Annotated in this window: 95 protein-coding genes, 4 tRNA genes and 2 pseudogenes (2 of these 101 only partly in view); 57 read left to right on the top strand and 44 right to left on the bottom strand. The window is 65.7% G+C overall.

The annotated features are described in order from the left end of the window. Both CAL15_RS17750 and CAL15_RS17745 read right to left on the bottom strand, forming a co-directional pair. Positions 1–693 carry the beginning of an ABC transporter substrate-binding protein gene (locus tag CAL15_RS17750; RefSeq protein ID WP_086079801.1) on the bottom strand. Its footprint begins 858 nt before the window's first position, so the window shows 693 of its 1551 coding nt (coding positions 1–693); its start codon is at positions 691–693; its stop codon lies off the left edge, out of view. A gap of 35 nt (positions 694–728) precedes the next feature. After that, complete coding sequence (locus CAL15_RS17745) at positions 729–2000, bottom strand: amino acid deaminase (RefSeq protein WP_086079800.1); 1272 nt, start codon at positions 1998–2000, stop codon at positions 729–731. Between the two features lie 142 nt (positions 2001–2142). Here CAL15_RS17745 and CAL15_RS17740 point away from each other — a divergent pair, with 142 nt between their 5' ends. From CAL15_RS17740 to CAL15_RS17730, 3 genes are all read left to right on the top strand, one after another. Next, positions 2143–3483 (top strand): replication-associated recombination protein A, encoded by a 1341-nt coding sequence (locus CAL15_RS17740; protein WP_086079799.1) that lies wholly within the window; start codon positions 2143–2145, stop codon positions 3481–3483. A 111-nt stretch (positions 3484–3594) separates the two neighbouring features. Then, positions 3595–4938 carry a serine--tRNA ligase gene (serS, locus tag CAL15_RS17735; RefSeq protein WP_086079798.1) on the top strand — a complete coding sequence of 448 codons (1344 nt, stop codon included), beginning with the start codon at positions 3595–3597 and terminating at the stop codon, positions 4936–4938. A gap of 245 nt (positions 4939–5183) precedes the next feature. Beyond that, positions 5184–5429: a hypothetical protein gene (locus CAL15_RS17730; protein WP_086079797.1), complete on the top strand. Its 246-nt coding sequence runs from the start codon at positions 5184–5186 to the stop codon at positions 5427–5429. Positions 5430–5645: 216 nt separating this feature from the next. Here CAL15_RS17730 and CAL15_RS17725 read toward each other — a convergent pair whose 3' ends face one another. Next, the gene (locus tag CAL15_RS17725) at positions 5646–5969 is read right to left on the bottom strand and encodes a virulence factor (RefSeq protein WP_086079796.1); all 324 of its coding nucleotides are present in this window, start codon (positions 5967–5969) and stop codon (positions 5646–5648) included. 302 nt (positions 5970–6271) lie between these two features. Here CAL15_RS17725 and CAL15_RS17720 point away from each other — a divergent pair, with 302 nt between their 5' ends. From CAL15_RS17720 to CAL15_RS17705, 4 genes are all read left to right on the top strand, one after another. Beyond that, a complete protein-coding gene (locus CAL15_RS17720; RefSeq protein ID WP_086081168.1) occupies positions 6272–6481 on the top strand; it encodes a hypothetical protein in 210 nt (69 codons plus the stop codon). Between the two features lie 593 nt (positions 6482–7074). Beyond that, the gene (locus CAL15_RS17715; RefSeq protein ID WP_198299079.1) at positions 7075–8664 is read left to right on the top strand and encodes an EAL domain-containing protein; all 1590 of its coding nucleotides are present in this window, start codon (positions 7075–7077) and stop codon (positions 8662–8664) included. Between the two features lie 165 nt (positions 8665–8829). Then, positions 8830–9423: a BPSL1445 family SYLF domain-containing lipoprotein gene (locus CAL15_RS17710; RefSeq protein WP_086079794.1), complete on the top strand. Its 594-nt coding sequence runs from the start codon at positions 8830–8832 to the stop codon at positions 9421–9423. A 109-nt stretch (positions 9424–9532) separates the two neighbouring features. Further along, positions 9533–10192, top strand: coding sequence for a hypothetical protein (locus CAL15_RS17705; RefSeq protein WP_086079793.1), 660 nt, complete (start codon positions 9533–9535; stop codon positions 10190–10192). A 41-nt stretch (positions 10193–10233) separates the two neighbouring features. Here CAL15_RS17705 and CAL15_RS17700 read toward each other — a convergent pair whose 3' ends face one another. The 6 genes from CAL15_RS17700 to CAL15_RS17675 form a co-directional block, all read right to left on the bottom strand. After that, positions 10234–10617: a response regulator transcription factor gene (locus CAL15_RS17700; RefSeq protein WP_086079792.1), complete on the bottom strand. Its 384-nt coding sequence runs from the start codon at positions 10615–10617 to the stop codon at positions 10234–10236. 59 nt (positions 10618–10676) lie between these two features. After that, entirely contained in the window at positions 10677–10952 is a 276-nt protein-coding gene (locus CAL15_RS17695; RefSeq protein ID WP_086079791.1) for a XapX domain-containing protein, read from the bottom strand. A gap of 32 nt (positions 10953–10984) precedes the next feature. Beyond that, positions 10985–12589 carry an MFS transporter gene (locus tag CAL15_RS17690; RefSeq protein WP_232468014.1) on the bottom strand — a complete coding sequence of 535 codons (1605 nt, stop codon included), beginning with the start codon at positions 12587–12589 and terminating at the stop codon, positions 10985–10987. A 31-nt stretch (positions 12590–12620) separates the two neighbouring features. After that, positions 12621–14486: an amidohydrolase gene (locus CAL15_RS17685; RefSeq protein ID WP_086079789.1), complete on the bottom strand. Its 1866-nt coding sequence runs from the start codon at positions 14484–14486 to the stop codon at positions 12621–12623. An 85-nt stretch (positions 14487–14571) separates the two neighbouring features. Continuing rightward, positions 14572–15438 carry an alpha/beta fold hydrolase gene (locus CAL15_RS17680; RefSeq protein WP_086079788.1) on the bottom strand — a complete coding sequence of 289 codons (867 nt, stop codon included), beginning with the start codon at positions 15436–15438 and terminating at the stop codon, positions 14572–14574. Between the two features lie 101 nt (positions 15439–15539). Then, positions 15540–16238, bottom strand: coding sequence for a hydrolase (locus tag CAL15_RS17675; RefSeq protein WP_086079787.1), 699 nt, complete (start codon positions 16236–16238; stop codon positions 15540–15542). A gap of 370 nt (positions 16239–16608) precedes the next feature. Between CAL15_RS17675 and CAL15_RS17670 the strand changes: the two genes are divergently transcribed. Further along, entirely contained in the window at positions 16609–17214 is a 606-nt protein-coding gene (locus CAL15_RS17670) for a response regulator transcription factor (RefSeq protein WP_198299265.1), read from the top strand. Here CAL15_RS17670 and CAL15_RS17665 read toward each other — a convergent pair. Next, complete coding sequence (locus CAL15_RS17665; protein WP_086079785.1) at positions 17211–21557, bottom strand: trifunctional serine/threonine-protein kinase/ATP-binding protein/sensor histidine kinase; 4347 nt, start codon at positions 21555–21557, stop codon at positions 17211–17213. The genes CAL15_RS17670 and CAL15_RS17665 overlap by 4 nt on opposite strands. Beyond that, positions 21554–22483, bottom strand: coding sequence for a LysR family transcriptional regulator (locus CAL15_RS17660; RefSeq protein ID WP_086079784.1), 930 nt, complete (start codon positions 22481–22483; stop codon positions 21554–21556). Before CAL15_RS17660 ends, CAL15_RS17665 begins: the two co-directional genes overlap by 4 nt. Positions 22484–22630: 147 nt before the next feature. Between CAL15_RS17660 and CAL15_RS17655 the strand changes: the two genes are divergently transcribed. The 5 genes from CAL15_RS17655 (at position 22631) to CAL15_RS24790 (ending at position 27056) form a co-directional block, all read left to right on the top strand. Further along, positions 22631–23041: a RidA family protein gene (locus CAL15_RS17655; RefSeq protein ID WP_086079783.1), complete on the top strand. Its 411-nt coding sequence runs from the start codon at positions 22631–22633 to the stop codon at positions 23039–23041. A 63-nt stretch (positions 23042–23104) separates the two neighbouring features. Next, positions 23105–23476: a hypothetical protein gene (locus CAL15_RS17650; protein WP_086079782.1), complete on the top strand. Its 372-nt coding sequence runs from the start codon at positions 23105–23107 to the stop codon at positions 23474–23476. Positions 23477–23551: 75 nt separating this feature from the next. Beyond that, the gene (locus CAL15_RS17645) at positions 23552–24406 is read left to right on the top strand and encodes a DNA/RNA non-specific endonuclease (protein WP_086079781.1); all 855 of its coding nucleotides are present in this window, start codon (positions 23552–23554) and stop codon (positions 24404–24406) included. 43 nt (positions 24407–24449) lie between these two features. Further along, positions 24450–25178: a class I SAM-dependent methyltransferase gene (locus CAL15_RS17640; RefSeq protein WP_086081167.1), complete on the top strand. Its 729-nt coding sequence runs from the start codon at positions 24450–24452 to the stop codon at positions 25176–25178. Positions 25179–25424: 246 nt separating this feature from the next. Next, on the top strand, positions 25425–27056 hold the full coding sequence (locus CAL15_RS24790) for a methyl-accepting chemotaxis protein (RefSeq protein WP_086079780.1): 1632 nt from the start codon (positions 25425–25427) through the stop codon (positions 27054–27056). Positions 27057–27239: 183 nt separating this feature from the next. Here the strand turns inward: CAL15_RS24790 and CAL15_RS17630 are convergent, their stop codons facing one another. Together CAL15_RS17630 and CAL15_RS17625 are read right to left on the bottom strand one after the other, a co-directional pair. Continuing rightward, entirely contained in the window at positions 27240–28691 is a 1452-nt protein-coding gene (locus CAL15_RS17630; protein ID WP_086079779.1) for a DUF1254 domain-containing protein, read from the bottom strand. Between the two features lie 108 nt (positions 28692–28799). Next, on the bottom strand, positions 28800–29492 hold the full coding sequence (locus CAL15_RS17625; RefSeq protein ID WP_086079778.1) for a DUF3313 domain-containing protein: 693 nt from the start codon (positions 29490–29492) through the stop codon (positions 28800–28802). Between the two features lie 553 nt (positions 29493–30045). Here CAL15_RS17625 and CAL15_RS17620 point away from each other — a divergent pair. Further along, the gene (locus tag CAL15_RS17620; RefSeq protein ID WP_086079777.1) at positions 30046–31071 is read left to right on the top strand and encodes a helix-turn-helix transcriptional regulator; all 1026 of its coding nucleotides are present in this window, start codon (positions 30046–30048) and stop codon (positions 31069–31071) included. Between the two features lie 160 nt (positions 31072–31231). Next, a complete protein-coding gene (locus CAL15_RS17615) occupies positions 31232–32011 on the top strand; it encodes a hypothetical protein (RefSeq protein ID WP_086079776.1) in 780 nt (259 codons plus the stop codon). Between the two features lie 30 nt (positions 32012–32041). Here the strand turns inward: CAL15_RS17615 and CAL15_RS17610 are convergent. After that, positions 32042–32132: transfer RNA gene (locus CAL15_RS17610), tRNA-Ser, on the bottom strand. A 304-nt stretch (positions 32133–32436) separates the two neighbouring features. Between CAL15_RS17610 and CAL15_RS17605 the strand changes: the two genes are divergently transcribed. The 4 genes from CAL15_RS17605 (at position 32437) to CAL15_RS17590 (ending at position 36559) form a co-directional block, all read left to right on the top strand. Then, positions 32437–33642 (top strand): cation:proton antiporter domain-containing protein, encoded by a 1206-nt coding sequence (locus CAL15_RS17605; protein ID WP_086079775.1) that lies wholly within the window; start codon positions 32437–32439, stop codon positions 33640–33642. 78 nt (positions 33643–33720) lie between these two features. Continuing rightward, positions 33721–34503, top strand: coding sequence for a 3-hydroxybutyrate dehydrogenase (locus CAL15_RS17600; protein ID WP_086079774.1), 783 nt, complete (start codon positions 33721–33723; stop codon positions 34501–34503). Positions 34504–34528: 25 nt separating this feature from the next. After that, entirely contained in the window at positions 34529–35302 is a 774-nt protein-coding gene (yaaA, locus tag CAL15_RS17595) for a peroxide stress protein YaaA (protein WP_086079773.1), read from the top strand. 3 nt (positions 35303–35305) lie between these two features. After that, positions 35306–36559 carry an MFS transporter gene (locus CAL15_RS17590; protein WP_232468012.1) on the top strand — a complete coding sequence of 418 codons (1254 nt, stop codon included), beginning with the start codon at positions 35306–35308 and terminating at the stop codon, positions 36557–36559. Here the strand turns inward: CAL15_RS17590 and CAL15_RS17585 are convergent. Further along, a complete protein-coding gene (locus CAL15_RS17585) occupies positions 36545–38809 on the bottom strand; it encodes an FUSC family protein (protein ID WP_086079772.1) in 2265 nt (754 codons plus the stop codon). The two genes, CAL15_RS17590 and CAL15_RS17585, sit on opposite strands and share 15 nt — an antisense overlap. Before the next feature lie 511 nt (positions 38810–39320). Between CAL15_RS17585 and CAL15_RS17580 the strand changes: the two genes are divergently transcribed. From CAL15_RS17580 to pssA, 4 genes are all read left to right on the top strand, one after another. Continuing rightward, positions 39321–41036: an acetolactate synthase 3 catalytic subunit gene (locus CAL15_RS17580; protein WP_086079771.1), complete on the top strand. Its 1716-nt coding sequence runs from the start codon at positions 39321–39323 to the stop codon at positions 41034–41036. A gap of 17 nt (positions 41037–41053) precedes the next feature. Continuing rightward, positions 41054–41545, top strand: coding sequence for an acetolactate synthase small subunit (ilvN, locus tag CAL15_RS17575; protein WP_086079770.1), 492 nt, complete (start codon positions 41054–41056; stop codon positions 41543–41545). A 67-nt stretch (positions 41546–41612) separates the two neighbouring features. Then, a complete protein-coding gene (ilvC, locus tag CAL15_RS17570; RefSeq protein WP_086079769.1) occupies positions 41613–42629 on the top strand; it encodes a ketol-acid reductoisomerase in 1017 nt (338 codons plus the stop codon). A gap of 184 nt (positions 42630–42813) precedes the next feature. Beyond that, positions 42814–43590 carry a CDP-diacylglycerol--serine O-phosphatidyltransferase gene (gene pssA / locus CAL15_RS17565; protein WP_086079768.1) on the top strand — a complete coding sequence of 259 codons (777 nt, stop codon included), beginning with the start codon at positions 42814–42816 and terminating at the stop codon, positions 43588–43590. Positions 43591–43605: 15 nt separating this feature from the next. Here pssA and CAL15_RS17560 read toward each other — a convergent pair whose 3' ends face one another. After that, positions 43606–44127, bottom strand: coding sequence for a hypothetical protein (locus CAL15_RS17560; protein ID WP_086079767.1), 522 nt, complete (start codon positions 44125–44127; stop codon positions 43606–43608). A 237-nt stretch (positions 44128–44364) separates the two neighbouring features. Here CAL15_RS17560 and rpsO point away from each other — a divergent pair, with 237 nt between their 5' ends. The 4 genes from rpsO (at position 44365) to CAL15_RS17540 (ending at position 49065) form a co-directional block, all read left to right on the top strand. After that, the gene (rpsO, locus tag CAL15_RS17555) at positions 44365–44634 is read left to right on the top strand and encodes a 30S ribosomal protein S15 (protein ID WP_003814002.1); all 270 of its coding nucleotides are present in this window, start codon (positions 44365–44367) and stop codon (positions 44632–44634) included. 102 nt (positions 44635–44736) lie between these two features. After that, positions 44737–46899: a polyribonucleotide nucleotidyltransferase gene (pnp, locus tag CAL15_RS17550; RefSeq protein ID WP_086079766.1), complete on the top strand. Its 2163-nt coding sequence runs from the start codon at positions 44737–44739 to the stop codon at positions 46897–46899. A gap of 197 nt (positions 46900–47096) precedes the next feature. Next, a complete protein-coding gene (locus CAL15_RS17545) occupies positions 47097–47831 on the top strand; it encodes a hypothetical protein (protein ID WP_086079765.1) in 735 nt (244 codons plus the stop codon). Between the two features lie 16 nt (positions 47832–47847). Further along, positions 47848–49065, top strand: a complete 1218-nt coding sequence (locus tag CAL15_RS17540) for a threonine ammonia-lyase (RefSeq protein ID WP_086079764.1) — start codon at positions 47848–47850, stop codon at positions 49063–49065. A 22-nt stretch (positions 49066–49087) separates the two neighbouring features. Here CAL15_RS17540 and CAL15_RS17535 read toward each other — a convergent pair whose 3' ends face one another. From CAL15_RS17535 to CAL15_RS17525, 3 genes are all read right to left on the bottom strand, one after another. Then, positions 49088–49684 (bottom strand): PIN domain-containing protein, encoded by a 597-nt coding sequence (locus CAL15_RS17535; protein ID WP_086079763.1) that lies wholly within the window; start codon positions 49682–49684, stop codon positions 49088–49090. 170 nt (positions 49685–49854) lie between these two features. Next, complete coding sequence (locus CAL15_RS17530) at positions 49855–50829, bottom strand: helix-turn-helix transcriptional regulator (protein WP_086079762.1); 975 nt, start codon at positions 50827–50829, stop codon at positions 49855–49857. Positions 50830–50938: 109 nt separating this feature from the next. After that, positions 50939–51023 (bottom strand) — tRNA-Leu (locus CAL15_RS17525). 193 nt (positions 51024–51216) lie between these two features. On the opposite strand from CAL15_RS17525, the gene CAL15_RS17520 reads away from it, so the two are divergent. Next, entirely contained in the window at positions 51217–52521 is a 1305-nt protein-coding gene (locus CAL15_RS17520; protein ID WP_332455551.1) for a ParB/Srx family N-terminal domain-containing protein, read from the top strand. A 177-nt stretch (positions 52522–52698) separates the two neighbouring features. Beyond that, positions 52699–54021 (top strand): ParB/Srx family N-terminal domain-containing protein, encoded by a 1323-nt coding sequence (locus tag CAL15_RS17515; protein ID WP_086081165.1) that lies wholly within the window; start codon positions 52699–52701, stop codon positions 54019–54021. Positions 54022–54114: 93 nt separating this feature from the next. On the opposite strand, the gene CAL15_RS17510 is transcribed toward CAL15_RS17515, so the two are convergent. Continuing rightward, the gene (locus CAL15_RS17510; protein WP_086079760.1) at positions 54115–55014 is read right to left on the bottom strand and encodes an NAD(P)-dependent oxidoreductase; all 900 of its coding nucleotides are present in this window, start codon (positions 55012–55014) and stop codon (positions 54115–54117) included. A gap of 10 nt (positions 55015–55024) precedes the next feature. After that, positions 55025–56014: a tripartite tricarboxylate transporter substrate binding protein gene (locus CAL15_RS17505; protein WP_232468010.1), complete on the bottom strand. Its 990-nt coding sequence runs from the start codon at positions 56012–56014 to the stop codon at positions 55025–55027. 222 nt (positions 56015–56236) lie between these two features. Between CAL15_RS17505 and CAL15_RS17500 the strand changes: the two genes are divergently transcribed. The 9 genes from CAL15_RS17500 (at position 56237) to CAL15_RS17460 (ending at position 64130) form a co-directional block, all read left to right on the top strand. Next, on the top strand, positions 56237–57136 hold the full coding sequence (locus tag CAL15_RS17500; RefSeq protein WP_086081163.1) for a LysR family transcriptional regulator: 900 nt from the start codon (positions 56237–56239) through the stop codon (positions 57134–57136). Between the two features lie 121 nt (positions 57137–57257). Continuing rightward, on the top strand, positions 57258–58505 hold the full coding sequence (locus tag CAL15_RS17495; RefSeq protein WP_086079759.1) for an alpha-hydroxy acid oxidase: 1248 nt from the start codon (positions 57258–57260) through the stop codon (positions 58503–58505). Between the two features lie 22 nt (positions 58506–58527). Next, the gene (locus CAL15_RS17490; RefSeq protein WP_086079758.1) at positions 58528–59199 is read left to right on the top strand and encodes an RraA family protein; all 672 of its coding nucleotides are present in this window, start codon (positions 58528–58530) and stop codon (positions 59197–59199) included. Between the two features lie 99 nt (positions 59200–59298). Continuing rightward, positions 59299–59388: transfer RNA gene (locus CAL15_RS17485), tRNA-Ser, on the top strand. Between the two features lie 63 nt (positions 59389–59451). Then, a complete protein-coding gene (locus CAL15_RS17480) occupies positions 59452–60429 on the top strand; it encodes an NAD(P)H-quinone oxidoreductase (protein WP_086079757.1) in 978 nt (325 codons plus the stop codon). A gap of 170 nt (positions 60430–60599) precedes the next feature. Continuing rightward, the gene (gene tpiA / locus CAL15_RS17475; RefSeq protein ID WP_086079756.1) at positions 60600–61346 is read left to right on the top strand and encodes a triose-phosphate isomerase; all 747 of its coding nucleotides are present in this window, start codon (positions 60600–60602) and stop codon (positions 61344–61346) included. A 20-nt stretch (positions 61347–61366) separates the two neighbouring features. Further along, positions 61367–61861, top strand: coding sequence for a preprotein translocase subunit SecG (gene secG, locus CAL15_RS17470; protein WP_086079755.1), 495 nt, complete (start codon positions 61367–61369; stop codon positions 61859–61861). Between the two features lie 317 nt (positions 61862–62178). Beyond that, positions 62179–63927 (top strand): monovalent cation:proton antiporter-2 (CPA2) family protein, encoded by a 1749-nt coding sequence (locus tag CAL15_RS17465; protein ID WP_086079754.1) that lies wholly within the window; start codon positions 62179–62181, stop codon positions 63925–63927. Between the two features lie 118 nt (positions 63928–64045). Next, positions 64046–64130 (top strand) — tRNA-Leu (locus CAL15_RS17460). A 611-nt stretch (positions 64131–64741) separates the two neighbouring features. On the opposite strand, the gene CAL15_RS17455 is transcribed toward CAL15_RS17460, so the two are convergent. The 6 genes from CAL15_RS17455 to rpoD form a co-directional block, all read right to left on the bottom strand. Then, positions 64742–65218, bottom strand: coding sequence for a very short patch repair endonuclease (locus tag CAL15_RS17455; protein ID WP_086079753.1), 477 nt, complete (start codon positions 65216–65218; stop codon positions 64742–64744). Positions 65219–65243: 25 nt separating this feature from the next. Next, positions 65244–67040: an AIPR family protein gene (locus tag CAL15_RS17450; protein WP_086079752.1), complete on the bottom strand. Its 1797-nt coding sequence runs from the start codon at positions 67038–67040 to the stop codon at positions 65244–65246. A 2-nt stretch (positions 67041–67042) separates the two neighbouring features. Further along, positions 67043–68065 carry a PD-(D/E)XK motif protein gene (locus tag CAL15_RS17445; protein WP_086079751.1) on the bottom strand — a complete coding sequence of 341 codons (1023 nt, stop codon included), beginning with the start codon at positions 68063–68065 and terminating at the stop codon, positions 67043–67045. After that, positions 68049–70904: a Z1 domain-containing protein gene (locus CAL15_RS17440; RefSeq protein ID WP_086079750.1), complete on the bottom strand. Its 2856-nt coding sequence runs from the start codon at positions 70902–70904 to the stop codon at positions 68049–68051. Before CAL15_RS17440 ends, CAL15_RS17445 begins: the two co-directional genes overlap by 17 nt. A 4-nt stretch (positions 70905–70908) precedes the next feature. Beyond that, complete coding sequence (locus CAL15_RS17435; RefSeq protein WP_086079749.1) at positions 70909–72375, bottom strand: ATP-binding protein; 1467 nt, start codon at positions 72373–72375, stop codon at positions 70909–70911. Between the two features lie 66 nt (positions 72376–72441). Then, positions 72442–75315: an RNA polymerase sigma factor RpoD gene (gene rpoD / locus CAL15_RS17430; RefSeq protein WP_198299077.1), complete on the bottom strand. Its 2874-nt coding sequence runs from the start codon at positions 75313–75315 to the stop codon at positions 72442–72444. 287 nt (positions 75316–75602) lie between these two features. On the opposite strand from rpoD, the gene CAL15_RS17425 reads away from it, so the two are divergent. Then, positions 75603–77186 (top strand): DNA cytosine methyltransferase, encoded by a 1584-nt coding sequence (locus CAL15_RS17425; protein WP_086079747.1) that lies wholly within the window; start codon positions 75603–75605, stop codon positions 77184–77186. 461 nt (positions 77187–77647) lie between these two features. Then, positions 77648–77848, top strand: a pseudogene (locus tag CAL15_RS17420) (leucine zipper domain-containing protein); the annotation flags it as partial. A gap of 2 nt (positions 77849–77850) precedes the next feature. Here the strand turns inward: CAL15_RS17420 and CAL15_RS17415 are convergent. Then, positions 77851–78925 (bottom strand): annotated as a pseudogene (locus CAL15_RS17415) (IS3 family transposase); the annotation flags it as partial. A gap of 249 nt (positions 78926–79174) precedes the next feature. Here CAL15_RS17415 and CAL15_RS24785 point away from each other — a divergent pair. Together CAL15_RS24785 and CAL15_RS24780 are read left to right on the top strand one after the other, a co-directional pair. Then, complete coding sequence (locus tag CAL15_RS24785) at positions 79175–79360, top strand: YciE/YciF ferroxidase family protein (RefSeq protein WP_157666684.1); 186 nt, start codon at positions 79175–79177, stop codon at positions 79358–79360. A gap of 80 nt (positions 79361–79440) precedes the next feature. Continuing rightward, complete coding sequence (locus CAL15_RS24780; RefSeq protein ID WP_086079745.1) at positions 79441–79668, top strand: YciE/YciF ferroxidase family protein; 228 nt, start codon at positions 79441–79443, stop codon at positions 79666–79668. A 52-nt stretch (positions 79669–79720) separates the two neighbouring features. Here the strand turns inward: CAL15_RS24780 and CAL15_RS17400 are convergent, their stop codons facing one another. Next, positions 79721–80947 (bottom strand): pyridoxal phosphate-dependent aminotransferase, encoded by a 1227-nt coding sequence (locus tag CAL15_RS17400; RefSeq protein WP_086081162.1) that lies wholly within the window; start codon positions 80945–80947, stop codon positions 79721–79723. Positions 80948–81339: 392 nt separating this feature from the next. On the opposite strand from CAL15_RS17400, the gene CAL15_RS17395 reads away from it, so the two are divergent. Continuing rightward, positions 81340–83313, top strand: coding sequence for a BCCT family transporter (locus tag CAL15_RS17395; RefSeq protein ID WP_086079744.1), 1974 nt, complete (start codon positions 81340–81342; stop codon positions 83311–83313). 33 nt (positions 83314–83346) lie between these two features. Then, on the top strand, positions 83347–84126 hold the full coding sequence (locus CAL15_RS17390) for an SDR family oxidoreductase (RefSeq protein WP_086079743.1): 780 nt from the start codon (positions 83347–83349) through the stop codon (positions 84124–84126). A gap of 26 nt (positions 84127–84152) precedes the next feature. Here the strand turns inward: CAL15_RS17390 and CAL15_RS17385 are convergent, their stop codons facing one another. From CAL15_RS17385 to CAL15_RS17370, 4 genes are all read right to left on the bottom strand, one after another. After that, complete coding sequence (locus CAL15_RS17385; RefSeq protein ID WP_086081161.1) at positions 84153–85631, bottom strand: SulP family inorganic anion transporter; 1479 nt, start codon at positions 85629–85631, stop codon at positions 84153–84155. 298 nt (positions 85632–85929) lie between these two features. Further along, positions 85930–87450, bottom strand: a complete 1521-nt coding sequence (locus tag CAL15_RS17380; protein ID WP_086079742.1) for a PepSY domain-containing protein — start codon at positions 87448–87450, stop codon at positions 85930–85932. A gap of 17 nt (positions 87451–87467) precedes the next feature. Beyond that, on the bottom strand, positions 87468–89597 hold the full coding sequence (locus CAL15_RS17375; RefSeq protein ID WP_086079741.1) for a TonB-dependent receptor: 2130 nt from the start codon (positions 89595–89597) through the stop codon (positions 87468–87470). A gap of 222 nt (positions 89598–89819) precedes the next feature. Continuing rightward, the gene (locus CAL15_RS17370) at positions 89820–90209 is read right to left on the bottom strand and encodes a DUF2946 family protein (RefSeq protein ID WP_157666683.1); all 390 of its coding nucleotides are present in this window, start codon (positions 90207–90209) and stop codon (positions 89820–89822) included. Positions 90210–90355: 146 nt separating this feature from the next. Between CAL15_RS17370 and CAL15_RS17365 the strand changes: the two genes are divergently transcribed. Continuing rightward, positions 90356–91831: a cryptochrome/photolyase family protein gene (locus tag CAL15_RS17365; RefSeq protein WP_086079739.1), complete on the top strand. Its 1476-nt coding sequence runs from the start codon at positions 90356–90358 to the stop codon at positions 91829–91831. Here CAL15_RS17365 and CAL15_RS17360 read toward each other — a convergent pair. Genes CAL15_RS17360 through CAL15_RS17350 form a run of 4 tightly spaced genes read right to left on the bottom strand, consistent with a single transcriptional unit; the run spans position 91828 to position 98409 of the window. Beyond that, complete coding sequence (locus CAL15_RS17360) at positions 91828–93150, bottom strand: DUF445 domain-containing protein (RefSeq protein ID WP_157666682.1); 1323 nt, start codon at positions 93148–93150, stop codon at positions 91828–91830. The two genes, CAL15_RS17365 and CAL15_RS17360, sit on opposite strands and share 4 nt — an antisense overlap. 37 nt (positions 93151–93187) lie before the next feature. Then, positions 93188–95683, bottom strand: coding sequence for a response regulator (locus tag CAL15_RS17355; protein ID WP_198299076.1), 2496 nt, complete (start codon positions 95681–95683; stop codon positions 93188–93190). After that, entirely contained in the window at positions 95680–96180 is a 501-nt protein-coding gene (locus CAL15_RS24540; protein WP_232468009.1) for a response regulator, read from the bottom strand. Before CAL15_RS24540 ends, CAL15_RS17355 begins: the two co-directional genes overlap by 4 nt. Continuing rightward, positions 96181–98409 carry an ATP-binding protein gene (locus CAL15_RS17350; protein ID WP_198299075.1) on the bottom strand — a complete coding sequence of 743 codons (2229 nt, stop codon included), beginning with the start codon at positions 98407–98409 and terminating at the stop codon, positions 96181–96183. 195 nt (positions 98410–98604) lie between these two features. Between CAL15_RS17350 and CAL15_RS17345 the strand changes: the two genes are divergently transcribed. Together CAL15_RS17345 and CAL15_RS17340 are read left to right on the top strand one after the other, a co-directional pair. Further along, positions 98605–99753, top strand: coding sequence for an alpha/beta hydrolase (locus CAL15_RS17345; RefSeq protein WP_198299074.1), 1149 nt, complete (start codon positions 98605–98607; stop codon positions 99751–99753). A gap of 104 nt (positions 99754–99857) precedes the next feature. Beyond that, positions 99858–101273: an FAD-containing oxidoreductase gene (locus CAL15_RS17340; protein WP_086079735.1), complete on the top strand. Its 1416-nt coding sequence runs from the start codon at positions 99858–99860 to the stop codon at positions 101271–101273. Between the two features lie 96 nt (positions 101274–101369). Here CAL15_RS17340 and CAL15_RS17335 read toward each other — a convergent pair whose 3' ends face one another. From CAL15_RS17335 to CAL15_RS17320, 4 genes are all read right to left on the bottom strand, one after another. Then, positions 101370–102971, bottom strand: a complete 1602-nt coding sequence (locus CAL15_RS17335; protein ID WP_086079734.1) for a rhodanese-related sulfurtransferase — start codon at positions 102969–102971, stop codon at positions 101370–101372. Continuing rightward, the gene (locus tag CAL15_RS17330) at positions 102968–103591 is read right to left on the bottom strand and encodes a cysteine dioxygenase (protein WP_086079733.1); all 624 of its coding nucleotides are present in this window, start codon (positions 103589–103591) and stop codon (positions 102968–102970) included. The genes CAL15_RS17335 and CAL15_RS17330 overlap by 4 nt, the downstream gene beginning before the upstream one ends. Positions 103592–103821: 230 nt before the next feature. Further along, entirely contained in the window at positions 103822–104418 is a 597-nt protein-coding gene (locus tag CAL15_RS17325; protein ID WP_157666681.1) for a transposase, read from the bottom strand. A 271-nt stretch (positions 104419–104689) separates the two neighbouring features. Next, entirely contained in the window at positions 104690–105352 is a 663-nt protein-coding gene (locus tag CAL15_RS17320; protein ID WP_086079731.1) for a thiopurine S-methyltransferase, read from the bottom strand. On the opposite strand from CAL15_RS17320, the gene CAL15_RS17315 reads away from it, so the two are divergent. The 5 genes from CAL15_RS17315 (at position 105351) to CAL15_RS17295 (ending at position 109321) form a co-directional block, all read left to right on the top strand. Then, on the top strand, positions 105351–106085 hold the full coding sequence (locus tag CAL15_RS17315; RefSeq protein ID WP_332455550.1) for a TetR/AcrR family transcriptional regulator: 735 nt from the start codon (positions 105351–105353) through the stop codon (positions 106083–106085). The genes CAL15_RS17320 and CAL15_RS17315 overlap by 2 nt on opposite strands. 33 nt (positions 106086–106118) lie before the next feature. Next, on the top strand, positions 106119–106598 hold the full coding sequence (locus CAL15_RS17310) for a nuclear transport factor 2 family protein (RefSeq protein ID WP_086079729.1): 480 nt from the start codon (positions 106119–106121) through the stop codon (positions 106596–106598). 176 nt (positions 106599–106774) lie between these two features. Continuing rightward, positions 106775–107764 (top strand): diacylglycerol/lipid kinase family protein, encoded by a 990-nt coding sequence (locus CAL15_RS17305; RefSeq protein ID WP_086079728.1) that lies wholly within the window; start codon positions 106775–106777, stop codon positions 107762–107764. Beyond that, the gene (locus CAL15_RS17300) at positions 107761–108558 is read left to right on the top strand and encodes a metallophosphoesterase family protein (RefSeq protein ID WP_086079727.1); all 798 of its coding nucleotides are present in this window, start codon (positions 107761–107763) and stop codon (positions 108556–108558) included. Before CAL15_RS17305 ends, CAL15_RS17300 begins: the two co-directional genes overlap by 4 nt. A gap of 7 nt (positions 108559–108565) precedes the next feature. Continuing rightward, complete coding sequence (locus tag CAL15_RS17295) at positions 108566–109321, top strand: phosphatase PAP2 family protein (RefSeq protein WP_086079726.1); 756 nt, start codon at positions 108566–108568, stop codon at positions 109319–109321. Here CAL15_RS17295 and CAL15_RS17290 read toward each other — a convergent pair whose 3' ends face one another. Genes CAL15_RS17290 through CAL15_RS17280 form a run of 3 tightly spaced genes read right to left on the bottom strand, consistent with a single transcriptional unit; the run spans position 109322 to position 110801 of the window. Beyond that, positions 109322–109753, bottom strand: a complete 432-nt coding sequence (locus CAL15_RS17290; RefSeq protein WP_086081160.1) for an NAD(P)-binding domain-containing protein — start codon at positions 109751–109753, stop codon at positions 109322–109324. Next, positions 109753–110187: a PaaI family thioesterase gene (locus tag CAL15_RS17285; RefSeq protein ID WP_086079725.1), complete on the bottom strand. Its 435-nt coding sequence runs from the start codon at positions 110185–110187 to the stop codon at positions 109753–109755. Before CAL15_RS17285 ends, CAL15_RS17290 begins: the two co-directional genes overlap by 1 nt. Continuing rightward, positions 110184–110801 (bottom strand): TetR/AcrR family transcriptional regulator, encoded by a 618-nt coding sequence (locus CAL15_RS17280; protein WP_086081159.1) that lies wholly within the window; start codon positions 110799–110801, stop codon positions 110184–110186. Before CAL15_RS17280 ends, CAL15_RS17285 begins: the two co-directional genes overlap by 4 nt. Before the next feature lie 337 nt (positions 110802–111138). Here CAL15_RS17280 and CAL15_RS17275 point away from each other — a divergent pair, with 337 nt between their 5' ends. From CAL15_RS17275 to CAL15_RS17255, 5 genes are all read left to right on the top strand, one after another. Continuing rightward, a complete protein-coding gene (locus tag CAL15_RS17275) occupies positions 111139–112275 on the top strand; it encodes a porin (protein ID WP_086079724.1) in 1137 nt (378 codons plus the stop codon). Between the two features lie 189 nt (positions 112276–112464). Continuing rightward, a complete protein-coding gene (locus CAL15_RS17270) occupies positions 112465–112824 on the top strand; it encodes an NADH-quinone oxidoreductase subunit A (RefSeq protein ID WP_006217959.1) in 360 nt (119 codons plus the stop codon). 57 nt (positions 112825–112881) lie between these two features. Next, positions 112882–113358: a NuoB/complex I 20 kDa subunit family protein gene (locus tag CAL15_RS17265; protein WP_066132774.1), complete on the top strand. Its 477-nt coding sequence runs from the start codon at positions 112882–112884 to the stop codon at positions 113356–113358. Positions 113359–113443: 85 nt separating this feature from the next. Beyond that, positions 113444–114073, top strand: coding sequence for an NADH-quinone oxidoreductase subunit C (locus CAL15_RS17260; RefSeq protein ID WP_086081158.1), 630 nt, complete (start codon positions 113444–113446; stop codon positions 114071–114073). 7 nt (positions 114074–114080) lie between these two features. Beyond that, positions 114081–114850, top strand: partial view of an NADH-quinone oxidoreductase subunit D gene (locus CAL15_RS17255; RefSeq protein WP_086079723.1) — the 5' portion only. It continues 487 nt past the right edge of the window; the window shows 770 of its 1257 coding nt (coding positions 1–770); its start codon is at positions 114081–114083; the stop codon falls past the right edge of the window.

The following is a 114850-nucleotide window of genomic DNA, read 5'->3' as shown; positions in this document are numbered from 1 at the left end:
TTCATCCAGATACTGCTTGCGCGCGCCGCCGTAGCCGTCGGGCTGGCCCGCGCGGGCCTCGTAGCCGTCGTAGCGGGTCAGCTGGATGTACTGGTCGGGCACGCGCGCCTTCAACTGATACGGGCCGGTGCCCACGAATTGCGTCAGCGGGGTGGCGATCTTCTCGGCGGGCAGGATCACCGCCGCACCGTTGTTCATGGCAAGCAGGGCGGGGAGCGGCGCATACGGCTGCGACAGCGTGATGCGCACGGTATTAGCATCGACGGCCTCGATGCCCGCGATCAGCGGCGCGGCCTGCTTCCCGCGCGACGCCGTGGTCGTCCAGCGCTTCAGCGAGGCCACCACGTCGGCCGAGTCCATGGCCGAGCCGTCGTGGAAGGTGATGCCCTGGCGCAGCGCGATGGTGTAGATCTTGCCGTCCGCGCTCACGTCGGGCAGCTTGTCGGCCAACAGCGGCGTCACGTTCCAGCGCGCGTCGAACGTGTACAGCGTCTCGAAGATGTGCTGCGTCAGGATGCCCACCAGGTCGGCCGTGCTGGCCATCGGGTCCAGGGTGGGCGGCTCGCCGATGGTGGCCACCGAGATGGTCCCGCCTCGGACAGGTTCGGCACAGAGGGCCGACAACGGGGCCGCGCCCAGCGCGCCGGCCAACAGCAGCGCGGGCAGGCCGCCGCGCAAGATACGGAAGTTCATGGATCGTGCTCCAGTTTGGGTGCGAACTGCCGGGGTCAGAAATAGGTATGCGCGACGCCGACCACGTCGAACCGGTCGTCCAGCAGCAGCAGCTGGCGCCATTTGTCGAAGGTCAGGCAGGGGTGCGAGATGTCGAAGGCCAGCATGTCGCCCACCTGGATGTCGTCGTCGGGAGCGATCTCCATGAAGGCGTGCTGGTCCATCATCGAGGTCAGCCTCCAGTGCGGCGGGGCCGGCAGCGGCGCGGCGCGGCCGGGGCGGTGGTGCGCGCCGGGCACGGGCAGGCCCGCGTCGAAGGCGGCGTCGCGCTTGCCCAGCGCCACGATGGCCAGGCCGGGCTGAGGCAGCGACTGCACATAGGCCCACACCTGCAGGGCCGGCAGCAGGCCGGGCTGCAGGTCGCGCGCCACTGGATTGCTGGCCGCGATGCGTTCGGCCGCGCTGCGATAGATGCCGACGTCGTGGGTCAGATAGCAGCCCGGGCGCAGCACGATCTCCAGCGGCTGGCCGATGTCCAGTCCCGAGAACTCTTCGGCCACCACGTCGAACCACGCCGAGCCCGCGCCGGACAGCAGCGCCGGCCCGTCGCGCCGCAGCAGGCCTCCGGTGGCCAGCATGCGCAGCGTGGCCACGGCGTGCCGCAGGAAGATGCGGATCCCGGCTTCTTCCTTCAGCACGCCTTCATAGATCTCGATGCCGGCCAGCGCCAGGCTGTCCGGCCAGGCTGCAAGCTCGGCCAGCACGTCGTGCAGGCCGGCGTCGTCGCGCACGCCGGTGCGTCCGCCCTCCACCCCCAGCTCGATCAGCACCGGCAGCCGCAGGCCCTGCTCGGCAAAATAGGCGCCCAGCTGGCGCACGCCGGCCGCCGAGTCCACCAGGCAGTAGAAGCTGAAGGAGGGATCGCGCAGCAGCTGCGCCACGATGGCCATATTGGCGCGCCCCACCAGTTGGTTGGCCATCAACACCCGCCGCACACCATGGCGATAGGCGGTGCGCACCTGCGGGGCGGTGGCCAGCGTGATGCCCCAGGCGCCGTTCTCGATCTGGCGGCGGAACAGCGCGGGGCTCATCGTGGTCTTGCCGTGCGGCGCAAGATGGACCTGGTAGGCCGCCATGAACTGCTGCATCCACTGCAGGTTGTGCCGCAGGCGGGTCTCGTACAGCACCGCCACCGGCAGGCTGACGTCTTCGGCCAGCAGGTTCCAGCCCAGCGATGCCACCTGGCCTTCGGTACAGCCGGCGGGGAAGGCCCCCAGCCCTTTGCCATCGGCATCCAGCGGTAGGGAAGAGGAAAGGCGGTCGTTCATGACGGGCTAGAAATTTTTTACAGGAAAATCTGGTTTTGAAGATTATCTTGAAATAAATTTACAAACGGCAGTTGGGGCTTTCCCTAGCGGCTGTCACCGACATGGTGTAATTGGGACTGCCCTTGCCGTACCCGTTTTTGCCATGAGCCCAGACCTGTTCGCCGCCGACCCCGCACACCGGCCCTACGTGCCGCTGGCAGAACGCCTGCGGCCGCGCACGCTGGCCGATGTGGTGGGGCAATCGCACCTGCTCGGACCCGACAAGCCGCTGCGCGTGGCGTTTGATTCCGGCCGGCCGCATTCGATGATCTTCTGGGGCCCGCCCGGCGTGGGCAAGACCACGCTGGCCCGGCTGATGGCCGACGGTTTCGACGCCCACTTCATCGCCATTTCCGCGGTGCTTGGCGGCGTGAAGGACATCCGCGACGCGGTCACCTCCGCCCAGGTCGCTCAGGGGCAGGGCCGTCGCACCATCCTGTTCGTCGACGAAGTGCATCGTTTCAACAAGGCCCAGCAGGACGCTTTCCTGCCCTATGTGGAAAGCGGCCTGTTCACCTTCATCGGCGCCACCACCGAGAATCCTTCGTTCGAGGTCAACTCGGCGCTGCTGTCGCGTGCTCGCGTGTATGTGCTGCAGTCCCTCAGCGCCGAAGAACTGGGCGAGCTGGTGGACCGCGCGGTGCATGCTTTGAACGAAGGCCGCGAGCCCGATGCCATGCTGGACTTCACGCCCGACGCGCGCGAGCAGCTGGCGGCCTGGGCCGACGGCGATGCGCGCCGGCTGATCAGCGCTGTGGAGGTGGTGGCCGAATCCGCGCAGGCGGCGGGCCGCGACACGGTCGACGCCGCGTGGCTGGAGACCTCGCTGTCTCAGAACCTGCGCCGCTTCGACAAGGGCGGCGACGCGTTCTACGACCAGATCAGCGCCTTGCACAAGTCGGTGCGCGGGTCGGATCCGGACGCCGCCCTGTACTGGTTCGCGCGCATGCTGGATGGCGGCGCGGATCCCAAATACCTGTCGCGCCGACTGGTCCGCATGGCCATCGAGGACATCGGCCTGGCCGATCCGCGCGCCACCGAGCTGGCCATCAACGGCGCCGACATCTACGAGCGCCTGGGTTCGCCCGAGGGCGAACTGGCGCTGGCGCAGGCGGTGGTCTACATGGCCTGCGCGGCCAAGTCCAACGCCGTCTACAACGCCTACAACGCCGCCCGCAAGTTCGCCGCCGAACATGGCAGCGCGCCGGTGCCCATGCATCTGCGCAACGCGCCCACCAAGCTGATGAAGCAGCTGGGTCATGGACAGGCCTATCGCTACGCGCACGACGAGCCGCATGGCTATGCGGCGGGCGAGCAGTACTTTCCCGATGGGGTGCGTGCCGCGTTCTACCGGCCGACCGATCGCGGCCTGGAGGCTAAAATCCAGCAGAAGCTGGCTTTTCTGCGCGACCTGGACAAACAGGCACGCCGCGAAAAGTCCTGACGTGTCGTCCCTGCCGGCCGGTTGCCGTCATACGGCGTACCCGCCGTCCAGGCACAATGCCGGCATCGTTTTTTTCCCGCGCAAGCGGTTTCCAACCCGACCCCCACGCCCATGCTAGATCCCATATTGCTGCGCAGAGACCTGCAAACCGTCGTCGACCGCCTGAAAAGCCGTGGCGTCGACTTCGACACGGAACGGTTCAACGACCTGGAATCCCGCCGCAAGGCCGTCCAGACCGAAACCGAGTCCCTGCAGGCGCGCCGCAATGCGCTGGCCAAGCAGATCGGCCAGCTGAAGTCGCGTGGCGAGGACGCCTCGGCCGTCATGGCCGAATCGCAGGCCATCCCCGACCGCCTGCGCCAGCTCGAAGACGATCTGGCCGGCGTCCAGCAGCAGCTCAACGACCTGTTGATGTCGGTGCCCAACCTGCCGCACGAAAGCGTGCCGCACGGCGCTTCCAGCGACGACAACGTCGAGGTGCGTCGCTGGCTGCCCGGCGCGGCCGGCCCCGACGGCAACCCGCCCGGCCTGGGCTTCGAGCCGCGCGACCACGTGGCGGTGGGAGAGCCGCTGGGCCTGGATTTCGACACCGCGGCCAAGCTGTCGGGCGCACGCTTCACCTTCATGCGCGGTCCCATCGCGCGCCTGCATCGCGCGCTGGCGCAGTACATGCTCGACCTGCAGACCACCGAGCACGGCTACACCGAGTGCTACACCCCGTACATCGTGAACAGCTCCACGCTGTACGGCACCGGCCAGTTGCCCAAGTTCAAGGACGACATGTTCGCCGTGTCCAAGGGCGGCGACGATGACGCCAAGCTCGACGAGCATGGCAACGCCTATGCGCGCGAAGACCAGTACCTGATCTCCACGTCTGAAATCACGCTGACCAGCGTGGTGCGCGACAGCATCGTGGCCGCCACGGACCTGCCGATCCGCCTGACCGCGCATACGCCGTGCTTCCGCTCCGAGGCCGGCAGCGGCGGCCGCGACACGCGCGGCATGATCCGCCAGCACCAGTTCGACAAGGTCGAGATGGTGCAGATCGTCGCGCCCGACCATTCGTACGCGGCGCTGGAAGAAATGGCCCGGCACGCCGAACAGGTGCTGCAGGGCCTGGGCCTGCCGTATCGCGTCATGTTGCTGTGCACCGGCGACATGGGCTTCGGCGCCGCCAAGACCTACGACCTGGAAGTGTGGCTGCCGGCGCAGAACACGTGGCGCGAGATCTCGTCGGTGTCCAACTGCGAAACCTTCCAGGCCCGGCGCATGCAGGCGCGGTTCCGCAACGCCCAGAACAAGCCCGAGTTCGTGCATACGCTCAATGGATCGGGCCTGGCCGTGGGCCGCACGCTGGTCGCGGTGCTCGAAAACTATCAGCAGGCCGATGGCAGCGTTGTGGTGCCCGAGGTGCTGCGCCCCTATATGGGCGGCCTGGCCGTGCTTCAGCCCTGACCTGCGCCGGGCCGGCGTTCATGCGTCGGCCCGGTTTCCGCTTCTCCCCGCAAAGCCCGCCACGTGCGGGCTTTGTGCGCTTTTCAACGCCATACGGCTGTCTTTTTTGGCCCGTATGCTGGCGATGTTAATGCGAGTGCTATTGATGTGAACAATTGTGTAGGGGCAATAAAAGGGCCGGATGTTTGCGGCACAATTACGCCGGTGGCGAAATTGCCCTGTCATTTCAATAGAGGAAGCTAACGATGACTTCACGAACGATTGGCGATTTCCGGGTGCGCTGTACTGTAGTCCAGGAAGACCGCGGTTTCGGAATCCGCGTGTGCACACGCCGCATCGGCGGCACCGCACCGGAGAAGATGTGGCAGGTTCCCGGCCTGGCGTCTTACACGAATCGCGACGATGCCGAGCAAGGCAGCCAAGAGATTTTCGAGAAGATCAATGGTGTGCGTTTCAACGGAGAACCCGAGTTTGCCCATGCGTCCGCATAATGGTTGGTGGCGCGCGTCCAGCGCTCCGCGTCGCTGGATCGATGTGATCCGCGTCAATACGTCTCAAACCGACGGCAGGCAGTTGCCCGCCCCAGGCGGCCAGTCCGCGATGTCCGTACCCGTGCCGCGTCCTTTGAACCCGGCATGAAAACGCCGCCCTGAGGCGGCGTTTTTTTTGAATCGGCCCGCCCTCGGTCGGGCGGCCGCGCGAGCAGCTCATCGACGGTCCCAGCCGTGATGACGACCTCGATCCCAGCCGCGCCGATGATGATGATGGTGTCCCCGGTCTTTGTAGTAACGCGGACCGTAATAGACCGGCGCGGGATACACCACGCGGGGCGGCGCGTAATACACCGGCGGGGGCGGGGCCACATAGACGGGCGGCGGCGCCACGTATACCGGGCGGGGCGCCACATACACGGGGGCAGGGTAGCCGTATCCCGGTATGCCGATGCTGACGCCTATGTCCACGCGCGCCAGTGCCGCGGTGGACAGCAGCATTCCGGCAGCGCCCAAGCCTGCGATCAGCCACTTTTTCATGTTGCACCTACCTTGCTGCCCCAGCAGCCGAATTGAAGAAACCGCCGCATCCGTTAGAAAAAACCTGACGGGCCTGCCAGCTGCGAGCGAGGGGTTCCTTCCGCCCGGCAATGCTGGCCGCACTGCGCTTGAGACCATATTGCTCGTCCGGCGGACGCGCCGCAAGCCGCACGAGCGCGTTTGAAATCCGCTGAAACGGGTGTGCAATCAGGCATCCGGTTTTGCCAGGAATCCGTTTAGTTTCATTCATTTACGAACGTGGTGTGGGCGTCCGCCGGGGGTGTCTCGGTATACTCGCGAGCATGACGAACGCGACTCACGACCTCAAGGCCGGGTACTACTGGTACACCATGGCGAACGACCCCCCGGCGATCATTCATATCCACGCCGATGGCGGCGCCACGCTCATGGGTACGGATTTGAGAATGGACGCCGACGACGTCGCGGGCATGATCGCCCAGGGTGAGCAGTTCTTCTGGATCGAGCCGCCGCCTGCGCGGCAGCAGCCCTGACGTCGGACGTCGCCACGCCGCCGTCTTCACGGCGTGTGATTACGAAGCCTGTCCCACGCCGCATCTTCCTTTTCTTGTCTCTGTCCTGACTGCCACAGAAGGTCAGCGGCTCGTGCCCCGCCGAGAGCGGACTTGCGCGGCGCGCACGAACCGATGGCGTCTGGGCATGGCGGCTTTCCCGTCGGACGCATCGCCTCTACCCGCTCACGTCCGGCGTTTGAACCGATAATGTCGGGCAGGAAGGCCCCAAGCGGCTTTAAGCGCGCTTCGGAGAATAATGCAAGCGCGTTTTCCCTGCCTTTGCAAACATTCCCAGTGCGGTTCCCCGGTAATGGGGACATGTCATGATGGAAGCAGTCCTGATGCACATTCGTGCATCAAGGCCTTTCTCAGCCGCCGGCTCTGTCTCCGTCCGTTCACTGGCAAGGCCGTTGTAAGCAAGCGTTCACAAACTCTTCTAATAATTTCATTTTTTGTGGATGTCCTGCTAAGGTTCGCAGGAATTTATCATTCCTGTGCAAAACTCTCCAGAGCGGCGCCAGATTTCGGGATACGGCATGGGCGGTTCGCGGACCTTGCGGAGAGAGCGTTTGGTGGAAATCTGGAAGGGCCGGCATGCGGGCTGGTTCGCCGTGCAGGCCATTCTGGTGTTGCTCCTTCCCGCACTGCTGTGCGCCTACGCCTCGCTCACCGAAGCGCGGCGGGTCACCGCCAGCCAGGCCGACATCGCCGCCCGTGTGTTGCTGCATCAGGCCCAGGCCATGTCGAACTACGCGTGGCGGGTGGTGGAAGAGCTGGGGCCGCTGGCCGGCCGCCCCTGCTCGACGGCCGAGCCCACGCTTCAGTACCTCGAGTCGATTTCGCCGTACCTGCGCTCGCTGTTGTTTGTACGCGACGATGCGATCGTATGTTCCTCCGGCATCAGCAGCGGCGTCCAGCGGCTGTCCGTATTGCTGCCCACGCTGCCGGCCCTGCCGCAAGGGCGTTCCGTTGCCTCGGTATCGGGCACCGCCACAAGTGAAAGCCGTCCGGCCGCCGTGTTCGCCGAGAACTGGAACGGCACCAGCATCGTGGCGGTGGTCGACGGCCAATACCTCATTGACCTGCTCAACACCGTTGCCGACCTGCGCTCGTATTTCGTCGAGATGCATTTCGGTACCGGCGTGTCCATACGCAGCCAGGGAGACGTAGGCCCCGACGACAGCTCGATGGCGCAGGTGCGGCGGCTGCAGTCCGACGACTTCACCGTGCAGGTCGCCGTCACGGTGCCGGCCGCCGACGTGTATGCAGTCTGGCGGCGGGTGGCATTGGAGTTCCTGCCCGCCACACTGGTCCTGGTCGGCGCGCTGGGTTTCACTGCCTGGCGATTGCGGTTGCGCCAGCTGTCTCCAGTCGAGGCTTTGCGCCGCGGCATGCGGCGCGGCGAGTTCTACCTGTGCTATCAGCCGATCTACGACGTCGCGCTGGGCAAGTGCATGGGAGTCGAGGCGCTGATGCGTTGGCGCACCGCGTCCGGTGAGGAGGTGAGGCCCGACATTTTCATTGCGCAGGCGGAAGCGCATCGCATGATCGTGCCGCTGACGCTGCACCTGTTCGAACTGGTCGAGCGCGACGTGGCGCAATGGCCGCCACGGCCCGGCTTCCACGTTGGCGTGAATCTGGCGGCGGACCACCTGATCAGCCCGGACATCATCGAGCATGTGTCGCCATTACGCGCGGCCCTCGGACAGCGCCAGATGCGGCTGGTGCTCGAGATAACCGAGCGCAGCCTGGTGTCGGACTATGAACAGGCTCGCCGCAACATCGATGCGCTGCGCGCGGAAGGCGCGCTGGTGGCCATCGACGACTTCGGCGTGGGCAACTGTTCACTGTCTTATCTGCATCGCTTTCCGGTGGACTATCTGAAGATCGACCGGGGCTTCGTCAGCGCCATCGAATCGGTCGATGGCGAGGCCCCCGTCCTCGACGCCATCGTGTCCCTGGCCAGCCGGTTGAAGCTTCAGGTGGTGGCGGAAGGTGTCGAGACCGATGTCCAATTGCAATACCTGCGCGCACGCGATGTCTCGTATATCCAGGGCTATCTGTATGGTCGCCCCATGCCGTGCAGCAGTCTGGTGCCATGGCTGATGGATCACGGGCTCCAGCCCCTGCATCGTGTCGCGCCCGAGCCGCAGCCCTCGTGAAGCATCGCAGTCTGCCGCACATTCCCATGCAAAAGCAGGGGAGAGGTTTAGTTGCGTTTTCTGGCCTTATGTAAGGGCCTGCTCACGCCAGTAACAGACACGCGGAGTAGAGTGGATCGCACCCCATTAACGAAGTGGATCGCCCACTGACTAAGGAGAAGCACCATGTTTGGATCTTTCTCTCTGCGCCGTACCAGCCTGGCTGCGGCCACCGTCGCCCTGGCTGGCCTGACGTTCGCGGGCTGCACCACCAACACCCAGCAGGCCTCGGCGACCCCGGCGCAGCAGCGCTCCTCGATCAATTCCGCCGCGGACGCGACGCTGTCCAAGCTGTACCAGTCCGCGCCGCAGTCGCGTGAACTGGTTCAACGCGCCAAGGGCGTCCTGGTCTTTCCGGACGTGATCGGCGGCGGGTTCATCGTGGCCGGCGAATACGGAAAGGGCGTGCTGCGCGTCGGCGGCCAGCCGGTGTCCTACTACACGACCGCCGGCGGTTCGATCGGCTTCCAGGCGGGGGCCCAGTCGCGCGCCACCGTGCTGCTGTTCATGACGGACGAGGCGCTGAAGCAGTTCCGCGCCAGCAACGGCTGGACAGTCGGTGCCGATGCCAACGTGGCCATCGCCAAGATCGGCGCCAACGGCAGTATCGACAGCAACACCTACAAGCAGTCGATCGTCGGCTTCCAGCTGAACAATGCCGGCCTGATGGCTGGCGTGTCGATCGACGGCAGCAAGATCACCCGCGATACGTCGCTGTAATGCGCGGGGACCGGGCGGCCACACCGCCCGGTTGCAGCGGCAGTCGGGGCGGCTGGCGCTCGGCTATCATCGCGACATGTCCAGGCCCATGGCCCCGTGCCGCGCCCATATGTCCGCCTTGCCCCGTACCGTTCTTGCCTCCGCCTTCGCCGTCGGCCTGCTGGCTTCCGCAGCGCCGGCCTGGTCCGCCGATGCGAATCCCGCGCGGTTGTACATGGCCAACGGCAAGCCCGCGATCCAGCCGCCTTCGGACTGGACCCAGGTTTCGCAACGCGAAGAAAACGGCAAGCGCTATACGGAATATCGCTTCCCGCTGAAGGCCGCGGCGGGACAGTTCGCGGCGGCCCGGGTGTCGCTCGACCTGCTCGCCCGGTCGGTGCGTTTCGCCGACCTGCCGGCCGAGGAGGCCAGGGCGTTGGAACAGGCCAGCGACGAAGCCATCCAGCAGACCATGCGCGAGGTCCAGAGCATGCCCGGCATGGAGTTCGAGGCGGGCGGTGCGCAACTGATCTATACCGCGCTGGACGCCGGCAAGCGGTATCACTACATCCAGTTCATCAGCGTGAAGGGCGTCGCTCAGGAAGGCAGCGCGCTGGCGCCGGCCGTGGCGGTGGGCCTGCGCTGCCGCAGCGCCGTGGACGAGGACTCGCCGCAGCGCCTGGCCGCGGCCGAGGAACTCGAGTCGCGCTGCTACGACGTGCTGGCCGGCCTGGGTACCCTCGAGGGCGGTACGGTGTCGGGCGCCGGCGGCGGGGAAGATCCGCAATAGCAGCGGCGCCTATGTGGCCATGCCCCACGCGCCGGGCGGTCTCAGCCGCGGTCAGCTTCGCGTCCCAGCGCCCGCTCGATGCACGAAAGCAGTTCGGTGGCGGCGAATGGCTTCTGGATGATGCACGTGGCGCCCGCCTGCTCGGCACGCGATGCGAAGCCATCCTGTGCGAAGGCGGTCATGAAGATGACCGGCATGTCCATGCCGCGCCGACGCAATGCCGAACACAAGTCGAAGCCGCTGACGCCCGGCATGCGCACGTCGGTCACGATGCAATCCAAGGCCGGCGCGCCGGCGTCGTCCAGCAATGACTCGCCCTTGTCGTATAGCCGCACGTCCAGGTCTATCGACCGCAACAGGCGGCCCAGCGCCATGCGGACCGCGGGATCGTCGTCCACGATGGCGATGACGGGTATGGCAGTCACGCGGTTCGTCCTTGTCGTTGCGTACGCGGAACCGCATGCCGCCGCCCGTCGGCCGCCTCTCATGTCTTGTCCGCGGGGGGAGCCGCGGGCGCGACGGCGGGCGGGGCATCCGCGACACCGGTGATGCGCGGCACGCACTCCTTCTTGAACCAGCACACGGTCACCGGCTCTCCGGCAAGCAAGCGGCGTGCCGGCGGCACGACCTGTTCGCCGATCAGCATGCCCAGCAGGCCGACCAGCGCGACCACGGGCGGGGCGGGCGACCGCACCTGCATCAGCGCGTAGATGATGCCGACGAGGATGCCGGCGCCCAGCGATACCAGATAGAGCTTCATGGATGGCATTCCGTGAATACGGGATTACGGGATCAGCGGCTCGGCGGCAGGGGCAGCCCCAGCAGGTGCTCGACCCGCGGTGGCGCGTCGCCGCGATGAAAGCGCAGCAGTTCGCGCTGCAGGTCGGCGTCGGCGTGATGGACCCTGCGGTGCTGGCGCATGTGCTCGGCCCACGACTCGACCAGAAACCATTCCACCAGACGCTCGGGGTCCGCCGAGTCTTCCATCACGCCCCAGTTGAACGCGCCGTCGCGCCGTCTTTCTTCGGACAACCGATGGACCGTGCGCAGGAACTGCTGGCGGTCGGAGTGCGCCACGCGGTATTCGATCTGGATCATCACCGGGCCACGGTCATGCGCGATCCCGGCCGCCATCTGCGGTTCAGGCCAGGCCTGCGCTGGCGCCAGGTCTTCCTCGCCGCGCGGCAGTCGCACACGATGGGCCAGCAGCGAACTGGCCACCAGCACGGCCGCCGCCGCGAGCAATGCCGTGGCAACGTTGGTACCCTGCGCTACCGCGCCCCATGCCAGGCTGCCGCCGGCCAGCGCGCCGTTGAACACCATCTGGTAGACCGCGAGCGCGCGGCCTCGTACCCAGTCCGGCAGGATGGCCTGCGCGGCGCCGCCCAACGTCGTGAGCGCCGAGATCCAGGCCACGCCCAGCAGCAGGAACAGCGCCAGCGCCAGCCACAGCGGCGGGGCCAGGCTAAGCATGCCCATGGACAATGCCGTGGCCAGCGCCGCCGCCAGGATCAGGCCGTCGGCGTCCAGCAGCGTCTGCAACCGGGGCAGCAGCAGCGCACCCGCGATGGCGCCGGCTCCTACCGTGCCCAGCAGCAGGCCGTACAACCCCGCGCCGCCCTCCAGCAGTTGGCGCGCCACCAATGGCAGCAGTGCCCAGATGGCGCTGCCCGACGCGAAATACACCGCCGCGCGCAGCAGCACCACGTGCAGCTTGCTGTGGGCGCGCGTGTACCGCAGGCCCGCGCGCAAGGCGCCGAAGAAATGCTCGCGCAGCGGGTCGCTGGCGCGCGGAGCGCGGCGCCACCACAGCAGGGCGCCGATCACCACGACATAGCTGACGAAGTCCACGGCGTAGGTGGCCGCCGCGCCGAAGGCCGCCAGCAACAGGCCCCCGGTGGCGGGACCGATGGCGCGCGCGATGTTCACGCCCAACGCGTTCAGCGCCACGGCGCTGCGCATCTCGCGCTGAGGCACCAGCTCGGGCACGATGGACTGCCAGGTAGGCCCCATCATGGCCGCGCCTATGCCACCCAGGAACGCCATGCCGATCAACACCTCGATGGTCAGCGTGCCGCGCCATGCCATCATCATCAAGGTGCCGCTCACCAGTCCCAGGCCCACCTGGATGACGATCAGGAAGCGGCGCCGGTCCAGGATGTCGGACAGCACGCCCGCCGGGATGGCGAGCAGGAACACGGGCAGGGTGGCGGCCGCCTGGATGGCGGCCACGGCGGCTGGCGAGCTGGATAGCTCGGTGGCGAGCCAGGCGTTGGCCACGTCGCGCATGAAGCTGCCGACATTGCCCAGTATGGTCGCCACCCACAGCACGGCGAAGGTGGCGTGCCCCAGCGGGGCGAAAGGCCGCTGGGGGGCGGGGTTCGGGGAGGTGCTCATCGTCATGGGATGTCAGTGGTCCGGGCAGGCATCAGAATGCCCAGCACGAGCAGCCCAGCGCGCCCCAGAACGAGCCCGCCTCGGACGTCGGCACATGCGAGTTCCACGCCCGTGCATGCGCGTGGCCGTGCACGCCGCATTGGCTGGCGCAGCCGCACATGGGCGTCATGGCGCGGCGCGTGGCGGTGGCGCGGGCCTGGTAGCCGCCCACGTGCCGCACCGGCGACCAGTCGGGCATGGGCGGCGCCAGGTCCGGCGCCAGGTCGCTGTAGTCGCCATCGCCGTGAACCACCTTGCCGCCCAGCAGCGTCAGCACCGAGGTGATGTCCTGGATCTCGTCACCGGGCACGCTGAAGTAGTCGGCGGACAGCACTGCCAGGTCGGCGAGCTGGCCCGGCTGGATGCGGCCCTTCTTGCCGGTCTCGGACGAAAACCACGTATTGGCCTCCGTCCACAGCCGCAGCGCGGTCTCGCGGTCCAGCACGTTGGCCTGCGGATAGAGCTGCATGCCGCCCACCGTCTTGCCGGTGGTCAGCCAGTACAGCGACACCCATGGGTTGTACGAGGCCACGCGCGTGGCGTCGGTGCCTGCGCCGACCTTCACGCCGCGTTCCAGCATCCGACGGATCGGGGGTGTGGCCTCGGCCGCGAGCGAGCCGTAGCGTTCGACGAAGTACTCGCCCTGGTAGGCCATGCGGTGCTGCACGGCGATGCCGCCGCCCAGCGCGGCGATGCGGTCGATGTTGCGGTCGGAGATGGTTTCGGCATGATCGAAGAACCAGTTCAGGCCTTCGAACGGCGCGTCGCGCGCGACCTTCTCGTACACGTCCAGCGCACGCGAGATGGTCTCGTCGTAGGTGGCGTGCAGCCGCCATGGCCAGCGCTTCTCGGCCAGCAGACGCACCACCGGCTCCAGGTCGGCTTCCATCGAGGGCGGCATGTCGGGGCGCTCGACGCGGAAGTTCTCGAAGTCGGCCGCCGTGTAGACCAGCATCTCGCCCGCGCCGTTGTGGCGGTACAGGTCGTCGCCCTGGCCCGGACGCACCTTGCCGGTCCAGTTCCGGAAGTCGGCCAGTTCTTCCTTGGGCTTCTGCGTGAACAGGTTGTAGGCCAGGCGCACCGTCAGGTGGCCTTCACGGTGCAGTTCCTCGATGATCCGGTAATCGTCGGGATAGTTCTGGAATCCTCCGCCCGCGTCGATCACGCCGGTCACGCCCAGGCGGTTCACTTCGCGCATGAAATGCCGGGTGGAGTTTTTCTGGTAGTCGGGCGGCAGCTTCGGTCCCTTGGCCAGCGTCGAATAGAGAATCGTGGCGTTGGGCTTGGCCAGCAACAGCCCGGTGGGATTGCCCTGCGCGTCGCGCACGATCTCGCCGCCGGGCGGGTTGGGCGTGTCTTTGGTGTAGCCCACCGCGCGCAGCGCGGCCGCGTTCAGCATGGCCCGGTCGTAAAGGTGCAGGATGAACACCGGCGTGTCCGGAGCCGCTGCGTTCAGCTCGTGCAGCGTGGGCAGGCGCTTCTCGGCGAACTGGTGTTCGGTGAAGCCGCCCACCACGCGCACCCATTGCGGCGCGGGCGTGCGAGCGGCCTGTTCCTTCAGCATGCGCATGGCCTCGGCCAGCGAGCGCACGCCGTCCCAGCGCAGTTCCATGTTGTAGTTCAGTCCGCCGCGGATGATGTGCATGTGGCTGTCGATCAAGCCAGGGATCGCGCGGCGGCCCTGCAGATCCAGCATCTGCGTGTCGGCGCCGGCCAGCCGCATGACGTCGTCGCGTCGGCCCACCGCGCTGAAGCGGCCGTCAAGGATGGCGACCGCGTCGGCTTCGGGGCAGGCGCGGTCCAGCGTGGTGAACTTGCCGTTGAACAGGATCAGGTCGGGCGTGGGAGTGGCATTCATCGCGTGGGATCTCGATGGGAGGCGGCCGCGCCTTGGCGCGGCCGCGCGATACGAGCATGCGCCATGCACGGGCGCACGCGGAGCTTCAGCGGTTCAGGAATTCCAGCAGGTCCTGGTTGATCCTGTCGGCGTGGGTCACGCACATGCCGTGCGGAGCGCCGGCATATACCTTCAAGGTCGCATCCTTCACCAGCTCGGCCGACAGGCGGCCCGAATTGTCGATCGGCACGATCTGGTCGTCGTCGCCATGCAGGATCAGCGTGGGCACGTCGAACTTCCGCAGGTCGGCCGTGTAGTCGACTTCTGAGAACTCGTGGATGCACAGGTACTGGCCCAGGATGCCGCCGGCCATGCCCTGCGCCCAGAAGGCATCGATGATGCCCTGGTCCGGCGTCGCGCCGGGGCGGTTGAAGCCGAAGAACGGCACCGCCAGTTCCCGGTAATAGCGCGAGCGGTTGTCGGTCACGCCCTTGCGGATCCCGTCGAACACCTCCCTGGGCACGCCGCCGGGATTCGCATCGCTCTTGATCATGATGGGAGGAACCGCGCCGATCAGCACCGCGCCGGCGACGCGGCCGGTGCCGTGGCGGCCGATGTAGTGCGCGACCTCGCCGCCGCCGGTGGAGTGGCCCACCAGCGTGGCGTCCCGCAGGTCCAACGCCTCGAGCAGCGCGGCCAGGTCGTCGGCATAGGTGTCCATGTCGTTACCCTCGGCGGGCTGGTCCGAGCGGCCGTGGCCGCGGCGGTCGTGCGCGATGACGCGAAAGCCGTTCTGCGCCAGGAACAGCATCTGGGCGTCCCAGGCGTCGGCGTTCAGCGGCCAGCCATGCGAGAACACGACGGGGCGGCCGGCGCCCCAGTCCTTGTAGTAGATGCGGGCGCCGTCCTTGGCGGTGACGAAAGAGCCAAGCCGCGTAGCGCTCGAGGTCTGCGTATCAGAGTGGGTAGTCATGTCGGGCAGCCTAAGGTTGAGTGGGTAAGGCGGGTCAGTCACCGGCCGTGGCCGGGCACGCATCGGAAAAAAGGCCGCCGCGCGGGGCGGCGGCCTGGTGCTCAGCGCTCCGTCACCGGAGCGTGCACGGGCGCAAGCGCTTCGTGCTGCGAGGAAGTGCGCTGCTTCGCCTTGTGGACCATGGTGTAGGCATAGTCCACGCCCATGCCGTAGGCGCCCGAATGCTCCTTCACCAGTTCCATCACGGCGTCGTACGTGTCGCGGCGGGCCCAGTCGCGCTGCCATTCCAGCAGCACCTGCTGCCACGTCACCGGCACGACGCCGGCCTGCACCATGCGCTGCATGGCATAGTCGTGGGCTTCCTTCGAGGTGCCGCCCGAAGCGTCGGCCACCATGTAGATCTCGTAGCCGCCTTCCAGCATGGCGCAAAGCGCGAAGGTGGTATTGCACACCTCGGTCCACAGGCCGGCCACGACCACCTTCTTGCGGCCGTTGGCGGCCAGCGCGTCGCGCACCTTCTGGTCGTCCCACGAGTTCATCGAGGTCCGTTCCAGCAGCTTGTGGTCCGGAAAGACATCCAGCAGTTCGGGATAGGTGTAGCCCGAGAACGACTCGGATTCGACCGTGGTGATGATGGTGGGAATGTCGAACACGCGGGCGGCCTTGGCCAGGCCCACGGTGTTGTTCTTCAGCGTCTGGCGGTCGATCGACTGCACGCCGAAGGCCATCTGCGGCTGGTGGTCGATGATGATGAGCTGGCTGTTATGCGGGGTCAGCACTTCGAGCTTGGGATTGGACATGACGCAATTCCGGAAGGTATTGAGGGTGGCGGCGCACTGGCGCGCGCGGGCCGCGGCGTGGGGGTCGTCGACGCGAGTGGCGACGCGACAGGCGCAAGACTAGAGAGGCCCGTTCGCCCCATCCATTGTTCGTTGGTATTACCCGGGAGGCGGACGTATGCGCGGCCCTGCCGGCGGCCCGGGCAGCATGGGTAATCCCAAAGTATTAGTCCCTCTCTGGCCCATGTGCCGGCCTATATAATCCGCTGCTTCAGCCGGTGGCCGATGGCCTGCATCCTGCCTTTGCCGCCGCCAGAGCCTGCGAGCCGGAGAGAACATCGTGACGTCCGCCACCCTGGATTCCTTGGACGCGGTCTGCCATGACGATGCCATGGTGCTGATCGTGGATGACGATCCCGCGCTGCGCCAGGCGCTCGGCAGCCTGATGCGGTCCGTCGGCATGAAGGTGCGGCTGTATGCCTCCGCGGCCGATCTGCTTCAGGAACACCTGCCCGACGTGCCCAGCTGCCTGGTGCTGGACGTGCGGCTGCGCGGCCCCAGCGGCCTCGACCTGCAGGGCCGCCTTGCCCAGTCGGGCGCGCGGATTCCCATCATCTTCATGACCGGCTTCGGCGACATCGCCATGACCGTCACCGCCATGAAGGCGGGCGCCGTGGATTTCATCACCAAGCCGTTTCGAGACCAGGACCTGCTGGACGCCGTGGCCGCGGCGCTGGACAAGGATCGCGCGCGGCGCCAGGGCGAGCGCCGCCTCGACGAATTGCGCGCCTGCCATCAAAGCCTCAGCCCGCGCGAGGCCGAAGTGATGGGCCATGCGGTGCGCGGCCTGCTCAACAAGCAGATTGCCGCCGAGATCGGCATCAGCGAGGTCACCGTGAAGATCCATCGCGGCCAGGCCATGCGCAAGATGAAGGCGCGCACCTTCGCCGACCTGGTGCTGATGGCGCAGCAGCTGGGGGTGCGGGCTTCCGATTAGCCGGGCCGGGCCGGGTCGGCGGCGCTGTCCAGGACCGCGGGCAGCCGGAACCAGAACGCAGTGCCGCCGCCGGCGCGGGCACGCGGCTCCAGCGTGCCTCCGTGCGCCTCGACGATGGACCGGCATATCGCCAATCCCATGCCCATGCCGTGCGGCTTGGTGGTGTAGAACGCGTCGAATATCTTCGGCAATGCTTCGGCGTCCACGCCGGGGCCGCGGTCGTTCACGCTGATCTCGACGTGGCCGTCACGCAGCGTGGACGCGACCTCCAGTTCGCGCTGGTCCGCCTGGGTGTCGGCCATGGCGTCCAGCGCGTTGGTGATGAGATTCAGCATGACCTGCTGCAATTGCACCCGGTCGGCTTCCACGCGGGCCTCGCCGGCCTGCAGGCGAGCGTGCAGGCGCACCTCGCGCGCCTCGATGTCCCAGCGCACCATCTCCAGCACTTCGCGCAGCATGACATCGGGCCGCAGCGGCGCAAGCACGGCGGGCGCCTGCCTGGCCAGGGCCCGCAGCGCGCGGATGATCTCCGCGGCGCGCAGGGCATTCTGCTTCACGTTGCCCATGTCTTCCAGCGCCTCGCGGATGTCCGGCACGGCACGGCGCAGCCAACGCACGCTGGCGTCCACCGAGGCCACGATGGCGGTCAGCGGCTGGTTGACCTCGTGGGCGATGGAGGCCGCCAGGTTGCCCATGACCGTCAGGTGCGAGGTGCGAGCCAGTTCGGCGCGGGCATTGCGCAGGTCCAGCTCGGCGCGCGCGCGGCGCCCGTTCTCGTCCAGCAGCTGCTCGTACAGCTGCGCCGTCTGCAGCGTAATGGCCAGTTGAGGCGCCAGCACTTCAAGCGCGGCGCTGCGGGCCTCGTCGAATACGCCTGCCGCCGCGTTGTTCTCGAGATAGAAAACGCCGATGAGCTCTCCTCCGCGCAGCAGCGGCAGGCACATCACCGAGCGCAGCAGCCGCGGCGCATCGGGCAGGTCCTGCAGCGAAGGAGCCTGCAGCGTGGCGTCGGCCAGTACCAGGGTCTGGCGGGTGCGCAGCACGCTGCGCAGCACGGACAAGGGCAATGCGTGTTCCGTGGGAGCGATGGGGCCCAGGTGCACCGACACCGTGCCCGCGATCTCCCGGGCCGATGCCTCGATCATGGGGCCTTCGGGCCGCATCAACAGCAACAGGCCGTATTGCGCGCCCGCGTGCTTCACAATGTTGGTCATCAGCGCCTCGATGAGGCGGTCCATCACCATCTCGCCGGACAACGCCTGCGCCGCCTTCAGGCCGCTTTCCCAATCGGTCCTGCCGCCCGTCCTCGCATCGCCGTCCCGCGTTGCGGCGTCGGTCAGTCTGTCGGGATAGATGCGCGCCAGCATGGCGACCTTGTGCTCCGCGCCCCAGCGCCGATAGCCCGCCAGCGCGGCGCGCACGTGCTGGCCCGCCGCGGTGCGCAGGCCGTGGGCATCGCACAGCTGCGCGGCGAATTCGTGCGCCAGCGCCAGGTCGTGCGGAAAGCCGGCGGTCTGCGCGGCCTGCGCCGCGTGCTCGTAGCACTCCAGGGCTGCCAGCGGTTCGCCGCGCACACGGGCCAGCTCGGCGTCGATCAGCATCAGCTTGCTGCGGAAAGTCAGCGGGTTCAGCGCCGCCCAGCGTTCGAACGCCGCGCGGCACGACGCCATCCTGGCATCGCGCGCGGCCGGATCGCCGCTGTTGCGCGCGCGGGCCAGCGCCAAGGCCAGGAACAATTTTCCATCGGCCACGTTGATGTGTGCCGGCGCCGACCAAGCCAGGTCGTCGGCAATTGCCAGCGCGGGCAGCGCGTCGTCCCATGCGCCCAGGTACGCGTGCGCCATGCCTTCGTACAGGGCCATCCAGAAGCGCGTGGGCTGCGAGCGGCTCAGCGTCAGCCGTTCGGCCAGCGGGACCGCGTCGTCCACGCAGATGGCCGGGCCTGCCGACGCGCCGGACCCCGCGGCGGCGCCTGCCGCCGATCCGCGCAGGCGCCTGACGAAGCACTGCTGCGCATGCAGGATGTGCTCGATGTCCGCATACCGCACCAGCCGGGTCAGAGCCAGCCCGTGCTCGATCTCTTCGTCCACCAGCCGCAGCTGCTGCCCCATGGCCAGCAGATCCGAGACGATGTGGTTGCCGGCATAGCAGGCCATGCCCACGTCGCCGGACGCGCGGCCCTGCTGCACCGCCTTGCGCGCATGCTCCAGCGCGAACCACAACGGGCGGGTCCAGGGGCTGACCTGGTCCACCGCCACCAGCGTGGCGATGCGCTCGGCCTCGTATCCCCGGCGCTCGATCAGTTCCATGGCGGCCAGGCCATAGGCCAGCCCGTCCTCGTATTCGCCATACAGGCCGGCGATGAAGACGCCGAACCAGGACAGGCCGTATGCCGATTCCGGCGTGGCGCCATGGTCCAGCGTCAGCTCGACCATCTTGGCCGTGTGCAGGAAACTGAGGCCGTCGGTGACGAACAGAGAAGAGATCAGCGTGGACAGCAGGCCCATCGCGGCCTGGATGCGCCGGTCGTCCGTGGGCGGCAGCGCGGCGAGGTCGGCGATGGTGCGCGAGCCGCGCGCGCGCAGCACCGCGTCGTAGGCGCGGCGCAGTTCCTCTTGCCCGGGGCCGCGCTGCAGATGCACGTCCAGCATGGCCAGTCCCGCCAGCGCGGTGTTGATCGCGCTTTCGTAGTCCGACTGCACGGTCTGCAGCGCCGCCTTCAGGCGGTACACGGCGGCGCGGTCCGTCACGGGCAGGGAGCGGGTCAGCAGGACGTCGATCTCCTGTTCGGCGCGCGCGAGGTCGGCCTGCGCCATCAGGCATTCGCAGCGCAGCAGCGTGGCGTCGTAGGCCACGCATTCGTGGCGTTGCCACCAGTCGGGCCGCATCAGCGCATGCGCGGCATCCACGTGCCTGACGGCCTGCGCCAGCGCCGCCGCGTTCTTGGCGCGCCGGCCCGCGGCCACCAGGGCACGCGCATACGCCACCCGCTGCGGTTCGGTGGGTTCGTGGCCCGCGGACCGTTCGATCTGATTGCACACGTCAAAGGCATGCGCCGCCAGCTGGTCGCCGTACAGCTCCAGCATGGCGTCGGCGATGCGGGCGTGGCGGCCGGCGCGCTCGTCTTGCGGGATCATGGCGTAGGCGGCCTCCAGCACGCGGTCGTGCAGGAAGGCGTAGCTGTCGCCGTCGCGCACCAGCAGCCCGGCCTGCACCAGTGGGGCAAGCTCGATGGCGACCTCGGCTTCGTCGCGGGCGGCGATGCGCGCCAGCAGCCGCGTGCGGCCGCGCGTACCCAGGCAGGCCAGGTGCGCCATCAGCGCCGTGCCCGCCGGCGGCAGCAGGGCGAAGCGCTGCGCCATCAGGGCCGTCAGGCTGGGCGGATAACGTTGCGCTAGCGCGGATTCGTCCCAGGTCCATCCCCGTGCCTGTTGCCGCAGCACGCCGTCCTGCAGCAGGGCGCGCAGCAGTTGCTGCACGAAGAACGGATTGCCGCCCGTGATGCGATGCATGGCGGCTGCCAGGGAGCCGATGCGCGCGGGATCCGCGTCCAATCGCGCGGCCACCATGCGGCACAGCGCGGATTCATCCAGCGGCGCCAGGGCGGCCCGGGTGATGGGCAGCGTGTGGGCGCGATGGGCGTGGTCGAGCCAGCCCAGGCCCGGCGACACGCCGGCCGAGCCGCCGTCCCGCAGCGTGGCCAGGACCAGCACATGGCGCGGCGGACGCGTCATGAAGGCCTGCAGAAGCGCCACCGTGGAACCGTCGGCCCACTGGATGTCGTCCAGCAGCAGCACCAGCGGCGCGGCCGGGCTGGCGAAGGCGCCCAAGGTGGCCAGCACGGCGTCCAGCGCGCGTTGCTGCGCCTGCGGCGCCGGCACGTTGGGCAGCGGGGCGGTCGGGCCGATCAGTTCGACGATCTCGGGCACGATCTCCGCCACGGCGCGGCCCTGGCCGGCCAGCGCCGCCAGGCAGGCCGTGCGCTGCGCCTCGCGCTCGGCGGGCGGCGCCACCAGGGCCCGGCGCGTCAGGGTGGACAGCGCCTGCGCCAGCGGCGCATAGGGAATGTCGCGCTGCTGCAGGTCGCTCTTGCCGGCCGCGTGGCGGGCCGGACCGCCGGCATGCGCCAGGGATTCGGCCAACGCGGACTTTCCCGACCCGGAGGGTCCGCTGATCAGCACGAGCTCGGCCTCACCCCGGCCGCGCACGCGGGCCAGGGCATCGACCAGCAGGCGCAGCGAGGCTTCCCGGCCGTACAGCGCGGCCGGCCCGCCGCGCCTGGCCGGTTCCGTGCGCAAGCCGAAGGCGGCGGGCGGCATGGGCGGGCGCAAGGGGTTCATCATCGGCGGACTTCCCGTCGCTGTACCGGCGCATGCTTCGCCATCAGCGCCACGATCCAGTCGATGAACACGCGCAGCTTGGCGCTGACGTGCCGGTTGGGCGGAAAGGCCACGTACATCGGCATGGGATCGAGCCGCCAGTTCTCGAACAAGGGCACCAGCTCGCCGCGCGCCACGGCGCCGCGAGCCATGTAATCGGGCAGCCACAGCACGCCCAGGCCCGCCAGCCCGGCCTCGACATAGGCGTTGCCGTCGTCCACCGCCAGCACGTAGCGGCCATGCACGTTCAGGCTTTCATCGTCGCGGTGCATGGCATAGGGCACGGGCTTGCCGCTGCGGGCCCACAGAAACCCCACGATGCGATGGTGCGTGTCCTCGAGATCGCGCGGATGGTCCGGCGTGCCCGCGCGCTGAAGATAGGCGGGCGCCGCATACACCGCCAGCCGCAGGTCGCCCACGTGCCGCGCCACCAGCGATTGCTCGGTGACTGCGCCGCCGCGCACGACGCAATCCACGTTCTCGCCGATCAGATCCACCACGCGATCGCTGACGCCCATGTCGAACTGGATGTCGGGGTAGCGCTCATGGAAGGCCGGCAGTGCGGGGATCAGGATCATGCGCGCGAACGGACTGGGCACATCGACCCGCAGGCGCCCGCGCGGCGCGGCCGAGGCGCTGGACAGGCTGGTCTCGGCGTCGTCCATGTCGGCCAGGAGACGTACGACGCGCTCGTAATAGGCGGCGCCGTCGGCCGTGACGTTGACCTTGCGCGTGGTGCGGTTCAGCAGCTTGACGCGCAGCCGCGCCTCGAGTTGCTGCACCAACTGCGTCACGCTGGTCCTGCTCATGTGCAGCGTGTCGGCCGCCTTGGTGAAGCTGCCCGTCTCCACCACGCGCGCGAAGGCTTGCATCGCATCGAACCGGTCCATCGCCCGGGCTCCTGTCTGGGTCTGATTGTTTGGATTCTACAAATAGTCCAGCGCGGCCTGCCGTGTTTATCAGCACCTTGGCGATGCGTACAGTGGAATCACGCGCCCGGCCGACCCGGCCGGCAAATCACAAATGGAGAATCGAACATGGCCACTACTCGCGACGTCGTCTTCCCTGCCAACCGCCATGCGCTTTACGAAGCCCACCGTTATTCGCCCGCGGTGCGGTCCAACGGCCTGCTGTTCGTCTCGGGACAGGTGGGCAGCCGGGAGGATGGTTCGCCCGAGCCGGGACTGGAAGCCCAGGTGCGGCGCGCCTTCGAGAACCTCAATGCCGTGCTGGCCGCGGCGGGCTGCACCTTCGAAGACGTGCTGGACGTCACGGTGTTCATGACCGACCCCGCCACACACTTCGAAAAGGTCTGGCGCGACATCGTGCCCGAATACTGGGGCAAGGCGCCGTATCCGACCGCCACGGCCATCGGCGTGACGTGGCTCGCCGGCTTCGACTTCGAGATCAAGGTGATCGCCAAGTTGCCCGAAGGGGCCCCACAGTAAGCAGGCGTGGGAGGCCGGCGCGTTGCGCTATATTGGCCGCGATCCAATCATCTGGGAGCAGGGATGAAGCGTATTGCGGCCATGGTCGCGCTGGCGGCGCTGGCCGGCTGTGCGGGCAGCGCGAGGCAGGGCGATCTGGAATCGAACAAGCCCGTCCTGTTCCTGTCGATACGCTCGGCCGATGACGTGGCGGCATGCGTGAAGCCCAGGATGGACCACCTGGCCCGCTGGGCCGACGTGGTCGAGGATGCGGCCGCCAAGCGGCTCGACATCACCATCTACGCCGAACGCTATCCCGAGCGGCAGGACTATTTCCTCGTGCGCATCCAGCCCACCCTGGGCGGTTCGTCGACCCTGTTCTACAGCGGCGGACTCGACCACGCGCGCGTCTCCGAATCGCAGCTGGAAGACCTGCTGCGCAGCTGCACGACTTAGGCGGGTGCCCTGCATCCGGCAGGTTCGCTCGCGGCACGGGGCCGGCCGACAGCGCATGCGCGGCGCTTGTCTACAATGCACGCCGTGCCGAAAAGACGTACCTCTACAAAGCGCAAGGCAGGTCCCGCATGGCGGTTCCTGCGCGCACTGTTCCTCTCGGCGGCCACTGCGTTCGGCGCCGGGACTTACGCGATCAACTCGGGCGCGCTCGCGCGGCTGGACTGGCGCGTGCCGCCCGCCGCGGCGCCGGCCGCCGCGCCCGCCGGCGAGCTGGTGCAGACCCGCTTCACGGCGTGCCGCCAGTTCTTCCCCAACGGAAACGCGCCCGTGGTCCCCGCGTCGGGCAGGCTGCGCGAGCTGTGCTTCGACAGCTTCGCCGTGCTGCATGACGGCCGCACCAAGACCCCGGTGTTCGTCGCCGAGAGGTTGAACCGCCAGACCCTGGCGCGCGCGGCCGGGCAGGAGCGCACTGACAGTTTCTATGCCGAGGCCCGCCTGCCGCGGGCCGAGCGCGCGGAGCTGAGCGACTACCGCGGCTCGGGCTATTCGCGCGGCCACATGGTGCCGGCCGCCAACATGGCAACCGAAAGGGCCATGGCGCAGAGCTTCTCGCTGGCCAACATGGTGCCGCAGAATCCCGCGCAGAACTCCGGGCCGTGGAGCCGTATCGAGGAGGACACGCGGAAGTACGTGCGGCGCGCGGGTGGGGACGTGTATGTGTTCACGGGCCCCGTGTACAGCGACAGGCCGCGCACCATCGGCGACGGCGTGGCCGTGCCGAGCCACGTTTACAAAGTGGTCTACGATGCCGTGACCGGGCGGGCATGGGTGCACTGGCAGCCCAACGACGCCCGCGCGAAGGTCGGTCCGCCGATCGGCTACGACGAGTTCGTCAGGCGCACGGGACTGAGGCTGTTGCCGGGACGGTGACTGCAGGTCGTGCAGGCCGGCGACTGACGCGATGGAGACTTTCATGGCACAGAACATCTACGACAATCCCGACTTCTATGCAGGCTACAGCCAGCTGCCGCGACAGGTGCGCGGCCTCGATGGCGCGCCGGAGTGGCCCTCGATCAGGGCCATGCTGCCCGACCTGGTCGGCAGGCGCGTGGTCGACCTGGGATGCGGCTTCGGCTGGGCGTCGCGATGGATGCGCGGGCAGGGGGCGGCGTCGGTCCTCGGCATCGACCTGTCCGAAAACATGATACGCCGCGCCAGGGCGGATACCTCGGATCCCGGCATCGAATACCGCATCGCGGACATCGAGACGATCGAACTGCCGCAGGCCGCCTTCGACTTCGCGTACAGCGCGCTGACGTTCCATTACATCAACGACTTCGAACGGCTGGTGCGCACGCTGCACCGCGCCTTGGCGCCGGGCGCGGGCATGGTGTTCACCATCGAGCACCCGATCTTCATGGCCGCCGAGGCCGCGGACTGGATGCTGGACGACGCCGGGCGCAAGATCTGGCCGGTCAGCCGCTATTCGATCGAGGGCGAGCGCCGCACCGACTGGTTCGCAAAGGGCGTGCTGAAGTATCACCGGACCATCGGTACCACGTTGAACACGCTGATCCGCGCCGGATTCGCGATTCGGGCCGTGGAGGAATTCGCGCCCTCGGCCGAGCAGATCGAGGCCGATCCTGGCCTGAAGGACGAGGTCGAGCGGCCCATGATGCTGCTGGTCTCCGTCAGCCGGTAGAGACTGGCGGACCGGAAGGCAATCCGCCGGGCTGTTGCGTGGGCAGCCAGCACAGGGGCGCCCGTCGTTTTCCGCCGTGGGCCCACGCCGTGCGGATCGTCTTGAGATATCTTGACATTGGTCATCTAGGGTTTTCCCTTAAGTTGCCGGAGGCCGCGCCGTAGATTTGGGCAGTTGTCTTTACAGATTCATTGCTCTCGCAAGCGCTTCGGCGGCGCTCCACTCCACCGCTACACCCTGGGCATCATGTTGACCAACCTGAGCATCCGTAACCTCCTGACGCTGGCGTTGGGGATTTTCTTCGTGCTGTTCCTGGCCACGGGCATCGCGGGCTACCGCATGCTGGAGCACAACCGTGCCGCCATTCAGGAACTGCTGGACAACAACGTCGTGCGCGGCGACCAGGCTCATCGCCTGGCCAGTGAGCTCTTGCGCGGACGACTTGCCGTGATGAACGCGATCGCCCGCATGAAGGACGGCGACATCGAGGGCGCCAGGAAGGTGGCGCAGCGCGCCGTGCCCTACAACGAACGGGCCGACGGCTACATCGCGCGTCTCGAGGCGCGGCCCGACACCTCGGCCGCCGGCGCTCCGCTGTATCGCGACATGATGAATGCGTACCGGGCCTACCGCGAGCAGGCCTACGATCCCTTGATCGCGGCCGCGATGGCCGGCGACATGCAGAAGTCCCTGGACCTGACCGAGCAGAAGGTCACGCCCATGGGCACCGTCTTCACCAACGCGCTGCTCGCCTATGTCGACTACGCCAGCAAGGTAGGCGAGGAAGTCTCCGACCAGGCATCGGCCAACATCGCGCGCTCGCTGGCGGTCATGAGCATCGGCGGCCTCGTGGTGCTGGTGGTCGTCGTCGGCCTGTACGCCATGTTCAGCCGCCGCGTGTTCATGCCCCTGCGCCAGGCCGCGCAGATCTTCGAGCGCATCGCCGCGGGCGACCTGACCGGCCGCATCACTGTCGCGTCCAGCAACGAGATCGGAGTGTTGTTCGCCGCGCTGCGAGGCATGCAGGACAGCCTGATCCGCACCGTGTCGACCGTGCGCGAAGGCGTGGACCAGATCTATGCCGGCTCGGGCGAGATCGTGGCCGGCAACAACGACCTGTCGTCGCGCACCGAAGAGCAGGCCGCCTCGCTGGAGGAAACCGCCGCCTCGATGGAGCAGCTGGCCTCGACGGTGCACCAGAACACCGATCACTCGCGCCAGGCCAACCAGATGGCCCGGGAAGCCTCGGACGTCGCACGCCGCGGCGGTGATGCGGTGGCCCAGGTGGTGGAAACCATGCACGACATCTCGGAAAGCTCGCGCCGCATCGCCGAGATCGTCGGCGTCATCGACGGCATCGCCTTCCAGACCAACATTCTTGCCTTGAACGCCGCCGTGGAAGCCGCACGCGCCGGAGAGCAGGGCAAGGGCTTCGCCGTCGTGGCCTCGGAAGTCCGTGCCCTGGCCCAGCGCAGCGCCAGCGCCGCCAAGGAGATCAAGACCCTGATCGACGACTCCAACGGCAAGGTGGTGCAGGGTTCCAGCCAGGTGGAAAGCGCCGGCGCCACCATGCGAGAGATCGTCGATTCGGTGCGCCGCGTGAGCGACATCATCGCCGAGATCTCCGCGGCCTCCGAAGAACAGTCCACCGGCATCCAGCAGGTCAACCAGGCCGTCTCGCAGATGGACTCGGCCACGCAGCAGAACGCCGCGCTGGTCGAGGAAGCCGCCGCCGCGGCGGCCTCGCTGGAAGACCAGGCCGGGAAGCTGCGCGAAGCCGTGGCGATTTTCAAGCTGGCGTCGCGCCAGGTGATCGATGCGCCCGCGGGGCGGTTGGAGCAGGGTGGGGCCGGGGCGCTGCAGTTGGCGGCTGCGTAAGTGCTGGGACAGTGGCCGGGCGCCTATGTAGGCATTCGGCGCCGGTGCTGGCGGGTTGCGACGGGTCGGAGAGACGGCGCGATGGCCAGAAAGTGCAAGCCCCGCTTTTGAACTGTCCAACTTCTGGGGGTCAGTTCATTTCGCGGGGCTCGTCGCATTGCCGGAACAGAAATGCGCGCTCCGTCAACTGACCTTTCGTACCGGCGGGATGGTCCAGGATCCATCCAGGATGGAGGGCTGGCTTTCGTTGGGCCAGTACAGGCGCATCATCAGTATGAATCTTCCCTTCGGCGCAGGCAGCCAGTTCGATTCCAGCTCGGGCCCCGGCGACTCTTGCTGTATCAACAAATCGATCGAGCCGTCGGGCTTTGCCTTCAGCGGCTGGCGCGCGCTGATCGAATAGCGGTTGAGCGGGTTGTCGACGAAGAAGTAATTGGCGTCGTACATGGTCAATGACCAGAAACCCGATACCGGCGGCAAGAGCCCTTTCTCGAAGGTCAATACATACTTCTCGGATCCCATATAGTCCCGCTTGACGAGCCCGCTGCCCGATTTCAGCGACGTCGGGTAGATCGCGTCCTGCGGCCGATTCGCGCCCAGGCCGATCGCGGTGATCAATGCGCGCTGGATATAGTTGGTGCCGTAAATGCCCGTCTTGGTCGTAAAGCCCCAGCCGTCAATATCCTTGATGTCGCCGTCGCTAGCCTTGAAATGCAGCATGATGCGCCCAAAAGCCAGCTCGGGTACGCGCTTGACCAAAGACGGATGGAATCTGCTTTTATCGAAGTCCTGACCCGGCACGATGCCCAGCGGGGCCAGCTTGGCCAGCATGGGGGCGTCCGCTTCAGTAGGCGGATTCCGTTTCAGCAGTTCGGCAAACAGCGTGAAGTACTCTATTGCGTCCATCCGGTTGACCTGGTCCCGGACGGACGTCTTCATGTCTATCGAGGGGTCCACCTTGCCTGCTGGCGCCACCCAGTCCTTTTCCCATTGACTGAGTGGAGCCAGTTTCACCTGATCCTGCAGCTTATGGACCTCGGCGTAGTCTTCGGGCGTGCCGGTACAGTAGATGCGGCCCAGCAGCCAGACGATGCTCGTGGGCGATTTATATTGGGTCATCCCTGCGGGAATCGAACCTTTCCACGTTGGGCCCGTCACGACGAACGTCTGTGGGCCCGTACCTGTTGTGCGCTTTCCCGGGACATCAAATACTGTTGTCCAACCGTCCAGCATCGGGAACAGCGCGTAGCGATCCTTCATGTCCGGCAGGCTGATCACCCACGGTTCATCGCCCACGTCGAAGAATGCTGTGGTGTAAAGGGTATCGGCATTCGGCGCGGTCACGTCGCGGAAGGTGGCGTCCGGATACTGCCGCAGCTTGATCACATGTCCCATCGGGCCACGGCTGCCCTTTGCCTCGGCCACGTTCGTTATGACCCGCCGGGTGATCTCCATGGTCACCAGCGGGTAAGCATAGATATAAGCCTCGACGGCGAGCGCGAGATCCTCGATGCCTTCCGGCAAATCCGCCACCACTCCCTCTGCGGCGATCGACGGGGTGGCCGTGGTGCCTAAAGTGGCTCCTGCCAGCAGGGCGAGCCCAGCCGCATTCACGTTGCGACGCGTAAGGTTCATGTTTCCCTCCAACAATAGTCTGGTGAAGTGCGATGCTGCTGCGAGACGTCTCGGGTAAGGCGATTAGCGCGCGTGGACGTTTGTGCAGCGTGGACAGGGATGACGGTCTTAACCTCCGGCGACGTACGTCCGGACCTCGGCGGCAGCGCCCGTACTCCATTGATCAATAAGCGCTTGCAGGTTGGACAGTTGAACGCCGCCTTGGTCCTGGGTCGCCTTTGCGATCCGTTCTCCGGTACCGCCACGCACGGCGGCGTACAGCAGTTCTCCGGACATGCTGTCCGTGACCCGGGTTTCGATGGCTATCGAGGCGTCGCGCGGCATGCCGCCCTCCAGGGCCGCCTTTGCTCCGGTCAATACCAGCGCGATAGGGATGTACTGGTAAGCCTTCAGGGCCTCCTTTTCCGCCCCGATAGCCGTGATCGCAATGCGCACGTGCGCTACGCCCGGACTGGCACGGTCCACCAACCGAACCTGTCGACCGATCTTGTGCCGCAGCGACTGGTCGATGGCGTTACGAATCTGCGTCAGGTTCTCCATCGACACATTCTCGGTGGGCTGAGGTTCCGGGTAATACGCGACCTGGTCGAGCCACACAGCGTTGTAGTTGGCGGGCGTGAATGCGGAGCTCACATATACCCGTCGAGTACCGCCATCGGGTGTGGTCTCCTGTTTCAGGAGGCCATAATCCTTTTGCAGAAAGCCTGAGTCCTGCGGTGACGGCGCCGTGGAGCACGCTGAAACGAGGAGCGCCGCCGATATCCCCCAAAAGATTGCACGCAATGGGCTATTGATTTTCATCGCTTTCCTTGGCGGGAACGTTAGGCCGAAAAACTGGCGCTGCCAGCCTCTCTCCCGGTCCGGGCTGCAGTGTGACGGAGTCTACGCTGCGCCGTTGTGCGTACGGCTATCTTCCTGTTGTTGCGTCAAAGAAATTGGCGCAATATGGCAAGAAAGTCCCAGGCCCGGAAACTAGTATTTTTTCATTCCAAGGCGATCCGGCGGGTCAAGGCTGGGGCTTGCATGGGTAGTCAGAACGACGAAAAACGATGGCTTGTGCCGGGGTCTGGAACGACGTTGTCGTCCCTCCCGCACTGTCCAGCCCACACTCGATCTCCACGCAAATCCGATTGAAGCGCTACGGCTGTATTTAGTAGACGGGACATTTGCCGTCGTAGTTTCTTTATTCAACGCCGGCCTCTGCCAGACGGCTTAGAGGGCTATGCGAGACCAGCGTGCTTGGGAGCTATGTCGCGCTCCGATGGACCCATCGGGGTCTCGCGGGCTTGATGCGCCGGCAAGCTGTCTCGCGGCGCGAAGTGATGAACGAAGTCGGATTCATGGATGATTTCCCATGGCGAAAATTCCATTGACGCGCTGCCAGTTCGTTCTTCCGTTCAAGTACATACTGGACGCGATGGGCGTGCCGGTCGAGCCCCTGTTGGAGAAACATAATCTCCCCGTAGATATGGAAGGACGCTTGAGCAGTTATGTTCCCATCAGGAACGCGCTTCAGTTCGCGGACGCGGCCAAGCGCGAGCAGGGAATTCCCGATTTCGGCTACCTGGTGGCGCGAGGCGCGAATTTCTATTACTTGAGCGAGCGCCTTCGCGCGCTGATCGTCAATTCGCCGACGCTGTTTGTCGCGCTGAAGAATCTTTGCTCCTTTGCCCATCTCGAAGATACCAACCTGACCATGTTTCTGGACTTTCACCAGAAGTCCGTCAGGCTTCATAGCCGGCTCAATGGCGTCAAGGGCATGCGGCATCTCGAGCACTCCCAATGGCTGCAGAATGTTCTACCCGTCCACGTCGTGCGCGAGTTCGCCGGCTCGGACTGGATGCCAGCCACAATGGCGTTCGAAGCCGAGTACACGCCCGGGGCCGAAGTGCAGGATCACTGGTCCAGGACTCGCTTCCTCGGCGGCCAGCAATACTCGTGGATCGATATTCCGGTGGCATACCTGAGCCTGCCTCCGCTCTCCAGTTCGGCGCACGGCGCCCCGTCGGAAGCCGATTACGTCGGTATTTCAGGAAAACTGGTGGATACGCTGAACTTGATGCTGCCCTCTTATCTGGGAGGGAAAGTCCCGACATTGATGGATATTGCCGAGATGGCGAACACCAGCAGGAGGAATCTGCAGCGCATGCTGGCCGAGTCGGGCGTCAGCTACAGGGGCATCGTGAACGCCGTCCGATTCGAAAGAGCCGCGGCGCTGCTGCGGCGCCCGGAGATCAAGATCGTCGATATTGCCTTGTCCTTGGGATATACCGACGCCGCGCACTTCACTCGCGCATTCCGCAAGATGGCAGGCGCTTCGCCACTGCAGTTTCGCAAGTCGAAGCTGGGAGATTTCGGATCGATATCCGAGACTACCTGAGCGACGTCGACATCGTCGGCGCGGCACGGCTTTACTGCCCTGATCAGCCGTACTTCCATGCAAAAAACACATGTAGGGCAATTCTTCGAGTCAACAGCCCAACCGACCGCGTATATGCGCCGCGGCACATCCATGAACCGCGTTCACATTGAGAAGCGAAATGAAGAAGACGATGATGGGGCTGATCTGTGGTTGTCTATGGGCGGGCCACGCCTTGGGCGCTGGCGAGGCATCGATGGTCGAGTCGACGACTGGTCTTGCCGCGCAGGACGAATGGGAATTTTCCGTGGCTCCCTATTTCTGGGCGGCGGGTCTCTCAGGCAAGACCGCCCAATTCAATCTGCCCGTCATCGATATTGATGCCGATTTCAACGACATTTTCGATAATCTGGATTTCGGCGCCATGGTCATGGGCGAGGCGCGCAGGGGGCGCTACAGCATCTTCGGCGATCTCATGTACACGAAAATCGGCGCCGATAGTGCTACGCCGCGCGGCATTCTGGCCAGCACGGTCGACCTCGATGTCGAAACTTTCGCCGGTCTGCTTGGTGGCGGCTACGCCGTCGTCGACGATTCGGCGAAAAGATTGGACGTTGTTGCGGGACTGCGGGTGTGGTCGGTCGATACCACCGTGACCTTCAAAGGGGCGTATCTGGACGGCGCCAAGCGCAGTGACAGCGCAACGTGGGTCGACGTGTTGGCGGGGGTGCGTGGCAATTACGCCTTCACGCCGGAATTCTCGGTTATGGGGTGGTCCATGGTCGGCGCCGGCGGGGCTGATCTCGATTGGGACGTGGCGATCGGACTCGATTATCGCTTCAGCAGGTCGGTGTCAGCGACCATCGGTTACCGCGCGGTGGGAGTCGACTACAGAAGCGGCGGATTCGAATTCGACGTCGTGCAGCGTGGCCCGATGGCCGGGCTGAAGATCGTCTTTTGATCCGCTGGTGTGCCAAGTGCTTGAATTCGTTGGCGGAGAGGGTGGGATTCGAACCCACGGTACGGGGTTACCGTACGCCTGATTTCGAGTCAGGTACATTCGACCACTCTGCCACCTCTCCGGTGTCCGTTTGCTGGGCCGGGCTGGCGCCTGGCTTTGGACGTTGCCCCAAGCGCTAGGCGCAGTGGTCGTTGGGCAATCGTCCGGACCTTCGCCTCCAAAAAAGCGAAGACCGAAACTATATCAGAAAATTTCCCGCGCGGTGCAAGCGTTGTCTGCCCGCCTCGGACTGGGGCGTTCGCCGCACCGCGCCTCGCGCCGAAGCCGCGAACTGCCAGGCGCATACCGTAAACCGCAAACCCCAAACCTCCCCCGCCACGCCGATTCTTGTCAGAATTGCATCTTCACCATCCGCCCCGGCCGCCATGCAAGTCGTCACGCTGCTTCTGCTTGCCGCCGTACTCTGCGTGCCGCTGGCGCAGCGGCTCGGGCTGGGCGCCATCCCCGGTTATCTGCTGGCGGGCATGCTGATCGGACCGTCCGGCCTGTCGCTCGTCACCGACGTTCCCGCCATTCTCAGCGCTTCGGAGTGGGGCGTAGTGATGATGCTGTTCCTGATCGGCCTTGAGCTGGCTCCGGCGCGGTTGTGGGGCATGCGGCGCGAGGTGTTCGGCGTGGGCACGCTGCAGATGCTCGCCTGCGGCCTGTTGCTGGGATGGGTGTTCGGCGTGGGCCTGCGCCAGCTGGCCGGCATGACGTGGGTGGGCGCCGTGCTGTGCGGCCTGTCGCTGGCGCTGTCGTCCACTGCGGTGGCGCTGCGGCTGCTGGAAGAGCGCGGCCTGCTGCGTACGCCGTTGGGTCGCTCCGCGCTGGGTGTGCTGCTGTTCCAGGACATGGCCGCGATACCCATGCTGGTGGCGGCCGGACTGCTGGGCGCGGGCGGACAGTCCGAGCCCTCGGCCGGCGCCGCGCTGCTGGCGGTGGTCGTGGTGGCGGCGGGCTTTCGGCTGCGGCTGCTCGATTGGGCCGCGAACTCGCGACTGCACGAGATGTTCACCGCGGCGGCGCTACTGGTCGTCCTGGGCACGGCGCAGCTGTTCGACTATGCGGGGCTGTCGGCCGGGCTCGGCGGCTTTCTGGTGGGTGTGCTGCTGGCCGACTCGCGTTATCGCGACGAACTCGAACGCAACATCGAGCCCTTCAAAGGGCTGCTGCTGGGCCTGTTCTTCCTGGCCGTGGGCATGTCGGTGAATCTGCGCGAAGCCCTGGTGTACTGGCCCTATGTACTGCTGGGCGTGTTGGCGCTGCTGCTGATCAAGGGTGTAGTGCTGTACGGCATCGCGCGACTGGTGGGGCTGCCGCATTACCACCGCCTGATGTACGCGCTGGTATTGGCGCAGGGCGGCGAGTTCAGCTTCGCCATCTTTGCCGAAGCGATGGATAACCACATCGTCACCGGCGCGGAGCGCGACCTGCTGTCCATCGTGGTGGCGCTGTCCATGGGCGTAGCGCCATTGATCCTGAAGCTGGCCGAGCGCCTGCCGCCGCGCTATGGCGGCATCCGCGGCATGCCCGTGCTGCCGGCCGGCTTCGACCGCCCCGTTCATACGGACGCCAGCCGGCAGGAGTAGCATGCCGGGTGTCATTCTTCCCTTAGCCCCCGGCTTGGCGGCTACACTTGCCGCCCGGCGCCCTCTAGGAGATTGTCCATGCTGAAAGGTAAAGTTGCCGTCGTCACCGGTTCCACCAGCGGTATCGGCCTCGGTATCGCCACGGCCCTGGCGCAAAGCGGCGCAGACGTCGTGCTGAACGGCTTTGGCGATGCGGGGCAGATCGAGACCCTGCGCACCGACATGGCCAAGCAACACGGCGTGAAGGTGCTGTACGACGGCGCCGACCTGTCCAAGGGCGAGTCCGTGCGCCAGCTGGTGGCCAATACCGTGCAAAGCCTGGGCCGCATCGACATCCTGGTCAACAACGCCGGCATCCAGCACACGGCGCTGATCGAGGACTTTCCCGTGGACAAGTGGGACGCGATCATTGCCCTGAACCTGTCCGCCGTGTTCCATGGCATGGCGGCCGCGCTGCCCCAGATGAAGAAGCAGGGCTGGGGGCGCATCATCAACATCGCCTCGGCGCACGGGCTGGTGGGCTCGCCCAGCAAGTCGGCCTACGTGGCCGCCAAGCACGGCGTGGTCGGCCTGACCAAGGTGGCCGCGCTGGAAACCGCGGGCCAGGGCGTCACCGTGAATGCCATCTGCCCGGGCTGGGTGCGCACCCCGCTGGTCGAGAAGCAGATCACCGCCATCGCAGGCAACAAGAGCATCTCGCAAGAGGACGCCGCGCGCGAACTGCTGGGCGAGAAGCAGCCCTCCCTGCAATTCGTCACCCCCGAGCAGTTGGGCGGCACCGCCGTGTTCCTGGCCTCGGACGCGGCGGCGCAGATCACCGGCGCTTCGATCTCGGTCGACGGCGGCTGGACGGCGCGCTGACTGTACATAACAAAAGGAAGACCACATGCTGTTCCTGCTGTCCCCCGCCAAGAAGCTCGACTACGACTCCCCAGTTCTGGTCACGACCCACACGCAGCCGTTGTTCGTGGACCGGGCGGCCGCACTGATCAAGGTGCTCAAGACCAAGTCGGCCGACGACATCGCGCAGTTGATGGACCTGAGCCCGGCGCTGTCCGAGCTGAACGTCTCGCGCTATGCGTCCTGGAAGCGCACCTTCACTCAGGACAATTCGCGCCAGGCGGTGCTGGCCTTCAACGGCGACGTCTACGAAGGCCTGCAGGCGGGCAGCCTGTCGGAACGCCAGCTCGAGTGGGCGCAGGAACACGTGGTCATCCTCAGCGGCCTGTATGGCGCGCTGCGCCCGCTGGACCTGATGCAGCCTTACCGCCTCGAGATGGGCACGCGGCTCGAGACGTCCAAGGGCGCCAATCTGTACGACTACTGGGGCAGCACCATTGCCGAGTACCTGAACGAACGCCAGGACGGCAAGCGCGCGCCGGTCATCGTCAACCTGGCCTCAGAGGAGTATTTCAAGGCGGTGGACCGCAAGGCGCTGAAGGCGCGCGTGGTGCAATGCGTGTTCCAGGACTGGAAGAACGGCGCCTGGAAAGTCATCAGCTTCCATGCCAAGCGTGCGCGCGGCCTGATGGCGCGCTACGCCATCGAGCACAAGGTCGCCAAGCCCGAGGGCCTGCAGGGCTTCGATTCCGAAGGCTACGCCTTCGACGCCGGCGCCTCCACCGACGACAAGCTGGTGTTCCGCCGCAAGCAGGCCTGAACGGTGCGCGGCCTGTCGCTATCCGCCGGCGCGCGGGTGTTCCTGTTCTTCTCGCTGGGATACCTGACCTCCTATGTGTTCCGCGGCCTGAATATCGGCTTCGGACCGACCCTGTCGGCCGAGATGGGCCTGTCGCCCGCCGACCTGGGCACGTTGACCAGCCTGTACTTCCTGGGCTTTGCGCTGATGCAGGTGCCGGCTGGACTGATGCTGGACACCTGGGGGCCGCGGCGGGTCAACGCCGGCATGCTGCTGGTGGCCGCGCTGGGCACGGTGGTGTATGGCCTGGCCGACAACGTGGTCATGCTGATGATCGGCCGGCTGCTGATCGGCGCGGGCGTGTGCGTCTGCCTGGGCGCGACGTTTCAGGCGCTGGCGCAGCACTTTCCGCTATCCAGGTTGCCGCTGGTGAACGGGCTGGTCATGGCGGTGGGCGGCATGGGCGGCGTGCTGGTCGGCGCGCCGCTGTCATGGCTGCTGACGCATGCGTCGTGGCGCATGGTCAGCGTGGGGCTTGCGGTGACCACCGTTTGCGTGTCCATCATGCTGTTGCTGGGCGCGCCGCGCGAGGCGGCGCGCGCCCATGCGCCGCCCAGCCTGGGCACGCAGTGGCGCGGCATGCTGGCGCTGCTGCGCATGCCGCGCTATTGGCGGCTCGTGTCCCTGCCGGTAGCGACCTCGGGCGTGTTCTTCGGCGTGCAGTCGCTGTGGATACGGCCATTTCTCGGCGAGTTCAATGGCCTCGCGCCGGCGGCGGCCGCGTGGACGGTTTCGCTGGTGGGCTTCGCCATGATGGCGGGCAATGTGGGCCTGGGAGCGCTGGCGCGCCGCGCCGAAGGCGCGGGGATGGGATTGTTCGGCTTCGGCGGCGTGTGCCAGCTGGCCTTCATGGTGGTGCAGGTCCTCATTCTTGCCCAGGCGCCGCTGCCCTTGCCGCTGCTGTGGGCCGCGTATGGGTTTTTCGGGCCCGCCAACATTCTCGTATTCGCGCTGCTGGCGGGCGAGTTCCCGCGCGACGTGCTGGGCCGCGTGACGGCCACCACCAATCTGCTGATGTTCCTGGCCATCTTCGCGTGCCAGGTCGGCGTGGGCGCCATCATCGAACTGTGGCCCGAGCAGGGCGGCGCCTATCCGCCCGAAGCGCATCGCGCCGCATGGCTCGCGTTGTTGGCCGTGCAGGCCGGCGCGGCGGCCTATTACTACTGGCCCCGCCGTGGCGCGAGCGCCGAGGTCGCGAAGGGCTCAGCCCGCGGGTGAGGCCTGCGCGGCCGGGCGCGCCGCGGGTTCGGCCAGCCCGGCCAGTTCCTGGCGGATCATGGTGCCGGCGCGCAGCATCTGCTTCAGGGGATAGGCCAGCGCCGCAAGTTCGCCCTCGGTGTCGAACTGATTGGGCAGCGACGCCGGGGCGGGCCGCGTGTCGTCCAGCAAATCGGCGATGCCTTCCAGTGCGATGCGCATGGGCTCCGGGGTGGCCGGCAGGCTGGCAAGAATGGGCACGGACGCCGTGATCTGCGAGGCCAGCACGTGGTTCTGGATCAACAGGTTGTTGAACTCGGGCACGTTGACCTGGTGCGATTGCGGCTCGCTCATCATGCGATAGAACGCCTCGGCATAGTTGCTGAACGCGATGTGCACGTTCTTGCGGGCCAGCCGCCAGGCCACGTCCGCGTCGACCACCTCGGCCGAGGCATCGGAGGGCAGGGTGGCGGTATCCACCGCGGCGGTCGAGCCCGCAGCCGGCGCCGCGACCGAATGCCTGCGCATCGCTTCCACATAACGCAGTCCCGCCTGGAGGTACTCGCGGTTGGCGCGCGTGGCCGCCTGCGCCAGGGGCTTCATGTAGCGCGCCTCCCACCATGGCAGCACGTAGCTGCACACCAAGGCCAGTGCGCATCCCAAAAAGGTGTCCAGCGCGCGTTCGCCTATCACCGCCATCGACACCGTGCCCGGCGCGACGAAGTGGAACACCAGCACCACGAACAGCGTATTGAAGATGGCGCTGCCCATGTAGTTCAGCAGCACCAGGCTGTTGCCCATGATGCATGCGGCCAGCAGCGCCGCGAACAGGATGCCGGGCCGGTCGGTGACGGTGAACAGCGCCAGCGCCAGCAGGCAGCCGATCAGCGTGCCCATCAGTCGCCAGCCATTGCGCTGGCGCGTCAGCGCGAAGCCCGGCTTCATGATGATGACGATGGTCAGCAGCACCCAGTAGCTGTGCGCCGACATGTTCTGCGTTGCCAGCGCGCTGCCGATCAGCCCCATCGCCAGCGCGGCCGCGAGCGTCACGCGCACGGCATAGCGGAAGTGCGGCGAATCGAGCCGCAGGTTGCTGGTCAGCATGCCCAGGCGCAGCTCCTGGCGCGACATGAAGCGCGTCAGCGACTTGTCGATGCGCAGGTCCGCCGTGGGCTTCGCGTCGCGGGTGTGCTGCGTGTCGCTGGCCAGGCGGTCGACGATGCGCGAGGCATTGCGCAGCCGCCGCAGCACCTGCACCATCAGGGCGACCACTTCGGGCTCGCGCTGTCCCAGCTCGTGCTGGCGCAGCTGTTCGATCTCGTATTCGATGGCCCGGAGTTCGGCCTTGGCGCTGCTGCGATATTGCGTGGCGCGGGCGCGCGACACGTCCAGCGCGATGCGGTTGAGTTCCATCGACATCTTCACCATGGCGTCGCGCGCGAACAGCAGCGCATCGTGGCCGGCCAGGGCGCGGCGCAGCAGGGCGTAGTCGGTCTGCGTGGCCACCAGCGTGTCCAGCAGCTGCAGCATGTCGACGAACATGTTCCACAGCATCACGCGCGCGTCGTCGCGATAGCCGTGGCCGCGCGGCAGGCTGCGCAGCACGATGTCGCGGGCGGCCTGGTGCTTCTCGGTCATGGCGGCCTGGCTCTGGATCAGGCGGCGGTACGAGTCGTCCAGGTCCGAGGTCTCGTCGTAGAAGCTGGCGCGCGCCGCCATGTAGTCGGCCGTGGCGAACAGCGCCACGGACATGGTCTGGCGCTCTTCGCGCAGCCAGAAGACGCGGCTGAAACCCAGGCTGAACGCCACGTAGAACAGCCCGCCGCACAGCGTCGCGGCCGTATGCTGCAGCACCTCGGCGGGTTGCAGCGGCGAGTGCATGGTCAGCGTCATCAACAGCAGGCCGGCGAAGCCGATCAGCCCGCCGCGCTTGCCGAATACGCTGAACATCGAAAACACGAAGCACTGCAGGATCACCACCAGCCACAGCAGCACCGGATAGGTGGAGGCGGCGCCGGTGAGGGTGACGGCCACCGTGCCCAGCAGCGCGCCGCCCAGCATCTCGTTGGCGCGATGCCGCTGCGGCCCGCCCGGCTGGTCGATGATGGCCACGCACTGCGCGCCGAATGTGGCCACCAGGCCCATGCTGTAGTTGCCGAACAGGCCGCCCAGCACCACCACCGGCAGCAGCATGCCCACGGCCTGGCGCACGCCGCCGAAGAAGTAGTGGCTGTACAGAAAACGCCGGATGCTGGCGATGCGCAAGTCCATGGTGCGTGCCGGTGTTCCCGTTCAGATGGCCGATGAGTCGTACGGGCCCCGGCTCGGGGTTCCCGCGGCAGTCAAGTATAGAGAGCCGCCGCACGGTTTTGGGGCCGGATGAGTATTTTTTACAGACGCGCCACCCGCGGTGCGTACGATTTGCTACCGATGCCGCAAAGCGGTACAGTTGCCCGCTTGCGCCGGCCGCCTATCCGTACCGGCGCGCGGGACTTCCGGCCCGCCGGACCACCTTCCGGCCTGCCCGTCCCAGCATTACCTGCCGTTGGCCGCGCCACAAGCGTGTGTTGCCAAGGCTTCCATTTCGACCTCCAGCGCTTCCATAGCGTTTGCACTGCGATCCTGACGGACGCGTGCCGGGTCGGCAGGGTGTCCGGGTGGCGTGGCTCCGTGAGCCGCAAAGCGCCGGGTCATGCTGCCTGAGCCGGTGCCAGTCCCGTTGCCGCCGTATCAGGGCGGGCAACAGCCAGGGGATCAGGGCCGGTACTGAAAGGAATACAACATGGAAACCAATGGCGCCGATATCGTCGTGCGCTGCCTGGCCGATGAGGGCGTGGAACACGTCTTCGGCTATCCCGGCGGCGCGGTGCTCTACATCTACGACGCAATTTTCAAGCAGGACAAGTTCCAGCACATCCTGGTGCGGCACGAGCAGGCAGCCGTGCACGCGGCCGACGCCTATTCGCGCGCCTCGCAGAAAGTAGGCGTGTGCATCGTCACCAGCGGCCCGGGCGTCACCAACGCCGTCACCGGCATCGCCACCGCCTACATGGACTCCATCCCGATGGTGATCATCAGCGGGCAGGTGCCTACCGCGGCCATCGGCGAAGACGCCTTCCAGGAATGCGACACCGTGGGCATCACCCGCCCGTGCGTGAAGCACAACTTCCTGGTCCGCGACGTGAAGGACCTGGCCGAGACCATGCGCCGCGCCTTCTACATCGCGCGCACGGGCCGTCCCGGCCCGGTGCTGGTCGACATCCCCAAGGACATCACGCTGGCTCCGTGCAAGTACGTGCCGCCCAAGGGCGAGATCAGCATGCGCTCGTACGCGCCGGTCAACAAGGGCCACCAGGGGCAGATCAAGAAGGCCGTGCAGATGCTGCTGTCGGCCGAGCGGCCCATGGTCTACACCGGCGGCGGCGTGATCCTGTCCGAAGCCTCGGCCGAGCTGCGCAAGCTGGCCGGGATGCTGGGCGCGCCCGTCACGAACACGCTGATGGGCCTGGGCGCCATGCCGGCCGGCGACCGCCAGTTCCTGGGCATGCCGGGCATGCACGGCACGTACGAGGCCAACATGGCCATGCAGCACTGCGACGTGCTGCTGGCCATCGGCGCGCGCTTCGACGACCGCGTGATCGGCAACCCCAAGCACTTCGCGCAGAACGCGCGCAAGATCATCCACATCGACATCGACCCGTCGTCGATCTCCAAGCGCGTGCGCGTGGACGTGCCCATCGTGGGCAACGTCAAGGACGTGCTGCAGGACCTGATCGCGCAGTACGAGGGCGCGCGCGCCGACGCCAAGCCCGCCTCCATCGAGAAGTGGTGGCAGCAGGTCGAGGCCTGGCGCGGACGCGAGTGCCTGAAGTACGCCGCCTCCGACGAGGTCATCAAGCCGCAGTTCGTGGTCGAGAAGCTGTGGGAAGTCACCGGCGGCAATGCCTTCGTCACTTCCGACGTGGGCCAGCACCAGATGTGGGCCGCGCAGTACTACCGCTTCAACGATCCGCGCCGCTGGATCAACTCTGGCGGCCTGGGCACCATGGGCGTGGGCCTGCCGTACGCCATGGGCGTGCAGATGGCCAATCCGGGCGCGGACATCGCCGTCATCACCGGCGAGGCCTCCATCCAGATGAACATCCAGGAGCTCTCGACCTGCCACCAGTACCACCTGACGCCCAAGATCGTGTGCCTGAACAACCGGTTCCTGGGCATGGTGCGGCAGTGGCAGCAGATCGACTACGGCTCGCGCTATTCCGAGTCGTACATGGATTCGCTGCCCGACTTCGTCAAGGTGGCCGAGGCCTATGGCCACGTCGGCCTGCGCATCGAGCGACCGGCCGACGTCGAGCCCGCGCTGCGCGAGGCCTTCAAGAAGCACAAGGATCGCCTGGTCTTCCTGGACTTCATCACCGACCGCACCGAGAACGTGTGGCCCATGGTGAAGGCCGGCCGCGGGCTGACCGAGATGCTGCTCGGTTCCGAAGACCTCTAAGGAAGCAGGAAGCGATCATGAAACATGTGATTTCGGTGCTCATGGAGAACGAACCCGGCGCGCTGTCGCGCGTCGTGGGCCTGTTTTCCGCGCGCGGCTACAACATCGAGACGCTGACGGTGGCTCCCACCGAAGACGCCACGCTGTCGCGTCTGACGGTCGTCACGGTGGGTTCGGACGAGGTGATCGAGCAGATCACCAAGCACCTGAACCGCCTGGTCGACGTGGTGAAGGTGGTCGACCTGACCGAAGGCGCCCACATCGAACGCGAACTGATGCTGATCAAGGTGCGCGCGGTGGGCAAGGAGCGCGAAGAGGTCAAGCGCATGGCCGACATCTTCCGCGGCCGCATCATCGACGTGACCGACAAGTCCTACACCATCGAGCTGACCGGCGACCAGGGCAAGATCCAGGCTTTCATCGAAGCCCTGGACCGCAGCGCGATCATGGAAACCGTGCGCACCGGCGTGTCAGGCATCGGCCGCGGCGAACGTATCCTCAAGCTTTGAACGGCGCGCGAGCGCCAGCCTCATCTGCATTTACAACATCCAAACATTCGAATACTGGAGCACGACAATGAAAGTTTTCTACGACAAGGACTGCGATCTCTCCCTGGTGAAAGGCAAGACGGTCGCCATCATCGGCTACGGTTCGCAAGGCCACGCCCACGCCCTGAACCTGCATGAGTCGGGCGTGAAGGTCGTGGTGGGCCTGCGCAAGGGCGGCGCCTCGTGGAACAAGGCCGCCAACGCCGGCCTGGAAGTGGCCGAGGTGGCCGACGCCGTCAAGCGCGCCGACATCGTCATGATGCTGCTGCCCGACGAGACCATCGCCCAGGTGTACCGCGACGAAGTGCACGGCAACATCAAGGCCGGCGCCGCGCTGGCTTTCGCCCACGGCTTCAACGTGCACTACGGCCAGGTCGTGCCGCGCGACGACATCGACGTCATCATGGTTGCGCCCAAGGCCCCCGGCCACACCGTGCGCGGCACCTACACCCAGGGCGGCGGCGTGCCGCACCTGGTGGCCGTGTACCAGGACAAGTCGGGCGCCGCGCGCGACGTGGCCCTGTCCTACGCCAGCGCCAACGGCGGCGGCCGCGCCGGCATCATCGAAACCAACTTCCGCGAAGAGACCGAGACCGACCTGTTCGGCGAACAGGCCGTGCTGTGCGGCGGCACCGTCGAGCTGATCAAGGCCGGCTTCGACACGCTGGTGGAAGCCGGCTACGCGCCCGAGATGGCCTACTTCGAGTGCCTGCACGAGCTGAAGCTGATCGTCGACCTGATCTACGAAGGCGGCATCGCCAACATGAACTACTCGATCTCGAACAACGCCGAGTTCGGCGAGTACGAGACCGGCCCGAAGATCGTCACCGACGAGACCCGCGCCGCCATGCGCCAGGCCCTGAAGGACATCCAGAACGGCGAGTACGCCAAGCGCTTCATCCTGGAGAACGCGGCCGGCGCGCCCACGCTGACCTCGCGCCGCCGCATCAACGCCGAATCGCAGATCGAACAGGTCGGTTCGAAGCTGCGCGCGATGATGCCCTGGATCGCCGCCAACAAGCTGGTCGACAAGACCAAGAACTGATGCCGCGGGGCAGGGCGGTCCGCAAGGCCCGCCGTGCCCGCGCGCATCGCGCCGGTCCGGCCGCACGGCGCCGGCATGAACGGCACGCCTGCGCGGGCGTGCCGTTCTGTTTCGTGCCGGGCACGCTACCTGCTAGAGTTGAGTTAACCTGTCCCTTGTCCGGTATCCGCGAGTCATAGCCCTGATGCCCCAGTTCTCCATGCGCGATCCCGAGAATCGCCATCGCAGCATCTACCTGCTGCCCAATGCCTTCACCACGGCCGCGCTGTTCGCGGGCTTTTACGCCGTCGTGCAGGCCATGAACGATAGGTTCGAAACGGCCGCCATCGCCATCTTCGTGGCCATGGTGCTAGACGGCATGGATGGCCGCGTGGCGCGCCTGACCAATACGCAATCGGCCTTCGGCGAACAGTACGACTCGCTGTCGGACATGACCTCGTTCGGGGTGGCTCCGGCGCTGGTCGCCTACGAATGGATCCTGCAAGACCTGGGCCGCTGGGGCTGGCTGGCGGCGTTCGTGTACGTCGCCGGCGCGGCGTTGCGCCTGGCGCGCTTCAACACCAACATCGGCGTGGTCGACAAGCGCTTCTTCCAGGGACTGCCCAGTCCGGCCTCGGCGGCGCTGGTGGCGGGCTTCGTGTGGCTCGCCATCGACAACAAGCTACCCATACACGACAGCTTCATGGCCTGGTCGGCCTTCGTCATCACCATGTACGCGGGCATCTCCATGGTGTCGAACGCGCCGTTCTACAGCGGCAAGAGCTTCGCGCTGGGCCGCAGCGTGCCCTTCTGGGGCATTCTGGTGGTGGTGGCGGTGTTCGTGTTCGTGTCCAGCGATCCGCCCGTGGTGCTGTTCGGCCTGTTCGTGCTTTACGGCCTGTCCGGCTGGGTGCTGATGGCGTGGCGCTGGAACCGCGCCCGCCGGTTGCAGCAGGGCCGCCGCAAGTCCACGATCGAATAGACGCCGGACCGGCGGCTACCAGAGTCCGAAGCGTTCGTCGTCGTACATCGGATCCGGGCCGGGATGGTATCGGGTGACCCGCGTGCCGTCCCGCCCCATGTACACGTACATCAGCGAATTCCACACGCTTTCCTGGCGATAGCGGTAGGCCCACACGATCTGCCGCGAACTGGGAAGGCCGACGCCGTCCACGCGGGCCGGCGGCCCGAATTCGCATTGCACGCGTTCGGCGGTCCATTCGCCCTGGCCCAGCCGGCGGAAGTACTCGTCGGTGAGCAGCGCTTCCATGCGCACCACCCGGCCGTCGGGCGTGACGTCGGTGCCCCAGGCGTACTGGCCCATGGGCTGCTGCGTCCAGATGGCGCGGCGCGTGCCGTCGGGCTTGGTGCAGGTGTAGTTGGGCGGACCGTACTGCGCCTCGGCGTCGGCCAGCGGCGAGCCGGGCGCCACGTCCTGCGCCATGGTGGTACAGCCGCCCAGGACGGCGGACGCCGCGAGCAGGGCGGCAAGGCGGACGAACGGGCGTGGATGCGGCATGGCCTGTCTCCTGGAAACAACCCGGCACGGCGGGTTTGGGACATTCTAGCGAATCAGCTACAATGCCGTTTGCCCGACGACTTTTGTCGGGCTTAATTCTTTCCTTTGCGTGCGCAAATTCGCAGGTCTGGCCCCGGGCATGTGCCTTGGGGCATTCTTGTATGGACCACGGATTGCGCATGTTTTAACCCCACGGCAGGGCGCCTCGGCCCTGCCGCATGTCCGAAGAGGTCATCAATGTCTGTCGCTGACATCAAAAAGTCTGAAATCGTCGCGCAATTCCAGCGTGCCCAAGGCGATACCGGCTCTCCCGAAGTCCAGGTGGCTCTGCTCACCGCTCGCATTAATGAGCTGACCGGTCACTTCAAAGAGCACATGAAGGATCACCATTCGCGCCGCGGTCTGCTGCGCATGGTCAGCCGCCGCCGCAAACTGCTCGACTATCTCAAGGGCCGCAACCCCGATTCGTACCGCGCTCTGATCGAAAAACTCGGTCTGCGCAAGTGATCGAAGGGGCTGGCTCCCCTGGGGTAGGCTCCCCATAGCAACCGTGGTCGGTGCGATTCCTTCGCAGCGGCCACGGTTTTTTATTTGCAAGGGATATCCGTCATGTTCAACAAGATTACCAAGACGTTCCAGTACGGCCAGCATACGGTCACGCTTGAAACCGGCGAGATCGCTCGCCAGGCAGGCGGGGCCGTCGTGGTCTCGATCGAAGATACCGTTGTCCTGGCCACCGTCGTGGCAGCCAAGAAGGCCAAGCCCGGCCAGGATTTCTTCCCCCTTACCGTCGACTATATCGAGAAGACCTACGCCGCGGGCCGCATTCCCGGCGGTTTCTTCAAGCGCGAAGGCAAGCCGTCCGAGAAGGAAACCCTGACGTCGCGCCTGATCGACCGTCCGCTGCGTCCGCTGTTCCCCGAGGGCTTCTACAACGACGTGCAGGTGGTCGTGCACACGCTCTCGGTCAACCCCGAAATCGATCCCGACATCGCCGCCATGATCGGCGCCTCGGCCGCGCTGGCCATCTCGGGCATCCCGTTCAACGGCCCCATCGGCGCCGCCCGCGTGGGCTACATCGACGGCCAGTACGTGCTGAACCCCACCGCCACGCAGGTCAAGGCCTCGCAGCTCGACCTCGTCGTCGCCGGCACCGAGACCGCCGTGCTGATGGTCGAATCCGAAGCCAAGCAGCTGTCCGAAGAAGTGATGCTGGGCGGCGTGGTGTTCGGCCACGAACAGATGCAGGCCGCCATCAACGCCATCCACGAACTGGTGCGCGATGCCGGCAAGCCCGAGTGGGACTGGCAGCCTGCGCCGAAGAACGAAGCGCTGATCGCCGCCGTGTCGGCCGCGGCCAACGACGGCCTGGCCGCCGCCTACCAGATCCGCGAGAAGCAGGCCCGCACCAACAAACTGCGCGAAGTCTACGCCGACGTGCAGGCCAAGCTGGCCGAGCAGGCCGCTGCTTCGGGCCAGCAGGCGCCGGACAGCGTGGCCGTGGACAACATCCTGTTCGACATGGAAGCGCGCATCGTGCGCAGCCAGATCCTGAACGGCGAGCCCCGCATCGACGGCCGCGACACCCGCACCGTGCGCCCCATCAGCGTGCGCCTGGGCGTGCTGCCTCGCGCGCACGGCAGCGCGCTGTTCACCCGCGGCGAAACGCAGGCGCTGGTGGTGGCCACGCTGGGCACCAAGCAGGACGAGCAGATCATCGACGCGCTGATGGGCGAGTACCGCGATCGCTTCATGCTGCACTACAACTTCCCGCCCTTCGCCACCGGCGAAACGGGTCGCATCGGCGTACCCAAGCGCCGCGAAATCGGCCACGGCCGCCTGGCCAAGCGCGCCCTGGTGCCGCTGCTGCCGGCTCCGGAAGACTTCCAGTACACCATCCGCATCGTGTCCGAGATCACCGAGTCCAACGGCTCGTCGTCGATGGCGTCGGTGTGCGGCGGCTCGCTGGCCATGATGGACGCCGGCGTGCCGATGAAGGATCACGTGGCCGGCGTGGCCATGGGCCTGATCCTTGACGAAGGCAAGTTCGCTGTCCTGACCGACATCCTGGGCGATGAAGATCACCTGGGCGACATGGACTTCAAGGTCGCGGGCACCGAGAACGGCGTCACGGCCCTGCAGATGGACATCAAGATCCAGGGCATCACCAAGGAAATCATGCAGGTCGCCCTGCAGCAGGCGCGCGAAGGCCGTCTGCACATCCTGGCCAAGATGCGCGAAGCCCTGGAAGGATCGCGTGGCGAGCTCTCGGCCTTCGCGCCGCGCATGCTCACCATCAAGATCAATCCCGAGAAGATCCGCGACGTGATCGGCAAGGGCGGCGCCACCATCCGCGCGCTGACCGAAGAAACCGGCACGCAGATCGACATCTCCGACGACGGCACCATCGTCATCGCCAGCGTGGACGAGACCAAGGCCAAGGAAGCCGAGCGCCGCATCGTCGAACTGACCGCCGACGTCGAAGTGGGTCAGATCTACGAAGGCTCGGTGCTGCGCCTGCTGGACTTCGGCGCCATCGTGCAGGTGCTGCCCGGCCGCGACGGCCTGCTGCACATCTCCGAGATCGCCAACTACCGCATCGCCAACATCAACGATGTGCTGAAGGTCGGCCAGCAGGTCCGCGTCAAGGTCATCGAGGCCGACGACAAGGGCCGTCTGCGCCTGTCCGTCAAGGCCATCGGCGGCATCGAGCAGCAACAGCCCCAGGGCGGCGACGCGGCGCCGCAAGCCGCGCCCGAACAGGCCGAGTAAGCGCGTTCGTGGCGGGCGCCATATCGTCCGCCAGGTTCGCCAACGGTCTACAGAAGGCCCTTCCGGGTAACCGGAGGGGCCTTCTGCTTTGACGCTGCCAGCGGGATGGCGCCGCGATTTACGGTAAAGTCATGCCACCCGAACGGGCGGTCCGCTTGCCTTGCGCTTCGCCGCCCTCTGCATACGGACGGAGCATGATGTCGACATGGCTGCCCGCGGCGCGCGTACTGGGGCTGGCCTGCGGGTTGGCCGGGCTGTTGGCGGGCTGCATCATGCCGCAAGGCACCGCGCCAAAGGGGCCGCGCCAGGAAGGCATGTCCGCCGACCAGCTGATGCAGACCGACTTCAATCGCACGGTCACGCTGGCGATGCGCGACAACCTGGACAGCCTGTACACCCTGCTGGACAAGCTGTATCGCCGCAATCCGCGCGAATGGCGCAAGTCGGGCCAGCCCGACCAGGCGGCCGCCGTGGCGCGAGTGCGCGGTCTGATCGAACAGCGGCGCTCGCCGCCCGGGTTGTCCGGCCTGCGCGATATCCAGGTGCTGGCGGTCTCGCTGGATCCGGCCTACCAGGGCGATCGCGTGGCCGCGTTCGTCTACGGACTGGCTGACACCATCATCGCCGCGCATGGAGACCAGACGCGCTTCTACGTTTCCGACGTGCTGGACGGGCAGCGGATCTACAATGCGGCCCGCAACGTCGAGGCCGCGGCATGGCTGCTGGCCTCCCGCCGCAACCCTCAGGGCGAACCTCTGCTGCTGGCCAACGAGATGTCGGGCGACGTGATCAATCTCAGCTTCGAACGCGAGTTCGGATCGGTCATCGGCCGGCTCGACCTGGTGGCCAACCTGCTGGGCGAGAACACGCGCCGCATCGGCATCAACTATGCGCAGGGTCTGTTGTTCCTCAACTTCCTGCCCGTGCGCTGAACCCGGAACCGCTATCGTGATCGACCTTGCCGCCATCCAGTCCGCACGCCGCCAGTTGCAGGGCCAGGTGCAACGAACGCCGTTCACGCTGTCGCGCACGCTGTCCGACATACTCGGCGCCGAGATCTGGCTGAAGTTCGAGAACCTGCAGTTCACCGCCTCGTTCAAAGAGCGCGGCGCGCTGACCCGCATGCTGGCGCTGTCCGAGCAGGAGCGCCGGCAGGGCGTCATCGCGGTGTCCGCCGGCAATCACGCGCAGGGCGTGGCCTATCACGCGCAGCGCATGGGCGTGCCGGCCGTCATCGTCATGCCGCGCTTCACGCCTACCGTGAAGGTGGCCAACACGCGGCGCTTCGGCGCCGAGGTGGTCCTGGCGGGCGATACCTTCGACGATGCCAAGACCCGCGGCTACGAATTGGCGCAAAGCCGCGGCCTGGTCATGATCCATCCCTACGACGATCCCGCGGTGATCGCGGGGCAGGGCACCATCGCGCTCGAGATGCTCGAGGTCCAGCCCGACCTGGACACACTGGTCATCGCCATCGGCGGCGGGGGGCTGATCTCGGGCATGGCCACGGCAGCCAAGGCCATCAAGCCCGGCATCGAGATCGTCGGCGTGCAGACCGAGCGTTTCCCATCCATGTATGCCGCCATCCACGGCCGCGAGATGGCCACGGGCGCCTACACCATCGCCGAGGGCATCGCGGTGAAGTCCCCGGGCACGATCACCCAGGAGGCCGTGCGCCGCCTGGTGGACCGCATCGACCTGGTCAGCGAGGGCGAGATCGAGCATGCCATCGTGGTGCTGCTCGAGATCGAGAAGACGGTGGTGGAGGGCGCCGGCGCGGCCGGGCTGGCCGCGCTGTTGCAGGCCCAGGCTGCCGGACGCGAGGATTTCCGGGGCAGGCGCATCGGACTGGTGCTGACCGGCGGCAACATCGACCCGCTGATGCTGGGCGAGCTGATCGAGCGCGGCATGGTGCGCGCCGGCCGGCTGGCCCGCATCCGCGTCGACCTGCGCGACCTGCCGGGCGCGCTCGCCCATGCCACCAAGCTGATCGCCGACGCGCACGCCAACATCACCGAAGTGCACCACCAGCGCGCCTTCACGGCGCTGCCGGCGCGCAACGTCGAAGTCGATTTCGTGCTGCAGACGCGCGGCCCCGAGCACATCCAGGAAGTGATCGAAGCGCTGAACGCGGCCGGCTTCGCGGCCAGCAATCACGACCACTGAGCATGCCGGACCTGGGGCCCGCCTAGCTGGCGGCCAGCGCCTTCAGGCGGTACAGCCTTTCACGGTGCAGGGTGTCGGCCAGTGGCTCGGGCTCGCGGCCCAGCGCTACGTAGTCCTGCGGCACCTGCTGTATGGCCTGCGCCAGGCGGTGCGGGCCGGCCTGCCACCATTGCGCCAGCAGATGGTCCGGCCCGTAAGCGTCCATGCCCTGGCGGCGCAGTTCCGAACGGTTGAAGTCCTTCAGGTTCCAGGTCATCACCTGTACTACCGGTGTGTACTGCAGCCCGCAGCGCGCGCGACGCGCCAGGCCCGCGGCGATGACGTGGAAATCCTTGGGATCGCTGTAGCGCAGCGCGCCCTCGTAGGCCTGCGTGTCGGTTTCCATGGCGGTGGGAAAGCGCCGATTCATCTCGTCCCATTGTGTCGCCAGCGTCTCGTGGGGAATCTGCCACAGGCGCGCCGCGTTGCGACGCCATTCCTCGCCGATGCGCTCGGTCCAGACGGGCAGGAAGACGCCGACATCGGCCACGCGCAGCAGCAGTTGCCGCAGGACGGTGGACATCATCACGCAGGCGTCCAGGACGATGAAAGGCGGGAAGTCTGAAGCGGGAGAGGGCATCGGAAACGACTGCGCGCGCAGCGGAGGGCGGTGCGGGATTTTTACGCCAACAGGGGCGCTTGGCAACCGTACGCGCGGCCGATGGTTTCTGCCGCATGTGCGTCATGCCGGCCGCGTGGGGTGGAATGCCGCGCGGATGCGTGACGCGCGGCGGCGGTCCGGCGCCGCGTTCAATCGCCGCCGTGCACGGCCGCCATGCTCAGGCGGGTAACCAGCAGCAGCAGTTCCGCCTGGCGACGCGCGCCGGTCTTGTCGAACAGCGAGGCCAGTTGGGTCTTGACGGTGGCGTAGCTTACACCCAGCGTCTTCGCGGCTTCGGCCAGGCTCATGTCCTGCTGCAGCAGTTCCAGCAGTCTCGTCTCTGCCGGCGTCAGGCGGAATACCTCGGCCAGCGAGCCCTGAAGCGACAGCGGCTGGCCCGAGGCGCTGCGCACCAGCACCATTGCCAGGGGCTGGGGATGCGAGGCCGCGTAGCGATGATCGGGGGCCAGCGGCGTGGCCACGATGTAGTCTTCCTGCGGTCCTTGCAGCCGGCACGCGCCGACGCGAGCCGGGCCGTCCTTGCCGCAGGCGGCCTGCAGGACGCGCTGCCAGCGCCCGTGCGTGGCCAGGCGCTTCTCGTTCTGTATCAGCCAGCGTTCGCCGCGGATATTGGCCAGCACCACCATGCCATCGGCATCCACAACCAGCAAGGGCGCGGCGATCGCGTCCATCGACGCCTTGGCCAGCGCCGCCTGTCGTTCCGTCTCGGTAAGGCGCAGCCGCAGGCGCACCGATTCCCGCAGGTGCGGCACCAGGCGCAGCAGCGCGCGTTCGTGCTCGGGCGTGAAGGGGCCGCTGTCGCGCGCACGCTGGAACGAGATGTACCACTCGCCGCCGGGCAGGCGCACCAGTGGCGCGCACATCAGCGCGCCTATGCCCTGGCCCTCGAAGACGTCTTCGGTGTCGCCGGCGCCGCGCATCAGGGCCGCGCCGGACTCCACGGCCAATCCCTTGCTATTGGGCTCGACCATCATCAGGGCGGCATGGTGGCCGCCCACGTGCGCCGTCACCGCGCTGAGAGCCTGTTGCCAGCGGTCCGCGTGGAGAATGCCGGCGTAGAGCTTGCCGACCAGCTCGGCTTCTTCCCTCGTGGTTGCGTCCATGCCCTGTCGATATTCAGAGTAGAGCTGCAGGTGACGGGATGTTTCAAAGCTGGTAACGATAACACTGCTGTGCGCGAAACGGCGTGCGGTGTGGCGGCAATATTGGGGATGGTGCACCCACCCGGAATCGAACCGGGACGCCTTGCGGCGAGGGATTTTAAGTCCCTTGCGTCTACCAATTTCGCCATGGGTGCGGCATGCGCCGGATAGCCGCGGGCGCGTCCGGCGGAAAAGAGGCGGCAACTATACCATCGGCCATTTCTTGCTCCCGCGCGCTCGCGTCGTGTATGGTGGCGACGCGCTGCAACCGTCCGTTACAACTGCAGCGACCACATCGCCCGCCAAACAAGACCCCTTCAACGCGTCATGCCCAAAGAGACTGCCCTCGTGTCCCCATCCCGGATCGCTCTCCAACGCCGCGTCTCGCGCATGATGGCGCTTGCACTGTTCCCCCTTGCGCTGGCCGCCTGCGGCGGCAACGGCGACGACGATGACGAGGCCCTCGACAACACGCCGCCCGTCGCCGAACCCGCGCCTGCACCGGACGAAGAAAAACCAACCCGCAATACCGCATACCTGAACGCCAAGGCCGGCGATGTCCTGCAGGTTCGCATCGAAGAGCTGATCCCGACGCAACCCAGTCTGGGCTATGACCAGATCTACTACAAGCTGGGCCGCTGCCAGGGCGACTTCGATCGTTCCGACTGGGCCGCCGATCCCGTCCTGCAGCTCGACTACCTGAACCGCACCGTCGGCAAAAAATTTGGCGACTACTGCGAGGACACGGGCCAGCACGACTTCGTCGAGTTCACCAGCATCGACGCGGTGCGCGCCGCCCGCCTGGACGATCCCTCGACGTTCCAGTGCCAGAGCGAGCCGGGCGCGGATCCGGACGACAAGGCCGCGATGAAGACGGTGATGGTCGGCTGGGATGGCAACCTGTACCTGACCGATGGCCACCACTCGTTCAGCGCGCTGCGCGAGATGGCCGATGGCGGCGCCAAGCTGCAAGTCTACGTGTGCGTCGACGACAACTACAGTAACGAGCCTACCCGCGAGGCTTTCTGGCAGCGCATGATCGACAACGACAAGACCTGGTTGCGTGACGGCAACGGCAACGCCATCACGGTCGACCAGCTGCCCACGCGCCTCGGCCTGGCCAACGACACCGAGCCCGGCGGCATGGCCGAAGACCGCTATCGTTCGCTGGTGTACTTCACCCGCGACATCGCCTATGTGGCGGACGACCTGCCGGAATTCGCCGAGTATCTGTGGGCCGACTGGATCCGCCGCAAGCAGGACGCGGGGCAGCTCAAGCCGCTGTCCGACTACACACTAGTGGCTAACACGGCCAACCGGGCCCTGGTACTGGGATCGAGCCCGGTGACCCCGACGCTGGACCCCGAGCCTGACGGCAGTGACATCAGCTACGCCGCCGCCGTCCGCGACGTCTCCATCCTCATGGCGGCGACGAGCGACTCCGAGCCGATCTATGGGGCCACGACCGCGGCACAGCTGGGACGCATCCAGTGGGTGGCCGGCGAACCCGACACTGAGGATGCACGCCAGGAGTTGGCGGATATCTCCCAGGACGACACGGATGGCGGCCATCCGCGCACCGCCGGCAAGCTATGGTACGCGGCCAACTACCGCGTCTGCGGCAAGCAGACGGCCACGTGCTGGTTTTATTGATTGGATGATCTGCCGACTCGGCAAAAGGCGGGTGCCGCCGCATCATGCGCGCGCGGCCCCGCCGAGCGGCAGCCCTTTCGAGCTGGAGACCGACAACGGGCTGCAATACTAGTGACATGATGCAACGACAGCATGGCAGGCTTTTCCACAGCCAGAAGAACACAAACCATCATGCCCATGCTGACCGAATCTCCGTCCAAACCGTGGATGCCCCTGCGGCGTCGCGCCACCCACCTGATAGCCCTGGCGCTGATCCCGCTGGCGCTGGCCGCCTGCGGCGGCAGCGACGATGACGACGACGAAGTCGCGGACAATACGCCGCCCGTCACGGAGCCGGCCCCCACGCCTCCGGAAGACACGCCGTCGCGCAACACGGCCTACCTCGGTGCCAAGAGCGGCGACATCCTGAAGGTTCGCATCGAGGAACTGATTCCGACGCAGCCGGGGCTGGGCTATGACCAGGTCTACTACAAGCTGGGCCGCTGGCAGGGCGACTTCGACCGTCCCACCTGGGCCGCCGATCCCGTCCTGCAGCTCGACTACCTGAACCGCACCGTCGGCAAGAAGTTCGGTGACTATTGCGAAGACACGGGCCAGCACGACGTCGTCGAGTTCACCAGCATCGACGCGGTGCGGGCCGCGCGCCTGGACGATCCCTCGACGTTCGAGTGCCAGAGCGAGCCGGGTGCGGATCCGGATGACAAGGCCGCAATGAAGACGGTGGTGATCGGCTGGGACGGCAACCTGTACCTGACCGACGGTCACCACTCGTTCAGCTCGCTGCGCGAGATCGCCGACGGCGGCCCCAAGCTGGAAGTGTACGTGCGCGTCGACGCCAACTACAGCGACCTGCCCACCCGTGAAGCCTTCTGGCAGCGCATGGTCGACGAGAACAAGACCTGGCTGCGCGATGGCGACAACAACTCGATCACCGTCGACCAACTGCCCACGCGCCTGGGCCTGGCCAACGACACCGAACCCGGCGGCATGGCCGAAGACCGCTATCGTTCGTTGGTCTATTTCACCCGCGACATCGCCTATGTGTCGGGCGACCTGCCGGAGTTCGCGGAGTTCCTGTGGGGCGACTGGATCCGCCGCAAGCAGACCGCCGGCCAGATCCCGGCCCTGTCCCACTACAACATGGTCGCCAACGCGACCAATGTGGCGGACGTGCTGGCGGAAAGCGCGCTGGACGAGAACCTGCTCAAGACCGGCGACGATTTCAGCTATCCCGCTGCCGTGCGTGACGTGTCGCTGATCATGGGCACCACGAGCGAGTTCGAACTGATCTACGGTTCCACCACCGCCACCGAGCTGGGCCGTATCGCCCTGGTCGTGCCGAACGATCCCGACACCGAGGATGCGCTGGGCGAGCTCGAAGACATCGCTCGCGATGACACTAACGGCGACGGCGAACCGCGCGGCGCGGGCAAGCTGTGGTTCTCGGCGAACTACCGCGCTTGCGGCAAGCCGGCTGCCGGTACCTGCTGGGGCTATTGATCCCGGCATGAAGAAGGGGCGGGCCGGGCTCGCCGCTTCAAGCATCACGCCCCGATGGCCACTGGCCTCGGGGCGTTTTCATTGTGGAACCGATCAGGCGTGGCGCGCCTGCGCCAGGTCGGCGACGAGCTTGCCCACCACGCTCCAGTCTTCCTGTGCATGCCCCGTGTTGCATGCGGCCTGCAGCAGCTGCAGAACGGTGGCGGCCACGGGCATGTACGCGCCCGCATCCGTGCCGCACTCCAGCGCCAGGCGCAGGTCCTTGTGCATCAGGCCGGCGCGAAAGCCGGGCTTGTAGTCGTCCTGCAGCAGCCGCACGGCGTTCTTCTCGAGAATATTGCTGCGCGCCGCGCCGCCCAACAGGGCCTCGCGCACGGCCGCAGGATCCACGCCATTGGCCCGGGCCAGCGCGAAGGCTTCGGCCACGCCCAGCATGACGGCGCTTACCGCGACCTGGTTGCATGCCTTGGCGACCTGACCCGCGCCGTTGTCGCCCATGCGCAGCACGCGCGTGGCGATAGCCTGCAGATAGGGCAGGCAATGATCGAAAGCGGCCTCTGTGCCGCCCGCCATGCAGCTGAGTTCGCCCGACTGCGCGGCCGCCTGGCCGCCGCTGACGGGCGCATCCACCAGCGAGATGCCGCGCTCGGCCAGGCGCTGCGCGTGCCTGCGCGTGGCGGACGCCGCAATGGTGCTGGTGTCGATGACGTGGCTGCCGGCCGGCAGCGCCCCAGCCAGGCCGTCGGGACCGAACAGCACGGCCTCGACCGCGGCAGTGTCCGACAGGCAGAGCATGACGACGCGTGCGCGGCGCGCGACCTCGGCAGGCGACCCCGCCGCGGTGGCGCCGGCGGCGACGAGCTTCGCTTCCGCGGCGCGCGTGCGGTTGTGCACGGCCACTTCATAGCCTCGGCGCAGCAGCGACGCGGCCATGCCGCTGCCCATGATGCCCAGGCCGATGAAGCCCACGCTGCGGTCGTCGGTTGGGGTCATGCGGTTCTCCTCATTTGGCCGCGCTGGCGGCGCGGATGGTGCGCAGCGAGTCGCCGATCAGCGCATAGCTGTCGTTGATCTCCTTCTGGAAAGCCGGCCCGTCCGCATAGTCGGTCGTCAGGCCGCTGTTCTGCGCGTACGACTTCCACGCAGGGCTCTGCAGCGCATCGTGGAAGGTCTTGTTCAAGTAGCGGTAGATGGGTTCGGGCAGTCCGGCGGGGGCCAGCAGGCCCTTCATGTTGTCCAGCGCCACGGGATAGCCCAGTTCGGTCACGGTGGGCACATTGGGCATGGAGGGCAGGCGCGTCTTGGAGAACAGCGCGATGGGACGGATCTTGCCGCCGTCGATCAGCCCTTTCACTTCCTCGGGCGCGCCGAACGCCATGTCCAGCTGTCCGGAGGCCAGCGCAAGCAGCGACTCGGCGGCGCCCTTGTACGGCACGTGCAGGAACCGCAGGCCGCTGTTGGCCTCGAACGCCAGCATGGTCGAGTGGAACAGGCTGCCTTCTCCCGTGGACCCATACGACAGGGCGCCGGGCTTCGCCTTGGCCGCGGCGATCAGGTCCTGCGCGGTCTTGAACGGCGAGTTGGCGGGCACCGCCAGCACCGACGGCAGCCTGGCCACTTTCAACACGGGGGTGAAGTCGCGCCGCGCGTCGTACGACACCTTCTGGTGATTGCCGACCGACGTCGTCTCGCTGCCGCCGCCCACGAACATGCGGTAGCCGTCCGGCTTGGCCTGTGCGACGTCCTGCGCGGCCAGCGCGCCGGCCGCACCGGGCTTGTTGATGACGACCACGGGCACGGGCATCGTGTCTTTCACTGCGTTGGCCAACTGGCGCGCGATCTGGTCGGCGGATCCGCCGGGCGCGAAGCCCACGTAGATTTCGATGGGCTTGGTCGGGGTCCATTCCTGCGCGGCCGCGGGCGCGACCAGCGCGGCTGCCATGGCGGCGGCCAGCGCGACGCCGGCCATGCGTTTCCGGGGGCTGATGATCAAGGCGGTCTCCTCCGCTCTCTGTGGAGCAGGCTTGGTCTTCCGGCTCGAACGGCCGGCTTGTGTGCAGGCACTCTAGCAACAAGCCAAGATAGGAGAAAGTGATAAATTTCCGTCAATCTTCGTCGCTTTTATCGATCAATTGCCCGAAAGGCCGCCGCGTGGCGTGCAGGCGCGCGCAGCGACTCCATGCGTGCAGACGGCACGCCGGGCACGGACCACTTCATGACTTTCAAACAGCTCGAAGCCTTCTATGCGGCGGCCCTGTCGTCCAGCTTTGCCGTGGCGGCCGCCCACCTGCACCTGTCGCAGTCGTCGCTCTCCAAGCGCATCACCGAACTTGAAGCCGACCTGGGCAAGGTCCTGTTCGACCGCAGCGGCCATCGCTCCACGCTGACGGCCGAAGGAGAGATGCTGCTGCCGCTGGCCCGCGACATTCTCGATGCCCGCTCCCGCGCCCGCGCCACGCTGGGGCGCGACGGCAGCCTGCAGGGCGTCTGCCGTTTCGGCATGGGCGAGCTGGCCGCGATGAGCTGGCTGCCGAAGTTCGTGGCGCGCTGCCGCCGCGACTATCCCGATCTGCGGCTGGAGCCGCACGTGGACGTGGGCCGCAACCTCGAGCGCCGTGTCGAGAGCGGCGAGCTCGACTTCGCGGTGATCGCGGGATGGTCCTCGCGGCCGGCCATCGCGTCCACGACCATCGCCGAGGTGCGCTATCGCTGGGCGGGCGCGGCCGCGCAACTGGAAGGCATCGACCGGCTGACGCCGACCCTGCTGCGCGACATGACCGTGATCACCATGCCGCCGGGCGCGGGCTCGACCCGGATCTTCGAGGCCTGGCTGCAGGAAAATGCGCTGAACGTATCGCGCCAGTTGACCTGCAACAACATGGGCGCCATCGCGGGCATGGTGGCGGCGGGCGTGGGCGTGGCCTTCTTTCCCGAGGCCTGGCTGCGGCCGCTGTGCGACCGCCACGCCATCATCGCCATCGAAAGCGATCCGCCGCTGCGCACGCTGGACTATTCGTTCCAATGCCGGCGCGACGACATCCGGTCGCTGATCGCCGCCATGCGGGAACGCGTGCTCGACGAAGTGGATTTCGCGGCGCCGCATCCCTTGTGGTGAGCCGCGACGCGGCCGGGTCGTTCGATAAATGCCATGAATTGGCATCGAATATTTTCGCTTTATTCGATGGTCCGATGCCGATATAGTCCGCCGGGTTGTTCACTTGCCGCGAGCCTGCCGCATGCCGACCACGCCCGGTCTTGCCGAATCCGAATCCCTGGCCACGCCTGTCGCGCAGCCTGAGCGCGTGGCCGCGCAGGCGCCGTCGCGGCGTCTGCGCGGCGTGCTGTCCCTGCACGATTTCGAATCGGCCGCGCGCCGGCATCTGCCCGCGCCCCTGTTCGGCTACGTCTCCGGTTCCGTCGAAGACCGCCATTCCGAAGCCGACAACCGCGCCGCGTTCTCGCAGTATGGGTTTCGCACGCGGGTGCTGGTGGACGTATCGGCCCGGCGGCAGGACGTGGAGATATTCGGCCAACGCTACCGTTCGCCGGTCGGCATCGCGCCCATGGGCATCACCGCGCTTACCGCCTATCGCGGCGACATCGTGCTGGCGCGGGCGGCCCAGGCCGCCGGTGTGCCCTGCATCATGAGCGGGTCGTCGCTGATCCGGCTGGAAGAGGTGATGGATGCCGCGCCCGGCACATGGTTCCAAGCCTACCTGCCGGGCGATGCCGCGCAGATCGGCGCGCTCATCGATCGGGTGGCGGCGGCCGGCGTGGAGACATTGGTGCTGACGGCCGACACGCCCGTCACGGCCAATCGCGAGAACAACGTGCGCACGGGATTCAGCACGCCGCTCAAGCCCAGCCTCGCGCTGGCCTGGCAGGGCGTCACGCACCCGCGCTGGCTCTGCGGCACGTTCCTGCGCACGCTGCTGCGCCATGGCATGCCGCACTTCGAGAACAACTACGCCACGCGCGGCGCGCCCATCCTGTCGCGCCACGTGATGCGCGATCTCTCCGAACGAGGCTATGTCGATTGGTCGCACGCGGCGCAGATCCGCCGCCGCTGGCGAGGGGTTCTGGTGCTGAAGGGCATCCTGGCCGCGGAAGACGCGCGCCGCGCGCGCGAGATCGGCATCGATGGGGTGATCGTGTCCAACCACGGCGGCCGCCAGCTCGACGGCGCGGTATCGCCGCTGCGGGTGCTGCCCGAGATCATGCAAGAGGCCGGCTCGATGACCGTGATGCTGGACAGCGGCGTACGTCGCGGCACCGACGCGCTCAAGGCCATGGCGCTGGGCGCGCGCTGCGTGTTCGCCGGCCGGCCCTTCAACTACGCCGCGGCAGTCGCGGGCGAGGCCGGCGTGCGCCATGCGCTGCGCCTCATGCATGACGAGATCGCGCGCAACATGGGCATGCTGGGCATCACCAGCCTCGCGCAACTGGACGAGTCCTTTTTGGTCAGGCTGGACCAGGCTCGCTGAATCGACATTACAAGGAGCAGCAATGGACTATCGGAAGACAGCGGAATTCGAACGCGTGGCCCCGGCGCTGGTGGAGCGGGCGCGGCGCTACCAGGCGGCCATCCTGTGCGACGTGGCGGGCCGCCGCGGCACCATGAATGCGCGCATCCGCGCATTGAGCCCGGGCATGTCGGTATGCGGGCCGGCCTATACCGTCGAGGTGCGGCCCGGGGACAACCTGATGTTCCATGTGGCCCTGGCCGTGGCCCGCCCGGGCGACGTGCTGGTGGTGGACGGCAAGGCCGATGACACCTGCGCGCTGTTCGGCGAACTGATGGTCACCCAGGCGAAGGCCGCCGGCCTGGGCGGCTTCGTCGTCGACGCGGCATCGCGCGACACTTCGGTGTTGGCCGCTGGCGACTTCCCGATCTTCGCCGCGGGCACGAATCCCTGCGGTCCCACGAAGGGATTGCCCGGACGCCTGGCGCAACCGGTATCGGTGGGCGGCGTGGCCGTCGAGCCGGGCGACCTGGTCGTGGGCGACATCGACGGCATCGTGGTGATCCCGCGCCGCGACGTGCCCGCCGTGCTGGAGGCCGCCGAGAAGAAAGTGGCGGCGGAGGGCCAGCGGCTGGAAGAGATCGCCAACGGGCAGCTCGTATCGCCCTGGCTGGACGATGCGCTGGCGCAGGCCGGGCTGCCCCGGCTGGGGTGAGGCGCGCGGCGGCGCGTACGCGTGCACGCCATATGGATTATCATGGCAACCCCATCGAGCCCGGGCCGCCTGCGTGGCGGCCGCGGCGGGCATCGACAAGGAAGTGTGGCCGAGCGGTTGAAGGCACCGGTCTTGAAAACCGGCAAGGGTTCATACCCTTCGTGGGTTCGAATCCCACCGCTTCCGCCAGGCGCGCTTCGTGAATCCTCGCAGGACCGGGATAATAGGGCTTCCATCAAGTTGGAGGCATCCATGCGTGCAATCGAGATTTCCAAGCCGGGCGGTCCCGAGGTTCTGGTTCCGGTCGATCGTCCCGTGCCAGAGCCCGGCCCTGGCGAGGTCCTGATCAAGGTGGCGGCGGCGGGCATCAACCGCCCCGACGTCTTCCAGCGCAAGGGTAGCTACGCCCCGCCTCCGGGCATTTCCGACCTGCCGGGCCTGGAAGTCGCAGGCGAGATCATCGCGGGCGATGCGGCCGCGGCCGGACTGGCGCTGGGCGACCAGGTGTGCGCGCTGGTGGCGGGCGGCGGCTATGCCGAGTTCTGCGTGGCCCCGGCCGCGCAATGCCTGCCCATTCCCAAAGGCCTGACGCCCATCGAGGCCGCGGGCCTGCCGGAAACCTACTTCACCGTCTGGAGCAACGTGTTCGATCGCGGCATGCTGGCCGAAGGCGAATCGCTGCTGGTGCACGGCGGGGCCAGCGGCATCGGCACCACGGCCATCCAGATCGCCCGCGCCATGGGCAACAAGGTATACGCCACCGTGGGCAGCGACGACCGCGTGCGCGCGGTCGAGGAACTGGGCGCCACCAAGGGCATCAACTACAAGTCGCAGGACTTCGTGAAGGAAGTGCTGGACGCCACGGGCGGCGCGGGCGTCAACGTCATCCTCGACATGGTGGCGGGCGACTACATCGCGCGCAACATCAAGTGCCTGGCGGACGACGGCCGCATCGTCATCATCGCGCTGCTGGGCGGCGCGCACGCGGCGGTGGACTGCAATCACGTGTTGCGCCGTCGCATCACCATCACCGGCTCCACGCTGCGTCCGCGGCCCGTGGCCTTCAAGGGCGCGATCGCCCGCGCGCTGCAGGCGCGCGTGTGGCCGCTGCTGGAATCCGGCGCCATCAAGCCTGTCATCCACGCGACCATGCCGCTGGAGCAGGCCGCCGCGGGCCATGCCATGATGGAAGCCGGCGACAACATCGGGAAGATCATCCTGACGCTGTGATGCTGTAACGGTCGGGCGTGTTGGTCGCCAACAGGATACAATCTTGGGTTTGACCGGGATTTTCCGTTCCGGTCTTCGTCTGCACAAACGGTCTACGTAGACAACGCGCAGACACAGACTCTACCTAGAGATCTCCAGGATCCTGTAAAACGTCACCCCCAACGCCCGCCATGACTACGACCGAACCCCGCGCCCGCCTCGTGCTGGGCAACTGGAAAATGCACGGCACGCTGGCCGAGAACGCCGCATTACTGGACGCCCTGCGTACCGCGGATGCCGCCGCGCATTGCCAGTTCGGGGTTTGCGTGCCGTTTCCGTACCTGGCGCAGACGCAGCAGTTGCTGGAAGGCAGCACCGTGGCCTGGGGCGCGCAGGACGTCAGCAAGCACGAGAAAGGCGCCTACACCGGCGAAGTCTCGGCCCCCATGCTGAAGGAATTCGGCTGCCGCTGGGCGCTGGTCGGCCATTCCGAGCGCCGCACGCTGCACGGTGAGACCGACCAACTGGTCGCCGACAAGGCCGCCGCCGCGCTGGCCTCTGGCCTGACCCCGGTGGTATGCGTGGGTGAGTCGCTGGACGAGCGCGAGGGCGGCAACACCCTGGGCGTCATCCAGCGCCAGCTGGCCCCGGTGCTGGCCCTGGGCGCGGACGCGCTGGGCCGCATGGTGCTGGCGTATGAACCGGTCTGGGCCATCGGCACCGGCCGCACCGCCACCCCCGAACAGGCCCAGGAAGTGCATGGCGCCATCCGCGTGGCGCTGCAAGGGCTGGGGGTCGATCACGTACAGGTCCTGTACGGCGGCAGCGTCAAGGCCGCCAATGCCGCCACGCTGTTTGCCATGCCCGACATCGATGGCGCCCTGGTGGGCGGCGCGTCGCTGGTGGCCGAAGAATTCCTGCGCATCGCCGCAGCCTAAGTTTCCGTTCGGAGTTTTTCATGTCTATCAATACTGTCCTGCTGATCATCCAGGTCCTGTCGGCCTTGGCGATCATCGTGCTGGTCCTGCTGCAGCAGGGCAAGGGCGCCGACATGGGATCGGCATTCGGCACCGGCTCCGCCGGCAGCCTGTTCGGCGCTTCGGGCGCTGCCAATTTCCTGTCGCGCTCCACCAAGTGGGCCGCGGTCGTGTTCTTCATCTCCACCGCCGGTCTGGCGTACGTCACGCACTCGCTGCAAGTCGGCCGCCCCGGTGGCGTCGAAAGCGGCGTGATGCAGAACTATCAAGACCGTTCGGTGCCGCAAGTGCCGGGCGGCGCTCCGTCGGCGCCTGGCGCGGGTGCGGGTGATAGCTCGGTGCCAGCCGCTCCTGCCGCCCCGGCCGCGCCCGCTGCGCCCGCCACGCCGTCCGCGGTGGACAAGTCGGTGCCGCAGGCTCCGGCTCCCGCGCAGACGCCCGCCGCGCCTGCCGCGCCTGCCGCGCCGGCAAAGTAAGCCGGCAGGCCCTGTCCGCAAAGGGCGCAACGCACCACGCGTTCGCGAAGCAGGGCAGGGCGACGACAGGGCAAGCACGATGCGTGTTTTGCCTGGATCATCGAAAAGAGCTCGCCATGTGCGGGCTTTTTTCGTGGGCTGTCGGGTTCTTTCCGCCGCGCACCACCCCGCGCTCCGGTCCCTGGGACGTCGCTCATACGCTCATAGTTGAGCGGCGCGGGCCAGGTAATACCTACGTATAGGTTATTTTCACGCCCCAGCCCTCATTCACCCTTTATGATGCGGCCGACTGATAACGCATACGGGAAAGGCTCGACATGGCAGTGGAATCCGGCGCAGGCGGTTTGGAACAGGTGCTTACCCTGCTTGGGGCGGCAGTGGTCGCGGTACCGCTGTTTCGCAAGCTGGGCCTGGGTTCTGTGCTGGGGTACCTGGTGGCCGGGCTGGTCATCGGCCCCTTCGGCCTGGGGCTGATCCGCGACGACGGCACCCTGCTGCACGTGGCCGAGCTGGGCGTGGTGATGTTCCTGTTCATCATCGGCCTGGAGATGCGGCCTTCGCATCTATGGGGTCTGCGCCGCCAGATCTTCGGCCTGGGCAGCGCGCAGATCTTCGCCTGCGGACTGCTGCTTACCTGTGTGGGCCTGGCCTTCGGCTTTTCGTTGACCGTGTCGTTCGTCTCGGCGATGGGGTTCGTGCTCACGTCCACCGCCATCGTCGTGCAGATCCTGAACGAACGGGGCGACATCGCGCAGCCGGGCGGCCAGCGCATCGTCTCGGTGCTGCTGTTCGAAGACCTGCTGATCGTCCCGCTGCTGGCCATCGTCGCTTTTCTGGCCCCGGAGGGCGCCGCGCCGCGCGATTCGGGTACCGTGCTCGAGAGCATCGGCATCGCCGCCGGCGCCATCGTCGCGCTGGTCGCCGCGGGGCTGTGGCTGTTGAATCCCTTGTTCCGCATCTTGGCCCGAGCCAAGGCGCGCGAGGTGATGACGGCGGCCGCCTTGCTGGTGGTGCTGGGCGCCGCGGTGCTGATGGAGAAGAGCAACCTGTCCATGGCCATGGGCGCCTTCATCGCGGGCGTGCTGCTGTCCGAGTCGAGCTTCCGTCATCAGCTGGAAGCCGACATCGAGCCTTTCCGCGGCCTGCTGCTGGGGCTGTTCTTCCTGGCGGTCGGCCTGTCGCTGCGCCTGGACGTGGTCTACGACAACTGGATGCTGATCTGCGCCGGCGTGGTGGCCATGATGGTGGTCAAGGCGCTGTGCATCTACGGCGTGGCGCGCCTGCTGAAGAGCTCGCGCGCCGAGGCCTCGGATCGCGCCATCCTGATGGCGCAGGGCGGCGAGTTCGCCTTCGTGCTGTACCAGGCGGCCGCGAACGGGCAGGTGATCGACGCGCAGGTCAATGCCAACATGACCGCCATCATCGTGCTGTCCATGGTGCTGACGCCGCTGGCCGTCATCGCCCACAAGCACATGACGCGCAAGGAAGCGCCGTCGATGGACGGCGTGGACCAGGCGCGCGACCTGAAGGGCTGCGTGCTGATCGTCGGGTTCGGCCGCGTGGCGCAGATCGCCAGCCAAAGCCTCCTGGCCAGCGGCGCGGACATCTCGGTCATCGACAATGATCCCGAAGTGATCCGCAATGCCGAGAAGTACGGGTTCAAGGTCTACTATGGCGATGGCATGAGGCCCGAGGTGCTGCATGCGGCGGGAATCCACGAGGCCCGGCTGATCCTGGTCTGCGTGGACGACAAGGCCGCCGCCACGCGCATCGTCGAGAACGCGCAAGAAGCCAACCCGCGCACCCAGATCCTGGTGCGGGCCTGGGACCGCGAGCATGCGGTGGAGCTGCTCAAGCACGATGCCGATTTCGTGATCCGCGAGACGTTCGAGTCGGCGATGGCCATGGGCCGGGAGGCGGTGCTGCGGCTTGGGGCTACCGAGGAAGAGGCGGACGAGCACATCGCCGAGGTGCGTCGGCGGGATGCCGAGCGGCTGGTGCTGGAGACGACGGGCGGCATCTTCGCGGGACGGGATCTGATCCTGGGCAACATGGCGAAGAAGTAAGACTCATGCTAGAATTTCGGACTTCCCTGGCAACGTGCAGCCTCAGCATGTGCAGTCCGGGAACCCACCGAGCCACGGTAGCCGCCGCGGCACTGGCCCGGTTGGCGTAGTACCCCATGCCGACGTGGTGAAATTGGTAGACACGCTATCTTGAGGGGGTAGTGGCGAAAGCTGTGCGAGTTCGAGTCTCGCCGTCGGCACCAGGATTCAAAATCAGTACGTTTCAGAACGACTGATGAAGTACCGGAAGCCCGCATGGACATTAGTGTTCTGCGGGTTTTTTGCGTTCAGGCCATTTCAGTGGATTTCGGTAAATCCCGCGTTTTGGAGTAGGTGTTTGGGTATGTTAAAGCCCACATATCCGAATCATGCCCACTCAAATACCCGACATCCCCGCACTAGCTAACAATTATCAGAAATGGCAGCCAGCAAGGCTAAACTCGTAAGGCCGCGTATGTGTGTCTTCTGGCCAGGGTCTGTCCTCCGTCGCGCAGCCAACGGGATTGAAGCAGTGGCTGGTCAGGTTCCGCACCCCGGAGCGGCTGCGAGGAAATCAGATCATCGGTATAAACGGGGGGCGGACGCGTATGCCTGCTCTTGTGACGCACCAATGCGCCGCTGCTCACGTGACTGAAAGCGAAGGGCTTTCTCGCGACACGCTATCCTGCGTCGTTCTATGAGTCGACTTGGTCGGCATGTCCTTCATGTTGCGAGGTGCATCCGGAACATCGGCGCTTTTCCGCGCTTCAAGCGTGTTCCATGCTTGGACGCGAGAGACCTTTCAATCCTGATGATGGCGGTGGAGCTGTCAGTCTCAGCGACATTGTGGGTCGGGAGCATGAATCTTCGATGGAATTTCCCTGAGTACGCAGTCGCTTTCAATCCACTGGCGCATCCGTGTGCCTAGAGAGTCGTTGGAGTCTTTGGTGCGTGTTGCACACTCCCATACCGTGAGGATGCGCCATCCGGAATCTCTCAAGGCGGCCAGCGCCAGCAGGTCGCGTCGTTTGTTCTCATCAAGCTTGTGCCGCCAAAAGTTCTCATTGCTCGTCGGGAACTTCGCAAACCTGCAGCCCTGATGCTGATGCCAGAAACATCCATGGACGAATATCGCTATTTTCCTGCCGGGCATGACAACGTCCGGTGTTCCCGGAAGATCTCTCCGATGCAAACGATAGCGAAAACCGTCAGCAGTGAGCATCCGACGGACGAGCAGCTCCGGCTTCGTGCCCTTGCCACGAATCCCTGCCATCATCTTGCTGCGCCGTTCTTTGGTGACAATGTCGACCATGGGTTCTGCCTGCCCGGCGAGTATTTCAGGTCAGCTCAGGTATGTCTTCGTTCACTGGAGAATAGTGTGCAGAGCGGACCGCCTCCCAGCATTCCGGTTTCTTCGCCCACTCAGAGATCATCCTGCCGTCAGCGCTGCGGTGCAAGACGTCATTGACCTCGGAGGCCCAAGTTGTAAGCTGTGCTCGGAGCGCTGGTGAGATGTCTTGCTGCAGCCAGATCTTGTCGAGGGCAATTCGGTCGCCAATTTTTTCAGAAGCAATGGACACCAAGTAGGCGGCTACGTTGGCCTGGAATGCCGGAAACAGAGGCCGTACGAGGGCGTGAGTCTTCTTGAAGAACACCGCTTTGGTGATCATTTCCTTGAACGTCTTTACGTCAGGAAGAGGGGCTGGAGATTGCGCGTCCCCGGGAGAAATGCTCTCCATGTAGCGCTCGAAGTTCTTCTGGCTACCCAAACTCACTATATGTGGTTTTCTATCCCAGGCCGTCAGATACTTGGCCAAGTCGGTCTTTGTAATCTTGCGTGCGGGAGGGATGACCTCAGTCCGCAAATGCTTGAGTTTTGCCGGCGTGGTGCCCTCACGAGCAAGCAGGGTCTTGTAGCTGCCGGCAGCACGCTCGTAAAACCACCGTCCCACTCCGTTCGGACACACTACAGCCTGAGCCAGCTTTTCAATTTCAACATGGAATGGCTGGTTGGCAGAAAGGTCGGACTGCTTGACCGCATTCTGACTGTTGGCGTATTTGGAAATGTCGGAAATCAGGGCCTCTTCGGCGAGATCGTCCTGTGACCGCAATATGATGACCTTCGCCGGGACACGGACTCGTTTCAAATCGATCTCTGGTGTCCGTTTTTTTGAGAAATAGATGGACGCGGTGGTTTGTCCGCCATTGACTATCTGCATTCCCTTGAGAGAGGAGATGCCGGGGCTACCGTCTGCTGCACGATTGATGCTTATCTCGTCTGCCACGATCACTATGCCATTGTTGTAGGCCATGAACCGTTCCGGGTTGCTCTTGAGTGTGTCGCGGATGCCCCGGTTGACTTTGCCGGTCACGCTGAGAAACGAGCGGACATTGGCCTCCAGGAGGCGCTGGCCGTATTTCTCATATATGAAGCGAAGCGACTCTCCGGGAATCACCGTCAGGGCATAGTCGTAGTCTGCGTCCTGTGCAGGTACATAGACGCACGGAAGCGGGCTTCCTGCGAGCTCTTCAAAGTTGACGACGAGTTCGTCGCGCGGCTTGCCTTCAGACCAGTGGCGGTGCAGCCGCTCAATATCCATCACCTCCAGCTTTATCGTCTTTCCGCCGACTTCGCGCGGTTTGAACGCCTTCGACTTTGCCTGCCCGTCCGTTACGACGTAGATCCTGATTTCATCAAGATTCGCATAGTCCCCTTCGATGGACAGCGCCAGCGCGTATGCATCATTGGACTCGTCCATCGTGCGAGACAGCTTCCCCTCGGCACATTTCGTCAGAAAGCGCAGGCACTGTTCTGCTGCCGTCTTCGTCTCCGTGTCCGTCACTGGAGTGATCTGATCGACTCCTTCGTAAAGGCTCACGAAAAGGTCCAGTTGCTCCGCGTCTTCGGACAGGGCATATCCGCTGAGACGGAGATTGGCATTTCCCACTTTGGCGGAGTAGTGGCAAGTTGTTGGCTCATGCGTCATCCCGATATCGGCCATATGCTCCATCACCACTTCGGCGAAGATCGTCTCGGGATACGGGTATCCCTGGCCATCCTGTGATTCGAGACGTTCGCTAATCTGCGTCCGAACATCGGCCTGCGTCTGTCGCAGGAATTCTTCCAGTTCCATTGTCAAATTAATCCTAGTTCTTTCATTGCGTGACGCAGGTCGACTGTGTGTGCAGAGATGACGTCCAGATCGACCTCGTAGCGTACCTTTCTTATCTCATTTGGTACGCTCCGGCCGGTGAGACGAGGGAACCCCTCAGCCACTCGCAGAATCCTGGTTCCCACGTGTCTGAACTTTCTGGTGTACTTCTCTTCGGTGCCAGGCAACAGCCCGGCCCGGAGGAGTTTGCCGTCAAGTATGCACTGCACTACAGGGTCATCAGCAAAGACTGCCTGGATGGCTGCCGCGCGTTCCGTGAGTGTCTCTCCCTCGGGAGACAGCTCGAGTCGAACTCCAGCCAGGAACAGGGGCTGGACCAAGCTGTCGTCCAGTTGTTCCAGACTTCCGATTTGCGCGGGAAAACTCCCTGATGCGACAGTGCTCTTCACCTCCACTCCGCCGGTTCCGAAAAGGAAATCATGCAAACCGTCCAGCGGCCCGTGCCATCCCTCCACTGCGTCATGGGGGGGCAAGCCATTCAACGCCAGGGACTGCAGGAGGTGAAGCTCGCCGAAGAGACCAACCTCCGCCTCTGCGGAAAGCACGTCATCCGGATTGCGTTGCATGAAATCCTGCCAAGCGCGTATGCGAGTCAGGAAAAAATTGAAGGCGCGCACGTCGCCAGACTGGGTGTGTCGCATCATCGTCGTGATGACGTCTGTGGCCATCATCGTGAAGAGCTCGATGCTGCGATCCTCCTTCCTGGAGAGGGCAATCCAGGCATGGCTGGCCTCTCTCCCTGCCAGCGACACCTTGTCGACCTTGAAGCCTCTCCCTTGTGGAAGTGTGCTGGCAGCAGGCAATTGCGCTGTAGCAAAACCTATGAGTAGCGACTCCTCATTCCCCGGGAACCGTCTCCCGGCGAGGAATCGGCAGGGGCCGTCCGGGGCAACCGGAATGAGCCGCCAGCCGTCGTCGTCACCGGAGTTGCCGAGCGCCCGCCATGCCGCTGTGAGCTCGTCGTATGGGTCAGTCCGCGCCGCCATATTCCAGCTCCCAGCCTACATTATTGACCTTGTACTCGACCTTGACGCCAGCCTCGCTATCGGGAAAGCTGATGCCGAATGCAATGACGGGCGGTGTGCCTTCGGGAAATTCTGCCTCGGCCTTTGTAGGATCCAGCGCATACAGCAGGAGCAAGCCCTTTTCCGGGTGACCTTCCACGTCCCCGGAACCTGAACCACGAACTCTCCGGATTGCAGGTCCGTTTGGCACGTCGGGCTCCTTTTCTCCGGCGGTTCTCGCGGCGTCCTTTCTCCATGCTTCACGCGTAAGACTCAGTGCGGCCGCCCACGAGTCCTCATCCAGGTCAATCGCTTCATCGCGTGGAGACAGCAGCCGGCCAATGGCGTAACGGCCCTCCAATGCGGCATTGGCTTTTCGCTTGAGCATCTGTATCGAGATACCATCTACGATCTCCTCATCATCCCCTTCGCCGCCTCCGATAAGCGCCACAGTCCACTGTGTGAGCTCATCCTTTGCGGACATGGACTGAATGAATTCGGCGATCATGGCGCTGTTCACCTTGTGGGCTTGTGGGTGCGTTTCGTACGAGGACAGAAACTCTACTATGTGGGTTGCTTCAACCTCTTCCCACAGAAAGCCTTGCCATTGCTGAGATCCGCCAGGCCTTTGCCGAGCCGGGTTCTTCTCCGGTGTGCCGAGGCTTGCCAGCAGTCCCTGCGCTGCCTTGAGGTTCCGCTGCAAGGTGGCCTTGTCACGGAACAGGGACACGGTTTCCAGCAGCTGTCCGCTGAAGGAGAGCCACAAACTCTTGGCGGATCTCATTTTCAAACGCGAGGTCACCATGAGCACCGGATGAGATTGCACCTTCAGGCCGAAATCTCGCGGCGTCCCGCCCGTCGCAGCCATCAGGTCGAATTCTTCCCTGAGCTCCTCCGCAGCATCCGTGATATGCCCGAACCATTCGCATAGCTCTTGTGTGGTGTATAAGCGGCATAGATCAAGGTATCCTGGCCTGTAGCCAAACCAGCGCCCCATCTGCATGAGAGTGTCGTACATTCGTGATGCACGAAGGAAGTAGCTTGTACAAAGGCCTTCCAGTGTCAGCCCGCGTGCAAGCTTGTCCCCTCCAATGGCTATGACCTTTAGGCCAACTCCGTCGTGTTCGGAGTAGTCCAGCGCATCCTTCGCCGTTCCGTTGATCATCTGGACTTGGACATCCCCAATGACATCCGTGAGAGCCTGCAACACATTCTCCCATTCGGGAGCGTGTTCACGCAGTCGCTCGACAGATGACGCCTGCAGTTCGCGCGTAGTCGGCTCAAAGTCCTCTTTCCAGAGAGTCTGCAGGCGCTGGACCATGCTTTCGTGGTCGACCCGGCGATGAAGACGCTGACGGATTTGATCGATGTGTTCCTCAACCTGTCGATGCACATGCTCTTGTACAGCGTTGAATCGAGTCACGTGAACGAGCATCGAGCTATGGTCGCTGCCTTGGCCGCGGATGTGACGCAGGGCGCAGGACAACAGAAATGCGTCAATGCTTTCCACAAGCGACGGCGGCATTTTCAGCTGGCCGTCATGGATCGGTATGTAACTATTTCCGTGTTTTTGGGGCATCCATCCGTCGAGACCGTCTTCGCTTGCGTAATCGCTTACGGGACGCACCAGAGGCAATCCTCCCTGCCGGCCCTCGGGGGTCGAAGTGCCGAAGACCTTCACCGGGCCGACATAGTTTGACGAAGCCGCCAAGTTGATCACGAACGCAGAGGGGAAAAGGTCAGGTCCTTCTTCCCGCGTGGCGCCTTTTTCGTGGATGAAGATGTTCGCGAATGGAGTGGCGGTATAACCGACATACGCGGCTCTGGAGAAGGAGTGGAGAATTTTCCTTATCCTGCTGTTGATTGCCGTGGGTTGATGTTCTTCGTCAGGATTCCCGTCGGCATCAAACCATAATTCTCCAGTGTCCACGGATGCATGGTCTGCCTCGTCGTCAATCAGGAGCAGGGGCAAGCTGGTGACGATCTTTCTACCGCTTTCCGCGTCATGAGTGTCCGCAACGTGGTTCCGTATCCATTGAAACAGGCGTTCGAGTACCGTCTTGTTCTTCTTGACCACGAAGAGCCAGGGGCGTTGTTCCGGCGTGATGCCGAGCTTTCTGGCAATTGCGGTATTGAAGTCCCCCTTGTCCGTGCGGTTGGTCACATAGTTGGGACGAATGGCAGGATCACTGTCGATTTCACCGACTCCGATAATCCTTATGTCCTCTTGCGCAGGTTTGGTCTCATAGCCAAGAAAACCCTCGTCCAGTCGCATTTGAGTCTGTGACCTGAGATTGTTGTGAAGGCCTGCGAGTACGATGATGATCTTGTAGCCAGCGTCTGCTGCCTTGCAGATGAGACCGGTATAGTTGCCTGTCTTGCCCGATTGGACGTGGCCTACGACAAGCCCGCGGCGGTCCCACCTTCCTTCCCGCTTCGGGTCTTCCAACTGCTCGAGAACCGCGTCAGTGGACCTGTCCAGAGCTTCGACGGCCTTGAATGAAAGCTTGCGTTCCAGCCATTCGCGATACCGTTGCCAATATCGCCAGTCGTCCTTGCGAGCGGACACCAGCCATGGCTGATGATTGATGTCACTGGTCAGGGCTGTATCTTTTCCGGTCCACATGCTGAAGCGCCGGATGAGTTCGTCAGTGACGCTAACCTTGTCGAGCGCCTCTCCCCATTTCGGGTTCATCCCGACCACAAGCTCTATCTTGTCGGCAATCAGACCGGCCGTGATCTCGGATTCGTCATGGTCAAGTAAAAGTTCCTGCACAAACTTTACGACCTTCTTCCTGTTCGTTTCGGCAGTTGTTGTCATGACCTCAGTCTTGTTGAAGTTCTTCAGGGACGTCAGGGAGGGCCCGAACGATTTCCGGATAAGCATCGAAGGGCTCGGTCCTCAGGAGCAGCTCGCGCGCGCGAACTGGCGACAACCCGCGACGCCGTATCATGTTCTTGTAGAAGGTGGACAGAACTTTCAAGACTTCTGCCGGCGGCTCCTCCGCGAAACCGGTGCGCGGCGTTTCCTTTGCCTCGGCAGTGTCAAGCCAGATTCTCTGGACCGGAATTGTTTCTTCCAATATGCGCAACATGACGCCTATGTCCGCTTTCAGCGGACCGGCATCATCAAGCACTGATTTCACTGCGGGATGACTCCTGTCTATCCGGTAGCGGATCCCGCCCCTGAAGTGTTCTGCGTGCCACGCTTCGGCGAGACTCTTGTCACCCCCGGCCTTCACTGCCTTACCACGATGGGCAAAAACCCTTCGTGCGCGCTCGCGCACGTCTTCCGCGAGCCTCGTCAGTGGCATACGCAGGGCTACGGGCGGCCGGGCCGTCGATTTCCGTATGTCTATCTTCCATTCGGAGTCCGCGGTGTTGGGAATATCCAGTCGGATCCTGGCGAGACGATGTGCTTCTTCCTTCGTCCATGACCGGCCTCGTCCAAGGCCGAGCCAGCTCCCCGCCAGCAGGAGGCGCCTGTTGCGGTATACGTAGAAGCCTTGCTGAGCCGTCCAGCCGTCCGGCCCGGCCGCATTTTCATGTGCGGTGGGGTCCAGCCTGTCCTTGTGAGGCAGGACATGTGCCTGAGCCTCCACCTGTCCCCCGGCGGATGCAAAAGTGGCGATAGGCGACGACCATGTCGCAGGATGGCCAGTCAGGAATGGATCCCATGGCCTTACCGGCCGATCATTTATGGTCAGCAGGAACTGGGGTTGGGGGCCTTGCAGGAAGCGGTGGAAGACCATCGCAAGATGACGCTCGACCTTGTCGATCAGGTCGAGAAAATCCTGCTCTCGAAAACCGGGCGTGACGACCCGGTCATTAAGCTCCCAAAGCACGAGGGTTCCATGCTCCCTGCCGTCCAGGGCCTGCAGCATGTGTTCGGAGCCCGCCGCAGCTCCTTCCAGCAAATACCAGCCATCATTTTCACTGGATGCAAGTACATCGAGATCCCAACGCAGGCAATTGAGAGCGCCCAGCTTGCGACTCGCAACGGTGAGCCTTCGGCATTGCGAGAAGGAGGCCGTCTTCATGCCCAACCCGAACCGGCCGAGATCGGACGCGTCCCTGGCATCCAGAGGGCTTATCTCGCCCAGACGCATGGCGATGTCCAGCTCCGCTTCGTTCATTCCGTCGGCATTGTCGAGAATGGCCACGGTACTCAGGGAACCAGCCCATGCGAAACGGAGTTCCACATGGGTTGCATGCGCAGCGATGCTGTTGTCTATCACGTCTGCCAATGCAGTGGCGGTGGAGTACCCCAATCCTCGCAGGGACTCTATCATTGCAGTTGCTTTCGGAGGCGCGTGCCGCATGCGGGAGAAACCGGTCATTGTGGTTGTCATTACGGTTCAGCAGGCTTCCAGGAAGCTTGCGAGCTTCTCTTTCCGGCTGGGATGCCGCAGTTTTCGCAGAGCCTCTGCCTCGATCTGGCGGATGCGTTCGCGAGTGAGTTCGAACTGGGCACCAGCCTGCTCCAGCGTCATGTCGGATCCCCAGCCGATACCGAACCGCAGGCACAAGACCTTGGCCTCTCGTGGCGTGAGTGTCCCCAGTACTTCGCTGACAAGACCCTTTATTTCCCGTTCCGCGACAAGTTCTTCAGGCGAGGCTAGGGTGAGTCCGGAACCATGGATGTGACAATCGAAACGTTGCTGTTGTGCATGGCCCGCAAGCTCCTCCAGTGAAACTGGCTTGCGCATGACCTTCACGATTTTCGATGCGGCTTCTCTGGATATTTCCATCTTTTCTGCCAGCGCGCTGATGTTTGGCTCAACTCCGGTGGCGTTGCTCAGCTCTCGTCGAGCCCTATCCATCTTGTTGATTGTGTCTACCATGTGAACGGGGATCCGGATGGTCGAGCCCTGATCGGCAATTGAGCGAGTTATGGCCTGTCGTATCCACCAGGTCGCATACGTCGAAAATCTGAAGCCGCGGCGGTGGTCGAACTTGTCCACTGCCTTCATCAGTCCGAGGCAGCCCTCCTGAACGAGGTCGGATATGTCCATTCCCCGATTAAAGTATTTTCTGGCAATCGAGAACACCAAGCGCAGGTTCGCTACCGTCATCTCATGCTTCGCCTTGCGGACCGTCACCTCCCCGGCGCTCATGCGTTTGCTGATGTCCTTGAGCTGTACGAGGGGCAGGGTCAGACGACGTTGCAGCTCTATGAGACGCTGCTGTGTTTCCTGGATGGCTTCGACGTTGTGCCCGAGCGCTTCAGCATAGTCGCCTCCGGCAGCAACCTCCTCGGGCGCCCAGTCGAGGTTCGTGGCGTTAACGCGGAAGACGTTTGCAAAGTGCGCGCGTGGCATGCCGACGCGCTCCACGCAGATGGACATCGCTGCCTGTTCATGGGTACGGAGCTCTGCCAGGCAGGATCGAAGAGTATCAGTCATTCGCTCCACCATGCCGGGCGTGAAGCGAACATTCATGAGTTCAGCCTGAATGGCCTCTCGGGCTTCTGCATATGCCTGTGAGTCAGGCCCCTGGGTTTCGAAGGCGTCACGCATCCTGAGATGCCATGACTCAATCACTTCGAATTTGGCCAATGACTTGAGGTAAAGTTGCTCGGCCAGCCTGCCGGCGGTCTCGCGGTCGGAGTCATCGTCGTCGACAGGCAATTCAGCTTCGGCTTCATCGTCACCTTCGTTTTCGTCGTCGTTGAAGCCATCGATAACCTGATCGATGGACGCGGATCCACTACGGACAGCGCACATGGACGCAAGGATTTCGTCGATCGTGGCGGGGCATGCCGCGATGGCTGAGACAATATCTCTGGTGCCTTCCTCGATCCGTTTGGCGATGCTGACCTCGGCCTCTGCTGTCAGCAGTTCAAACGCACTCGCTTCCTTCAGGAATAGCCACACTGGCTCGTTGTCCTGCCGTGACAGCTGAGTCCAGAAGGACATTGCTTCCGCCACGGTTTCCATGTCATCGTTCCACTCGTCGGAGACACGAGCAGATTCAGACCACCCGGGAAGGTCGTCACTGATGAGTATGCCCAAGTCGCCGAGCAGGTTGCGAAGATGGGTTTCCGATGCGACATCCGTCTCTTCTGACGGAACGAAAATAACGGTTGAGAACGCTTGGTGAGAGACGCTCCCATCCCTCAAACCCTGGAGCAGGAGGAGGCGCAAGGGCTCGAGATCCTCCGCCGCAGACGCCTTCAATCTGCGACGAGATTCGGGCAAATCAATGTCAATATCCGACCAGTCTTCGTAGTCGTCTATTGGTACGTGTCGTGAAATGTGATCCTGCAGTTCCAGAGCCGCGTTCTCACAGTCCTCGTTCGTGGCAGGAAGAGGGGCTTCGTCCTCCGGCTCCCAACCGGAAAGGTCCAGTTCCTCTTGTGGCGGCGCGTCTGCAGCTGTGGCGGGGATTTCTTGCGTTCGGGATGATCTGCTCAGCTGGGAGGCTGTGATGCACGGCGTTTCCTCATGTGGCAGGGCACTGATTGCAAGGTTGCATTTGTCATGACGCTCTGGCGCAGCGCTGCTGGGCTGAAAGAGCAGCCTGCTGACCTCAAGATGGTCGGGTATCTCGGCATGAGACAATGCACTGGAGCGTTGTTGAGCAGCTGCATCCGGGATTGCGCCTACCAAGTCATGCACGCTGAGCAACGGATGTTCCATCGCCTGCGGTGACCCCTCATCAGGAGGTGCATCTGGCACGGGCCCGCGTTCTTCCTGCTGTTCAGGGGCAGCATCCTTGTGCCGATCCAGCCGCGTGCCGATCTTTGTGACGGCTGGCCTCTCGGTGGGCGGCACGGCATTGTCGCCTTGTCGCTCTCCTGTGGACGGGCTCCCGGCTGCCGATGAAAATGAGACGGGTGGCGGAGCAGCCGACGGCGACGGTAGTTTTGCTTCTTCCGTTATGACGGATGCAGTATCACGGCTTTCCTGCCTTCTTGGATCGAGGCGACGGTGCTGGCCAAGCAGCGTGAGAATTCCCGCGTTGTTGGATTTGAGAGCGTGGGAGAACGCGTCATCTCCGTGAAGATCACGTGCGTGTGGGTCGGCGCCCGATTCCAGCAGCAATCGGCATATTCCCTGATGGCCGTACGTGGCCGCCAAGGCAAGAGCCGTGCGTCCGCCACTGTCGGTTGCGTCCACATGCATCCCTCGATGCAGGTGAAGGCGCACGACCGGCTGGATCCCGGCTCGGATAGCCATCTTCAGCAGGCGCGGCAGGGTCCGGCTCGCGAGAGCCGACTTCTCGCTCATTCGTTCCTTCCTTCCCATCTGGCGCCATCAAGCTGGGTAACGCACAAATGCCTTGGGTTGTGGTGTCTGGGCTGCATCCGTCAATTCCGGTGACGTATGCATAGACGGATGTGACCAGCGGTAAGGCCGGGTAATGGTTGAACATAATAACGTATCAGCTCGCCACAGAATGTGAGAAAGGAGCAGGGCGTCGTGCTGGTACGCCGAAGGGGAAGGGCATTCAGACCCACCTGGTATACTTCCGCACCCTCCAGAAAATCCTCCGGGTGACTCCGCCACTTAGAAAGATGAAACCAGCCGATTCCATTCCGGTGATAGACCTTTTCGCAGGGCCGGGCGGGCTGGGTGAGGGGTTTTCTTCCATCTTTGGGGACTATGGCCGACGAAGATTCGATGTTCGGCTGTCGATAGAGAAGGACGCAGTCGCCCACCGTACGCTGTCTCTCAGGGCCCTGTACACGGCAATGCGCGACAAGCACGTCCCGGACTGCTACTACGATTATGTAACGGGAAAGATCTCTCGAGAGGAGTTGTTCGCACATCCAGATGTGCCGCCGGAGGCGCGTCATGCCGCGCTGGAAGCCCGGTGTGCCGAGCTTGGGGATACGCCAAACCAGGAAGTCGACAGTTGGATCGAGTCCGCCTTGGGCGGTGCTTCGGAATGGGTGCTGATTGGCGGGCCTCCGTGTCAGGCATACTCAATGGCAGGCCGGTCCAGAATGAGGCCCGGCGACCCAAAGAAGTTCGAGAGCGACGCGCGCCATCTGCTGTATGAGCAATACCTGCGGATTCTGCGTGATTTCGGGCCGACCGTTTTCGTCATGGAGAACGTAAAGGGAATCCTGACGTCCCGTCTTGGCGGATCGCTCATCTTTGACCGAATCCTGTCGGATCTGCAAAGTCCGGGTAACGGCCATCACTATGAGATTCGATCTTTTGTGACGGACGGGACGAATCTGACACCTCTCGACTACCTCATCGAGTCGGAAGCGTTCGGCCTGCCTCAGGCGCGGCATCGAGTCATACTGTTCGGCATCCGTTCCGATTGGGCCAGCAGGGGCGCGCACGTGCTGAATGAAGCTGGTCGGTTGGTGTTGAAGCCTGCACCCTCAGTGGTGACGGTTGGGGAGGCTCTAGCCGGCATGCCTCCTCTGCGAAGCAGGCTTTCAAAGGAAGGCGATAGCCATTCGACTTGGCTGTCCGCATTGCGAGATGCAAAACAGGCACTCAAGGGCTGGCGGCATCCCGATCGACAGGAAATCGAGGAGAAGATGATTGGTGCATATGCGCAAGCGCAGAACCATGACTCTTTCGGCAGCTCTTTTATGGAGTTTGAGCAGGATCTGTCCGGAATGCCTCAGTCTCTGCGCGCGTGGCTGGGGGATTCGAGAGTGGGTGGAGTGCTTCAGCATGAGACTCGAAAGCACATGCGCTCCGATCTTGGGCGTTATCTGTTTGCGGCATGCTATGCAGAGATGAAAGAACGATCACTGAAGGTGCCGGACTTTCCTCCTAAGCTTCTTCCTCTGCATGGCAATGTCTATGATGAGAGTGTGCCCTTTCTCGACAGGTTCAGAGTTCAGCTGAGGGACAAGCCGTCAACCACCATCGTGTCACATATTGCGAAAGACGGGCATTACTACATCCATCATGACCCGGCGCAATGCCGCAGTCTCACGGTAAGGGAAGCGGCTCGCCTGCAGACGTTCCCGGACAACTACTACTTCGAGGGGAGCCGCACGCATCAGTATTGGCAGGTTGGAAATGCGGTTCCGCCCTACCTTGCAAGGCAGATCGGCGAAATTGTGCTGGATTTCCTGGAGTCTGCAATGACCAGTTGCCAGCAGCATCGATACGCAGCAGTCGCGTAATCGAGCATCTCGTTGTCTCACGCATTAGCACTTCGCTCCTTGTATCGTAACTGCCGGATTCACTCCGCCCACAGGCGGTAGGGGCGCTCGCCGCGCGGCCGGCATCCACAGTCTTTCCTCCATCACGGGGCAGCCATTGCCCTGAGTCCGCCGCCGGAAACGCTGACTGGATCATTGCACTCCTTCCTTCAAGGGATGGCTTTGCCTTCAGCGAAGCTCCCGCGTTTCTGGGACGGGCACTCGCCGGTCGGTGCCTATCAGCCGAGAACGCCCATGACTGCCTGCAAGGAGCTGTTCAGCCGCTCGATGGGCTAGGTGTGAACATTCAATAGGTTGTATCGATGGTTCATCCGACCCGGGTTTGAGAAACTGGTAATCGCCAAACCACCAGATCTCTCAGGGAGCCCGGCCGGATGGACACCCATTAGCATGCCCGACTGACGTTCATACGTCGACTCGAAATGGTCCAGCAATTGGTCGATAAACGCCTGACCGTGACCGACGCCGCCCACGCCTACGGCGTGACCGGGGCGACGGTGCGTAAATGGCTAAGCCGTTTCCTGGCCCCGTGCGAGGCTGGGCTTGCCGACGCATCCTCTCGCCTGGCCCTCTCGCCCAGGGCGATTGCGCCGGGCAAGGCGCTGGCCATTGTCGAGTCCAGACTGGCAAAGAGCGCTGGTGCGGTGGCGGCCAGCGCCGAGTGGGGGCCGAAAATAATTGTAGTCCTGTCTCTAGTTTTCGAGCTTGTTCTGCGCGTCTGCCAGCGACATGAACCAAGTCGTGTTCAGACACTCATCGCGTAGACCGCCGTTGAAGGACTCAATGAAGGCATTGTCCGTGGGCTTACTGGGGCCAGAATAGTCCAGCGTGACGCCGTTGTCGTAAGCCTATTGATCATGCGACAAGGAAACAAGTTCGGGCCGTTGTCAGCCTGAATGCGACGTGGCAACGCGCTGCGGTCGGCGGCGATGCGTATCAGTGCCTGCACGACGTCCTGCCCTGTCAATGACTGGCCAACCTCAATGGCGAGACACTCGCGAGTAAAGTTATCCACGACCGTCAAAGCACGAGACTGCTGCCCATCGAATAAGGCATCCGAGACGAAGTGCACGCTCTAGCTGGTCGGGTGGTCAGCGTGGGGCGTTCCAGGCGATGGGCTGCGGCTTTGCGACGATGCGGTCGTTTGCTGCGCAAATTCAAGCCTTCCTCCTTGTATAGGCGGTAGATGCGCTTGTGATTGACGTGCCAGCCGTCGCGACGAATCAGCACATAGATGCGCCAAAAGCCGTATCGCACGCGGGTACTGGCGATCTCGTGCATGCGCGCCTTTAGCGGTGCATCTAGTACTTTCGGCTTGAGTTTTTGGTACCGCCGGCTCGGCTCTGCTGACAAAGCCGACATGCCCGATTCACACTCACACGGTAGCGTTCGATCAGATGGGCCGACGAGCTGCTTGCGCTGCGCCGGCCTTAGAGCTTGTTTCGCAGCACATCCTGCAACATGACTTCGTCCAGAGACAGGTCAGCGACCGGTTGTTTGGGAGCTCTTCTATTCTCGTCTTCGAGCTGGCGCAGACTTCGCAACTCCGTAGCCCCGACACCGGCGTACTTCTTCTTCCACGCGTAGAAGGTAGCTTGCGTGACGCCAACCTTGCGGCACACCTCTTCGACCGACACACCAGTGTCGGCTTGACGCAACGCAAACGAAATCTGCTCTTCAGTGAACTTGGACTTTCTCATGGCGAACCCCCTCCCTAGGCATTAGTGGTCGCCGGAAATCTCTAGTTCTGAACTGTCCAGTTTCGTGGCGTGAGGTCGGGTCCTCTTGGCCGCTGCCCACTCGGTCCGAAGTCGGCTCTTACGTCTGGACCAGCGTGCGTTCGGCCCGAGACTTGCTGCACTGAACACTTCGGACGCGCCTATCCGGCCTCATGAGTGTCGCGTCGCCCGACACTCCTCTTCGTGAACCAACGAGTCAAAGAGATCATCATGAACGTCAACGACTTCAAGCAAATGTATGTTGCCGAACTGCAGGAGTTGCGGTCCGTGGAGGACCAGCTGACGCAGGCGCTACCGAAAATGGCCGACATGGCACAGAATCCGCAATTGAAGCAAGGCATCCTCGACCATCTCGAAGAGACCCGATCTCAGCGTGATCGTTTGGAGAAATATTGAAGCGGCATGGCATGGGTACGCGTGAACATATGGACGGCTCGATGCAAGCCATCGTCCGCGAGGCCGACCGTTGAGCCGGCATGGTCACAGACCCTGATCTTCGCGACGCTGGGCTCATTGCATCGGCGCAGCGCGTCGAACACTACGAGATCGCCGTCTACGGGACCATGGCGACGTGGGCGGAGCAACTGGGCCTGGATGACGACATGCAGACGTTGCCGGCCATCCTGGACGAGGAGAAAAGGACGGATCAGCGGCTCAGCGAGTTGGCCAAGCGCGCGATCAACCCTGAAGCGTCCCGGTCCTGATTGCGAAGCCGCTCTGCGGGCAGTCGGCAATCCGCTTCGGGTCTGGGACGCGTCAGGACGCGCCGCCCTTGCGCATCCTGCCCAAAAAGCGGTCGATGCGGCCGATGGATTCGGTCAGGTCGTCCGCATTGGGCAGGAACACCATGCGGAAGTGGTCGTGGTGCGGCCAGTTGAAGCCCGTGCCCTGCACGATCAACACGCGTTCCTGGTCCAGCAGGTCGTACGCGAACTGCTGGTCGTTCTGGATTGGATAAACCGCGGGATCGAGCCTGGGGAACAGATACAGCGCGCCTTTGGGCTTCATGACGTGCACGCCGGGAATCTGCGTCAACAGGTCGTAGGCCAGGTCGCGCTGCTTGCGCAGCCGGCCGTTGGGCCCCACCAGGTCGTCGATGCTCTGGTATCCGCCCAGCGCCGTCTGGATGGCCAGCTGGCCCGGCGTGTTCGAGCACAGGCGCAGCGAGGCCAGCATGTTCAGGCCTTCGATGTAGCCCTGCGCGTGGCGCTTTTCGCCGGATACCACCATCCAGCCCGCGCGATAGCCGCACGAGCGGTAGTTCTTGGACAGGCCGTTGAAGGTCAGGATGAGCACGTCGTCGCACAGCGACGCCATGCTGATGTGCGTGGCGCCTTCGTAAAGCGTCTTGTCGTAGATCTCGTCGGCCAGGATGACCAGGTTGTGCTCGCGCGCCACCTGGATGATGTCCAGCAGCACCTCGCGCGGATACAGGGCGCCCGTGGGGTTGTTGGGGTTGATCACCACGATGCCGCGGGTGCGCGGCGTGATCTTGGCGCGGATGTCCTCGATGTCGGGCAGCCAGCCCGAGGCTTCGTCGCACAGGTAGTGCACGGGACGGCCGCCGGACAGCGCAGTCACGGCCGTGTACAGCGGAAAGTCCGGCGAGGGAATCAGCAGCTCGTCGCCGTCGTTGAGCAGTGCGTTGATGCTCATCGAGATCAGTTCGGAGGCGCCGTTGCCCAGGTAGACGTCATTGACGTCGACGCCGAGCACGCCCTTTTCCTGCATGTAGTGCACCACCGCCTTGCGCGGCGCGAACAGGCCCTTGCTGTCGGTGTAGCCCGCGTTGTCCGCCAGGTTGCGGATGATGTCCTGCACGATCTCGTCGGGAGGCTGTATGCCGAACGCCGCGACGTTGCCGATGTTCAGCTTGATGATGCGCTGGCCGGCTTCCTCCATTTCGCGGGCGCGATCCAGGACCGGACCGCGGATGTCATAAGCGACGGCATGGAGTTTGGAGGATTTTTCGATGGCTTTCACGCGGCTGAATTCCCAAGGCGACGTCAGGGGGAGGGACTGCACATAGCCGCCCGATACCGGCAGGCAGCGGAACGGCATGATAAACCATGGCGCGCCGTGGGCCGCCGGGCCACCAGGCCATCAAACCACCAGGCCACCCGCTGCCGGCAACCGGGCCACCGGACCGGCCGGATGCGATCCGGCGGCATACCGAGCCCGCATGGGGATTCCATTGGAAACGCCAAGACCGTGCGGGCGCGCCCCGGGGGCGGTCGCGCAAAACCCCCGCGACAACACTTGCTTGCATTTTCGCTTCCCACTGTCGGCCCAGGCTTTGATAGTGTCGGGTGTTACAAAAGCAGGCGAACTGCGCCGCCTCGCCGGGCCGCATGCGCCGAGAACGAAGGACATCCATGGCTGCGAAGAAACTGTCCCAGAGCGTCTCTCCGCTCACTTTCACCGGCTCCGCCGTCATCGCGCTGGCGCTCATCGCATACGCCAGCCTCAATCCCCAGTCGGCCGCGCAGCTGTTCAAGCATGCCAACGACTGGATCATCGGCGAGGCGGGCTGGTTCTATCTGCTGGCGGTGGGCTTCTTTGTGTTGTTCCTGATCGGACTGGCCATCAGTCCGTACGGCCGCATCAAGCTGGGCCCGGATGAGTCCGTGCCGGACTACAGCTACGGCACATGGGTGGCCATGCTGTTCTCGGCCGGCATGGGCATCGGCATCGTGTTCTACGGCGTGGCCGAGCCCATCACGCACTTCTCGAAACCGCCCGACGCGGACCCGCGTTCGGTGGATGCGATGCGCGACGCGATGGAGATCACGTTCTTCCACTGGGGCGTGCACGCGTGGGCCATCTATGCGCTGCTGGGCATGTGCCTGGCGTATTTCGGATATCGCAAGAACCAGCCGCTGTCGCTGCGCTCGGCGCTGTATCCGCTGATCGGCGAACGCGTGCACGGTCCGATCGGGTCGCTGATCGACATCTTCGCGGTGGTGGGCACGCTGGCCGGCCTGGCGACGTCGCTGGGGCTGGGCGTGTCGCAGCTCAACGCCAGCATGAACTATCTGTTCGGCCTGCCGCAGTCGCTGGACACGCAGTTGCTGCTGATCCTGGTGGTGACGCTGCTGGCCACGGTGACGGTGGCGACGGGGCTGGACAACGGCATACGGCGGCTCAGCGAGTTCATCATCATCCTGTCGTTCCTGTTGATGGGAACCATGCTGTTCCTGGGCCCCACGGGCTTTCTGATGCAGGCGATCGTCGAGAACATCGGCCTGTACCTCAACGGCTTCATCGCGCGCACCTTCCACGTATACGCCTACAACCCCACGCCATGGGTGGGCGAGTGGACGCTGTTCTACTGGGGCTGGTGGATCTCGTGGTCGCCCTTCGTGGGCCTGTTCATCGCGCGCATCTCGCGCGGCCGCACCATCCGGCAATTCCTGCTGGGCGTGCTGTTCGCGCCGGCTGGTTTCAGCTTCATCTGGTTCACCATCTTCGGCGACCTGGCGATCTGGCTCGACATCAATCGCGCCGCGGGAGACATCTCGGCCACGGTGGCGCAGAACATGCCCATCGCACTTTTCACGGTGTTCGAGTATCTGCCGCTGTCGCAGCTGCTGGCGTGGGCCACGGGCCTGCTGGTGGCCGTGTACTTCGTGACCGCATCGGACGCGGGAGCGCTGGTCATCGCCATGATCACGGCGCGCAGCAGCGAAGAGGAAGAGCCCGCGCTGTGGCTGCGCATTTTCTGGGCGTTGGTGTGCGGTGGCGTGGCGGCCTGCCTGCTGCTGGCGGGCGGACTGGACGCGGTGCAGATGGCGGCCATCATCGCGGGGTTCCCGCTGGTGATCGTGCTGACCTTGATGTGCTGGGGCATCTGGAAGGCGCTGTCGGACGAGGCTTCCATGCTTGCCACGCAGTCGCTGCAGGCCGCGCCGCTGCTGCCCACCGATGGCCAGGTGCCGTGGCGGCGGCGGCTGAATGCCATCGTCAGCCATCCCACGCGCGACCAGGTCAATCGCTTCATCGGCGGCACGGTGACCACGGCGCTGACCTCGGTGCAGGATGAGCTGCGCAGCCGGGAACTACAGGCCGAGATCGAACAGCTGGACGACGGCGTGCAACTGAAGGTGCTGCATGGAGACGGCGCGCCGGACTTCCTGTATGCCGTGCGTCGCATCAGTTACCCCATCCCGGCCTTTGCGCTGTCCGATCAGCACAGCAGCCGCGACGAGCGGCGCCGCTATTCGCGCGCCGAGGTGTTCCTCAGCCAGGGCGGCAGGGGTTACGACATCTATGGCTACAGCAGTGATCACGTGATTTCGGACGTGATCACGCACTACGACCGGTTCCGGCACTACCTGCATACGAAGTAGTGCACAGGCCACATCAGGAAGGAGAACGCATCGATGGATCTGCAGTTGAAAGACAAGCGCGTGCTGATCACCGGCGCGTCCAAGGGTATCGGGCTTGCGTGCGCCCTGGCGTTCGCCCGCGAGGGCGCGCGGCCCGTGCTGGTGGCCCGCAATGCCCAGGTGCTGGCCGAGGCCGCTGGGCAGGTCGCGCAGCAGGCGGGCGTGCAGGTCGACATCATGGCCTTCGACCTGGCCGAGCCGCATGCCGCGGCGCGCCTGGCCGACCGCGCCGGCAGCATCGACATCCTGGTGAACAACGCCGGGGCTGTGCCCGGCGGCGCGCTGGACCAGGTGGATGACGCGCGCTGGCGCGCCGGCTGGGAATTGAAGGTGTACGGCTACATCGCGCTGACGCGCGAATACTACCCGGCGATGTGCCGCGCGGGCACGGGCGTGATCGCCAACATCATCGGCATGGGCGGCGCCGCGCCGCGGCCAGACTACATCTGCGGAGCCGCGGCCAACGCGTCGCTGATAGGCTTCACGCGCGCGCTGGGCGCGGACGCGCCGCGCCATGGCGTGCGCGTATTCGGCGTGAACCCGTCGCGCACCCGGACCGACCGCGTGACGACCATGGCGCGCCAGCGTGCCGAAGCCCGCTGGGGCGACGCGGACCGCTGGCAGGAGACTCTGACCGATCTTCCGTTCGACCGCTTGATGGAGCCGGCCGAGGTGGCCGATCTGGTGGTCTTCGGCTGCTCGCCGCGCGCGGGGTACCTCAGCTCGACGGTGATCGACCTGGACGGTGGCGAACAGTATCGCGGGCGGGCTTGAGTCACACGCGCTGACGAGGTCGCAGGCTAGTGCGACAGCGTCTGTGGGGCGCCGCCCTTGTCATGCGTGGCGTAGCGGTCGACCATCGTGGTGCTGGCCCGGTTCAGCCCGTGCAGCCGCACCTCGATGCCGTTGCGTCGGAATTTGTGCACCACGCGGTCCAGCGCCTCTACGGCGGTGATGTCCCAGAAGTGCGCGTGCGACAGGTCGAGCACGACCTGGCCTATGGCTTCCTTGAAGTCGAACTCGGCCACCATGGCTTCGGAAGAGGCGAAGAACACTTGGCCGCGCACCAGATAGCGACGCGTCGCTCCTCCATCTTCCAATACCGAGTCGACTTGCAGCACACGCTGCACCTTCGAGGCGAAGAACACCGCGCTGAGCACGACGCCGGCCAGCACGCCCAGCGCCAGATTGTGCGTGGCCACCACCACCGCGACGGTGGTCAGCATCACGAAGGACGAACTGCGGGGATGCGTGACCAGGTTGCGGAATGAACGCCAGTCGAACGTGCTGATGGACACCATGATCATCACCGCCACCAGCGCGGCCATCGGGATCTGCTTCACCCATGGCCCCAGGAACACGACCAGTACGATCAGCATCGTGCCCGCGACCAGACTGGACAGGCGGCCGCGGCCGCCCGATTTCACGTTGATGATGGACTGGCCGATCATGGCGCATCCCGGCATGCCTCCCAGGAAGCCCGCCACGATGTTGGCGCAGCCCTGGCCGCGGCATTCGCGGTTTTTGTCGCTGGGCGTGTCGGTGTAGTCGTCGATGATCGAGGCGGTCATCAGCGATTCCAGCAGGCCCACCACCGCGATGGCGACCGAATACGGGAAGATGATGCGCAGCGTCTCCAGCGTGAAGGGCACGGCGGGCAGGGCGAAGGAAGGCAGGCTGTCGGGGAACGCGCCCATGTCGCCCACCGTGCGTATCGGCAGGTCCAGCGCCAGCGCGACAATGGTCAGCACGAGGATGCACACCAGCGGTGAAGGCACCGCGCGCGTCAGATAGGGGAACAGATAGATGATCGCCAATCCGGCTGCGACCATCACGTAGACGGCATGCGGGCCGGCCGTCAATTCCGGCAGCTGCGCCAGGAAGATCAGAATGGCCAGCGCATTGATGAAGCCGGTGATCACCGAGCGGGAAACGAAGCGCATCAGCGCGCCCAGGCGCAGCAGGCCCGCGCCGATCTGCAGCAGGCCGGCCAGCACGGCGGCGGCGAACACGTACGAGACGCCGTGGTCTTTCACCAGCGTGGTGATGAGCAGGGCGATGGCGCCCGTGGCCGCCGAAACCATGCCGGGGCGTCCGCCCGTGATGGCCGTGACCACGGCGATGCTGAAGGCGGCGTACAGGCCGACGCTGGGGTCGACCCCGGCGATGAGGGAGAAGGCAAGGGCTTCGGGGATGAGCGCGAGGGCGACGACCAGGCCGGCGAGCAGGTCGCCGCGGACGTTCGACAGCCACTCCTGGCGCGTCGAGGTATGAATCATGATGGATGCGTGATCGATTGCGATGCGGATTGCGGGCAGGAGCGGCCGCGCGGCATGCGTTGCCGACCGGCTCTTGCCGGCCTGGCGGATATCGGGGGGTATGGGGCCCGCATGCATGCATGCATGCGGCGGCAGGAGCCGCCGTCGCCGCGACGACCGACCTTCGGACAGGGCTGGCAGGCAGCCAGCAGGGCGGTCGGGGGCGGCAGTTACATGGGTAGGCGGTGTGGCGGGATGAAAGGCAGCGCGATTGTAGGCCGTTTGCTGCGGGGCCGGCAAACGGCAGGCCGGTCCAGGGCTATGCGGGCGGCAGGCGGCGCGTCGTGCGCGACCGCGCGCCGAGCCATGCTCGCAATCGCCTCCAGCCGATGACCACGCCGGTCATCGACACGGCGAAGCCGCCCGCGCTGAGCGCGATCAGCACCGCGTCGCGCAGCCATCCCTGCCTCAGCAGGGCCGGCGTGTCCCAGCTGTGCAGGAAGTTGAACAGCCAGCGGCCCACGCGCTGATGCCTGTCGAGGCTGGCCGCCACCTCGCCGGTGCGCAGGTCGATGTACACCCGCGTGCGACCGGCGTCCGCGAAGTCCAGCCGTAAGGCGGGCAGGCCTCGCGGGCGCGCGCCGTTCATGGCTTCGGACTGGCGGCCGTAGTAATAGTCGTCGTACCCGTCCAGTACGTAGCTGGACACCACGGCAGCGCCGAACAGCCGGCGGGCGGCGGGCATCACCTGCTGCGGCGTCCAGTGCGCGGCGACGACCAGGCCATCGTTCGCCTGCCACACCAGCCGGCTGTCCGCCGCGGCGTCGTAGGCCAGCACGTAGGGCTGGCCGCCGATGCGTCGCCATTGCAGCTCGACCGGCCGGAACCCGGCGTCGCGCAGGGCTTGCAGGATGTCGACGGGACGTGCGCGCAGCGGCTCTTCGTTCTGTGCGCCGCCGCGATAGGCCGAGAGGTCCGGCCGGCCGTGCGCGGGCGAGAACGCGTCGATCGGGTTCATCGACATCAGCCCGCTGAAGATCCACGCGAAAAGAGCGCCGCCAAAGAGCAGCCCCGCGACGTGATGCCAGCGCATCCAGCCTTCGCGATACGGCGTGCGGCTGCCGGACCGGTAGCGGCCGCGAAAGCGCCAGCGCCATGTGCCCACCACGATGCCCGTGAGGGCGCTGAGCGTGCCGGCCGCGGACAGCACTATCACGGTCCACGACCAGACCGGATCGACGGACTGCACGCGGAACATGTACAGCCAGTGCAGCCAGGCGCCGAGGTAGTTCCAGCGCTGCTGCGCCCGCGGCGCGTCCAGCACGACCTGGCCCGTGGCCGAGGACACGTACAGCGCGCCGCCCGCGCCGCCTTGCAGCAGTACGCGGTGCAGCGGCCGATGCGGGTCCAGTCCGCGCGCATGCGTCCAGCGGTCTTCCCATACTGTGTCGCCATCGGTGGCCCGCGCGTGTGGAGCAAAGGCGCGCGCCGCGGCCAAGGCCTGCTGCATGCCGACCGGGCCGGCAGGCAGGCCGGTATCGGCCGCATAGGCCCGCGGCACACCGCGCGCATCCGGCGCGACATAGTGCGGCTGACCGCGGATGGACGTCAGCACCGCCTCGTCGCCGCCATGCGTCAAGGCATGCGGCGCCACGCAGCAGGCCGACGGCTGCAGCGCGGGCAGCGCCGCCAGGCGCTCCCATGGCGTCAGCTTGGGATAGCCCACGTACAGCATCACCACGCCGCTGATGAACCACAGCGCCATCAGCACGCAGCCGAAGACGCCGGTCCAGCGATGCAGCAGATAGGTCAGCCGCCGGGCGCGCGCACCTATGTCCATGGCTCTCCCTCGTTTGCTCAGAAGCGCTGGTTCAGCGTCAGCTCGAAGCGTCGGCCCGGCCCGTACAGCCACTGCGTGGACGTGTAGTACGCGGTGGTGAAGTAGGCACGGTCGAACACGTTGTAGCCGCGCGCGGTGATGGCGGTGTCGCCGTTCAGGTCCCAGCGCAGCGCCAGGTCGGTGGTGGTGTACGACGGCAGTTCCAGTGTGTTGGCGCTGTCCGCGTAGCGCTTGCCGACGTAGCGCAGGCCGCCCATGGCGGTCCAGCCGGGCTGGAAGTTCCAGCTGAGCCACAGATTGGCCAGGCGCTCGGGCACGTTGGGCGGCACGTTGCCGCTGCGCGATACCGCCGTGCCGCCGACGGCCTCCGAGAAATCGTCGTACTCGGCGCGCAGCACCGTGGCATTGGCTTCCACCTTCCAACCGGGCGCGAAGGCCAGCGCCAGCGAGGCCTCGATGCCGCGCGAGGACTGCTGTCCCACCTGCACGCGCAGGCTGGGATCGGCCGGGTCGCGCGTCAAGAGGCCGGTCTTGCGGATGTGGTATGCCGCCAAGGTCCATTCGCCGCGACCCTGCCAGAAGCCCTGCTTCAGGCCGATCTCGACCTGCCGGCCCCGGGCCATGTCGAAGCCGGCGTTCGAGGGGCTGAGCATCAGCAGCCCGCCCACGGGATCGGCCGCTTCCGCGTACTGCGCATACAGCGCCAGGTCGGGCCGCAGCTCGTACACCGTGCCCACGCGCCAGCCGACGTCCGAATAGGTGCGGTTCAACACCTGCCGGTCCAGCACGAGGTCATTGCGCGCAAGGCGCGCATGGTCGTAGCGCAGGCCGCCCAGTACGCTCCATTGCGGCGTGAGCGCGATGTGGTTTTCCGCGAATAGCGCGTACTGGTCGGCCTTATTGCGATAGCGCGGAATGGTCGGCGCGTCGCTGGCGAATTCGCCCGGATCGGGGTCGTACGGATCGACCGGGCCCGAACTGCCCGCATAGGTGTTGTTGGTGTGGCGAAAGGTGCTGTGATTGACGTCGAATCCCACCGACACGGTATTGTCGAAGCGGCCCAGCCGGCCCTTGAACGTCGCGTCGGCGGTCAGCCCGGTCTGCTTCTGGTCGTGCGAGATTGCGGTGTTGTCCGAGCGGTCGATCAGCTCGGTGGCGGGGTTGTAGACGTAGCGTTCGGCGTTGCGCCAGTCGCGCTTGCTGCCCACGTGGTACAGCCGGGCGCGCAGCGTGGCCGCGTCGGTCGGCGTCCACACGGCGTCCAGCTGCGTCCACTGGTCGCGGAACCGCATGAAGCTGTCCCCCACGTTGTAGTTCTCTTCCCTCAACGACTCCAACTGGCGCCCGTCCACCAGCGGCGTGCCGAAGTAGCGCATGGGACGTTGGTAGCCATAGGCGTGGCTTAGCGTCAGGTTCAGGTCTCGCGCGGCATCCCAGCGCAGCGCGCCCGAGAAGGTCGCGTCGTCGGAATCGCCGCGGTCTACCCAACCGTCGGTGTGGTTGCCGCTGAGATCCAGCCGGTACGACAGCTCGTCCGTCAGCGCGCCTGCGCTGCCCAGGCCCAGCCGGGCCGTGTCATCGGTGCCTACTGTCGCCTGTACCTCGTTGCGGATGGGGCCGCGCGTGGGCTTCTTGGGCACGATGTTCACGGTGCCGCCGATGGCGCCGTCGCCGTAGATCACCGAGGCGGGGCCGCGCAGCACCTCGATGCGCTCCACGGACCAGGTGTCGAAAGGAAAGGTGACGCCCACGCCGCCATACTGGCGCAGCCCGTCGTACAGCCGCATCACCGAGGTGCTGTCGGTGAAACCGCGCGTGGACAGCGCGCTGTTGCCATTGCCGGGATGGCCCATGGCGCTGATGGCGCCGGCGCGTGTGATGGCGTCGGACACGTTGCTGTCGCCGCGGTCTTCCAGTTGTTCGCGGGTGATGACGTCGATGCTGGCGGGCGTCTGGCGCAGCGTCAGTCCCAGGTTCGAGCCGGTTTCGGCCGGCGTGTCGAGGATGTTGGCCTGGTCGCCGCTGACCACGACGGGGGCCAGGGTGGCGGGCGCCTGCTGGGCCATTGCCGGCGTGGCGGCCAGGCCCAGCCACAGGCAGCCTGCGGCATGCCGCGATGCGGCGCGCAGGGGGAATCGATAAGACATGGTCTCTTCCTGAATGCGGGTGCGAGCGGCGGCGACGAACGGCGCTCGCAAGCGCGGGCGGGAAGGCGCCAGATAGATGGCGTCATCCCGCCGCGCGCGGCACGGTCTCGTCGGCATACGCGCAAGCCATCCGGGCGGCTGGCCCAGGGTTGGCTCGCGATCCCGCGTTTATCGGTATGGAATGGGCGTCAGCTCCGCCGGGCGGGCGTGACGCGGGGGCATTCAGGCAGAGGCGGGCGGGGCGCGCGCCAGCGAGAGATTCCACACCGGCGCATGGCGCGGCTGCGGATCGTCCGGGACGACCAACCGCGCGTAGCGCACCGGCGCCGGGGCGACGCCCAACGCATCGCCGCCTGGCAGGGTGGCGGGAGCGTGGCACAGCAGGCAATGCCCGGCGCCGCGAGTAGAGGATGCTTCGGCATCGTCCGGATCGGCCGGGACCGACAGGTCGACGGCGATGAACTCGTGCGTGGCCGCGTTGCACAGCTGCACCCAGACGGTACGCGCGACAGGCCCCGCGCCGCTGGCCAGTCCCAGGGACGGGAACAGCGTGGCGTACAGGAACGCGAACAGTAAGAGCCAGCACGAACGGCGCCGTGCGGCTGCGCTCATGTCCATGGGTTCAGGAGATGGCCGTGACGGCGGGATTCTATCAGTGGGCGGGTCCTGTACAGTACGTGCAGACTTGATCCTGGTCAGTTGGATCCCCGCCGCGCGGATCGACTGTCGCTTCCGACGCGCGTGCCGACGTGTCTCCCATGCCTGAAACCGCTGCCACGCCTCCCGCCATCGTCTGGTTCCGCGACGATCTGCGCCTGGCCGACAATCCCGCCCTGTACAGGGCCGCGAAGTCGGGCCAGCCGCTGGCCTGCGTGTACGTGCTGGACGAAACGCATCCGCGCATCCGAGCGCTGGGCGGCGCAGCCCGCTGGTGGCTGCACCATTCCTTGCAGGCGCTGGAGGCGTCGCTGGCCGCCCATGGCGGCACGCTGCTGTTGCTGCGCGGCAGCGAGACGCGCGCCGTCCTGCAGCTGGCCGACGCGCTGCGCGCGGGCGCCGTCTACTGGAACCGCCGCTATGGCGAGGCGCAGCGCGAGGTCGATGCCGCGCTGAAGACCTCGCTGCGCCAGCGCGGCCTCGTGGTCGAAAGCGCCAACGCCGCGCTGCTGTACGAGCCCTGGGAGGTGCTGACCAACGCCGGCGGGCCATTCCGCATGTATACGCCATACTGGCGCGCGGCCGGCAAGCTGGGCGGTGTGGCCGATCCCTTGCCGGAGCCCGCGCAATGGCGCTTCGCGCCGCTGCCCGCGAGGCTGCCGATGCGCGCGGCGCTGGACGACCTGAAGCTGCTGCCGCAGGCGCCCGAGCCCGACTGGGCCGGCGGCATGCGCGAGGCATGGTCCTGCGGCGAGGCCGCGGCCGCCCAACGCATGCACGAATTTCTGAAGGGCGGCCTGCACGACTACGAGGCAGGCCGCGATCGCCCGGACCTGCCAGCCACCAGCCGCCTGTCGCCGCACCTGCGTTTCGGCGAGATCTCGCCGCGCCGGGTCTGGCACGCGGCGCATGCGGCCGGCGGGGCGGGGCGCGACAAGTTCCTCGCCGAACTGGGTTGGCGCGAGTTCTGCTACAGCCTGCTGTATCACTTCCCGGACATGGCCACGCGCAACTTCAAGCCGGAGTTCGACACCATGCCGTGGCGCGACGACGCGCACGCGTTGCGGGCCTGGCAGCGCGGCATGACAGGCTATCCGCTGGTCGATGCCGGCATGCGCCAGTTGTGGACCACAGGCTGGATGCACAACCGCGTGCGCATGGTCGTGGCGTCCTTCCTGGTCAAGCACTTGATGATCGACTGGCGCATCGGCGAGGCCTGGTTCTGGGACACGCTGGTCGACGCCGACCCGGCAAGCAACACCGCCAACTGGCAATGGGTGGCGGGCTGCGGCGCCGACGCCGCGCCGTACTTCCGCGTGTTCAACCCGGTGCTGCAAGGCAAAAAGTTCGACCCGCAAGGCGACTACGTGCGTCGCTGGGTGCCCGAGCTGGCCCGCATGCCCGCCGCGCAGATCCACGAGCCCTGGGCCGCGTCCGCCCCGCACCTGGCGCAGGCGGGCGTACGGCTAGGCCAGGACTATCCCAGGCCTATCGTGGTTCACGACGAGGCGCGCAAGCGCGCGCTGGATGCGTACGCCTCGCTGGGCGGACGCGGCCCCATGTCGCGGCTGCGCTAGCCCGCCGCCAGCGCCACCAGGTGCATCAGGCCATACAACAGTCCGCCGATCAGCGCGCCCACGAAGGTGCCGCTCATGCGGATGGACTGCAGGTCAGTGCCCAGGTTCAGCTCGAGCTGCTGGGTCAGTTCCTCGGCGCTCCAGGCCTGTACGCGGCCGATGATGAACCGGCGGATCTTCTCTCGGTATTCCTCGACCAGCGGCTCGACCGTGTCGGTCACCCACCCGTTGAACCAGGTCTTCATGTCGGCGTTGTCGTCCAGCCGCCTGCCCAGGTTCAGCGAGGCCTTGAAGATGGCCGCGCGTATCTCGGAATCGTCGCTGGCCAGGTCGGCGCGCAGCCAGTCGATGGCGCTGCGCCATATCTCGTGGATGTACACGGAAAGCTCGCTGTTCTCGAGCACGCGGTCGCGGAACTGGTCGATCTTGGCGCGCAGCGCGGCATCGGTGCGCAGCTGTTCGATGAGGCGCGGGATGTTCCGTTCCAGCTTCACGCGCAGCTCGTGGTCCTTGTCGCGAGCCATGTCCTGGAACAGCTGCCGCATGCCGGCTGCCACCTTGTCGGCGATGTTCTCGGCCACCGGCCGGTCCAGCTTCACCCAGCGCATCACCGACCACAGCTCCTGCGCGATCTTCTCGGCCAGCAGGCCGCGCGTCGTGGTTTCCACCGGAATGTCGGCGATGTCGCGCAGCAACTGGTCCATGGCTTCCTGGTGCCGGCCGTCCTTGGTCAGCACCGTCAGCAGGCTTGCCAGCAGGCCGGACACGTCCAGCCGGCTCAGCTTCTCCTTGGTGTTGGCGCGCACGAAGTCGCGCAGTTCTTCGCTGTCCAGCAATGCCACCAGGCTGGGCGCGTGCCGCACCACGAACTCGGCGACGCGCGCGGCCGATTCGGGGCGGGAGAGGCCCTGCACCAGCCGCTGCGCCGGATTGAAGGCGTGCAGCCTTTCCAGTACCTGGTCCTTGCCCAGGAAGTGGTCGCAGATGAAGTCGGCCAGGCTGGCGCCGATGCGATCCTTGTTGCGGGGAATGATGGCGGTGTGCGGCAGCCAGCGCAGCCCCAGCGGATGGCGAAACAAGGCCGTCACGGCGAACCAGTCGGCCAGCCCGCCCACCATGGCCGCCTCGGCCATGGCGGCCAGCAGGCCCAGGTAGGGGTTCTGGTGCTGCGGGTCGAGCGCGGTCAGCAGCACGAACAGCGCGCAGGCCGCCAGCAGGCTGAGTGTGGCCTGCAGCTTGCGGCGGGCCAGCTTGCGATGACGTTGCCGAGCGTCGGCCACGGTGCCGGGGGCAGGGGCCGGCGCGTCGGGTGCTTCCAATGCCATCTCCTGGAAATGCCGGTACGTCGGTAGGAGATCAGCCTGCCGAGGCCTGCACCCCCAATCGGCGCAGCGCGTCACCCAGTTGCTCGAACCGATAGGGCTTCTGTACCGAGACCATCCTGCCGTGCTTGGGCAGCTGGCCGTCCAGTTGCGGGCCGTATCCGCTGGCGATGACGATGGCGAGTTCCGGATAGCGCGTGACGAGCACGTGCAGGAGGTCCTCGCCCTTCATGTCGGGCAGGCCCATGTCGACGATGGCGCCGCGAAACCCTTGCGGATCGGCCTCGAGCAGGCGCAGGGCGTCGCCGCCCGTGGCCGCCTCGGCCACGTCGTAGCCGAGGTCCGACAGCCCGTCCACGGCCAGCATGCGGACCAGTTCTTCGTCCTCGACCAGCAGGATGCGGGCCTGGCCCTCGTACGGCGCGCCGCCGGTGGCCGCGGCAGAGGCGCGGGCCGCTTCGGCCGGCGGATCTTCATCGACGGCCGCCGGGGCCTGGCGGTCGAGGATGTCGCGGATGCGGTTGGCCAGGTCCACGAACGAGAAGGGCTTGGGCAGCAGGTCCACGCCAGGCGGCAACTGGCCGCCGTGGGTAAGCGCGCCTTCGGCATAGCCCGAGGTGTACAGCACGGGCAGGCCGGGCCGCAGCTCGCGGGCCGCTTCGGCCAGTTCGCGGCCGTTCATGCCCTTGGGCAGGCCCACGTCGGTGAACAGCAGCGAGATGTCGTCGTGTCGGCGGATCTGGTCCAGCGCGGCCGGGCCATCCGCCGCCTCCAGCACGCGATAGCCCAGGTCTTCCAGGATGCGGGTGGAATGCGCGCGCACGCTGGCGTTGTCTTCCACTACCAGGACGACCTCGCCCGGCGCCGCATGGCGGGCCTGGCCGTCGTGGTGCGTCTCCACCTCGCGGTGGTTCTGCGCGGCCTGGCGAGGCAGGAACAGATGCACGATCGTGCCGGCGCCCACGGTGCTGTCGATGTGCACGTGGCCGCCCGATTGCTTGACGAAGCCGTAGACCTGGCTCAGGCCCAGCCCCGTGCCCACGCCGATGTCCTTCGTGGTGAAGAAGGGCTCGAAGACCTTGTCCAGCAGCTCGGGCGGAATGCCGGTGCCGGTGTCGGACAGGCTGATCTGCACGTACTGGCCCGGCAGCATGCCGGCGGCCTGTGCGTCGTCCTGGCCGAACTCTGCATTGCAGGTGCGGATGCGGATGATGCCGCCGTCGGGCATGGCGTCGCGCGAGTTCACCGCCAGGTTCACCAGCGCGCTTTCCAGCATGTGCGGATCGATCAGCGTGTCCCACAGGTCGGCGGACAGTTCGGTGTGCACCTCGACGTGCTCGCCCAGCGTGCGCGTCAGGATTTCGATGGTGTCGGAGACCAGGCTGTTCAGGTCGATGCGGCGCGGCTGCAGCGGCTGGCGCCGCGCGAAGGAAAGCAGGCGCTGCGTGAGGGCCGCGGCGCGCTGCGCGCCCAGCTTGGCATGCGCCAGCGCGGTGGCCGTGCGGCCGGCGGGCATGCCGGCCAGCGTGCGTTCCAGGGTCTCGAGATTGCCCAGGATCACCGTAAGGAAGTTGTTGAAGTCGTGCGCGACGCCGCCGGTCAGCTGGCCGAAGGCCTCCATTTTCTGCGCCTGGCGCAACTGTTCTTCGGCGCTGCGCTGAGCGCTTTCGGCATCGGCGCGCTGCTGCATCTCCTGCAGCAGGCGTTCGTTGGTGCGCAGCAGCTCGGCGGTGCGCGCGGCCACCATGTGCTCGAGCTCGTCGCGCGCCCGCTTGGTCTCTGTGACGTCGACATTGGTGCCGAGCAGGCCGAGAAAGCGGCCGCTGCGGTCGATGCGCGGCACGCCCTTGCAGTGCAGCCACCGCAGGTCGCCGTTGCGGTCCACCACGCGCATTTCCATCTGGAATTCGCGTCGCTCGCGCGTGGCGTGCCGCATCTCGGCCAGCACCAGCGGAAGGTCGCGGCCGTCGACGGTGCGCTGCCATCCCTGGCCCAGCATGGTGCCGGCGGGCATGCCGAACATGGCCTCGAAGTGGCGGTTGGTGAAGATCATGTCGCCCTGTTCGTCGGTTTCCCAGATCAGGGCGGGGGCGCTGTCGGCCAGCGTACGGAAACGCTCTTCGCTGTCGCGCAGGGCTTCCTCAGCGCGCTTGCGCGCGCGCCGGTCTTCGGCCTCGAGCAGTGCGCGCCGCGCCGCGGCGCCCAGGCGCTCGAGGCGCTCTTTCAGCACATAGTCGGTGGCGCCTTCCTTCAGCGCCTTGACGCCCACTTCTTCGCCGATGAAGCCGGACACGAAGATGAAGGGCGCCTCGGGCGCCAGCTCGCGCGCCATGCGCTGCGCCGCCCAGCCGTCGATGTCCGGCAGCGAGAAGTCGGACACGACCAGGCTGATGCCGCCCTCGCGCAGGACGGCCTCGTAGTCGCGACGATTGCTGGCGCGCCGCACCGCGACGTCGGGCAGCGCCTCGCCGAGCTGGAACTGGATCAGCTCGGCGTCCAGGTCGTCGTCTTCCAGGATCAGGACGGTCACGGCACTTCCGAGGACCTGCGTTTGGGTTTGCTGGGCGCAGTGCGTTCGAGGTACATGGGAGGCGGTTGGTTCAGGATGGCCCAAAACATGCCCAGGTTGCGGATGGCGTCGAAAAACTCGGTGAATTCCACCGGTTTGACGACGAACGAGTTCACCCCGAGACGATAGCTGCGCACCACGTCGCGCTCTTCGCGCGACGAGGTCAGCATCACCACCGGGATCTGCTGGTGTCGAGGGTCGGCCTTCAGGCGCGCCAGCACCTCGAGGCCGTCTATCTTGGGCAGCTTCAGGTCGAGCAGGATGACGGCGGGTTCGCCCGGCGCGCGATTGGCGTGGATGCCGGTCTGGTATACATAGTCCAGGGCCTCGGCGCCGTCGCGCACGACCACGACCTCGTTGGCGATATTGCACTGCGCCAGCGCGGCCAGCGTCAGTTCGACGTCGTTGGCGCTATCCTCCACAAGCAATATGGGGCGCAGTTCTTTCATTTTTTCCATTCAAGACTCATTGCGCGGTAGCGCGAAATAAAACCGGGCGCCGTGGTCGACGACCCCTTCGCCCTTGATCCAGCCGCCGTGCTTTTCGACGATGCGCTTGGACAGCGCCAGGCCGATGCCCGTGCCCTCGAAGTCGTCGTGATTGTGCAGGCGCTGGAATACGCCGAACAGCTTGCCGACGTACGCCATGTCGAAACCGACGCCATTGTCCTCGATGCAGTAGATCGTGAGCGAGCCGCTGTCGGAACCGGTGATGCGGATCGTCGGCTTATCCTTCAGGCTGGAATACTTGACCGCATTCTCCATCAGGTTGTACCAGACCTGGCGTATGTACTTCACATCGCCGTACGAGGGCGGCAGCGGCGCGATGTCCCACGTCGGCCGCACATCGGGCAGGCTGAGCTCGACCGCCTGGCGCACCTCGGCAACCATCTTGTTCATGTCCACCTTCTGCGGCGCCAGGGCCGCGCGGCCCAGGTGCGAGAAGCGCAGCAGGTCGTCGACCAGGCGGCCCGCGGTCACGGCGGCACGAACGATGTTGTCGATGTAGTGGGTCGACGTGTCGTCGAGCTGGCCCTCGCGGCGCTTGAGCAGTTCGGCAAAACCCGCGATGTGCCGGAACGGCGCGCGCAGGTCGTGCGAGACAGAGTACGAGAAGGACTCGAGCTCGACGTTGCTGCGCTCGAGCTGCTCGGTGAGTTCGGCGCGTTCTTCGGCGCGCTTGAGAATCAGGTTGACCACCACGTTGCGGAAGTCCACCAGCGCATCGATCTCGGAGCGGCGCCACGGGATGGCGCGATTGCGCACCTCTTCCCGCCAGATGTCGAAGGACTTGCGGGGATGCAGGCGGCCCGAGACCGGATCGACGGACTTGTGCGGATTGCCGCGCCAATTGACGGTATGCACCACCTGCGGCCGGAACCACAGCAGGTAACTGCGGTGCAATGCCGAGATGGAAGCCGCGGCCAGCCCGCTGGCCACGTCGGCGAAGGCCTCGGCCTCGGGCCATTCGCCCGCGAGATGCTCGGTGGCGTAGGCCTGCTCGACGTCGTGTTCGGTCAGCCAGTCGACAATATTCTCGATCTGCGGTTTCGAAGGCGTATTGCCGATGGTCCAGACCTCGTCCTGCCAGACCAGCGCCGCGCCCTGGGCCTGCAGCAGCGACATCCAGGCGGGCGAGCGTTCCTTGAAACCTTCCTGCAGGGTGGGCGCGCGCGACAGCAGCTCGACCAGTTCGACCTCGACTTTCTTCAGTTCGATGCGGTGGGCGTGTTCGGCGATGCGTTCGTTGGCGCCGATCTGGTGCGCCACGATGCGCCCCAGAAACTCGCTGGCGGCGCGCACCTGCGGCTGCACGTAGTGCGGACCGGCGCTGTGGCACGACAGCAGGCCCCACAGTTCGCCGTCGATCACCAGCGACACCGACATCGACGACATCGTGCCCATGTTGCGCATGTACTCGAGATGGATGGGCGAGACGCTGCGCCAGGTGGCGTAGGTAAGGTCGACCGGCGCATTGTCCGGGCCGATGAAGGGCGGATCGAGCGGCACCGGCGCATAGCCGGCGTCCGGAATCAGGCGGATGCGGTTCAGGCAGTACAGTTCGCGCGCCTGGCGCGGGATGTCGGAGGCGGGGAAACGGTGATTCAGATACACCGGCAGCACGCCGTTGTTGTCCTCGGCCACCACGGTGCCATGGCCGTCGCTATCGAAACGGTAGACCAGGACGCGGTCGAAACCCGTCAGGCGGCGCAGTTCGGCCGCGGTGCGCTGCAGGATCAATTCGGGATCGCCCGCCGGGTCGAATTCATCGAGCAACGTGCGCAGTTCGGGATAGAGCGCGTCCAGCGTGGCGGGGGTGTGGGCCTGGACGGGTTCGAATTCCACCACCAGGCCCTGCGGCCCGCGCGAGCCCGACACGTAGAGCGGCCGGTCGCGTACGTGGACGGTGAAGCTGAGCGCCTCGCCGTCGCCGCCGGCCCAGGCCCGGATGGTGTCCAGTGCCTCGTTCCAGCCGTCGTCGTCGGATCGTGCAAGCGTTTCGCCAGGGGTGACTGCGTGGCAAAGGATCTCGCTGCTGTTGGCGCTGGCGGTGATGATGCGCAGGTCTTGCGCGTCCAGTACCATCAGTGCGCCGTAGGGTTGGATGGCGCCGGGAATGCGTATGGGTTCCCGCGCGCACTGATTCAGATCCAGGTTGGCCGAAGACGAAGTTCCATGTGCTTGCACCGTTGCCAGACCCCTGCGTTGGACGTTGCATAAAAGAGTATCAGAAGATACCACCGCGCCTGTGTCAGCCAGGGTTACATATCCGCATGCCGAACCGCGCCATCGGCACACCCGTGGCGGCAATCGCCATCGCCCCGGTGCGCACGTGTTATTGCCTATACTGGCGGCACTTCATTGCCCGCCGGCATCGCTTTCGTGCATAGATATCCCCTTCGCAAGTTCGCCGGCAGTCTCCGGTCTGCTTCAGCCCTGCTTGCTCTGTCGCTGCTGGCGGGGTGCACGGCCACCCATCAACCCATGGGACCGGTGGTGCGGGCCCCGAGCATCGATGGCCAGGCCCTGCTGGCGCCCGACGCCGCCGTGCTGCCGCTGCGCGCCTGGCTGCCGCCCGGCCCGCCGCGCGCGGTCATCCTGGCGCTGCACGGCATGAACGACTATTCCAACGCCTTCCAGATGCCGGGGGAGTATTGGTCGCGCCTGGGCATCGCCACCTATGCCTACGACCAGCGCGGCTTCGGCCGCGCGCCGCAGCCGGGCATCTGGTCGGACACCTCGACCATGGCGGCCGACCTCAGCGCCGCCGTGGACGCCATCGCCGCCCGCCATCCCGGCGTGCCGCTGTACGTGCTGGGCGAAAGCATGGGCGGCGCCGTGGTGATCTCGGCGCTTGCCCAGCCGGGCCCGGGCGGCAAGCCGCTGGCGCAGCGCATCGATGGCGCTATCCTGTCCGCGCCGGCCTTGTGGGGCAGGCAGACCATGAGCGCGCTCTACCGCCTGACGCTGTGGGCCGCCTACCAGACCGTGCCGGGCATGAAGCTGGAACCGCCGGCGGGCTTGAAGATCGTGCCCTCCGACAACATCGAGATGCTGCGCGCGCTGGCCAGCGACCCGCTGGTGCTCCGGCGCACGCGCGTGGATGCGGTCAGCGGGCTGGTCGACCTGATGACGAGCGCGTACGAAGACCTGGACCGCCTGCCCGGCGATCTGCCGGTGCTTGTGCTGTATGGGCAGCATGAACAGGTGCTGGACCGCAAGTCGGTATCCGAGTCGCTGGCGCGGCTCGATGCGCGCTCGGCCGGGTCGCCGGTGCGCCAGGCCGTCTATTCCCGCGGTTATCACATGCTGCTGCGTGATCGCTGCGCCGCGACGGTCTGGAGCGACGTGGCGGCCTGGATCGAGGCGCCCGCCGCGCCGCTGCCCAGCGGCGCCGACCGCTCGCGCTGGGTGGAGCAAGAGGCCAAGCCCGGACCGGTATGTCCGGATGGCAACGGCGAGCCGATGGCAACGCCGGCTTCCGCGGTTCCGGACGCGCGGCCCGTGGTGCCCGTCGCGGCCGACGACTAGCCGTCCGAAGGGGCGCCGCACCGGTTGCACATGGCAACCGATTTCGCGCTCGCCCGGTCCTACACTGGCTTTTTCCGGCACGCCACGGCAGGGAAGGGCAGACGATGAACGGCTCAGATCAATCCTCGCGCGCAACCGCGTCCCAGGCCTACGACGCCATCATCATCGGCACGGGCCAGGCCTCGCCGGCCCTGGCCGGCCGGCTGGCACAGGCCGGCATGAAAGTGGCGGTGATCGAGCGCAAGCTGGTTGGCGGCACCTGCGTCAACGTGGGATGCACGCCTACCAAGGCCATGGTGGCCAGCGCCTACGTCGCGCGGCAGGCCGCGCGCGCAGCAGAATATGGCTTGGAGCTGCCCGTGCCGCCGCGCGTGGACCTGCGGGCCGTGTGCCGACGGGTCCATCAGATCGTGCAGAACAGCCGTTCGGGCCTGGAGGAATGGCTGCAGGGCATGGAGAACTGCACCTTGATCCGCGGCCATGCCCGCTTCGAAGGGCCGCGGCAGGTGCGGGTGGACGACCGACTGCTCAGTGCCGACCGGATCTTCATCAACGTGGGCGCCCGGGCCGTGGTGCCGGACAGCCTCGCCGCGAAGGACCTGCCCTGCCTGACGAGTTCGGACATGCTGTCGCTGCACGAGGTGCCGCGCCACCTGGTCGTGATCGGCGGCAGTTATGTGGGATTGGAGTTTGCGCAGATCTATCGCCGCTTCGGCGCCGCCGTGACGGTGATCGAGAGGGGCTCGAGGCTGGTCGGCCGCGAAGACGCGGAGGTGTCCGACCAGATACGGTCGATCCTCGAGGCCGAGGGCATTGTGGTGGAACTGGACGCGCGCGACATGCAGTTGCTGCCCCATGCCGATGGTGTGGCGGTGCGCGTCGGCGCCGCCGATGGACTGTCGCGCGAGATATCGGGCAGTCATGTATTGGTGGCCACGGGTCGCCGGCCCAACACCGATGATCTAAGCCTGGACCGTGCGGGCATCGCCACCGACAAGGTGGGCTACATCACGGTGGACGACGAGCTGCGCACCAATGTAGAGGGGGTGTGGGCGCTGGGGGACTGCAATGGCCGCGGCGCCTTCACGCACACCTCGTACAACGATTTCGAGATCGTCGCGGCGAACCTGCTGGATGGGGCGTCGCGCTCGCTGCGCGATCGCATCCCCGCCTACGCGCTGTACATCGATCCGCCGCTGGGTCGAGTGGGCATGACCGTTGCCCAGGCGCGGGCGGCCGGCTGCAGGGTGCGCGTGGGCGTGCGGCCCATGACGCGAGTGGCGCGCGCCATCGAGAAGGGCGAGACCCAGGGGTCGATGCGCATCGTCGTCGACGCCGAGACGGAGGAAATACTGGGCGCCGCCATCCTGGGGCCGGGCGGCGACGAGGCCGTGCACCAGGTGCTCGCCGCCATGGCGGCGGGCGGGTCGTACAGGCGCCTGCAGCAGACCATGGCCATTCATCCCACGGTGTCGGAGCTGGTGCCCACGCTGCTGGGGGAGTTGTCGGATCCGGAATGATGCGGCCTGCGCGCAGCTGTCTGCGGCAGGTCGGCGCGGCGTAGCCTGCAGGGCGGCCCGCTGCGCCAGTCGCAGCGCGGGCCGCCGCGGCTTTTGTCAGATCACCCGGAAGCCGTGCGTGCCGTCGCGGCCCAGTTGTTCCACCAGGCCGAATTCCCAGTCCAGGTAGCCCTGCATCGCTTCGCGCGGCGCGTCCGTGCCTTCGTATGGACGGCGGTAGCGATCGATGCGCGGCGAGGCCAGGCGCGTTTCGCCGCTTTCGGTGGGGCGCCCAGCGGCGATCCAGGCGGCATTGCCGCCTTCCAGCACGTACACCGGAATGTCGGTGAGCGCGGCGGCGTCTCGCGCGGCGAAACGCGCCAGCAGGCTCGATCCGCAGGTGAACACGTAGCGGCGCGGACGCGGCTGCACGGCCTGCAGCGCCTGCGCCAGCTGCGCGCGCAGCGCGAACCATGCGCCGGGGATGTGGGCCTTCACGTAGTTCACGCCCGTCGTGAAGTCGAGCACCTGCGTGTCCTGCGGACCTTCGGCCAGCCAGCCGGCCAGTGCGGCAGCATCGACGGTCCGCACCTCCGGGGGCTCCGGCTGCGCACGCTTCCACGGACCGGGCACGTAGCGGCTGGCGTCCGGAATGGGGTCGAGCACATAGACTTCCCAGCCCATCTGCGCCAGCCACGAGGCGCTCATCGAAGCGCGCACGCCGTCGTCGTCCGCCAACACCAGCCGGGCGCCGCGCACGGGCGCGTTGTGGTCGGTCTCCTGCACCAACTGGCCGCCCGGCGCGGATGCGAAACCGGGCAGGTGGCCGGCCAGGTATTCATCAGGCGTGCGCACGTCGTAGCGATACAGCGTGCGGCCCGGCTCCTGCAGGCTGCCGATGTCGTCCAGCGAGATGCGGCGCACGCCGGCACGATCCGCCACGCGGCGCGCATCCGCCTGCGCCGTGGCGCGCGTCTCGGGACGCGCGTCGGGATGGCGCCGGCCGGCGCCGCGGTCCAGCTGCTGGCCCGCCAGCGTCCAGCCTATGGTGCCGTTGCGCAGGGCGGCCACGGGGTTGGGTATGCCCGCGTTCACCAGCGACTGCGTGCCGATGATGCTGCGTGTGCGGCCGGCGCAGTTGACGATGACGCGCGTGGCGGCATCGGGCGCCAGTTCGCGGATGCGCAGCACCAGTTCGGCGCCCGGCACGCTGGTGGCGGTGGGGATGCTCATCGTGTGGTATTCGTCGAAGCGGCGCGCGTCCACGATGACGGCATCGGCTCCCTCGTCGATCAGCTGCTTGACCTCTTGCGCGCTGAGCGAGGGCGTGTGGCGTTCGGCCTCCACGAGTTCGCCGAAGGCCTTGCTGGGCACGTTCACGTCGCGGAACAGCTCGCCGCCGGCGGCGCGCCAGCCTTCCAGTCCGCCTTCGAGCGCATGCACGTCGGTATAGCCCAGCGAGCGCAATACCGTGATGGCGCGCGGCGCCAGGTCGCCCGAGTCGTCGTGGCCGTAGACCACGGTCAGCGTGTCGCGTCTGGGAATGCGTTCCCATGCGTCGAGCTCGAGTCGCGACAGCGGGAAGTTGGCGGCCCACAGCGGATGGGCCTGCGCAAAGGGGTCTTCTTCGCGCACGTCGATCAGCGCGATCTCGCGGCCCTGAAGCAGGGCGGTGCGCACGTCGTCGAAGGTGAGGGCGGATTGAGCGTTGGCGGTCATGGGGTTTGCGGTTCTTTCGACAGGTCCCAGATGTTGGGCAGGGCGGCGTTGGAATAGCCGGAGATGAAAGGCTTGCGCTCGCCGTCCGGCCCGAAGACGGAGCGGCGCACGGCGCCGATGTTGGCGCCGTAGACGTGGATGCTGATGGAGACGCGGTCGTCGTGCGCATTGCGCACGCGGTGTATGTCGCCCACGGTCGGCGACACGGGTTCGACGTCACCGGGTGCCAGGCGGATTTCGGGGCCGTCCGGCTCGGGACGACCGTGCGCGTCCAGCCGGTAGGGCTGCGAGTATTCCGCGCCACGCAACATGCCGATCAGGCCCCAGACGGTATGGTCGTGCACCGGAGTCTGCTGGCCGGGACCCCACACGAAGCTGACCACCGAGAAGCGCTGCGCCGAGTCGGCGTGCAGCAGATATTGGCGGTAATACGTGGGATCCGGCTGCGCGTAGGCATCCGGCAGCCAGTCGTCGCGCGCGACCAGGCGGCCCAGCAGCACGCCGCCGTCGCGCAGGATGGCGGGTTCGTCGGGCCCGCGTGCCAGCAGCCCGGCGAAGTCGACGACGAATTCACGCAGGGGCGCGATGCCTCTGGCAAAAGAGGGGGAAGTCGTGCTCATGGTCGTCTCGTCCGGTGTCGTGTTTGTTCGATGCTGGCGGCCGAAGCATTATTCCAGATGCGCCGGCCCGCAGCGCTTTCCGCGGTTGCGTCACGGTGGTTCGATGCTATGCCATGGGCCAGAGCATGACGAGTGAACCGTCGTTATATCGATATCGGTGTGACGACGAGTTGAGCGGCCAGGCGTCGACCACAAGGGGGGCGTTGGGGTTGGATGAGCCGGCTGGCCGGTTATGGCATCAGCGACGTATCCGGGGTTGTGTCCCGTTGCCGGACGCGGGCGCGCCAGGTTTCCAGCAGCGCCAGATCGATATGGAAGTCCGATGTCGCGGAAGTGGCGTTGGCAAGCGACGCGGCCAGTGAAACCAACTCCGCGAGGATCTCCACGATATCCCGTTGGGCCAACAGCAGTGCGAAAGTCTCCGACATGAGGTCGCGCGGCCAGAGAGGATGATTCAAGTCGAAACCTACGAACCACCGGTACAGCAGGTTGTAGTCGATCACCTCGTGCAAGGCCTCGTCCGAGGGCACCGAATATAAAACGCGAATCAGCAGCGCGCGTACCAGCGGTTCGGCGGGGACGCGCATGCGGCTTGTCCGCATGGCGGCTTCGAGACGGTCCTCGGCGAGCTGCAATTTCGCATTGACCGGATCGCGCAGGTTGGACAAGGGATGGGAGACGGGCAGGAACTGCTCGATTTTCGGATGGCGCGCCCAGGTGGCATGGCTGACCAGCCACACGACAGGCGATTTATATCGCCACACGCAGACGGGGGCTATCTCGGCGTCGGCGATATATGACGCGAATTTTGCATAAAACTCGCTCATTTTCACGTGCCGAACGGGGGGCGCCGTGAAGGGTGTTCCCTGCCGGGTATACCGCGTGGCGGATTCTCGCTGATCGTGGTGGGCAGGCATGGGCATCCTTGACTACGGCGACGTACCTGGGCGGACAGGTAAAACAGAATGCCCGGGGAACAGTGGGAATTTATTCGAGATTTCCGAAACTGTTAAATGAAATTTCATCGGCATTTTTATTACCGTGCATGTCTTCCACCTTTCAGCCTTCGTTTGTCGTACTGCCCGCCACGGAATACGCTCAGCCTGTCTTGCGCCGCAGCCGATACACCAGCGTTTCCAGCCGCGTCATGCCGCGCTCGGCGAACTTGGGCTCCTTGTCCAGCGTATCCCGGCGGTAGATCTGTTCCGCCACGCTGTGCGGGCCATATAGCGCCTGCACTTCCGGGTCGGCCACGGAGAACGGCGGGCCGTCCATCTGCGCCTGCTGATAATCCAGCGTGATCAGTAGTCCTTGATAGTCGTCGGGCAATTGCCCGTAGACGTGCTGTACATACGGCCCGCGCATTTCAGGCGGCAGCGCGATCAGGGCTGCTCGGTCGAATACGCCGCGGCATGTTGCCAGCGTCTCGGCGTCCAGCGCGAAGATGTCGCCGCAGATGATTTCTATGTCGCCGGCGACATAATGCTGGCCCATGGCCGACGTTTGCACAGTGGGCTGCAATCCCTGTTCCTGGAAGAACTGCTCGACGGCAAGTGGAGCCAATTCCACGCCCAGCACGCGCAGCCCCTGGTCGGCAAGCCAGCGCATGTCCAGCGTCTTGCCGCACAACGGCACCAGGACACGGCTGCCGCGCGGCAGTTGCAGCATGGGCCAATAGCGTTCCAGCGGCGGCGTCACCCGCGTTTGATGAAAATTGGTGCGCCCATCGCGCCAGCGTTCCAGCCAGAATTCCGCTTCCATGCCGTTCCTTGTCGTTGGAGGTGAGGCCGTGCCGGCCTGGTTCGATGCCGGCCATTGTAGGCACCGTCACGCCGCATTGCAGCCGCTGCTTGACGTAAAGAGAATGATCGTTCTACCATGCGCCATCCATGCAGAGAACGACTATTCTCCTGGCGCCATGAATTCGCACGCATCAGTTTCGGAGCTTCAGGCGCGCCTGCTCGACGCCACCGAACGGCTCGTCTACGCCGACGGCATACACGCCACCGGCATGGACGCCATCGTCAAGACCTCCGGGGTGGCGCGCAAGAGCATCTACCGCCACTACGCGAACAAGGATGACCTGGTGGCCGCGGCGCTGCTGCGGCGCGACGAACGCTGGATGCAATGGCTCATCGACGAGAGTTCCGCGGCAGCTACGCCGGTCGAACGGCTGCTGTCGGTGTTCCCGGCGCTGCAGCGCTGGTTCGAGTCGCCGGACTTCCATGGCTGCGCCTTCATCAACGCGGCCGGCGAGATCGGAGATGCCGGGCACCCGGTACGAGCGGTGTCCCGGTTGCACAAGGAGCGCCTGTACGACTACCTGCGTCATTTGACGGGCGCCTGCTCGTTGAGCGACCCCGACGACACTGCGCGTCAGCTGTTGGTGCTCATCGACGGCGCGATCGCGGTCGCGCTGGTGATGGGCGATCCGACCGCCGCCGCCAGTGCGGGCCGCGCCGCGCAGGTACTGCTGCGCGGCGCGGCCCGCTGACAGATCCCTCCGCGCCCATCCAGGAGCCTTGCCATGTCCGAGTCAAACGAAGTTCGCCCGCCGCTTCCGCCGTTCACGCGCGAAACGGCGATCCAGAAGGTCCGTCTCGCCGAAGACGGTTGGAACAGTCGCGATCCCGCCAAGGTCTCGATGGCCTATACGGTGGATACGCAGTGGCGCAACCGCGCCGAATTCGTGCGCAACCGCGACGAAGCCCGGGCATTCCTCGAGCGCAAATGGGCCAGGGAACTGGACTATCGGCTGATCAAAGAACTGTGGGCCTACACGGAGAATCGCATCGCCGTGCGCTACGCCTATGAGTGGCACGATGATTCCGGCAACTGGTTCCGCTCCTACGGCAACGAGAATTGGGAATTCGGACCTGACGGCTTGATGATCAACCGCTATGCGTGCATCAACGACAAGCCCATCCAGGAGTCCGAGCGCAAGTTCCGTTGGCCGCTGGGCCGGCGTCCCGACGACCATCCCGGGTTGTCCGAATTGGGGCTGTGAAGCGGGCGGGCGAGCCGCGCGGCTAGCAGCGCCATAACCGCGGTCCGCTCTCCGATCGTACGGACGCAGCCGCGCGGCGGCGGGCTTTTACATCTGGTCGCCGCCGTTTCAACCCACACAGGTTCTATACAACCGGCCGCCTTGCGGCATCGGGGCGGCTTCGGTATCTTGCCTGCATGACTCCCGATCCGCAGGGCCATGCCCGGGGCTCGGCCCCGCTTACCGGCCGAGAGCCGTTATTCATCGTGTGGAACCAGGGCTCGGGCAGCCGCGACGCCGAGGTCATACGCTCGACCATACGGCGCGTGCTGGACGAAGCAGGCAGAACCTACGAGCTCATTGCCGTGGACGATGGCCGCAAGCTGGCCGCCGTGGCGCGCCGCGCGGTCGAGACGGCGCGTCAGCGGGGCGGGGTGGTCGTGGCCTGCGGCGGCGACGGCACGCTCAATGCGGTCGCACAGGCCGTGCTGGGCAGCGGCGTCCCATTCGGCATCGTGCCCCAGGGCACGTTCAATTACTTCGGCCGTGCCTACGGCATACCGCAAGATACCGAGATCGCCACGCGCGGCCTGCTGAATGCCCATGTCGAGCCGGTGCAGGTCGGCATGCTGAACAATCGCATTTTCCTGGTCAACGCCAGCCTGGGGCTGTACCCGCAGCTGCTCGAAGACCGCGAAGCCTACAAGCGGCGGTATGGCCGCAGCCGCCTGGTGGCCTTGTGGTCGTGCATCGTCACCCTGCTGCGCCGGGGCCATCGCCGCCTGGCCATCCAGCTCGACAGCGCCGAAGTGCAGCGCGTCATGCGTACGCCCACGCTGGTGGTCGGAAACAACGCTCTGCAGCTGCGCCAGATCGGCATCCCCGAGGCGGACGACATCGAACGCGGCAAGCTGGTCGCCATGACGCCACGGCCGGTCGGGACGCTGGCGCTGTATGGCTTGTTGCTGCGCGGCCTGCTCAGCCGGCTGGGCGAGGCCGAGAACGTCATCAGCTTTCCCTTCGAGCGCATGACCGTGCAACTGGGCCGCCGCCTGCGCCGCCACGACATCAAGGTGGCCATGGACGGCGAGGTCTGCTGGATGCGCGCGCCGCTCGAGTTCCGCGTGTCGCCCCAGGCGCTGATGCTGCTGGTTCCCGCCGAGGAGCATCGCGTGGAGGCGGCATGACGCGGGTGCTGCATATCTCCGATACGCATTTCGGCACCGAGGTGCCTGTGGTGGTGAGGGCCCTGCTGGCGCTGGCGGCCGAGCAGAAGCCGGACGTGGTGCTGCTTGGCGGCGACATCACGCAGCGCGCCCGCCGCGGCCAGTTCTCGGCGGCGCGCAGCTTCATCGAGGCGCTGCAGCTGCCGGTGCTGGTGGTGCCCGGCAATCACGACATCCCTATGTACAACGTGCTCGCGCGCCTGCTGGATCCGTATGGCAACTACCGCCGCGCGCTGGGGCCCGTGCTCGAGCCCGTCTATGAAGACGACCGCCTGCTGGCCATCGGCGTGAACAGCACGCGACCGAAGTATCGCGTCGACGGCGAGGTCTCGCCCGCGCAGGTGCAACGCGTGGCGCAGCGACTGCGCGCGGGGCGTCCAGGACAATTGAAGATCGTCATGCTGCATCACCCTGTGCGGGCCATCGAGCCCACCGACGTAAGCAATCTGGTCGGAGGCCGCGAACTGGCCGTTCCGGCCTGGGTCGACGCCGGCGTCGACCTCGTCCTGGGCGGGCATATCCACCTGCCTTACGTCGTCCCCTTGCATGGCAGCGAAGGCGAGGCGGGACGGCGCGCCTGGGCGGTGCAGGCCGGCACGGCCGTGTCCTACCGCGTGCGCGGCAATGTGCCGAACTCGGTCAATCTCATCTGCCATGAAATGGCAGATGGCGCGTCCCACTGCGAACTGGAGCGCTGGGATTTCCAGGTAAGGCAAGGCGCCTTCACGCGCATCCATTCCACGCCGCTTTGGTAGTCGGGACATGGAACAGACCGCCGCGTGGATCGCAGATCATCCCTTGACCCTGTTCCTGTTGCTGCCCGCGGCGGGGGCGGCGGCCTCCGCTGCCCTGTGGGGCTTGGCCGCGCGCCTGCCAGCGGGCAGGCGTCGCGCGGCGCTGTATGCCAGTCTTGCCGCCATGGCGGCGTTGGTCTTCATCGTTTCTGCCCTGGCCGTGGGCGGCGAGGGCGGCCTGGTGGCCTTCGACATGGCCCTGGCCAGACATCTCGGCCAGACGGTTGCGCCGCGGCTGCTATGGGCGATGGGCTGGTTCACCCATCTGGGGGATCGTGATTTCCTGACCGTCGTGGCGGTGGCCATGACGGTGCTGCTGCTGGCACGGCGACGCTGGGTGCTTGCAGCGGGCTGCGCCGCGGCCACCGCAGGAGGCGGCCTGATGAACATGTTCCTCAAGCGCACGTTCCAGCGTCTGCGGCCCGAGTACGGGCATGACTATGCGATCGTGTCGGGCTGGAGTTTTCCCAGCGGGCATGCGTCGGCCTCGATGGCGGTGTATGGCATGGCCTGCTATCTGTTGCTGCGCGTGCTGCCGCAGCCGTGGAGGCCCGCCTGCGTGGCCGGCGCCGCTGCGCTGATCGTCGCCATCGGGGTCAGTCGCGTGCTGCTGCAGGTGCACTTCGCCAGCGACGTGGCGGCCGGCTTCGCCATCACGGCCCTGTGGCTGGCCTTGTGCGTGGCCGTCATCGAGCGGCGCGCGCCCCGGCCCGCGCAAGGCTGATCATTCCCGCAGGATGCGGATCAGCCCGGCCTCCATTGCCGGATCGTCGTGCGCGGCGGCTCGGTCGCGGCGCGCATAGCGGCCGCCCGCGGCTTCCACCGCAAGGGCCAGCGCGCGGGCGCGCGACTCGGGCAACGGGCTCAGGTCCACGATCAGCTTGCCTGCCACCGCGGCTGCGACGCAGCCGTCGCTGTAGCGCTCGAGCGCCCGGTCGACCTCGTGCTCGTTCGGCAGCGCCAGCACGACGGCGTCCGATTCGCGCAAGACCTCGTCGGCCGTCGCGGCCAGCGTGGCCTGGCCGCGGAACGGCTCGCACCGGCTGTCCAGCCGGTCGTACACGGTAAGCACCACGTCGGGCTGCGCGGCCAGCAGCTGGCGCGCGGCCCGCTGGCCGGGCTCGTCCATTCCGATGATGCCTATGCGCGCCGGAATCATGGCCGTGGTACCGACCAGGTGCTGACGACGTGAGCCACGGGCTCGCCACCCTGTCCGGCATACAACAGCACTTCGCCCGCCGACAGCCTGCCCGCCTTCAGCAGCCGCGCCTCGGCATGCACGGCGGCGGGCGGACTCTTGCGCAGGAAGTTGATGGTGAGGCTCGCGGTGACGGCCTCGGCCTGTCCGGTCGCGCCCACGACGGCCGCATACAGGGCAAGGTCTGCCAATCCCATGAGCATCGGGCCGGCGACGATGCCGCCCAGCCGCTGGTGTCCATCGCTGGCCGGCAGCACCGCGTGCGCCGTGCCGTGCCCAATGGCAGTGATCTCGATGCCCAGCAATTGTGCAAAGGGATGCTGCTCGCGCAGCAGGCGGTGGAAGTCGGCCACGCTGATGCGGGCGGGTGGCGAGTCGGCGTCCGGAATCATGGCTGGCGGTGCTCCAGGGTGTCGCAGAAACTGTCCAGCAGGGGCTGGGCGTGCTGGCCCAGCGACTTGAGCCGCCGCGTGTGGAACAACAGCAGCAGGCCCATCAGATAGGTGAACACATTCATCTGCTCGATCCGCGCGGACCGCGCATCGCCCCGGCCGTCGGCCAGGAGCCCGGCGCCCAGTTGATCCACGCAGGCGCGCAGCCGCGCGTTGAGTTCGTCGTCCGTATCGCGTCCCAGCCCCTGCGGGGCAAGGCCCTTGAACAGGTACATGCCCAGCGACAGCTCGGTCGGCCGCCCGGCGTAATAGTCGAAGAACGCCTGGATCACGCGGCGTGCGGCGCGCCCCGGCGGCGCGGCCTGCAACTCGTGCGTCAGGTGCAGGTGCAGGCGGTCCAGCGACTCGCGCAGCAGCGCGGCGTAGATGGCTTCCTTGCCCGAAAACCACGGATAAATGGCGCCGGTGGTGCATCCCGCCTCCTTGGCGATGGCCCGCATGGTGGTGGACTCGAGTCCGTCGCGGGCGAACGCGCGCTGCGCGGCGTCCAGAATGATCTGGCGACGCAGCGCGATCAAACGGTCGGATCGCGTCGGAGCGGGCAGGTCGGTCATGGACATGAATGTATCGCCGATATCTGAAAATAACAACGTTATGTGCGCCGGTGCTTGTCGCATCGCGTTGTTACATTGCCCTGGGTCGCCAAGCGCGCGGGCGATGCCGTCGCCGCGTCTGTCCCCGCGGTTTAAGCCTGTCCTCAGGCGTGCGGAGCGCTATGTTGCAGCTTTCCAACACGAGTGCCGGAAACCGCGTCTTTTCTGGCCGTGAACGTAGCCAGCCCTGCCAATTTTTGATGCAATAGCGACAACTTCCCTTCGCGGAGTTAGGGGGGCGGCAGGCTTGATTGCTGCGTTGCTGCTCTTGTCACTCAAATCAACGGAGATTTCTTAAATGAAAAAGACTCTGCTCGCTGCCGCCCTGCTCGCCGGCTTCGCTGGCGCCGCCCAGGCAGAAACCTCGGTGACCCTGTACGGCATCATCGACACCGGCATCGGCTACAACCAGCTGGACCTGCCGTCGGGTGATGGCTTCGCCGGCTACGACCACAGCCGCATCGGTATGATCAACGGCGTGCAGAACGGTTCGCGCTGGGGTCTGCGCGGTTCCGAAGATCTGGGTGACGGCCTGCGCGCTGTCTTCCAACTGGAATCGGGCTTCGACTCGAGCACCGGTAACTCGGCTCAAGGCGGCCGCCTGTTCGGTCGTCAAGCCACCGTCGGTCTGGCCAGCAACAGCTGGGGCCAACTGGACTTCGGTCGTCAAACCAACATCGCGTCGAAGTACTTCGGCTCGATCGACCCGTTCGGCGCCGGCTTCGCCCAAGCCAACATCGGCCACGCCTTCAGCGCTGCCAACACCAACCGCTACGACAACATGGTCATGTACCAAACCCCGTCGTTCAGCGGCTTCCAACTGGGTGTTGGCTACTCGTTCAACGTCAGCGGTTCGGGCAACTTCGCCACGGCCGACAACGTCCGCGGCATCACCGCTGGTGCTCGCTACGTCAACGGCCCGCTGCAAGTCGCTCTGGCCTTCGACCAGCTGAACCCGGCTGACGACGACGACGCGACGCCCCGTCAGTACACGATCGGCGCCGCCTACGACTTCGAGGTCGTGAAGCTGGCTCTGGCCTACGCCCGCACCGAAGACGGCTGGTTCGCCGGCCAAGGTCCTGGCGCCCCGACCGGTGGCGTGCCGTCCTACACCCTGCCCAACGGCAGCACCGTGACGGCTTCGTACCCGACCTACAGCTTCGCTGACGGCTTCCGCGCCAACTCGTACATGGTCGGTCTGACCGCCCCGCTGGGCGGCGCTACCAGCCTGTTCGGTTCGTGGCAGATGATCGATCCCAAGAACGACAACCTGACCGGCGGCGACGAAACCAGCAACGTGTTCAGCCTGGGCGCCACCTACGACCTGTCGAAGCGCACCAACCTGTACCTGTACGGTTCGTACGCCAAGAACGCTCTGTTCATCGACGACGCCAAGAGCACCGCTGCCGGCGTCGGTATCCGCCACCGCTTCTAATCGTGCGCGGGGCGCAAGCCCTGCCTCGATACGCATGGCATGAACGGGCTTCCCGCCCGTTCGTCAAAAAAGCCACCCAATGGGTGGCTTTTTCCATGAATGGAACAGTGCTTCCTAGTAAGTGGGTTCAGCCGTAAGTAACCGTGCGAATGCTACAATCTGAAGGTTTGCGCATTTGACGGACGCATCATGAACCTGCAACAGTACTTTCCCGTCCTGCTGTTCATCGTAGTGGCTACCCTGATCGGGTTTGCCCTGTTGACGGCGGGCTCTCTGCTAGGGCCGCGGCGTCCGTATGCCGAAAAGCTCTCGCCTTACGAGTGCGGCTTCGAGGCCTTCGAAGACGCCCGGATGAAGTTCGACGTGCGCTACTACCTCGTCGCCATCCTCTTCATCCTGTTCGACCTGGAAATCGCCTTCTTGTTCCCCTGGGCCATCGCCCAGGGCACCGTGGGCCTGGTCGGTTTCTGGACCGTCATGGTTTTCCTGGCCGTGCTGACGGTGGGCTTCATCTACGAATGGAAAAAGGGCGCGCTCGACTGGGAGTAAGGGGTTGACCCGGCGGGCATCCCGCCACCTCCCGCAGGCACGCTATCAGGAACGAATATGGCTATAGACGGCATTCTCAAGCAAGGCTTCATCACCACCAGCGCCGACAAGTTCATCAACTGGGCCAAGACCGGCTCGATGTGGCCCATGACTTTCGGCCTGGCCTGTTGCGCGGTCGAAATGATGCACGCCGGCGCGGCGCGCTACGACCTGGACCAGTTCGGCATCATCTTCCGCCCCAGCCCGCGCCAATCCGACCTGATGATCGTGGCCGGCACGCTGTGCAACAAGATGGCGCCCGCGCTGCGCAAGGTCTACGACCAGATGCCCGAACCGCGCTGGGTCGTTTCCATGGGCTCCTGTGCCAATGGCGGCGGCTATTACCACTACTCGTATTCGGTGGTGCGCGGCTGCGATCGCATCGTGCCGGTCGACGTCTACGTGCCGGGCTGCCCGCCCACGGCCGAGGCCCTGGTCTACGGATTACTGCAGATGCAGAACAAGATCCGCCTGACCAACACCATCGCGCGCTAGTCCCTGCGCGCTCCGTAGTGTCAGGCGGTTGTCGCCGTTCTCACGAACCGGCGGCGAAGCTGTGTATCGGTTTATCTATGCGTACATGATGATGACCAGGCTCGAAACCCTGAAAACCCATTTGCAGGCCGCGTTCGGCCAGGAAGTCGCCCTGAGCGAGGCGCTGGGCGAACTCACGCTCGAAGTGCCTGCCGAACAATGGTTCGCCGCCTGCACCAAGCTGCGCACCGACCCGGGCCTGCGCTTCGAAAGCTGCGTCGACCTTTGCGGCGTCGACTACCTGACCTGGGGCAACGGCACGCGCGTCGTGCGCTCAGGCCAGTCGGGCGGCGTGCAGCGCGGCCGCTACGCCGTGGTGCTGCACCTGCTGTCCATCGAGCACAACTGGCGCCTGCGGGTGCGCACGTTCGCGCCCGATGACGAGTTCCCCATGGTGGCCTCGCTGCTCGAGTGCTGGCCCGGCGTCAACTGGTACGAGCGCGAAGCGTTCGACCTGTACGGCATCATCTTCGAAGGTCACCCCGACCTGCGCCGCATTCTCACCGACTACGGCTTCATCGGCCATCCGTTCCGCAAGGACTTCCCGCTGACCGGCACCGTCGAGATGCGCTACGACCCCGAGCAGAAGCGCGTCATCTACCAGCCCGTCACCATCGAGCCGCGCGAGATCAATCCGCGCGTGGTGCGCGAAGACTCCTACGGCATGGGGCGCTGAAAACATCATGGCAGAAATCAAGAACTACACCCTCAACTTCGGTCCGCAGCACCCGGCCGCGCACGGCGTGCTGCGCCTGGTGCTCGAACTGGACGGCGAGGTCATCCAGCGCGCCGACCCGCACATCGGGCTTTTGCACCGCGCCACCGAAAAGCTGGCCGAGCACAAGACCTTCATCCAGGCGCTGCCCTACATGGACCGCCTGGACTACGTCTCGATGATGTGCAACGAGCACGCGTACGTCATGGCCATCGAGAAGCTGCTGGGCATCGAGCCGCCGCTGCGCGCGCAGTACATCCGCGTGATGTTCGACGAGATCACGCGCATCCTGAACCACCTGATGTCGCTGGGTTCGCATGCGCTGGACGTCGGCGCCATGGCCGTCTTCCTGTACGCCTTCCGCGAACGTGAAGACCTGATGGACTGCTACGAGGCGGTGTCGGGGGCGCGCATGCACGCGGCCTACTATCGGCCGGGCGGCGTCTACCGCGACCTGCCGGATTCCATGCCGCAGTTCCAGGGTGACAACAAGTACCGCAGCGACAAGGAAATCAAGGCCATCAACGCGGCCCGCTCGGGCTCGCTGCTCGACTTCATCGAAGACTTCACCAACCGCTTCCCGGCCTGCGTCGACGAGTACGAAACCCTGCTCACCGACAATCGTATCTGGAAGCAGCGCCTGGTCGGCATCGGCGTGGTCGATCCCGAGCGCGCCAAGGCGCTGGGTTTCACGGGCCCCATGCTGCGTGGTTCGGGCGTGGCCTGGGACCTGCGCAA

The organism is Bordetella genomosp. 13 (assembly GCF_002119665.1).
GTDB lineage: Bacteria > Pseudomonadota > Gammaproteobacteria > Burkholderiales > Burkholderiaceae_B > Bordetella.
This window is presented reverse-complemented; position numbering and strand designations above follow the sequence as displayed.

Bases quoted from the DNA above. Each gene is read 5' to 3' on its own strand.
- CAL15_RS17745 (WP_086079800.1), bottom strand. From the start codon at position 2,000: ATGAACGACCGCCTTTCCTCTTCCCTACCGCTGGATGCCGATGGCAAA.
- CAL15_RS17740 (WP_086079799.1), top strand. From the start codon at position 2,143: ATGAGCCCAGACCTGTTCGCCGCCGACCCCGCACACCGGCCCTACGTG.
- serS (WP_086079798.1), top strand. From the start codon at position 3,595: ATGCTAGATCCCATATTGCTGCGCAGAGACCTGCAAACCGTCGTCGAC.
- CAL15_RS17730 (WP_086079797.1), top strand. From the start codon at position 5,184: ATGACTTCACGAACGATTGGCGATTTCCGGGTGCGCTGTACTGTAGTC.
- CAL15_RS17725 (WP_086079796.1), bottom strand. From the start codon at position 5,969: ATGAAAAAGTGGCTGATCGCAGGCTTGGGCGCTGCCGGAATGCTGCTG.
- CAL15_RS17720 (WP_086081168.1), top strand. From the start codon at position 6,272: ATGACGAACGCGACTCACGACCTCAAGGCCGGGTACTACTGGTACACC.
- CAL15_RS17710 (WP_086079794.1), top strand. From the start codon at position 8,830: ATGTTTGGATCTTTCTCTCTGCGCCGTACCAGCCTGGCTGCGGCCACC.
- CAL15_RS17705 (WP_086079793.1), top strand. From the start codon at position 9,533: ATGTCCGCCTTGCCCCGTACCGTTCTTGCCTCCGCCTTCGCCGTCGGC.
- CAL15_RS17695 (WP_086079791.1), bottom strand. From the start codon at position 10,952: ATGAAGCTCTATCTGGTATCGCTGGGCGCCGGCATCCTCGTCGGCATC.
- CAL15_RS17690 (WP_232468014.1), bottom strand. From the start codon at position 12,589: ATGAGCACCTCCCCGAACCCCGCCCCCCAGCGGCCTTTCGCCCCGCTG.
- CAL15_RS17685 (WP_086079789.1), bottom strand. From the start codon at position 14,486: ATGAATGCCACTCCCACGCCCGACCTGATCCTGTTCAACGGCAAGTTC.
- CAL15_RS17680 (WP_086079788.1), bottom strand. From the start codon at position 15,438: ATGACTACCCACTCTGATACGCAGACCTCGAGCGCTACGCGGCTTGGC.
- CAL15_RS17675 (WP_086079787.1), bottom strand. From the start codon at position 16,238: ATGTCCAATCCCAAGCTCGAAGTGCTGACCCCGCATAACAGCCAGCTC.
- CAL15_RS17670 (WP_198299265.1), top strand. From the start codon at position 16,609: ATGGTGCTGATCGTGGATGACGATCCCGCGCTGCGCCAGGCGCTCGGC.
- CAL15_RS17665 (WP_086079785.1), bottom strand. From the start codon at position 21,557: ATGATGAACCCCTTGCGCCCGCCCATGCCGCCCGCCGCCTTCGGCTTG.
- CAL15_RS17660 (WP_086079784.1), bottom strand. From the start codon at position 22,483: ATGGACCGGTTCGATGCGATGCAAGCCTTCGCGCGCGTGGTGGAGACG.
- CAL15_RS17655 (WP_086079783.1), top strand. From the start codon at position 22,631: ATGGCCACTACTCGCGACGTCGTCTTCCCTGCCAACCGCCATGCGCTT.
- CAL15_RS17650 (WP_086079782.1), top strand. From the start codon at position 23,105: ATGAAGCGTATTGCGGCCATGGTCGCGCTGGCGGCGCTGGCCGGCTGT.
- CAL15_RS17645 (WP_086079781.1), top strand. From the start codon at position 23,552: ATGCACGCCGTGCCGAAAAGACGTACCTCTACAAAGCGCAAGGCAGGT.
- CAL15_RS17640 (WP_086081167.1), top strand. From the start codon at position 24,450: ATGGCACAGAACATCTACGACAATCCCGACTTCTATGCAGGCTACAGC.
- CAL15_RS24790 (WP_086079780.1), top strand. From the start codon at position 25,425: ATGTTGACCAACCTGAGCATCCGTAACCTCCTGACGCTGGCGTTGGGG.
- CAL15_RS17630 (WP_086079779.1), bottom strand. From the start codon at position 28,691: ATGAACCTTACGCGTCGCAACGTGAATGCGGCTGGGCTCGCCCTGCTG.
- CAL15_RS17625 (WP_086079778.1), bottom strand. From the start codon at position 29,492: ATGAAAATCAATAGCCCATTGCGTGCAATCTTTTGGGGGATATCGGCG.
- CAL15_RS17620 (WP_086079777.1), top strand. From the start codon at position 30,046: ATGGCGAAAATTCCATTGACGCGCTGCCAGTTCGTTCTTCCGTTCAAG.
- CAL15_RS17615 (WP_086079776.1), top strand. From the start codon at position 31,232: ATGAAGAAGACGATGATGGGGCTGATCTGTGGTTGTCTATGGGCGGGC.
- CAL15_RS17605 (WP_086079775.1), top strand. From the start codon at position 32,437: ATGCAAGTCGTCACGCTGCTTCTGCTTGCCGCCGTACTCTGCGTGCCG.
- CAL15_RS17600 (WP_086079774.1), top strand. From the start codon at position 33,721: ATGCTGAAAGGTAAAGTTGCCGTCGTCACCGGTTCCACCAGCGGTATC.
- yaaA (WP_086079773.1), top strand. From the start codon at position 34,529: ATGCTGTTCCTGCTGTCCCCCGCCAAGAAGCTCGACTACGACTCCCCA.
- CAL15_RS17585 (WP_086079772.1), bottom strand. From the start codon at position 38,809: ATGGACTTGCGCATCGCCAGCATCCGGCGTTTTCTGTACAGCCACTAC.
- CAL15_RS17580 (WP_086079771.1), top strand. From the start codon at position 39,321: ATGGAAACCAATGGCGCCGATATCGTCGTGCGCTGCCTGGCCGATGAG.
- ilvN (WP_086079770.1), top strand. From the start codon at position 41,054: ATGAAACATGTGATTTCGGTGCTCATGGAGAACGAACCCGGCGCGCTG.
- ilvC (WP_086079769.1), top strand. From the start codon at position 41,613: ATGAAAGTTTTCTACGACAAGGACTGCGATCTCTCCCTGGTGAAAGGC.
- pssA (WP_086079768.1), top strand. From the start codon at position 42,814: ATGCCCCAGTTCTCCATGCGCGATCCCGAGAATCGCCATCGCAGCATC.
- CAL15_RS17560 (WP_086079767.1), bottom strand. From the start codon at position 44,127: ATGCCGCATCCACGCCCGTTCGTCCGCCTTGCCGCCCTGCTCGCGGCG.
- rpsO (WP_003814002.1), top strand. From the start codon at position 44,365: ATGTCTGTCGCTGACATCAAAAAGTCTGAAATCGTCGCGCAATTCCAG.
- pnp (WP_086079766.1), top strand. From the start codon at position 44,737: ATGTTCAACAAGATTACCAAGACGTTCCAGTACGGCCAGCATACGGTC.
- CAL15_RS17545 (WP_086079765.1), top strand. From the start codon at position 47,097: ATGTCGACATGGCTGCCCGCGGCGCGCGTACTGGGGCTGGCCTGCGGG.
- CAL15_RS17535 (WP_086079763.1), bottom strand. From the start codon at position 49,684: ATGCCCTCTCCCGCTTCAGACTTCCCGCCTTTCATCGTCCTGGACGCC.
- CAL15_RS17530 (WP_086079762.1), bottom strand. From the start codon at position 50,829: ATGGACGCAACCACGAGGGAAGAAGCCGAGCTGGTCGGCAAGCTCTAC.
- CAL15_RS17515 (WP_086081165.1), top strand. From the start codon at position 52,699: ATGCTGACCGAATCTCCGTCCAAACCGTGGATGCCCCTGCGGCGTCGC.
- CAL15_RS17510 (WP_086079760.1), bottom strand. From the start codon at position 55,014: ATGACCCCAACCGACGACCGCAGCGTGGGCTTCATCGGCCTGGGCATC.
- CAL15_RS17500 (WP_086081163.1), top strand. From the start codon at position 56,237: ATGACTTTCAAACAGCTCGAAGCCTTCTATGCGGCGGCCCTGTCGTCC.
- CAL15_RS17495 (WP_086079759.1), top strand. From the start codon at position 57,258: ATGCCGACCACGCCCGGTCTTGCCGAATCCGAATCCCTGGCCACGCCT.
- CAL15_RS17490 (WP_086079758.1), top strand. From the start codon at position 58,528: ATGGACTATCGGAAGACAGCGGAATTCGAACGCGTGGCCCCGGCGCTG.
- CAL15_RS17480 (WP_086079757.1), top strand. From the start codon at position 59,452: ATGCGTGCAATCGAGATTTCCAAGCCGGGCGGTCCCGAGGTTCTGGTT.
- tpiA (WP_086079756.1), top strand. From the start codon at position 60,600: ATGACTACGACCGAACCCCGCGCCCGCCTCGTGCTGGGCAACTGGAAA.
- secG (WP_086079755.1), top strand. From the start codon at position 61,367: ATGTCTATCAATACTGTCCTGCTGATCATCCAGGTCCTGTCGGCCTTG.
- CAL15_RS17465 (WP_086079754.1), top strand. From the start codon at position 62,179: ATGGCAGTGGAATCCGGCGCAGGCGGTTTGGAACAGGTGCTTACCCTG.
- CAL15_RS17455 (WP_086079753.1), bottom strand. From the start codon at position 65,218: ATGGTCGACATTGTCACCAAAGAACGGCGCAGCAAGATGATGGCAGGG.
- CAL15_RS17450 (WP_086079752.1), bottom strand. From the start codon at position 67,040: ATGGAACTGGAAGAATTCCTGCGACAGACGCAGGCCGATGTTCGGACG.
- CAL15_RS17445 (WP_086079751.1), bottom strand. From the start codon at position 68,065: ATGGCGGCGCGGACTGACCCATACGACGAGCTCACAGCGGCATGGCGG.
- CAL15_RS17440 (WP_086079750.1), bottom strand. From the start codon at position 70,904: ATGACAACAACTGCCGAAACGAACAGGAAGAAGGTCGTAAAGTTTGTG.
- CAL15_RS17435 (WP_086079749.1), bottom strand. From the start codon at position 72,375: ATGATAGAGTCCCTGCGAGGATTGGGGTACTCCACCGCCACTGCATTG.
- rpoD (WP_198299077.1), bottom strand. From the start codon at position 75,315: ATGAGCGAGAAGTCGGCTCTCGCGAGCCGGACCCTGCCGCGCCTGCTG.
- CAL15_RS17425 (WP_086079747.1), top strand. From the start codon at position 75,603: ATGAAACCAGCCGATTCCATTCCGGTGATAGACCTTTTCGCAGGGCCG.
- CAL15_RS24785 (WP_157666684.1), top strand. From the start codon at position 79,175: ATGAACGTCAACGACTTCAAGCAAATGTATGTTGCCGAACTGCAGGAG.
- CAL15_RS24780 (WP_086079745.1), top strand. From the start codon at position 79,441: ATGGTCACAGACCCTGATCTTCGCGACGCTGGGCTCATTGCATCGGCG.
- CAL15_RS17395 (WP_086079744.1), top strand. From the start codon at position 81,340: ATGGCTGCGAAGAAACTGTCCCAGAGCGTCTCTCCGCTCACTTTCACC.
- CAL15_RS17390 (WP_086079743.1), top strand. From the start codon at position 83,347: ATGGATCTGCAGTTGAAAGACAAGCGCGTGCTGATCACCGGCGCGTCC.
- CAL15_RS17385 (WP_086081161.1), bottom strand. From the start codon at position 85,631: ATGATTCATACCTCGACGCGCCAGGAGTGGCTGTCGAACGTCCGCGGC.
- CAL15_RS17380 (WP_086079742.1), bottom strand. From the start codon at position 87,450: ATGGACATAGGTGCGCGCGCCCGGCGGCTGACCTATCTGCTGCATCGC.
- CAL15_RS17375 (WP_086079741.1), bottom strand. From the start codon at position 89,597: ATGTCTTATCGATTCCCCCTGCGCGCCGCATCGCGGCATGCCGCAGGC.
- CAL15_RS17370 (WP_157666683.1), bottom strand. From the start codon at position 90,209: ATGAGCGCAGCCGCACGGCGCCGTTCGTGCTGGCTCTTACTGTTCGCG.
- CAL15_RS17365 (WP_086079739.1), top strand. From the start codon at position 90,356: ATGCCTGAAACCGCTGCCACGCCTCCCGCCATCGTCTGGTTCCGCGAC.
- CAL15_RS24540 (WP_232468009.1), bottom strand. From the start codon at position 96,180: ATGGAAAAAATGAAAGAACTGCGCCCCATATTGCTTGTGGAGGATAGC.
- CAL15_RS17340 (WP_086079735.1), top strand. From the start codon at position 99,858: ATGAACGGCTCAGATCAATCCTCGCGCGCAACCGCGTCCCAGGCCTAC.
- CAL15_RS17335 (WP_086079734.1), bottom strand. From the start codon at position 102,971: ATGACCGCCAACGCTCAATCCGCCCTCACCTTCGACGACGTGCGCACC.
- CAL15_RS17330 (WP_086079733.1), bottom strand. From the start codon at position 103,591: ATGAGCACGACTTCCCCCTCTTTTGCCAGAGGCATCGCGCCCCTGCGT.
- CAL15_RS17325 (WP_157666681.1), bottom strand. From the start codon at position 104,418: ATGAGCGAGTTTTATGCAAAATTCGCGTCATATATCGCCGACGCCGAG.
- CAL15_RS17315 (WP_332455550.1), top strand. From the start codon at position 105,351: ATGCCGTTCCTTGTCGTTGGAGGTGAGGCCGTGCCGGCCTGGTTCGAT.
- CAL15_RS17320 (WP_086079731.1), bottom strand. From the start codon at position 105,352: ATGGAAGCGGAATTCTGGCTGGAACGCTGGCGCGATGGGCGCACCAAT.
- CAL15_RS17310 (WP_086079729.1), top strand. From the start codon at position 106,119: ATGTCCGAGTCAAACGAAGTTCGCCCGCCGCTTCCGCCGTTCACGCGC.
- CAL15_RS17305 (WP_086079728.1), top strand. From the start codon at position 106,775: ATGACTCCCGATCCGCAGGGCCATGCCCGGGGCTCGGCCCCGCTTACC.
- CAL15_RS17300 (WP_086079727.1), top strand. From the start codon at position 107,761: ATGACGCGGGTGCTGCATATCTCCGATACGCATTTCGGCACCGAGGTG.
- CAL15_RS17295 (WP_086079726.1), top strand. From the start codon at position 108,566: ATGGAACAGACCGCCGCGTGGATCGCAGATCATCCCTTGACCCTGTTC.
- CAL15_RS17285 (WP_086079725.1), bottom strand. From the start codon at position 110,187: ATGATTCCGGACGCCGACTCGCCACCCGCCCGCATCAGCGTGGCCGAC.
- CAL15_RS17280 (WP_086081159.1), bottom strand. From the start codon at position 110,801: ATGACCGACCTGCCCGCTCCGACGCGATCCGACCGTTTGATCGCGCTG.
- CAL15_RS17275 (WP_086079724.1), top strand. From the start codon at position 111,139: ATGAAAAAGACTCTGCTCGCTGCCGCCCTGCTCGCCGGCTTCGCTGGC.
- CAL15_RS17270 (WP_006217959.1), top strand. From the start codon at position 112,465: ATGAACCTGCAACAGTACTTTCCCGTCCTGCTGTTCATCGTAGTGGCT.
- CAL15_RS17265 (WP_066132774.1), top strand. From the start codon at position 112,882: ATGGCTATAGACGGCATTCTCAAGCAAGGCTTCATCACCACCAGCGCC.
- CAL15_RS17260 (WP_086081158.1), top strand. From the start codon at position 113,444: ATGATGATGACCAGGCTCGAAACCCTGAAAACCCATTTGCAGGCCGCG.